We start from the raw sequence: 94,814 nt of genomic DNA, 5'->3' as shown, positions 1-94,814 counted from the left end.
ATGATCATGCCGGCGCCGGCGCCGATGGCGGCGGACGCGGCAGCGGCGGCGCCGGCCGGGGTGCCGCCGGTGTCGCGCACGTCGAGCGCGGGCGAGCCGGGCTCGGACAACGCGAGCTTGGCGGCGCGCACCAGCGCCTGGCCGCGCTCGGCATTCGGGCCGGACAACGGCGCCAGGATCGCCACACCGCGCCCGGCCGGGACAGCGGTGGAAGGCTGGCCGCCCAGCGACAACCGGGTGGGGCCGCCGCCGAAGGGGGCGCCGCCGCAGCCTGCCAATGCTAGTGTGGCAGCAAGGAGCACGAATGACCGACGAAGCATGCGACCTTCCTCCGGACGAGACGGCGCCGGGACTTTCCGCGCCGCCCGATGGTCTTGTGCTGGTTTCGACACCGATCGGCAACCTCGGCGATATGACAGCGCGCGCCGTCGCCGCGCTGAAAGCCGCCGACCTCGTGCTGTGCGAGGACACGCGGGTGACCGCGCGGCTGTTTTCCGCCTACGGCATCGCGACGCGGCTGACCGCATTGCACGAGCACAACGAGGATACAAGAATCGCCTCCGTTCTGGCGATGTTGCGCCAGGGAAAGCGCGTCGCCCTTGTCTCGGACGCCGGCACGCCGCTGGTCTCCGACCCCGGCTATCGCCTGGTGCGGGCCGCCCTGGCCGAGGGGCTGCCGGTCGGTGGCGTGCCCGGCGCCAACGCCGCGCTGCTGGCGCTGACCCTGTCCGGCCTGCCGCCGCAGCCGTTCCTGTTCCTGGGCTTCCCGCCCCCCCGCCAAGCCGCGCGCCTGGCCGCCTTCGCTAGGCTGCGCGCCGCCGAGCGCGCCGGCCTGTCTGCCACCATGCTGTGGTACGAGGCGCCGCACCGTCTGGCCGAAGCCCTCGCCGACATGGCGCAGATCTTCGGCGATCGTCCCGCGGCGGTCGCCCGCGAGCTGACCAAGCGGTTCGAGGAGATCCGCCGCGGCACGCTGGCCGAACTCGCCGGCCATTACGCGGCCCAGGCGGCGCGCGGGGAGATCACGATCGCCATGGGCCCGGCGCCCGAGGAAGCAACCGACGCCGACGACCTCGACACCAGGCTGCGCACGGCCCTGGACGGCCACAGCCTGAAAGAGGCCGTCGCGGTGGTGACCGCCGCCACCGGCCTGCCGCGCAAACAGGTCTACGCCCGCGCCCTGGCCCTCGCGGCGGGGTGAGGCGGCGAAAAAGGCATGATTTGACTGACAGAAGCGGTGAATCGACCAGGTTTTACTTGCCCGCAAGCCGGCCGGAGCGCCTCAGTTACGACGACATGAAGCGACGCACCCGCACCAAGCCGTTTGCACTTGCGAAAATGATGACCCAGCTCACGGCTGCGTCCTGGGAGACGATCGTTCATCGCAGTGCATTGATGGCCAGGGGCAAATGCACGCCGGCCGAATACCGGCGCATGGTGATCGAGAAGGCGGCGGCCGCGCAGGCGGCGAGTGTCGCATTGCTGACGGGGCGCCGGGAATCCGCGGTGCTGGCACCTTTCCTGAAACGCGCACGCGCGAACGCGAAGCGGCTTCGCCGGAAATCTTAGTGTCCACGCACTAAGGCGAAGGGGCCTCCTGGGCCACCAGGGCGTTCCATAGCGACACCAGCTCGGCCGACATCGGATCGCCGGCGGCTTTCGGGCGGACGGCGGTGTGGACCAGGACCAGCCTGGCCGCGGGATCGATGAGGATGGTCTGGCCGTGCACGCCGATCAGGGCGAATTGTCGGCGTGGCCCTGGCTGGATCCAGACCTGGTAGCCGTAGCCGCGGGTGCGGCCGGTCTTGCCGGGGGCCAGGAACGAGTCGGCCGGCACCGTGGTCGCGTCGAGGACCCATTGGCGCGGGATCACCTGCGCCCCGCCCCAGGCTCCGTCCTGCGCCAGCAGCATGCCGAAACGGGCCCAGTCGCGCAGCGTGGCGTTGAAGCAGCAATACGCGACTTCCTGCCCGGTCGCGTCCACCACCCAGGAGGCATCGGCCTCGGTGCCGATGCGTTGCCAGATGCGCGTGGCGAGGTAGTCGGCGATCTGCATCCGCGTGGCGTTGGTCAGGACCAGGCCCAGCAGCTCGCTGTTCAGCCCCGCGTAGTGCCAGACGGTGCCGGGCTCGGCCACGCGCGTGTCGAACTGGCTGAGCACGGTCGCGGCGCCGGCGTTGCCGGGGCGGAACAGGCCGTGCGCGAGCCGGGCCATGTCGTCGCGGCCGTTATAGACCTCGGTGAAGGCGATGCCGCTGGCCATGTGCAGCAGGGCGCGAATCGGCGTGCGGCCAAGCTGGGTGCCCGCCAGCTCCGGCACGTAGATCGAGGCGGAGTCGTCGATCGAGCGGATCTTGCCTTCGGCGACCGCGATGCCCACCAGCATGGCCAGCACGGTCTTGGCCATGGATTGTGAGGTGAACCGGTCGCGATCGGTGCGGGCGTAGCGGTAATGCTCGTACAGGATGGTACCGTCGCGCTCGATCAGCAGGCCGGTGGTGGGGTGCCGGTCGAGGTAGTCGGCCAGCGTATGGGGCTGGCCGAGATGGGTGTAGGTCAGCGCCAGCTCGCTCTCGGCGCGGCCGAACGGGCTGGCGGCGGCGGCGCGCGCCACCGGGCGGCTGGTCAGCACCTGGTCGTAATGGCTATAGGCGCCGACCATGTGGCGCTGCTGGCTCAGCGTGGCGCGGGTGCCGGCCGGATAGCCTTCGGCTGCCCCGAAAGCAGCGGCGTCCGGTCCGGTGTCGGAGAACACCGGCAACGCTTCGGCGAAAGCGGGGGAGGCAAGCAGAGCCAGGACAGCGGCGATGCGGGCGACCATTGCGATAGTCTATCCTATGCAACCAATTCCGCCAGCAGGGCGTCGAGCCGCTTTCGCCCCTCCGGCAGCGCCCGCAGGACCCCGCCGGCACGCGCTAGGTAGCCCTCCTCCAGCGCGCGGGCCAGTGTTTGGGCGTCGAGGGCGTCGTCCAGCGCCATGCCGGTGCGGGCGGCGAAGCGGTCCTCGGCGATGCCCTCGGTCAGCCGCAGGCCCATCAGCAGCATCTCCCGCGCACGGTCCGGCGGCGCCACCGGCTCCTCCGTGGTGCTGCCATGGCCGCTGCGTTCCACCCGTTCGGCCCAGGGCTCGGGCGCGCGGTGGCGGCGGGTGGCGAGCAGGGCGCCGTCGAGGCTGATCCTGCCATGCGCCCCCGGGCCGATGCCGGCGTAGTCGGCATAGCGCCAGTAGGCGAGGTTGTGGCGGCTTTCCGAGCCCGGGCGGGCGTAGTTGGAAACTTCGTAGGGCGCGAGACCGAATTTCGCCGCTTCTTCGCCGGTTGCGTCATACAGGGCGGCAGCGGTGTCGTCGTCGGGCAGCACCAGTTCGCCGCGCCGGTGCAGCGCCTCGAACCCGGTGCCGGGCTCGATGGTGAGCTGGTACAGCGACAGGTGGTCGGCGGCCAGTTCCAGCGCCTGCCGCAGCTCCGCCCGCCAGGCTGCCAGCGTCTGGCCCGGGCGGGCGTAGATCAGGTCGAACGAGATGCGCGGGAACAGGCCGCGCGCCAGCTCCAGCGCCGCCACCGCCTGCGCGGTGGAATGTTGGCGGCCCAGCAGCCGCAGGTCCTCGGGGTTCAGGCTCTGCACGCCCAGCGACACGCGGTTGACCCCGGCGGCGCGGAACGCGGCCAGCCTGCCCGCCTCCACGCTGGTCGGGTTGGCTTCCAGGGTGATTTCCAGGTCGGGCGCCGGGGCGAACAGGTGGGTGGCATCGGCGATCAGCTCGGCCACGGTTTCGGGCGCCATCAGGCTGGGCGTGCCGCCGCCGAAGAAGATCGAGGCGAGCGGGCGGCGGCCGAGGCGCACCGCCTCCCAGGCCAGCTCGGTGCGCAAAGCGCGGCCGAAGCGCGCCTGGTCGATGCGCTCGCGCACATGGCTGTTGAAGTCGCAATACGGGCACTTGGCCAGGCAGAACGGCCAGTGGATATACAGCGCCAGCGGATGGTCCATAATTCTATTTATATACGCGTTCCGCGCTGCCACCGCGCGCCGCGTTGACCAGGATTGCCGCAATGTGGCTGGTGGCGGCCGATACGTTCACGGAGCCCGCATGACCCCGAACTCCTCCACCGACCGCGTCCGCGCCGCCCTGCTGGCGGCCGGGCACGCGGACACCATCACCGAATTCCCCGACGGCACCCGCACCGCCGCCGACGCCGCGGCCGCGGTCGGCTGCTCCGTCGCGCAGATCGCCAAGTCGATCGTCTTCCGCTCCGGCAACCAAGCCGTGGTGGTGATCACCTCCGGCGCCAACCGGGTGGACGCGAAGAAGGTCGCGGCCGCGCTGGGCGTGCCCATCAAGCGCGCCGACGCCGACTTCGTGCGCGAGGCCACCGGCTTCGCCATCGGCGGCGTGGCGCCGGTCGGGCACCTGACGCCGCCGCTGCTGCTGTTCGACCGCGATCTGCTGGCGCTGCACCCGATCTGGGCGGCCGCCGGCTCACCGAGCCACGTGTTTCCCACCGAGGCGGAGACGCTGCTGCGGATCACCGGGGCGCCGGTGGCGGATGTGCGGCAAGAGGGGTGACGCCCCTCGCCGTCACGCCTGCCTGAGCGCCTGGTCAAGATCGGCGTACAGATCCTCGACGTCTTCGATGCCCGTCGACAGCCGCAGCAGGTCCATCGGGCATGGCGAGCCCGGGCCCTCGATCGAGCCGCGATGCTCGATCAGGCTCTCCACCCCGCCCAGCGAGGTCGCGCGCTTCCACAGCTGCACCTTCGCCGCGGTGGCGATGGCGGCCTGTTCGCCGCCGCGCACGCGGATCGACAGCATGCCGCCGAAGCCGCCGGTCATCTGCCGCCGCGCGATGTCGTGGCCGGGATGCGTGGGCAGGCCGGGATACAGCACCTCGGCCACCGCGGCGTGGTTCGACAGGCGCAGCGCCAGTTCCATGGCATTGGCGCAGGCGGCGCGCACGCGCAGGTCCACCGTGCGCATGCCGCGGATCAGCAGGTAGGCTTCCAGCGGGCCGAGGATCTGGCCAAGCATCGAGCGCACCCGCTTGATGCGCACCCAGAACGCGTCGTCCCGGGCGGCCGCGAGGGCGCCGGCGATGACGTCGGAATGGCCGTTCAGGTATTTGGTGGCGGCGTGCATGACGATGTCCGCGCCGTGCTCCAGCGGGCGCGTCAGCAGCGGCGTCGCGCAGGTGGAATCGACGGCGACGCGGGCGCCGGCGGCGTGGGCGATGTCGGCCACGGCGCGGATGTCGGTGATGGTCCAGAGCGGGTTGGCCGGCGTTTCCAGCCAGACCAGCTTCGTCTCGCCCGGCCGGATGGCGGCGCGCACCGCGTCGAGGTCGCTGGTGTCGACGACGTCGATCTTCAGGCCCCATTGGACGGCGTCGGTGACGATCCAGTTGCGCAGGGCCCAGTACATCACCTTGGGCACGATCGCGTGGTCGCCGGGCGCCAGCGCCAGGAACACCGCGGTGGCCGCCGACATGCCGGAGCCGAGCACCATGGCGACCGGAGCGCCTTCGAGCGCCGCGATCATCGCCTCGGCCTCGCGCACCGTCTCGTTGTCGGGGCGGCCGTAGATGTTGCCGGTGCGATACTGGTTGTCGGGATCGCGGATGAAGGTGGTGGTGACATGGATCGGCGGGACGACGGCCCTGGTCGCTTCGTCGATCCTGCCCAGCGCCTGTGCGGCCAGCGTGCGGGCCGACCAGTGCGGATTCGGGTTTTCGCTCATGCTCGATTTGTATCCGAATCCAGGCGCGGCCGGCCACCCCTGCCCCGCGGTTTGAACGGGGGCGCGGCTGGGGTAGCGTGCCTGCCCGGTCGAGCCAGGGTCAGAAATGCTGCGCCGCACTGTCGTTTCCGTGATTGCCTCGACCGCTGTGCTGGCCGCGGATCTGCCATGCGCGCGGGCGGCCGCCCAGCGTCCGATTCCCGTGCTGGCCTATCACCGCTTCGATCCGCAGGCCGCGCGGTCCGCCACCGTCGTGACCACGCCGGTGCTGGAGGCGCAGCTGGCCTGGCTGGCGGCGCGGCATTATCGGGTGGTGCCGTTGCCCGCCGTGGTCGCGGCCTTGCGCGGCGACGGGCCTGTGATCGACGGACCGGCGGTGGCGATCACCGTCGATGACGGCTTCCGCTCGGTCTACACGGAGATGTTTCCGTTGATCCGCCGCGACCGGATTGCGGTGACGCTGTTCATCAACCCGCCGGCCATCTCCAGCGGCCACGCCTACCTGACCTGGGCGCAGATCGACGAGATGAGGCAGTCCGGACTGGTGGCCGTGCAGCCGCACACGCTGTCGCATCCCGATTTCCGGGTCGAGCGCGCGCGCCGCGCGCCGGCGGATTTCCAGGCTTTCGTGGCCCGGGAGCTGGCCGGGTCGCGCGCGCAACTCGAAGCGCGGTTCGGCACCAGGGCCGACATCCTGGCCTGGCCGTACGGGATTCACGATGCCGAACTGGAAAGTGCCGCAGCGCATGCCGGATACGTCGCCGCGTTCGCGCTGGGATCGCGCGCGGCGGCGCCGGGGAGCGACCCGTTCGCCCTGCCCCGCTACCAGATCTACGACAGCGACCGGGGCGCCCGGTTCGCGGCGATCGCCGAGGGAATGCCCCGGCTGGCCGCCCGCCCTGCCCCGCCGCAGCCGCCAGGGCGCTGACGGCAGGGCGCGGCGCGGGCAAAGCCCCTGGCGTTCACCTGCTGCCGCTCTCGAAGAACTCCTTCACCTTCGCGAAGAAGCCCTCGGATTCCGGGCTGCCTTTGGCATTGCCCTTGGCCTCGGCCTCGAACTCCTCCAGCAGTTCGCGCTGGCGGCGCGTGAGGTGCTGCGGGGTTTCCACCGCCACCTGGATGTACATGTCGCCGCGCTGGGCGCTGCGCAGCACCGAGAAGCCCTTGCCGCGCAGGCGGAACTGGTCGCCCGTCTGGGTGCCCGGCGGGATCTTCACGCGCGCCTTGCTGCCGTCGATCGCCGGCACTTCCACGTCGCCGCCCAGGGCCGCCTGGGTCATGCGCAGCGGCACGCGGCAGAAGATGTTGGCGCCGTCGCGCTGGAAGATCGGGTGCGGCCGGATCGACACGTGCACATACAGGTCGCCCGGCTGCGCGCCCGGCCCGCCGGCCTCGCCTTCGCCACTGAGGCGGATGCGCGTGCCGTCCTCGACGCCGGCCGGGATCTGCACCTGCAGCGAGCGCTCGCGCTGCACCGTGCCGGCGCCGGCGCAGATGCGGCAGGGATTGCGGATCACGCGCCCGCTGCCGCCGCAGGTGGGGCAGGTGCGCTCGACCAGGAAGAAGCCCTGCTGCGCGCGCACCTTGCCGGCGCCGCCGCAGGTGCCGCAGGGCTCGCTGGCCTTGTCCTTCGTCTCCGATCCGGTTCCGGCGCAGGCCTCGCAGGCCACCCGCGTGGGCACGCGAAGCTGCACCTTGGTGCCGGTGAACGCCTCGGCCAGGTCGATCTCGACGCCGGTGCGGATGTCGGCGCCGGCGCGAGGGCCACGCCCGCGGCCGCGGCCGCCCATGAACTCGCCGAACATCTGATCGAAGATGTCGCCCAGGCCGGCGCCGTCGCCGAAGCCGTGCGGGGCGCCGGTGCCGCCATTCTCGAAGGCGGCATGGCCGAAGCGGTCATAGGCGGCGCGCTTCTGCTCGTCCTTGAGGATGTCGTAGGCTTCGTTGATGTCCTTGAACCGCGCCTCGGCCTTCGCATCGCCCGGATTGCGGTCCGGGTGGTACTGCATGGCCAGCTTGCGGTACGCCTTCTTCAGGTCGTCGGCGCCGGCGTCCTTTGCGACGCCCAGGGTGGCGTAATAGTCCTGTTTCGCCATCTCAGCCCTCTTGCGGTCCGCGGCGGGCGGTCAGGCCCGCTTCGTCGGCACGCCAACATGCGTGGCGCAGAAAAGGGTCGCGCCCGGCTTCCAGGAAGCGCGGGCGCGACGGGTCATGCGATCGGCCCGATGGTCAGGCCGACTTCTTCTTCTTGTCGTCGATTTCCTCGAACTCGGCATCGACGACGTTGTCGTCATGCGGCTTGGCGCCGCCCTGCCCGCCCGGCTGGTCGCCGGACGGAGGCGCGGACGCGTCCGCCTGCTGCGCCTTGTACAAGGTCTCGCCGATCTTCATGGCGGCCTGGCTCAGGCGCTCGCTGGCCTGCTTCAGCGCGTCGGCGTCGGTGCCTTCCAGAGCCGTGCGTGCGGCCGCCATGGCGGCCTCGGCCTCGGCCTTGTCGGCAGCCGGGAGCTTGTCGCCGTGCTCCTTCAGGTTCTTGTCGACCTGATGGACCATCGCCTCGGTCTGGTTGCGGGCCTCGACCAGCTCGCGCCGGCGCTTGTCGGCTTCGGCGTTGGCCTCGGCTTCCTTCACCATGCGCTGGATGTCGGCCTCGGACAGCCCGCCGCTGGCCTGGATGCGGATCTGCTGCTCCTTGCCGGTGGCCTTGTCCTTCGCCTGCACCGAGACGATGCCGTTGGCGTCGATATCGAACGTCACCTCGATCTGCGGAACGCCACGCGGGGCGGGCGGAATGCCCTGCAGGTCGAAATTGCCCAGCAGCTTGTTGTCCGACGCCATCTCGCGCTCGCCCTGGAACACCTTGATGGTCACCGCGGTCTGGCTGTCGTCGGCGGTCGAGAACACCTGGCTCTTCTTGGTCGGGATCGTGGTGTTGCGCTCGATCAGCCGGGTGAACACGCCGCCCAGCGTCTCGATGCCCAGGCTCAGCGGGGTCACGTCGAGCAGCAGCACGTCCTTGACGTCGCCCTTCAGCACCGCGCCCTGCACGGCGGCACCGATCGCCACCACCTCGTCGGGGTTCACGTTGCGGGCGGGGTCGCGGCCGAAGAACTGCTTCACCGCCTCGATGACCTTGGGCATGCGGGTCATGCCGCCCACCAGGATCACCTCATCGATCTCGTTGGCGCGCACGCCGGCGTCCTTCAACGCGGCGCGGCACGGCTCCATCGTGCGGGTGATCAGGTCCTCGACCAGGCTCTCCAGCTTGGCGCGGCTCAGCTTCATCACCAGGTGCTTGGGCCCGGAGGCGTCGGCGGTGATGAAGGGCAGGTTGATCTCGGTCTCCTTGGAGGAGGACAGCTCGATCTTCGCCTTCTCGGCGGCTTCCTTGAGGCGCTGCAAGGCCAGCTTGTCGCGGCGCAGGTCGATGCCCTGCTCGCGCTTGAACTCGTCGGCCAGATAGTCGATGACGCGCAGGTCGAAGTCCTCGCCACCCAGGAAGGTGTCGCCGTTGGTCGACTTCACCTCGAACACGCCGTCGCCGATTTCCAGCACGGAGATGTCGAAGGTGCCGCCGCCCAGGTCGTACACCGCGATGGTGCCGCCCTTCTTCTTGTCCATGCCATAGGCCAGCGCGGCCGCGGTCGGCTCGTTGATGATGCGCAGCACCTCGAGGCCGGCGATCTTGCCTGCGTCCTTGGTGGCCTGGCGCTGGCTGTCGTTAAAGTAGGCGGGAACCGTGATCACCGCCTGGGTCACCGGCTCGCCCAGATAGGCCTCGGCGGTCTCCTTCATCTTGCCCAGCACGAAGGCGCTGATCTGGCTCGGCGAATAGCGCTCGCTGCGGGCCTCCACCCAGGCGTCGCCGTTCTCGCCGCGCACGATCTGGTAGGGCACCATGTCCTTGTCCTTGGCGACCAGCGGATCGTCGTAGCGGCGGCCGATCAGGCGCTTCACCGCATACAGCGTGTTGGTCGGGTTGGTGACCGCCTGGCGCTTGGCGGACTGGCCCACCAGACGCTCGCCGCTGTCGCTGAGGGCGACGATGCTGGGCGTCGTGCGGGCGCCCTCGCTGTTCTCGATCACGCGGACATCCTTGCCCTCCATGATCGCGACGCACGAATTGGTGGTGCCGAGGTCGATGCCGATGACCTTGCTCATGTAGTCACTCTCCCTTGCAGCGGATCGGGGGCAGCCCGAGGCACTGCCCCCATCCCCGTGAATGTCACGCCCCCGATGTATTCAGCACGGCACCCGGGGGCAAGAGCGCCGTTGCGCATTTTTTGTGCAGCGCAGTGTTCAGGCGGTGGTGTTCAGGGTCGGGGTGGCGGAGCCGGGCAGCTCGGCGGCATGCGCCTTCGCCACCACCACCATGGCCGGACGCAGCAGCCGCCCGTTCAGGGTCCAGGCCTGGGTCCAGGCCTGGACCACCGTGCCGGGCGGATGCTCGGCGGTCTCCTGCTCGGCCATGGCTTGGTGCAGGTTCGGGTCGAACATGGCGCCGGTCGGGTCGTCGCGCTTGACGCCGTTGCGCTCCAGAATGGCGAGGAAGCTGCGCTCCACGCCGGCGAAGCCTTCGCGCAGGCGGGTGACGATCTCGCTCTCGCCGGGGCCGGCGGCGGGGATGCTCTCAAGCCCGCGCTTGAGGTTCTCGGCCGCCTCCACGATGTCGCGGGCGAAGTTCTGCACGGCGTATTGCCGGGTTTCCTCCACCTCGCGCTTGGCGCGGGCGCGCACGTTCTGCGTCTCCGCTTCGGCACGCAGCCAGCGGTCGCGCATTTCGGCGGCCTCGGCCTCCAGTTCGGCGATGCGGGCGCTGGCGGCCTGCATCAACTGCTCCGCGGACCCGGGCGTGGCCGGGGCTTCGGTCGGCGCCGGCGCGGCTTCGGCGCCCGCGTCGGTGGGCTGTTGGGTGCTGTGGTGTGTGTTCATGACGGCCTCAGTTAGGCGGACGACCCGGTCGCGACAAGCGGGCCGGACCACATAGCATCTTTTCGTCGGTGCTTGCGCCGGCACCTTAGAGCATGATCGGTGCAGACAGAAGCACCGATCATGCTCTAAGCTTTTGTTTTGTCGCGTGATTCACGCCTCCGTGTGATTCCACCCGTGGCGATCACGCTCTGGCCGGAATGCGGTTCGGGGCAATCTCGGCACCGGGAGGGGCGAAGGCGGATCAGTTCAGCCGAGCAGCCGTCCGATGACCCGCGCGGTGTAGTCCACCACCGGGATGATCCGCCCGTAATTGATGCGCGTGGGGCCGATCACGCCGATCGCGCCAACGATGCGGTTGGTGGCATTGCGCGCCGGCGCCACCACCATGGACACGCCGGAGGTGCCGAACAGCCCGCTCTCGGCGCCGATGAAGATGCGAACCCCTTCCGACTGCTCGGCCAGGTCCAGCAGGCGGATCATGGTTTCGTGCGTTTCCAGCCGCTCGAACAGCAGCTGGATGGCCGACAGCCGCTCGATCTGGGTCACGTCGCTCAGCAGCCGCGCCTGGCCGCGCACGATCAGCGAGCCGCCGCGCCCCTCGCTGCTCCAGGTGGCCAACCCCGCCTCCACCACGGCCGAAGCCAGCGCATCGAGCTGGGTGCGGTCGGCGGCCATCTCAGTGGCGACAATCTGACGCAGCTCGTCCAGCGGGCGGCCGGCGAGCCTGGCATTGAGGTAGTTGCCGGCCTGCTGCAACGCGGATGGCGGCAGCCCGGGCGGGGTTTCGATCACCCGGTTCTCCACATGGCCGTCGGCGTTCACCAGGATCACCAGCGCCCGGCCCGGCCCCAGCGGCACGAATTCGATGTGCCGCAGCGGGCCCTCGGACTTGGGCGCCAGCACCAGCCCGGCCGCGGCCGAAAGGCCCGAGAGCATGGTGGAGGCCTCGGCCAGCGTCTCCTCGATGCTGCGGCCGGAGGCGGCCAGCTTGGCGCTGATCGCCTCGCGCTCGTCCTCGGTCAGCTCGCCGAACTGCAGCAGCCCGTCCACGAACAGCCGCAGCCCCTGCTCGGTCGGCAGCCGGCCGGCCGAGGTGTGGGGTGCGAACAGCAGCCCGGCATCGGTCATGTCCGCCATCACGTTGCGGATGGTGGCGGGCGACAGGTTCATCGGCAGGCGGCGCGAGATCGTGCGGCTGCCGACCGGCTCGCCGGTCTCGACATACTGCTCGACGATTTCGCGCAGAACCGCCGCCGAGCGCGCATCGAGCCCCGACGGGAGGAGATGGGGCCGGCTGCCCAGGGTGGGGCGGCCGGCGGGGGGAGAAGCCGGCTGGTCCATTGACAATGATATGACAGTTTTCAAGGCAGTTAGGGCATTCCCGCGGCCGGTCAATCCGGCCGCACTATTTAATATTATACATCAGCTCATCGCGATAACTCAGCGTTCCTTGCGAGCATAGACGGTGTGCCAGCCGGGGGCGTGCGGCACCGGCGCCGGCGCGTCGAGGCGGATGCAGCGCTCCGCCACCACCATGAAGGGAAAGTCGGCCACCATCTCTTCGGCCACGACGCGGGCGGAATCGCGGGCTTCGTCGGGCACCTCCCCGTCGATGAAGAAATGCAGCTCGAGATGGCCCGCCGTCCACGCCACCTGCACCGCACGCATGACCGGCATCACCTCGCCCCACAACGCCCGGTTGACCGCCAGGATCACGTCGGCCCGGTCGATCGGCGGGGGCGAGGGCGCGGTCATGGCGCGAGGATGGCCTCCACCACGCTCTGCACCTCGAACGCCTCCTCCAGCGTGGCCAAATGGTGCGGCTCGCCGCGGGTCATCGCGGCCACGCCGGCAAGCTGGCGCTTCAGCACCAGCGGTCGCATCCGTTCGTTCGGCAGCGCCTCCGGGTCGGGCTGCCAGGCGCCGTCGACCAGTCGCTCGGCGATGGACCAGTCGCGCAACCGGATCGCGCCCTTGTCGCCGGTCAGCGTCCAGGTGTTGTGGTCGTCCTTCCCGGTGGTGCCGACGCCGCCTGTCAGCGTCGCCGGCAGGCCGCCGGCCGAGAGCGTGGCGGTGATCGCCCGCTCGCTGCGCCCGGCCTCGGGGAAGCTGGCGGTATGGGCGTGCAGGGCCAGCGCCCCCAACGCGCGGCGCGACAGGAACAGGAAATGGGAGACGACCTCGCGGGTGAACCCGCCCTGGGCCCGCCCGTCCAGCCAGCCGGCGGCGTCGCGCTGCCAGGAGCGCGGCCACGCGGCGAACGCCACCTCGATGACAAGGCTTCGCGGTGTGCCGATGACCCCCTGGTCGATCCATTCGCGCAGCCGCTGCACCGCGAAGGACGAGGCGAAGGGGAAGTTCACCGCGGCCCGCTTGCCCGCCGCACCGGCAACGAAGGCGCGCGCCGCGGCCACATCGACCGCCAGCGGCTTCTCGCAGAACAGCGCCTTGCCCGCCGCCACAGTCCGCCCGGCATGCTCCAGATGCGAGGCGGGCGGGGACGCCACGTAGACGCAATCGGCCGCCGCGGTCAGCGCCTCGGGCGAGGCCGCCCGGGCGATCGCGGGAAATTCCTGCGCCATCCGCGCCATGGCCGCCGGCGCGGGGTCCCAGATCCCCACGATCCGCACGCTGTCCGCCGCCTGCTCCAGCGCCGCGCGCACCAGCCGCTCGCCCATGATGCCCGCGCCGATAATCCCAAGACCGATCATGCCGTCACTCCAACGTCCCGCACACATGCCGCCCCACTCTTGCGCGAGACGGCGCGGACCGCCATAGCGGGCGCCCACGAACCAGACGGTATTGCCCCATGTCAGCCTCCCCGCGCCCATCCGGTCGCGCGCCAGACGCACTGCGCGACGTCGCCATCATCCCGGGCTTCGCCCGCCACGCGGAAGGCTCGTGCCTGATCAGGATGGGCGGCACCGAGGTGCTGTGCGCGGCCAGCGTGGAGGCACGCGTGCCGCCGTTCCTGCGCAATTCCGGCCAGGGCTGGGTCACCGCCGAATACGGCATGCTGCCGCGCGCCACCCACACCCGCGGCGACCGTGAGGCCGCCCGCGGCAAGCAGTCCGGCCGCACCCAGGAGATCCAGCGCCTGATCGGCCGCAGCCTGCGCGCCGTGGTTGATCGCGCCGCCCTGGGCGAGATGACCATCACGCTGGACTGCGACGTCATCAATGCCGATGGCGGCACCCGCTGCGCCGGCATCACCGGCGCCTGGGTGGCCCTGAACCTCGCCCTGCGCCACCTGATGCGCATGAACGTGCTGAAGACCCTGCCGCTGACCGGCCAGGTGGCCGCGGTGTCTTGCGGCCTGGTCGGCGGGCAGGCCGTGCTCGACCTCGATTACGCCGAAGACAGCAGTGCCGACGCCGACGCCAATTTCGTGCTGACTGACGGCGGCGGGATCGTGGAAATCCAGGGCACCGCCGAGAAGGCGCCGTTCACCGAGCCGCAGTTCCACGAGCTCATGGTCCTCGCCAAGCTCGGCACCCGGAAGCTGTTCGAGATCCAGCGCCAGGCGGTGGAAGCGGCCTGATGGCACGCCGCCTCGCCCCCGGCGCGCGGCTGGTGCTGGCCAGCCACAACAACGGCAAGCTGTGCGAGATCGCCGAGCTGTTGGCGCCGCACGGGGTGGATGTGGTTTCTGCCGGGGCGCTGGGCCTGCCCGAGCCGGAGGAGACGGCGCCCGATTTCGTCGGCAATGCGCGCCTCAAGGCCGTGGCGGCGGCAACCGCCACCGGCCTGCCCGCGCTGTCCGACGATTCCGGGTTCTGCGTGGCGTCCCTGGGCGGCGCGCCCGGCATCTACTCGGCGCGCTGGGCCGGGCCGGACAAGGATTTCGCCGCCGCCATGGCCCGGGTGAACCGGGAGGTCGGCGCCAATCCCGACCGCCGCGCCTGGTTCACCTGTGCGCTGTGCCTCGCCTGGCCGGACGGGCATACCGAAACCTTCCTCGGTCGCGCCGAAGGCAGCCTGGTCTGGCCGCCGCGCGGGACAAAGGGTTTCGGCTACGACCCGATGTTCGTGCCGGCCGGCGGCACGCTGACCTATGGCGAGACCGATCCGGCGGAGAAGCACGCGACCAGCCACCGCGCCCGCGCCTTCGCCCAGCTTCTGGCGGCATGCTTCGCCTGATCCTGCTGTTTCTGGCCTTAGCGGCCCCCGCCCTGGCGGCGTTGCCGGAGGCGCCGCCGTTGCATCCCTCCCCTTCCTATACGCAAACCGGGCCGCAGGCCGCGCGCGGCGCCGTGGTCTGGCTGCACGGCGGCTACGACACCGGCGCGCAGCCGACGCCGCCGTCCGAGCCGGCGTGGATCGGCCGTCTGGCCGCCCGCGGCTATGACATCTGGCGGTTCGACCGCACGCCCGGCCAGGACCCGCTGGTCCCCGGCGCCGCGGCGCTCACCCGCGGCCTGACCGCGTTGCGGGCCGCCGGCTATCACCGCCTCATTGTCGCCGGGCATTCCCGCGGCGCCTTCATCGGCCTGTCGGCGCTGGCCCACCCCGGACTGGTCGACGCCGTGGCCGCCATCTCGCCGGCTGCGCACGGCACCCGCCCGGAGCGCCGCGCCCAGGCCGTCGCCGATTTCCGCGACCGCCTCGATGCCGCGGCCGGCCCGATGCGCTTCGCGTTCGTGCAACTGGCGGACGACCCGTTCGATCCCGACGCCGCCCTGCGCGCCGACGCGGCCCGGGCGGCCGCCAGGCGCGCGCATCTCACGCTGCTGTTGATCGACCGGCCGCCGGCGCCGACGGGCCACATGGGCGGCTACGACCCAACGTTCGACCGCGTGTTCGGGGATCGGCTGGCGGCGTTCCTGGACGGCAGGGACTGACCTCCGCCCTCATACCAGCGGCCATGAAGAATGACCGCTGGTACGAGTCGTTATTTTGCGCGCCGCCGCCCACCAAGCCCGCGACAGGCACGCGCTTGCGTGCCGCAAGCGGATCGGCGCGCGATACCTACGGCCCTTGACGACGGAAGGCTCATCGTCAAGGGCCGTAGGTATCAGTACAGGTTGTTGCGATAGCCGTCGGCGATCCGGGTTTCGGCGTCCTCGCTGCTCATCAGCCGGGTCTGGTCGGCGATGATGCGGCCCAGCGTCGGGAAGCTCTTGCGCTCGATGCGGCTGGCGGGGTCCCAGAGCTTCGAGCGGATCAGCGCCTTGCCGCAGTGGAAGAACGCCTCCTGCACGGTGATCAGCAGGCCGGTGGCGGGGATCTTGCCCTGGGCCGGCACCTGCGCCAGCAGCTCGGCGCCGGTGACGACGCGGGCGGTGCCATTCACGCGCACGGTCTCGTCGACGCCCGGCACGAAGAAGATCAGGCCGACGCCGGGATGGGCGAGGATGTTGCGGTAGCTGTCCACCCGCTTGTTGCCGGGACGGTCGGGCAGCAGCAGCGTGGTGTCGTCCAGCACGGCGACGAACCCGGGCGCATCGCCACGCGGGCTGGCATCGGCGCCGCCCTGCCCGTCGGCGGTGGCCAGCACCAGGAAGGGCGACAGGCCGATGAAGGCGCGGCAATGCGCGTCGAGCCGGGTGAGGACCTTGTTCGCGGCGAGCGTGCTGACCGGGCCGTAATGGACGCGCAGGGCCTCCGCGTCGGTAATGGCGTCCATGACCTGTCCCCTCTGGTAGCCGGGGAGCATCGCGCGGGAAGGCTCTTGCGCGCAACCGGTGGGCAGCCGAGAAACGTGCCCATGGACAAAGGCATCGGGATTGCCGGCATTGCCGGCCGCATGGGGCGTCTGCTGACCGAGGAGGTGGCGGCTGCCGGGGCGCGCCTTGCCGGCGGCATCGACCGCTCCGGGAGTGGCGTGGCAGGCGCGGCATTGTTCCCCGACATCGCCGCCCTGGCGGCCGGGTCGGACGTGGTGGTGGACTTCACCCATGCCAGCACGGCGATCCCCCATGCCCGTGCCGTCGCTGCCGCGGGAACGGCCTGGGTGTTGGGCACGTCCGGTTTGTCGGCCGCCGACGAGACGGCGGTGGCCGAGGCGGCGAGGCATGTGCCGGTGGTCTACGCGCCCAATTTCGCGCCCGGCGTGAACCTCGTCCTGGCCCTGGCGGAAAAGCTGGCGGCCGCGCTGCCGGCCGAGCAGTACGATGCCGAGATCGTCGAGATGCACCACCGCCAGAAGGTGGACGCGCCGTCCGGCACCGCCATCGGCATGGGCCGGGCGGTGGCCAAGGGACGCGGCGTCCGGCTGGAGGATGTGGCGGAAAGCGGCCGCGACGGGCACACCGGCCCGCGCAAGACCGGCGCCATCGGCTTCGCGGCCTTGCGCGGCGGGCAGGTGGTCGGCGAGCACACGCTGCTGTTCGCCGCCGCCACCGAGCATATCGCGCTGAGCCATCGCGCCTTCGACCGGAGGGCCTTCGCGACCGGCGCGATCCGGGCGGCGCTGTGGACCCAGGGCCGGCCGCCGGGGCTCTACAGCATGATGGACGTGCTCGGCATGCGCTGAGGCGCGCTTTCGGCGGCAATCGCAAAACAAGTCGTGATTTTTCGGCATTGATTATTGCCGTTACTATTCGGCGCGAGCTGGCCGGCCTGGCGGCAGGAAATCAAGGACGGCGCCAAATAACAAATGCGACATGCTCTTCAGAAATATGCTGTTTCTCTGGTGAGGCAGCTGCCGTTCCCGCTGCTGTATGAAGTATTCTACCAGTCGGCGCGCGCCCTGGGCGTTCGCAGCTATGAGGTGCGGGGCGAGAACGGCTCGTTTTTCGGGCCGCTCTATGACCAGACGGTCATCAAGACCTATCTGCGCCGCGGATCATGGTCGCCGAACATCGCCGGCCTGCTGGATGCGTTCTTCGAGACGTGCGAGCGCGGCGCCTTCTACGACATCGGGGCCAATATCGGCCTCGTCACCGCATCCGTGTCGCGGCACCGCCAGGTGAGATGCGTTGCCTTCGAGCCAGATCCCGGCAATTTCCGCCTGCTGCGCGCGAACGTTGCGGCGAGCGCGACCGGTGACACTGTCGAGCTGATCAATGCGGCGGTTGCCGGAGAGGCGGGTCAGCTCCGCTTCACGCGCAGCGGCTACAACAGCGGCGACCACCGGCTGTCGCCGGAGGGCGAGATCGTCGTGCAGACGGTCCGGCTGGACGATTACCCGCCGCCGCCCGGCCGGTTTGCCGTGAAGATCGACACCCAGGGCGCCGAGCCGGCGATTTTCGCAGGCGGCGGCCGGACCCTGGGCGCCGCGGATCTGATCATCTGCGAATTCTGGCCCTGGGGGATGCGCCGGATGGGCCTCTCGCCCGATCCGATCCTGGCGTTCATACGCAGCACCGGCCGCCATGGCCACGTGCTCCGGCATGGCGAGCCCGCCGGCGCGCCGCTCGACATGGCGGCTCTCGAAGCCGCGCTGATGGCGGTCGTGCGCGACGGGGGCGAGCATGCGGCGGTCGATCTGGTGCTGCTCGGACCTCAGGACATGCCAGCCGGCTGAGTCGCGCCGGCGGGCATCCCATGGGTGCGCCCCCGGCCGGGACAAGGCTTGACCCCCGGAAACCTTTCCGCCACACACCCCCCGCCCCTTTTTCCGGGGGCGCCATCCTTACGGTCCCAGCCACTCTCCGCCAGTACGGGAAGAATCATGCGCGACAAGGGCGAATTCCTGTTCACCTCCGAGTCGGTCTCGGAGGGCCATCCCGACAAGGTGGCCGACCGCATCAGCGACACGGTGCTGGATGCGTTCCTGGCCGCCGACCCCTATGCGCGCGTCGCCTGCGAGACCCTGGTGACCACCAACCGCATCGTGCTGGCCGGCGAGACCCGCGGCCCCGACACGGTGACGCATGACCAGCTCGCGCATCTGGCGCGGATGGCCGTGCACGACATCGGCTATGACCAGGAAGGCTTCAGCTGGAAGCACGCCGACATTGCGGTGCACCTGCACGCCCAGTCCTCGGACATCGCCCAGGGCGTGGATTCCGCGGGGAACAAGGACGAGGGCGCCGGCGACCAGGGCATCATGTTCGGCTATGCCTGCACCGAGACCCCGTCGCTGATGCCGGCGCCGCTGTACTATGCCCACCTGATCCTGCGCCGCATCAGCGAATTGCGCCGCAATAACGACCTCAGCGTGGCCGGCCTGCTGCCGGACGCCAAGAGCCAGGTGACGCTGCGCTATATCGACGGCAAGCCGGTCGGCGCCACCTCGGTGGTGGTGTCCACCCAGCATGTCGAAGGCATGGAGCAGGCGCAGATCAAGCAGAAGCTGATGCCGCTGATCAGCAGCAGCCTGCCGAAGGGCTGGATGCCGCCGGACAGCGAGATCTATATCAACCCGACCGGCAAGTTCGTCATCGGCGGGCCGGACGGCGATTGCGGCCTCACCGGGCGGAAGATCATCGTCGACACCTATGGCGGCGCGGCCCCGCATGGCGGCGGCGCGTTCAGCGGCAAGGACCCCACCAAGGTGGACCGCTCCGCCGCCTATGCCTGCCGCTACCTCGCGAAGAACGTGGTCGCCGCCGGCCTGGCCGAGCGTTGCACGCTGCAGCTCAGCTATGCGATCGGCGTGTCCGACCCGCTGTCGGTCTATGTCGAGTTGCACGGCAACCCGTACGAGGTGGACGAGGGCAGGCTGGAGAAGACGTTGCGCGAGCTGATGAACCTGCGTCCGCGCGGCATTCGCGAGCATCTGCACCTGAACCGCCCGATCTATGCGGTGACCTCGGCCTACGGCCATTTCGGCCGCGAGCCGGACGAGGAGAAGGGCACCTTCACCTGGGAGAGAACCGACCTGGTGCCGGCGCTGAAGGCGGCGTTCAACCGCTGAGCGACGCCAGCCTGCGGCCGCTCAAGCCGCCGCCGGACCGGCTGTACGGCCGCCAGCGAAGCCATCCGCTGCGGCCGCGGCAGCACAAGCTGATCGCGGAAACCCTGCCGCGCCTGCGCCTCGACGCGACGCGGGCCGGCGATCCATTGTCGGCCTTCTCGCCCCGCCCCGCGCAGCTGTGGCTGGAAGTCGGCTTCGGCGGCGGCGAGCACGCGCTGGCGCAGGCTGCGGCAAATCCCGATGCCGGCCTGATCGCCTGCGAAGTGTTCGAAAACGGCATCTGCTCGCTGCTGTCGCGCCTGGTGCCCGAGGGCGGCGAGGCCGATGCCCCCCTGCCTGGCAACCTGCGCCTGTGGGACGACGACGCCCGCGCGCTGCTGCGCCTGCTGCCGGACGCCTGCCTCGACCGGCTGTTCCTGCTGTTCCCCGACCCCTGGCCGAAGGCGCGTCACGCCAAGCGCCGTTTCGTCCATCCCGGCCAGTTGCCGGAGGTGGCCCGGGTGCTGAAGCCGGGCGGCGAGTGGCGCATCGCCAGCGACGATCCGACCTATCAGGCCTGGGTAACGGAGGTGCTGGCCGGGCAGAGGCTGTTCATGATGCCGCCGCCGGCAACTTCCCGCCCCGCCGGATGGCCGCCGACGCGCTACGAGGCCAAGGCGCTGGCGGCCGGGCGGGCACCGCTGTACTGGGCACTCATCCGCTCCGGGACATGAGCTAACTTCAACTTTTTGTTATTGTCGCAGCGGTTTCGTGCCGCTACCGTAACCGTCGGTCCAACCGGGAGCGTTTTGCGGGGAAACGCGCGGGGTTGGTGTCGGCGATCACGGAAGCGCGCAGATCGATGTCGCCTGTCGCTCGTTTCGTATCTGACAGGAACGCGCTGGTTTCGTTGCTGCTGATCAACGGCCTGATCGCCGCCCTCGGTTTTCTGTACGGGTTCGAATACAAGTACCCGGCCGCCTGGCAGGGCGCGGTCTTCCGGGCCGGAACGACCGTCTGGCTGGTCGGCCTGGTCCTGCTGTCATGGCTCAGGTGGTCCGACGCCGTCGGGCCCAGGGCCACGCCAGCGCACTTGGACCGTGCCGGAGCCTGGCTGGCCACCTGCCAACTCGTCATCACGCTGTTCTTCTTCCTGCCGTCGCGTAGCGCCGTCATCGCCGGCGCCGCATTGGGTGCGGCGGGCTGGATGGCCCGCCGGCGCTGGGGGGCGGGCGGGCAATACGCCGTGGTGGTGGCAAGTGGATTCGCGCTGTTCGCCACCTCGATCCTGGTGACGCCGCTCGATCCGGCGCGCGCCGACATGCTTCCGGCCATCGCCTTTGCCATCGATGCGTTCGTTGCGGGCCGGAATCCATATGCGGTCAGCTACCAGAGCATCACCGCGAACCCGTTCTTCTATCCGCCCTATCAGTGGCTGGCGTTCGCGCCGCCGCGCCTGCTCGGCCTCGATGTGCGGATCGTCAACCTGCTTTGCGCCGCCGCCATGGTTGCTTTCGTCGAGCGCGCCTGTCGGCGGAACGGCGGCCATGACGGGCTTCGGGCGGGCATCTATCCGGTGATGTTCTCGGCCATGGCCCTGCCGATGATGCATTCCGGCCAGGTGTGGCCCTATTGGCTGGCGATCACCGTCGCGGGGATTCTGGCGTTGCGCGGAAGCTGGGTCGGCGCCGTTGCCGCGCTCGCCGCGGCCGCCGGGATGCGTCAGACCGCGCTCATTCCCATCATCATCATTCTGGTGGCGCTCATTGCCGGCACTGCGCCACGGGATTGGCTGCGCGCAGGCCTTGCCGCGGCGCTCATCCTCGGGATCGAGCTCGTGCCGGTTGCGCTGCTCTCGCCGGCATCGCTGCACCACATCTTCATCGATGGCCCGGCGCTGGCCTTGGCCCGGCGGCCTCCTGACGGCAATCCGCTCGATCAGGTGGCGGTCTCCAATTTCCTGTATCGGTTCGGCGCGGCGGGGTCGGCGGTCCTGCTCGAAGCCCTCGCCGCCGCCGCGTTCCTGCCGCTGGCCTGGATGGCCGGCCGCATCGGCACCGGCCGGATCGTCGCCACGGCCGGGTTGGCTTATCTCGTGGTGATCTCGTTCAACCCGTATCTGCACCGGTATTATTACGTCGCCGGCCTGCTGCTGGTGGGCATCGGGATCGCCCCCGGCATGGACCGCGTGCCGCTGACCGGGAGTGCCGAACGGGCCGCGCGCTATCCGCGCCGCCAGGTGATCACCGACGACACCGCGTAGTTCCAGACCAGGCTCATCACCGCCCCGGCGATGCCCGCCAGCCACCACGACGAATGGGCGGAGCCGAACAGGAACGACGACACGCCGATATTGCCGGCGGCGCCGACGCTGCAGATCGCCGAGAAGGTGATCAGCCCGCGCACGAGGCCCCAGCCGCGCAGCCGGCGCTCGCGGAAGGTGAAGATGTTGTTGAGGGTGAAATTGCCCACGATGGCGCAGGCCGTCGCCAGGGCCTGGGCATCCGGGAACGGCAGGCGGCCCAGCTCCAGACCCAGGCGCAGCACCACCAGATGCGCGGCGATGCCGAGCGCGCCGACGCCGGCGAACAGCACGAAGCGCACCGGCACGATATGGCCGATCAGCTTGTCCAGGATCAGCATCAGGTAGTCGCGCAGCACGCCGGCATCGAGCTTGCTCTCGCCGGAGACGCGGGAGCGGAACTCGTAGGGGAGCTCGCGGATGCGCGGCGGCTCGGGCAGCGAGGCCACGATGTCGAGCAGGATCTTGAAGCCCATGGCGGACAGGTGCCGCACCGCGCGGTCGAACGTGTCGCGGCGGATCATGAAGAAGCCGCTCATCGGGTCGGCCACCGGGGTGCGCAGCACCAGTTGCGACAGCCGCGTGGCCAGGCTGGACATGCCGGCGCGCCTGGCATCCCAGTCGCCGGTGCCGCCGCCTTCGACGTAACGGCTGCCGATGGCGAGCTCGATGCCGTCGTCGCGCAGGGCGCTGAACATGCGGGGCAGCACCCGCTCGTCGTGTTGCAGGTCGCCGTCCATGGCCGCGATATACGGGGCGAGGGTGGCCTGCGCGCCTTCGATGAATGCCGAGGACAGGCCGCGGCGACCGATGCGGTGCAGCAGGCGCACGCGCGGGTCGGCGCGGCCGATGGCGGCCACGGCATCGCGGGTGCCGTCGCGGGAATCGTCGTCGACGAAGATCACTTCCCAGGCGATGCCGTCGAGCACCGTGCGCAGCCGGTCGATCAGCGGGCCGATATTGCCGCGCTCGTTCAGGACCGGAATGACGACGCAGAGGTCGGGGGCCGTGGCGGGGCGTGGCTGCACGGGGTTGCTGTCGTTCATGCTGCCTCATTATCCTCGCAGGTCGCGCCGCGGCAACGATTGCCGCCGCGCCCCTTGCAACCGCGCACCCCCTGCGCTACTTATCACGCATACAACATCTTCCGCGCGTATGGGGGGTGGCCTTTGCGGGCCGCCTTTTTTGTTTTGGATCAGGACCTGCCGCATCATACCGGTCTGGAAGCCCGCGTCGCCGACGCGATCGCGCCGACATTGGCCGATCTCGGCTACGAGCTCGTCCGCGTCGCCGTGCTGGGCCGCGAGCGGCCGACCGTGCAGATCATGGCGGACCGGGCCGACGGCAACCTGATCGCCGTCGAGGACTGCGAGCGGATCAGCCACGCGGTGGGCGCGGTGCTGGACGTGGCCGACCCGATCCCCGGCCAGTGGGTCCTGGAGGTCAGCTCCGCCGGGATCGACCGGCCGCTGACCCGCCGCAAGGACTGGAACCGCTTCGCCGGGCATCTGGCCCGCGCCGAGCTGAACCTGCCCATCGACGGCCGCAAGCGCGTCTCCGGCGTGGTGCTGGGGGCGGACGAGACCCATGCCCGCATGCGCCTGGACGACGGCGCGGAAATCGCCCTGCCGTGGCAGGACATCCGCCGCGCCAAGCTGGTGCTGACCGATGCCCTGATCGCGGCAACCACGCACAGCGCCGACACGACGCCTCCTGAAAAGACCAATTGAGAGGTCCACCCATGGATACCGCCATCGCCCGTCCCGAGCTGCTCCTGGTGGCCGATGCCGTGGCCCGCGAGAAATCCATCGATCGCGAAGAAGTGCTCGAGGCGATGGAGCAGGCCATCCAGAAGGCCGGCCGCGCCAAATACGGCCACGAGAAGGACATCCGCGCCACCATCGACCGCAAGACCGGCGATGTGCGCCTGTCGCGCTGGACCGAGGCGGTCGAGACCGTCGAGAACGAGGAGACGCAGATCCCCGTCCACATCGCCCGGAAGTTCAAGCCGGAGATCAATGTGGGCGAGCACATCGTCGACCCGCTGCCGCCGATCGATTTCGGCCGCATCGCCGCCCAGACCGCCAAGCAGGTGATCGTGCAGCGCGTGCGCGAATACGAGCGCAGGAAGCAGTACGACGAGTTCAAGGACCGCGTCGGCGAGGTCGTCAACGGGGTGGTCAAGCGCACCGAGTACGGCAACCTGATGGTCGAGATCGGCCGGGCGGAGGCGCTGCTGCGCCGCGACGAGCTGATCCCGCGCGAGAGCTTCCGCAACGGCGACCGGGTGCGCGCCTATATCTACGACGTGCGCGAGGAGCCGCGCGGCCCGCAGATCTTCCTGTCGCGCACGCATCCGGGCTTCCTGGCCAAGCTGTTCGCCCAGGAAGTGCCGGAGATCTATGACGGCATCATCGAGATCAAGGCGGTGGCCCGCGACCCCGGCAGCCGCGCCAAGATGGCGGTGATCAGCCGCGACGCCTCGATCGACCCGGTCGGCGCCTGTGTGGGCATGCGCGGCTCGCGCGTGCAGGCAGTGGTGCAGGAACTGCAGGGCGAGAAGATCGACATCATCCCCTGGTCGCCCCAGGCCGCCACCTTCGTGGTGAACGCGCTGGCGCCGGCCGAGGTGACCAAGGTGGTGATGGACGAGGAGGCTGGGCGCGTCGAGGTGGTGGTGCCGGACGACCAGCTGTCGCTGGCCATCGGCCGCCGCGGCCAGAACGTGCGGCTGGCCAGCCAGCTGACCCGCTGGGACATCGACATCCTGACCGAGGCCGAGGAGAGCGAGCGCCGGCAGGAGGAATTCCGCCGCCGCACCGGCCTGTTCGTCGAGGCGTTGGACGTGGACGATGTGATCGCCGGCCTGCTGGTGACCGAGGGATTCAATACGATCGAGGAGCTGGCGTTCGTGCCGTTGGAAGAATTGGCTGAAATCGAGGGCTTTGACGAGACCGTTGCCGAAGAGCTGATTCGCCGCGCCGAGCAGCACTTGATCAAGCGCGACAACGAACTGAACGAGCGGCGCGTGGCGCTGGGCGTGACCGACGATGTCGCCGCCATCGAGACGCTGACGCCGGCCATGCTGGTGGCGCTGGGCGAAAAGGGCGTGAAGACGCTGGATGATCTGGCCGACCTGGCCAGCGATGAGCTTGTGGAGATCGTCGGCGAGGCCAACATGGACGAGGCGACCGCCAACGACGTGATCATGGGCGCGCGCGCACACTGGTTCTCGGAGGAGAACGCCCCCGCTTCGGACCAGCCCGCCCCCGGCCAGCCGGCGGCCGGCAAGGAGGAAGGCCACGCCTGACACCGGCCCCATCGCCGAACAGAACGACGCCGATGACGCGCCGGAGACGGGTCCGCTGCGTCGCTGCGTGGTGACGCGCGAGCGGCTTGCCAAAGACAAAATGATCCGGTTCGTGGTGGGACCGGATCGCCGGATCGTTCCCGACCTGGCCGCAAGGCTGCCCGGACGGGGAATATGGTTGAGCGCGCGGGGGGATGTGATAGAAACCGCCCGTACCAGGGGCGCCTTCGCCAAGGCGGCCCGTGGTCCGGTAACGGTGCCCCCCGATCTCACGTCTGGCCTGCAGGTAGCGCTGGCGCGTCGGATCGTCGATACCCTTGGGCTGGCCCGTCGCGCCGGGCAGGCTGTTTGCGGCTTTGCGAAAGCGCGGGAGTGGCTGGATACCGGCCGGGCGGCGCTGGTTGTTCAGGCCCGCGACGGCAGTGCCGACGAGCGGGCACGTTTTCTGGGTGGCTGGGGGCAGCGGCTTCCGGTCGTGGCGCCGTTGGATGCGGCGAGCCTGGGTGCGGTGTTCGGCCGCGACCACGTCGTGCATGTGGCGGTGGCGTCCGGCCGGTTGGCCGAGACGCTGCGGATCGAGGCGGAGCGGCTGGCGGGCGTGGAACAGGTCATCGCGACGGATGCCACGGAACCGGCCCACGCGAGCGGAAACGGCGCGGCACGTCGCCGCGAAAGGACTTCACCGCCCGGCCATGGCGGGCGGATTGGCGATCCTCCGGGGCATCCGGACGGGTCAGGTGCCAGAAATGCGGATGAAGGTGCAGGCGAGTAGATGAGCGAAGGCAACGATCAGGACGCGGGCAAGAGCCGGCTTTCACTGCGGCCAGCGGGCCGTCTGGAACTTGGCCGCACCGTGGATGCCGGATCCGTACGACAGAGTTTCAGCCACGGCCGGTCCAAGGTGGTGCAGGTGGAGGTGCGCAAGAAGCGTGCGCCCGGCCCGACCCCTGCCTCCGCGGCCCCTGCCCCCGTGGCGCCGCCGATCGGCGGTGGCGCCCCTGCGGCGCGCCCGCCCAGCACGGTGGGCCGCCCGCCCGCCGGCGCCGGCCGTGCGCTGACGCAGACCGAACTGGCCGCCCGTCAGCGTGCGTTGCTGGAGCAGCAGCGCGACGCCGCGCGGCGCGAGGCCGAACGACGCGAACAGGAAAAGATTTCGATCCTCTCCGCCGCCGAGGAAGCGCGGCGCCGTGAGGAGGAGGCCCGCAAGGCCGCCGAAGAGGAAGCCCGTCGCAAGATCGAGGAAGAAGCCAAGGCCCGCGCCGAGGAAGAGGCCCGCAAGGCCGCCGAGGCAGCCGAGGCGGTGGCGCGTGCCGCTCCCGCGGCTCCGCGCACCGGCGCCGAGGAACCGCGCCGCCCGGCCCGCCCCGCTCCCGGGACCCCGCCGGCGACGCCGCCGGGCGAGACACTGCGCCTGAAGCCGGCGCGCGCCGCCGAAGAGGACGAAGAGGCCCGCCCGGCCCGCCGCCCCGGCGGCGGTGGCGCCGCCCTGCCCGCGCGCAAGCCACAGGTCGCTACCCCCAAGAAGGGCGTGGACGACCGTCGCCGTGCCGGCAGGATCGACGTGCAGGCCGCGATCGAGGGCGAGGACGACCGCGTCCGCAGCCTCGCGTCGGTGCGCCGTCAGCGTGAACGTGAGCGCCGTCAGGCGGAACTGGAGCGGTTGCGCTCCGATCAGGTGAAAGTCGTGCGCGAAGTCGTTCTCCCGGACAACATCACGGTCCAGGAGCTGGCCAACCGTATGGCCGCCCGTGCGCCCGAGGTGATCAAGGCCCTGATGAAGCTCGGCGTGATGGCCACCATCACCCAGAGCCTCGATGCCGACACCGCCGAGCTGGTGGTGCAGGAATTCGGCCACCGCGTGAAGCGCGTGTCCGAGGACGACGTGGAGCTGGGCCTGGTCGGCGCGGTCGACGTCGAGACCGAGCTGCAGCCGCGCCCGCCGGTCGTGACGGTCATGGGCCATGTCGACCACGGCAAGACCTCGCTGCTCGATGCCCTGCGCGCCACCGATGTCGCGGCCGGCGAGGCCGGCGGCATCACCCAGCATATCGGCGCCTACCAGGTGAAGCTGGGCACCGGCGAGCGGATCACCTTCATCGACACGCCGGGCCACGAAGCGTTCACGGCGATGCGTTCGCGCGGCGCCAGCGTGACCGACATCGTGGTGCTGGTGGTGGCGGCCGATGACGGCGTGATGCCGCAGACCGTGGAAGCGATCCGCCACGCCAAGGCAGCGAATGCGCCGCTGATCATTGCCATCAACAAGATGGACAAGGCGGACGCCAACCCGAATCGGGTGCGCCAGGAGTTGCTGCAGTACGAGGTCGTCGTCGAGGAGATGGGCGGCGAGACGCAGGACGTGGAGGTTTCCGCGACCAAGCGCACCGGTCTCGACAAGCTGCAGGAAGCGATCCTGCTGCAGGCCGAGATCCTGGACCTGAAGGCGAACCCCGACCGCCCGGCCGAAGGCTCGGTGATCGAAAGCCGGCTGGACCGCGGCCGCGGCCCGGTGGCCACGGTGCTGGTGCAGAAGGGCACCCTCAAGCAGGGCGACATCGTTGTCGCCGGCGCCGAATGGGGCCGCGTGCGCGCCATGCTCGACGACAAGGGCCGCCAGCTGAAGGACGCGGGCCCGTCCGCGCCGGTCGAGATCCTCGGCCTGGCCGGCGTGCCCACCGCGGGCGAGCCGTTCGTGGTCGTGGACAGCGAAAGCCGCGCCCGCGAGATCAGCGAGTTCCGCCAGCGCAAGCTGCGCGACAAGGCGGCCGGCGTGATGACCGCCGCGCGCGGCACCCTCGACCAGATGCTGGCCCGCATCCAGGCCGGCGAGCAGAAAGAGGTGGCGGTCGTCATCAAGGCCGACGTGCAGGGCAGCAGCGAGGCCATCCAGGCCACCGTGCTGAAGCTGGCGCATGAGGAAGTGAAGGTGCGCGTGCTGCTGTCGGGCGTCGGCCAGATCACCGAGAGCGACGTGCAGCTTGCCAAGGCGTCCAACGCGGTGATCGTGGCGTTCAATGTGCGCGCCACCAGCCAGGCGCGTGACCTGGCGCAGCGCGAGAACGTCGATATCCGCTACTACAGCATCATCTACGACGTCGCCGACGACATCGAGAAGCTGATCAAGGGCAAGGTCGCGCCGAAGGCCCGCGAGAAGTTCCTGGGCTACGCCGAGATCCGCAAGGTGTTCGAGATCACCAAGGCCGGCAAGGTCGCCGGCTGCATGGTCACGGAAGGTGTGGTCCGGCGTGGCGCCGGCGTGCGCCTGCTGCGCGACGGCGTGGTGATCCATTCCGGCGACCTGACCCAGCTCAAGCGCTTCAAGGACGATGTCAAGGAAGTGGCCCGCGGCTACGAGTGCGGCCTGTCCTTCGCCAACTTCAGCGACATCAAGGAAGGCGACGTGGTCGAGTGCTTCGAGATCGAGATGGTGCCGGGTTGAAGCACGGCACCACGCATCACGCGGCCAAGGCACCCAGCCAGCGGCAGCTGCGCGTGGCGGAAGAGATCCGCCACGTGCTCGCCGGGGTGTTCCTGCGCGGCGAGATCCGCGATCCGGAGCTCGCCGACGTGCAGATCACCGTCACCGAAGTGCGTATCGGGCCGGACCTGAAGCGGGCGACCGCGTTCGTGACCCGGCTGGGCCGGTCCGACATTGCCGACAAGCTGCCGGCGCTGCGCCGGGCCGCGCCGTTCCTGCGCGGCATCATCGCCCGCTCGTTGCGCCTTCGCGCCGCCCCCGACCTGTCGTTCCAGGCCGATACCAGCATCGACTACGCCATGCATGTCGATGCCCTGCTGCGTGCCCCCGAAGTGGCGCGCGACCTCGACAAATCCAACTAAAAGAACCCGCCAGATGCGCCATCGCCGCCCGCGCGGCCGTCCCCTGGACGGCTGGCTGATCGTTGACAAGCCGCAGGGACTGACCAGCACGGATGTGGTGAACCGCGTGCGCCGCTGGTTCGACGCGCAGAAGGCAGGCCATGGCGGCACACTGGACCCGCTGGCCACCGGCCTGCTGCCGATCGCCTTCGGTGCCGCGACCAAGACCGTGCCCTACGTGATGGACGGCACCAAGGTCTACCGCTTCACCCTGCGCCTGGGCGATGCGCGCGACACCGACGACGCCGACGGCAAGACCACGGCGACCTCGGACGTGCGCCCCACCGACGAACAGATCCGCGCCGCCCTGCCCGCCTTCCTGGGCGACATCATGCAGGTGCCGCCGGCGTTCTCGGCCATCAAGGTGGCGGGCGAGCGGGCCTATGACCTGGCCCGCGCCGGCGCGCCGCCGGTGCTGGAGCCCCGCCCGGCCCGGGTAGACCGCTTCGAGCTGATCGAGCGCCCGGACGCCGATACGGCGGTGTTCGAGGTGCAGTCGGGCAAGGGCGTCTATATGCGCAGCCTGGCCCGCGACATCGCCATCGCCTGCGGCACGGTGGGCCACGTGGCGGCGCTGCGCCGCCTGCGCGTGGGCCCGTTCACCGAAGCGCAGGCGATTATGCTGGACAAACTGCACCGGGCGGAGGATACCCCGCCCGTTTCCCCGGACTTCCTGCTTCCGGTCGCGACCGCGCTGGCCGACATCCCGGCGCTGGCCTTGACCGAGGCGGAAGCCTTCGGCCTCTCGCATGGCCAGGCGATCAGCCTGGTCACGTTGATGGGCCGCATTCCACGGGCGGCCGATCCCGATGGCGGATTGGCCCGCGCCATGGCGGGGGACCGCGTGATCGGGCTGTGCCGTCTGCAGGACGGCATGCTGAAGCCCGAACGGCTGCTGTAGCCCGCGCGCCGCTTCAACCCGAACCAGGAGTACATCCGATGTCGATCACCGCGGAGCGCCGCACGGCGCTCATTGGCGAACACGCCACGCAGCCGGGCGACACCGGCAGCCCCGAGGTCCAGGTGGCCCTGCTCTCCGAGCGGATCAGCAACCTGACCGAACATCTCAAGACGCACGCCAAGGATTTCCACAGCCGCCGTGGCCTGCTGATGTTGGTGGGCCGTCGCCGCCGCCTGCTGGACTATCTGAAGAAGAAGGACCGGGGCCGTTACGAAGCCCTGATCGGGCGCCTGAACCTGCGCCGCTAGCAATGGTTTTGCCGGAGGCCGCCCCTATATGACGGTCTCCGGCGCGTCCCCGCGCCATGGTGGTGCGGGGTAACGCCGAAGCCGGGGCATCCGCCCCGGTCGCCGCGGCAGCGGCGGGATGACAGACGGCCGATCCGGCACCCCCGGCTGAAGAGGGGAGTTGCGACGGCGCCTCCGGCCACATGGTCGTGGCCCGTGCCAGGCACGGACCACACCGCGGCTGTATCCCGGCCTCGTCGGGTGCAGTCCGCCCCATGCCGCCCGAGACGCCGTCTCCCGCACCGGAAGTTACGGATCGCCCCTGATCGCCCGCCACGTCGCGCAGCCACAAGGGACTGACGTGATGTTCAACTACTTCCGCAAGGAACTCGACTGGGGCGGGCGCAAGCTCGTTCTCGAGACCGGCAAGATCGCCCGCCAGGCCGACGGCGCCGTGATGGTCAGCTATGGCGACACCATCGTGCTGTGCACGGCGGTCGGCGCCAAGACCGCCAAGCCGGGCCAGGATTTCTTCCCGCTGACCGTGAACTACCAGGAGAAGACCTTCGCCGCCGGCAAGATCCCGGGCGGGTTCTTCAAGCGCGAAGGGCGCCCGACCGAGAAGGAGACCCTGGTCTCGCGCCTGATCGACCGGCCGATCCGTCCGCTGTTCCCGCAGGGGTTCCGCAACGAGGTCCAGGTGATCGCCACGGTGCTGAGCCATGACCTGGAGAACGACCCCGACGTCGTCGCCATGATCGGCTGCTCGGCGGCGCTGACGCTGTCCGGCATTCCGTTCTTCGGCCCGGTGGGCGCGGCGCGCGTGGCCTATATCGATGGCCAGTACGTGCTGAACCCGACCGCCGACCAGCTTGAGAATACGAAGCTGGACCTGGTGGTCGCGGGCACCACCGAAGGCGTGCTGATGGTGGAGTCCGAGGCGCAGGAACTGGCCGAGGACGTGATGCTCGGCGCCGTGACCTTCGGCCACGCCCATTTCCAGCCGGTGATCCAGGCGATCATCGAGCTCGCCGAAGCGGCCGCGAAGGAGCCCTGGGCGCTGCCCGAGCCCTCCGAGGAGGAGAAGGCCCTGGCCGCGCGCGTGGACGCGCTGGCGCGCGCCCCGCTGACCGCGGCCTACCAGCAGCCGCAGAAGCAGGTCCGCCAGGAGATGGTCTCGGCCGCCAAGAAGGCCGCTGCCGCGGCACTCGCCGCCGAGGGTCTGGAGCCCGAGAAGGCGAAGGGACTGTTCAAGGAGCTGGAGGCGGACATCGTCCGCAACGCCATCCTGGACACCGGCCTGCGCATCGACGGCCGCGACACCAGGACCGTGCGCCCGATCGTGGCCGAGGTGGGCGTGCTGCCGCGCGCCCATGGCAGCGCCCTGTTCACCCGCGGCGAGACGCAGGCGCTGTGCGTGCTGACGCTGGGCACCGCGCAGGACGAGCAGGTGATCGACGCGCTCGAAGGCGAGTACCGCGAGCATTTCATGCTGCACTACAACTTCCCCCCCTACTCCGTGGGTGAAGCCGGCCGCATGGGCAGCCCTGGCCGCCGCGAGATCGGCCACGGCAAGCTGGCCTGGCGCGCCGTGCATCCGCTGCTGCCGGCCAAGGACAAGTTTCCGTACACCCTGCGCATCGTCAGCGAGATCACCGAGAGCAACGGCAGCTCGTCCATGGCGACGGTCTGCGGCAGCTCGCTTGCGCTGATGGACGCCGGGGTGCCGCTGCTGCGCCCGGTGGCCGGCATCGCCATGGGCCTGATCAAGGAAGACCGCGGCTACGCCGTGCTGTCCGACATCCTCGGCGACGAGGACCACCTGGGCGACATGGACTTCAAGGTGGCGGGCACCGAGGTCGGCGTGACCAGCCTGCAGATGGACATCAAGATCACGTCCATCACGCCGGAGATCATGCAGGTGGCCCTGGGCCAGGCACGCGACGGCCGTCTGCACATCCTGGGCGAGATGGCCAAGGCCATCACCGGGGCGCGCGACGACGTGGCCGCCACGGCGCCGCGGATCACCGTGATCAATATCCCCAAGGAGAAGATCCGCGACGTGATCGGCACCGGCGGCAAGGTGATCCGCGAGATCGTCGAGCAGACCGGGGCGAAGATCGACATCGAGGACGACGGCACCATCAAGATCGCGTCCAGCGAGGCGGAGAAGGCGCAGGCCGCGATCGACTGGATCCGCGGCATCGTGGCCGAGCCGGAGATTGGCGTGATCTATACCGGCAAGGTGGTGAAAACCGCCGATTTCGGCGCTTTCGTGAACTTCCTGGGCTCGCGCGACGGCCTGGTGCACATCAGCGAGCTGACCCAGGGCCGCGTCAACAAGACCACCGACGTGGTCAATGTGGGCGACGCCGTGAAGGTGAAGGTGCTGGGCTTCGACGACCGCGGCAAGGTGAAGCTGTCCATGCGGGTGGTCGACCAGGCCACCGGCGAGGACATCACCGACAAGGTCGGCCCGAAATCCGGCGGCGGCCGTGAAGGTGGGCGCGAGGGCGGTCGGGACCGGGGCGACCGCGAGCGCGGCGACCGCCACCCCCGCGAGCCGGAAGCGGCCGCGGAGTAAGGATGGGGGGCGCCCGCGGCATTGATGCACGCGGGCGCCGTTTCCATTACAATTTGTGTGGTATTGGGCCGAAAGCCCGCCTCGGCCGGACCGGGTGGGCTGGTTCGGCCGATAGTGACGACGAGGCGTGGGGGACCATGAAGGCGATCAATGCGATCCGCATGGGCGGCGTGGACATCCTGCCGCTTGTCGAAGGTGGCAAGGGAGTTGCCATCTCCAACGGCATCACCTCCGGCCACTGGGCCGCGGGCGGTGGCGCCGGCACGCTCAGTGCCGTCAATGCCGACAACTATGACGAAAACGGCAAATATATTCCGCAGCTCTACCATGGCCGCACGCGACGCGAGCGGCATGAGGAGCTGGTGGCCTACGGCATCAACGGCGGCATCATCCAGGCCCAGCGGGCGCACGACATCGCCGGCGGCAAGGGGCGCATCCACGCCAACATCCTGTGGGAAATGGGCGGTGCGGAGCGTGTCGCGGCCGGGATTCTGGAAGGTGCCAAGGGCCTGATCCACGGCATCACCTGCGGTGCCGGCATGCCCTATCGCCTGTCCGACATCGCCGCGAAATTCAACGTCCACTACTACCCCATCGTCTCCTCGGGCCGCGCCTTCGCCGCGTTGTGGAAACGCGCCTATCACAAGGCCGCCTCCCTGCTGGGCGGCGTGGTCTATGAGGACCCGTGGCTGGCCGGCGGCCATAACGGCCTGTCCAACAGCGAAGATCCGACCAAGCCGGAAGACCCGTTCCCGCGCGTGCTGACGCTGCGCAAGCTGATGCGCGAGTTCGGCCTGGGCGAGACTCCGATCATCATGGCCGGCGGCGTGTGGTGGCTGGAGGAATGGGAGGACTGGATCGACAACCCCGATCTGGGCCCGATCGCCTTCCAGTTCGGCACCCGCCCGTTGCTGACCCAGGAGAGCCCGATCGGCAATGCCTGGAAGCGCCGCCTGCTGACGCTGAAGGAAGGGGACGTGTTCCTCAACCGGTTCAGCCCGACCGGCTTCTATTCCTCGGCAGTGAACAACAGCTTCATCCACGAGCTGCGTGACCGCAACGACCGCCAGGTGGCGTTCACCACCGAGGCGATCGGCGAGCACCAGGCGACATTCGGCGTGGGCCCGCGCAAGCGCACCGTCTATCTCACCCCCACTGACCTGCAGCGCGTACTGTCATGGGAGGCGGAGGGCTACACCGAGGCGCTGCGCACCCCGGACAGTACGTTGATCTTCGTGACCCCCGAGAAGGCGCAGGAAATCACCGCCGACCAGGTGGCCTGCATGGGCTGCCTCAGCACCTGCCGCTTCTCCAACTGGGCGCAGCACGAGCCGGACTATTCCAACGGCAAGAAGGCCGATCCACGCAGCTTCTGCATCCAGAAGACTCTGCAGGACATCGCCCACCGCGCCGACGATGAGGAGGCGGTGGAGCACAACCTGATGTTCTCCGGCCATAATGCCTACCGGTTCGCCTCCGACCCGTTCTACAGCAACGGCTTCATCCCCACCGTGCGCCAGCTGGTCGAGCGGATCCTGACGGGCAGGTAGGCCCCCGGCCGCCCGCCCGGCGATGGACGCAAGGCGGGCGGGTTGGCATAACGACCCCGGTCTGAATGCGTCGGGGGGCGGCATCGGGTTGGCCAGCGTCACGGTAGAGCAGCGCGCCCAGGTGATCGTCCTGGGCAACGAGAAGGGCGGGTCCGGCAAGTCGACCTGCGCCATGCATCTGATCGTTGGCCTGCTGCGCGACGGCTATCGCGTCGGCGCCATCGACCTGGATGCGCGCCAGGCCACTCTGACCGCCTATCTGGCGGCCCGCGAGGCGTTCGCTGCGGGGCGCGGCATCGCCCTGCCGCTGCCGCGCCGGGCGGCCGTGCATCGCAGCAACAACGATAGCCGCGCCGCCGCCGAGGCCGAGGAAAGCGAGCGCTTCGCGGCGGCGATGGGTGAGCTTGGCCGAAGCTGCGACATCGTGGTGATCGACTGCCCTGGATCGGACACGTTCCTCAGCCGCCTCGGTCACGCCCAGGCGGACACGCTGGTGACGCCGATCAACGACAGCTTCGTGGACTTCGCCATGCTGGCGAAGGTCGACCCCGAGAACCACGAGGTGGTGCATCCCAGCATCTACAGCGAGATGGTATGGGAGGCGCGCAAGCGGCGGTTCTCGCGCGATCGCGGGCGGATCGACTGGATCGTGATGCGCAACCGCCTGGGTGCCAGCGAGGCGCGCAACAAGCGCGACGTCGGCGCCGCGCTGGAGGCACTGGCCAAGCGGATCGGCTTCCGCACCGTGAAGGGATTCGGCGAACGGGTGATCTTCCGCGAGCTGTACCTGCAAGGCCTGACCCTGATGGATGTGAAGGAGGCCGGCCTCGGCATCCAGATGGGCATGAGCCATGTGGCCGCGCGGGCCGAGCTGCGCAGCCTGATCGGCGCGATCCGCAGGCCGCCGCCGAAGCAGCAAGTGTCTCCGCCGGCGGCATAGGCCGATCGGCGCAGTTGCGGTGGCGCCGAGGGGACGGTATATGGCCGCGATCGGCTGCACGGATGATCGCAGCCGGCCTGTGGTTCAGGCTAGCCGACGTAGCTCAGCGGTAGAGCAACTGATTCGTAATCAGTAGGTCCCCGGTTCAAATCCGGGCGTCGGCACCATTAAAATCAATATGTTGGCGGTCGAATCGCCGTGGCCGTCACGAAGGCGATCGGCTCGGGGCTTCAATGGGGCTTCATCTTCCGCCTGACTGAAGGGGCCAAGCACGATAATGCCGCCTCAAGAACACCCCTATGAGCACAATCCTGCCCGCACTGGCTACCGCCTGAACGTCTCCAGCAGCGCGGGGCGCTCCACCGTCGCCGTAATGGGACAGTGAGTGTATTGATCGGTATTAACGGGTCCGTTCCGCAGATGAAATCGGATCGGAGGCCGTATCGGTGCCGCGAACCTCTCTGCGGCTGGGTGCGCAACCGCGCTCAGGCGTTTCGGCCTGGTTGAGGGCTTCGGGCTTCGCCATTTCCTGTAGAAAGTCCATCAATTCTGCGCGGAGAGTTTGACGCCGCTCGATAACTGCTGGGTCGATGTCATCGTCGGGTGCGACCTTCGACTTGCCCCACGCCCGTTCATACACCTTGTCCGCGGCCATCAAGGCGACTCGCTCATCTTTGCTGTTCATCAACTCCACCATCCTGCGCGCCGCGGCTGGCGTGGCTTCACGGCAAATACGCTGGGCCTCTTGGTAAAGACCGCCCTTGCCTGCAGGGTTGCCGGACTGGCCCGGTTGGAACGGCCTGAGGGCACCCCGTCCATGCGGCGGGATCACATACCCCGGCTTCGCTGCGCGATTCACTGAACGCAGTGATTTGTCGCTCATGTACGTGCCTCTTTCTCAGTCCGAACAGTGATCAGATCGAATCAAAGAACCTTGTTATAGCGGACCCAGCCACGACACGCCCACGATCCAAATTTACTTACATCATGAAGTGCCTCGGGACGTAGTGTGACAATCAATACGGGACGCCGGAGTGCCTCGTCTGAAATTCTGCTGAAGGTCGTCCTGCTGCCTCATCTGATTTGTTACCCATCGAAGCTAAGTGGCGGGGTCAAAGATGAGGCGGGCCAGCATCGCGACACGGAACGAACTGCTAGCGGCGATCGCGCCGAACGGGGACGTATTTTGGACGAGTTAGTCGCCGTGACCAGCTTCCACCGGAAGCATGCAGCGCACTGCTCGGCGGCGGCCCGCCTTACCGGCGGCCCGATCCGTGCCCAGGCCGCCGCGTCTATGATGACGTAATGCGCAAGGCGCTCATCGTGATCGGGGAGGGACCCAATCAGATTTACGGCAAGTGGCTCAAGCAGCTGGTTCCCATTCTGGTCGAAGCGATGGAACGACACGGCCATATGCAACTCGCCTCCAAGGTGCGAAGGGGCCAGCCGCCGATCAACCCGGCGATCATCGGCCGTGCCATGCGTGAGATGAGAGGGCGATCGGGCGGTTGAACCCGCCGCCGCTCGTTACCTTCGGCCTCGGTGCGCCACAACGTGCCGATTCGCTCCTTTTCCGACTGGCAGGATCCGCCCCGGGTTCTTCGAAACCGATCTGGTGGCGCACTGCGGCCCAAGCGTGAGCGGCAGCTTTATCCAGACACTGGTGGTGACCGATATCGCCACCGCCTGGACAGAATACGCGCTGCTGCCCGTACGCAAGCAGGGATTACTGACGGAATTGATCGTCAGCTGATCGCCTTGCCCCATGGACCGACGCCATTCTGGACTGCGCGATGCAGAAAGCTCCTTTCAAGCGTGTCTTCGTGCTTTTGCATCGACCGAATGAGGCCATCGTAATTGATTATCGCATGCCTCATCTTCAGGCCATGGAACGCGTCCTTATTGCTAACCGCATCAGCGTCTCGCTGAACCCAGACCCAGGCGCGCCGATCCGCGGCTCGAACGAAAAGGATCCATGTGGCATAAGCAGTCTCGGCGTCCGGCGCGGCCAAATAGCGTCCCCACCAATAGTGGGCGCAGGCCTCCAAATAGCGAAAGCGCGCTGAGCGGTGCCTCAGATCATCGTATGACGTAGAAAGGGGACCGTCCGGCCAAGCCAGAGGCTGTGGCAGGGTATTTTCCGCGGTGAGACCTTCCAGAAACAGTGCCCGTTTCCGCCGCCAGGCGAACGGTGACGCCAAGTCCGCGGCAATCACGGCCGCCAGCCACTCGCCCTCGCCGTTCAGGCTGGCTGCGATCGCCAGGTCGAACAGATCCTTGTCGGTGCAGCTGTGCTCCAGACTCAATAGTTCTTCGCGCAAGGCGGCGAGCGCCGGGGTGGTCGGCGCCCGAAAGACCATGTGGATCATATCGTCGATCTTGGCCTCGCCGATGAAGCGGGTGCTTAGGGTGCGCTTCAGCCCGCGCCAGAGAAGGACGCCCCGGTCGGGGTCATGGCGCAAGAGCGCTTCGCAGAGCGCCAGGAAGGCCGACTCGGCGAGGATGACACGCCGGCGGAAGTCGGCGGTTTGCGTGGCAGCGCCCTGCAGCCAAAGATCTACGATGTCGGACGCGCAACGCAGGACCGGCACCATGTCCCCGGTGTCCAGGTTAGCGAGATAGAGGCTCGCCCCCGAGGCTCGCGCTCGGCGGATTCGTTCAACCGCCGTATCGTAAGAGCGGCGCCGAGCTTCAAGCTGCGCCTCCGCATCCATGGCACGCCGCAGGTTGCCCGCGGGATCATCGGGGTCCTGCTGCGCATCTATCGGTGTGACCGAGAAAACACAGGGGCCTGCGACCTCAAGCGTCCGGTCAATGGTCAGGAGGGCGCCAGGATCGGGCGCAACGAGGCCGTCGGCAGCGAGCACACTGCTCAGGATATCAGCCGCCAACCGCACTTCGGTGGGGTCTTCGCCGCGGGCGCGCGCCGCTTCCAGCAGCCGCCAGGGCGCCACGCTCGGCGCCACCTGATCGAAAGGTGTCGCAGCGGTCGCCTTGATGAGGGCCCCAGATCCGTAGTGGTTCACCCAGTAGTCCCCGCCCGGCGACCAAGACCAGCTTTGGGCCAGTAGGGAGCGGCCAAAGCGAGCACCGTCTGCGCTCGCCAGCGCCCGGAATGCCACTCCGTGAAGTTCACCCTCAGGTCCGTCGGCGATCGCCTTCAACCAGTTCCACAGAAGTTCACTTGTCTCGATCGGGGCTCCCTGCAGTAGGCAGATAAGATTGCTCCGCTGCGCCAGCGAGCCGGTCCGCCAACGTGCAAGCAGCGCTTCAGCCTCTTCCCGTGTCAACGGGTGTTGGATCCGGGCAACATCGAGAAGAATATGCTGGAGCTGGGCCTCCATCAGAGCCTCGACCTGGCGCGCTGCGCCCTCGGATTGAAGTTCGAGCAGCAGGAGCTGAGTGGAGGCGAACAGCTCGTTGTCACTCTGGAGTTCGCGCGATGACAATCGCAACGTGCGGGCCGCCGCCGCCTCGGCAGGGCCCGCGAGGATCAAGTGTTCGGCGGCTCTGATGGCGCGCCGATAACGAGACTCGGCGGGAACATCGGCCTGGGTGAGTTTCGCGCGCGTCATCTTGCCCAACTGCTCAGCCGCGCAGCGGGCCAAGGCCAGTTCGAAGATCTCAAAATTATGATCCTCGATCGTGACGCCGCCACCGTGGTCGAGCTTCGTGACGTCGAAGGACGCGGCGAGGGTCCGTACCTCGCCCACGAACGCCGCCGGCGGTTCGAAGTGCGGATCCAGCCAAAGCTCGCACGTTCGCTTGACCCGCCATAGCAGCGGCAGGCTCGTATCGCATAGCACTCTCTCCGCATGGCGTCGCTCCAGAGTGAAGACGCTGCGGCCCGGGTTCGGGAGGTAGTCGGTCTCGTATGTGAGTATGCGGTCGAGGCCGGGATCGAGCGCCGAGGCCGCGACGTCGTCGTCCTCTACGCCGGTCAGCCACAGCAGCAATGCGGCGGCCCTGGCTGGCAGGGCGCCGTTAATGCCGGGCTCGGTTGTCCGCGCTGCGACCGAGGCCGAGAGCGACCGCAGGGCTTCCGTCGTCTTCACCGGATCAACCTCGTTCAGTAGGCACAGCCATTTGAGGCCATCCCAGGCAGGGCTCCGGCCACCCGCAGCCAGAGCGACAGCCGCGGCTTCGAAGACCGGTAAGGCTCCTGCCAGGGGAAAACCTTCCAGGATCGACGGGACCGTCTGGGCAACCGCGCCGTCGGTCCGGTCCACCAGCATGAGATCGACACCCAGCACTCGAATCGGTCCCGAGTTGTCGATACCGACCCGATCCATAAATCGCGCGGCCCGGTGGCGTTCGATGTCTTCCGAGGTCCGATGGGCTGGCTGGACGTCGCGCGACACTTCGCTCAGCCATGCCCTGGACCGGGCGACGAGTTGGTCGAACACCTCACCAGGCTGCCGACGGATGGTCCGCAGAGCGTTGACCGCCCACAGGCGCGTCGAGGCCTGGGAGTAGTCGGCCGAGTGTTCGATCGCATCCAGCAGGGCGCCGGGCAGACGGACCGCCAGGCCAGCCAATTCCTGTCGGTGGGCATCAGTGAGGTTCTGCGTTTGGAGCCATGCGGTGACCAGGACCCCGGCCAGCGGCGTGGCGGCGGGTTCGCCCAGCTCCACCAGGATGGAGACGGACGCGCGCAGGATCTCCGCCCGCTCGTCGTAGCCGGCGATCGGGTCGAGCCACTGAGCCAGTTCCGCGTCGAGCTCATCAAAGTGCACGTTTCCACGCTCACCGAGTTGGGCCAACAGCGCCGCGCCCAGCGCATGGGCGACCACATTCGGTCTGAAGCGATGAACACCCCCCGGTCCTGGTGTCGTCAGCTGGCCATCGATGATGTCGCTGAGCCGGGCGAACACCTCGCCCTCGGACAAATCGGGCCGGCTGGCGGTTTCGGCCAGGGTTCTCATCGAGAAGTTGCGGGCTCCGTCTCGATAGCGCGTGGCGATCTCGCTGAGCCAGGCGCGCCAGTCCGCCTCACTGAAGGATGATCCGGACCGTTCGCCCCAGGCGTCGCGGCCATATTCCCAAAGCAGCCGGTGGAGGGTGACCTCGCCCGTCTCCACCAGGCGATCCTTCAGGCGAACCACCAGATTGAACAGGCGCGGCGTACGGGCCAGTTCCAGTAGGTCAGAATGGAGTTGGCCGCGCGTCAGGCCCTCGAGGGCAAGCCGCTGATCGAGTTCGCCGCCCGGCGCATCGTCATATACGCGGACCGGTGTCTCGGCGGGCTGGACGATCAGGCCGCGCAGGCGGCCGAGCTTGTCCTCAAAATGCAAATTGCGCGTGCTGACGATCACGCGGATCCGGCCTGCAAAAGGAGCGGCCTGCAGGGTCTTGAGGAGGCCGATCCAGGGGACGGACGGCTCCTGGTTCATCCCATCGAAGAAGACCGTCATCACCGGACCTTCTTCGGCCGGCCGTTTCAGGAGATGCTCCAGGCGTTGCAGCCAGTGTTCAACGTCGCGGACGCCGCCGGAGAGTTCATAGAGGCGCGCTGCCAGGAAGCGCTTAACTGAGAGTTCGGAAGTAGAGACTAGTTCCTTGGCGGCGGAGGAGGCGATCACCAGCACGATAGGTTGTGCGTCAGCACTGTCCACCAACCAGGCCAGTGTGGCCCAGGTCTTGCCCACGCCGTGTGGACCCAGCACAGTGGCGGGTGCATCGCCAGTAGCTGACCCCGACCACCAAGCATTGAGCGCCGACGAGACCGACGGTCGGGCGATCAGCTTGGCGGACGCCCCTGCGGCGTTCTGATTTAGCGCGGCCGCCGAGGCCCGTGGAGACGTCCAAATATTCTGAAGCTGGCCGTGAGTCAGGGTGCGAAGGCTTTCAAAACCCAGGGTCCAAGCCTGGAAGTCGCGACGAAGGCGTTCGACAGCGTCGGCCGCGACGGCCTGCAGCGCGTGGGCGTGGCCGGCGGCCTTTGCGGAGAACAGCACTTCAACGAGGTCGGGAGCGAAGGCGCAGAGCGCCGCCAGAGCGGTGACGCCACTGCCCTTCCAATCGACTATGACGATCGGAACGCCAATCCTCAGCGCCTTCTGAGCCAGCATCTGCTCGAGTTGCTCGGGCGCTTCGCGGGTGGCTGCCAAGATCCAGGCCTCCAGGGCAGGATCACGGTCCAGCGCCTGGTCAACCTCGCCCAGTAGTTCGCGATCACTTAGGTCGGTCGTGTCCGCGTACTTCTTGCACTCGATGCGCAGGCGCCGGCCCTGACGCCCAGCAGTGCCCGCGTCGCCGCCGTGCTGGAAACTGGCCTTGGCCACGGCAACGCCGACCCCGAGCAGTCGACCGATGAGGGCGGCCACCAACTGTTCGAACTTTGCTGCCTGCTTTTCCTCCTGCAGCGCGGCCTTCAGGTTGGCCAGATGGATTAGGTCAGCGGGACTTAAGACCATGCAGCGCTCCAGATTGGAAATCTAACAGGTTGCGGAAAATCACTAACACCAAGCGGTAAATGTCGCCTCGCCACCATTGTTTAAGCGGATTTCGCCGCTCAATGTGCCATCCGGCTCGAGATCGGGCCGAACGCGATGTGGCCACCATCGCGGCCGAGCCGGAAGTGGGCCGGGCCGAGTATGTCGAGATAGCCGGCCTCCCACAGGTTCATGCCGGTGGTCCGCCACCGGCCCAGCACCTTGCGGACCTGCCGCTTGGTCACGCCGCGCTCGCCAGCAGCTTGGGCAGGCGCACCAGGTTGCAGGCCGCTGCCGTCAGCGTGACGACCCAGCCGACCCGCGCCAGGCGGCGATGCCGGGTGTGGCGCAGCCCGGCCGTCGCCCGGATCCAGCCGACCGACTTCTCGATCCGCTTGCGCAGGTGCTGGCTGATCCCATACCCGGCATGCCGTGTGGTGCGGCCATCGATCGCTGAGCGCCGCCCGGACCCGTGCTGGGTCACGAGCGGCATGACGCCGATGGCGCGCAAGCGGGCAATGTGCTCGGCCGCGTCATAGGCCTTGTCCGCGCCCAGCGTCGCCCGTCGCCCGCGCTTGGCAGCCTGGATAATCGCTTCAACCGTCTCGTGCTCCGCCCGCCCGGTCGCATGCGTGGTGCGGACATCGATGATTAGCCCGTGGCGGTTCTCGATCAGCAGGTTCCCCATGAAGCACAGCCGCGACGGCTGGCCATCCGACTTGCGATAGAGCCGGGCGTCCGGGTCGGTGGTCGGGGCGTGCGTCTCGTTGCTCCGCTTCTCGCCGCGGAAGTCACGCTCGGCGTTGCGGCCGGGTCCAGACGGATCATCGTCGCTGCCGTGCTTGCGCCGAAAGTTCTTCATCGAGGCCCACGCCTCGATCAGCGGACCGCCCACCGAGAAATGCTCGGTCAACAGCAGCTGCTTGACCGCCGGATCGCCCATCACCGCCAGCAGGAACGACACCGCGATATCGCAGGCCAGCAGGCGCTCGCAGTTATTGGTGAACACCGTCACGTCCCACACCGGCGCGTCCATTGACAGGCCGATGAACCAGCGGAACAGCATATTGTAGATGACCTGCTCCATCAGCTGGCGTCCCGACCGAACGCCGTAGAAGGCTTGCGGGAGCAGCGCCCGCAGCAGTTTCTCCGGGGCGATCGAGTTCCGGCCACTGCCAGCGTAGAGCGCGTCGAACTTGGGCGAGAACTGCGCCAGCGCCGCATTCACCAGCGGCCAGATCGACCGCAGTGGATGGTCCCGCGGCGCCAGCACGTCAGGGCTTAAGTAGCTGAACAGCGCCACGCTCTGCTCATCCGCTCCGCGCATGCCGACACCGTCCATCGCTCCCGACATGAGCGACTCAGATTATCGTTTGCGCCGGGAAGCCGAATTTCCGCATTCTGCTAGAATGCCGAGATGACCACAAAGGCCTGCGCCATTTGCTGATCACTCGCGCAAGTGACGTGAAGCGTCGCGCGACGCCCTGTTGGGGTCAGCTGCCGCAGCCGCTCGAACGCACCATTAGAGAGCCGCAGCGTAGCGCAGTTCTGGGTCTGCAAGACTTCGATGTCGCGCCAACCAACTCCGTTCGCGAGCCCGGTGCCCAGCGCCTTAGCGCACGCCTCCTTGCCACAGAAAGCGCGGGTATAGAAAGTGGCGAGATCGACGCCGGACCCGTGCGGTGCTCGCTCATCTTTCGTGAATAGCTGCTCGAGGTACGCGTCACCGAAGCGGCGCAACGAACGCCTGATCCGTTCGATATAGCAAAGGTCCGTACCAGCGCCAATGATCACTGAGCCCACTACCAAACCGCTCGAATCGACAGGCCAATCGCCACAAAGGCCGCGATCCAGAGAATGATTGCCGCCCCCGCACCTCTGGCCCGCAGACCAAGCACGTCGAACTCTATTGGCCCATCGATCGCGCGTACAATGCCAATCAGGAATAAGGCGAGCACTGCCGCCGCGGGAACTCCGATCAGGACGGCCCCATGTCGCGCGACGAGGCCCCCCAATTCCATGGCGGGCACCTCGGCGGCCAAGCGCCACAGCCGCCAGAGGACGACCAAGCCGATTGCCGCCAACCCGCTGAAGGCAATGCGAACTAACCAGCCCAGCTGTGGTTGAGCAGGTGGGATCGGCGGGGTCGAGTCGGTCTGGCTCATAACAAGAGACCCATTTTGCGGCGGGTCGCCGCGGACGCGCCCGCCGTTTCGTGATCGCCCACCTTCAAGCCCCAGCGCGGTGGATACATTGGGACAGGCAGAGGTTGCGGATCGCGCCGATAGCTCTGCTTGATGCGGGTGCGACCCGACAGCCCCGGATGGTCTGGGTGGGCGACACGCGCATATTTTGAGATTTCACAGAACAGATTCTGACAATCAATCGGCTTCAGGCGACGCCCGTACAGGGTCGAAAACGCCAGATTGGCCGCGGCGAAGGCACGTTCCTGCTGGTCGCACGCCCAAAAGATCACCGCTTCCGCGTCACGCCCCCCCGTGTTCGAGAAGCATTTGGCGATGCCGTCGAGCGCGCCCGGACCGGCGACCACAAAGTCGTCTTCCGAGCGCGTCAGCAGCGTCGAGTAATTGAGGTCGATCGTGTACTGGAACGCCAAAAACCGCCCGATGCCGGAATAGCGCGCCAGCTGCTCATAGACGACGCGCAGCGTGGGGGCCTGACGGACCCGCTCGGGCAGCCGGTCCTCCATCATCTGAGCCAACAGCGCCAGATGGTTGGCGTGCTTGCGCGGGTGGCCGAACGCCGGGGCAGGCATGATATAGGCTGCCGAGTAAATCCGCTTGCCCTGCGCCATCAACTCGTCGAGCGTTCGCGCCACGGCGTTAAGGTCGGTGGTCTCCCACACGATCGGGCCAAGCTGGCGCTCCAGCGCTTCCCAGGTCTCGACTCGATTGAACAACTTGAACAGGAGCGTGCGAAAGAAGAGCTCTGGCGGCGTCGCCGGCCGATCCGGGTGATACTGCACCTCGCGGATCAGATACTGGCTCACCCGATCGCTGGCGCGATAGGCGTTAGTGAAACGATACATCGCCAGAACCGGATCGTCCGTCCAGGGACCGACAGGGTCGCTCAGTCGCCGGAAGAACATGGCCTGGCGTTCGGCCGCAAACCGCCAATAGCTGTTGAAGACAGGTGTCGGATCCATAAGTCCCTAAACTGGTGCGCGCGAGGCGGCCCGGCGAGCGGCCTGATGGTGCATCGCCCATACGCCGAACTAAAAGTCGGCTCAACCTAGCGGGCTTTGGAGACGCCGTTAACTCTTCGATGACGGCCATCGCGTCAGGGTTTGCCCCCGGCATGAGGTGGGGGCGCAGAGGTATTCCCCTGCGGGGTCGTCGCGCCAAGTGGTCGCGCGGCGGGCGGCGTACCCGTCGGCGGGGCGGGGACCGCACTGGTCGCGCTGGTCTGCAAAGCAGTGCTGGCCCGGCTCAAGGAACAGTCTTTAAGCCCAAGCGTCAGCACCGCACCTACCACGAGCGCCGTCGCCCATTTCAGCACCGCCTGCTCGCGCTCGACCACGCTGACGCGGTCGCCCACCTTCTTGTCGTTCTCGTTAATCTTGGACAGCAGGCTCGCGAAGGACTGTAGGCCGCCAGCGATCGGGCCAGTCAGCTCTGAGGGGATGCTGTCGAACCCGTTCTTTATAGGGAGATCCGATGGCTGGTCCAGGTCCGCGTACCAAATCAGGAAGCACTCCTCACCTTGCGACAAATGCACTGGTCCAGGCCCGGCATTGAAGATGGAGAAGAGCAGCCGTCCCTCATAGGCGGGATCAACGTGGAACCCCGACACATTGACCAGCCCACGGAACTTATACTTGGCTCGGATCGAGATGAAGGCGATCGCCTCCTTGGGTACCTTGACCCGCTCTTCGGTCAGGACGAAGCCGAACTGACCGGCCGGAATGGTGAAGCCTTGGCTGAAAGTGAGTTGGGTCTTCGGCTTATTACGGGGATCATTAGGCTCGCCGGTCGGCGAGACATAGACCTCAGAACCGATTCGGAGGCGATAGGCGGCCCGATCCACACGCTGGGGATCATAGTCGCTGATCAGCGCGCCCAGCTGCGCCTTCAGGCGCTCGCCGCCCCAGAACATTAGGCCTCCCCTCCCGCACCTTCCCGATAGTGGCCATCGAAGATCGAGCGGGTCTCCACCTCGCGGATGCGCGCCCTGTAAGCTTCGGCGAGATCGAGTTCACGAGCGCTGGCTTCAACCAATACGGCCTTCAAAATGGCGACATTGCAACTCCGCATCAAGTCGCGAAACGGCACGCTCTCCAGATGGTCCCAGGACTCGCAGGCCTTGGCGAGTTGACCATTTTGCCGGGCAAACGCCCGCACCAGCCAGAGCGGGTCGGCGTCGCTCCGCGCGAGCTCTACGGTCAGATCGGCGCCCAGGGCCGGAAGGGACGTGGCAGCGACGGCAGCCTCACCGAGCTCGCCGCCGAGGTCCTGGTTCAGGGTGTTGGCGCTAGCGAGCGAAATGATGAAGGCGTCTGTGAGCGTCTTGATGAGCCGAGCCTCATCGCCCGTCTCCGCCACTTCGAAGAGATGGGCGGTGTATTTCGCGTTATGCAGTGCCATGTGCTTGATGCGCTGCGCGAGCGGCAGGATGACGACGTCCTTGTGATAGGCCTCGTCATGCTTGAGCTGTGTCCATTGAAGCGCGAGAAGTTGGTCCCTGACGGTCATGACAGTCGCCCCTTCAGGCCGCAGCCGCGCGTGTCGCGTCGTAGATTGCGCGGCACCGCGCGATCAGCCCATCGACGTCCCGCTTGCCCCAGTGGCCACCGATGCCGGTGCCAGATCCGGTATCGAGGCGAGCAAAGGTTGAATTGATGGTCAGCGGCCCGAGTTCGAGCCCGGTTTCCCGCGCGAGGAAGTATTGGAGCCGGCCAAGGCCGACCAGGTTGCCGAGGAGACGCCGAACATAGTAGTGCGAGCGGTAGGTCGCATTGAACCGGACCTTGCCGTCATGCACCTTGATGCTGAGGTGGCTGAGGCAGGGGCCGCCGTAAAGGCGCTTGCGATCCGTCGCCGGGTCGTAGATCGGGATGTCGTCCTCGAACAAGCGGCCCTGGCCAAGCTCGAATGACGCCCGGTACTTACCGTAGTTCTTGATCTTCTCAACCATCTGCTCAAGCGGGTTGAAGGTTGCGCCATTGAAATCTTTCTGGCGCAGGATTCGCAGCGCGTAACTGCCCCAGTTACCGTCGTCGCGCGCATTATGAATGGCACGGATCTTCGGCGGAAAGTCGTCAAAGACGCCTCGCGCGCCGCCATGCAGATACTCGTCGAGCGGGAAGATGGTTTCCGCGACGGTGTGGACGCCAAAAGCCCCCCGCGACTTCAAGAAGCCATCCACCTCGTTGTAGACGGCGGCGTCCTGTTCGGACAGCTTGGTAGGTTCGGCCACGTGCAGGAAGACGTCGAAGTCTTCCCCGTCTGGGCAGCCGGTCAGATGCTCAACCGCGGCGAGCCAAACTGCGGGAACCGTTTGGCCCTTGATCAATTCCATCGCAACCTCCTAGGTCAGTACAGCGGTTTCATGAAGCTGGCGGTCGACATAGGCACGAGAGAGCCAGGCGTAGCCGCCAAGCCCCCAGCTCTCACCCCAACTGTTTCGGATGAGCAGAGCGGGTGTGCCGCCGGCGCCGACGTTGTGGCCAATGGCGAGTACGGCGTGACCGCCCCGCTCGGTGTCAGGATTTTCATCCCGAACCCGGCCGAAGACGTCGGGGCGGTAGAAGGCGTCGGTAATGACGAGACCGAGGATGATCGGCCGCCCCTGATCGAGCGCGGCGATGATGTCGCCAAAGATGAACTTGCCGGGCACGATCGTTGCCTTGTGGAGCGTTGTGGTGACCGCCGGTGGCGCCCAGGGCGCGACCTGGATGGGGCTATAGGGCCAAGCGGTCTCGACCGGCTGCCCCGCATCGGCCAGGGCCGAGGCGGTCGCCGCCATCGTCGTCCCGGCCGACGGGTCCGAACCCGGGGTGCGCGCGACAGCGTGGTAAAAAAGAAACTCGACCGAAAAATGCTCGCCGGGCCTGGCCTGATGCTCGTGTGCGGTCGAACTGGCGAAAGCCAGACATGACTGGCGGCGCCTCTGGTGTCGGATCGGCAGCAAGTCGGGACGGAGATCGACGGTCGGAACGATCAAGGCTGCAGTCCCAAGCGACGGCGGTCGGCGCGCGACAGGCCGCCGAGTTCAGGGCCCTGCAGCGCCAGTGCGACCGAGAAGGCAGGATCGTCCGCTGCACCGTTCCCCCACAACTGGGTCTCGCGCAGGGTCACGGTGCCAACACCGGCCGCTGGCGGCCGGGCGATAAGGATGCGCACCGCCCGCGCGCCGTAAAGAAGCGGATCGCGGGAGAAGGCCGACTCGTCGGACAGGATTAGGTAGCCCGCCCCCCGGAGGGCCTCAACTTCCCATTGGTAGCCGCTGCCGGCGGCCTCCTCGAGCTCGATGCGAAGCAGGTCGTCCGGGTTGCCGACGACACGGGCCCCGTTATCCTTGTTAGTGAGCCGCCAGACATCCGCCCAGGAATTCCTTGGCTTGAACTCGCCGCCAAGCTTCGATTTCAGCCGCGCAACGGGCACCTTGCGCAGTGCGTCCACCTCGCCCTGTGGCAGAATCTGGTGGCTGACGAGTCCCCAGCAGGTCGCCTCATAGCTCGCCCCCATGCGAAGGGAGAGCTGATAGACGACATCGGGGTTGCGGAGGTGGCCGTTAACTGTCCAGCCCTGCGACCGGATATGGTGCCGATACAGCCAGCGGGGCAGTAGAAACTCGGCGGCGAAGGCGTCGGCCGCAACCTCCTGTAGATCTCGACTACCGGTCGGCGCGAACGGGCCTCGCTCCAGGATCTCGCAGTCGACGCTCCCATGGTGCTCCAGGATGACATGGCCCAGCTCATGCGCCGCGGTGAAGCGCTGGATGTGGAGGCCGCGACGGGTTGTCACCATGATGCCGCGAAGCGGTGCCGGCAGGCACAGCCCTAACGCCGAGGTGAGCGGCTTGAACACCAGCGGAATATCAAGTTCCCCGATCGTCTCGAATACGTCGATCTGCCCGGCGTCGCCGGTCACCCGCCGCTGTAGGTCCAGCTCGCGATGCACGCGCTTTGCTGCGGCGATGGCGTCCAAGCGTACGGCGGCGGCGGGCGACCTAGCCACGGCTGGCACCCCGTGGACTGCGCGCCTGGAGGAACTTGGCAAAACGTAAAAGCTCGTCGCGATCTTCGGCCGACAGTTCCGTGGCGGCGCGCGCGAGCGCTTTTACACTTTCAGGCAATGGCCGCGTCTCGGCAACGCCGGTGAGCGCCTCGATTGACTGACCATAAATCTGAGCGAAGCGAGCGAGTTCGACTGCATCCACCTTGCGGCGGCCGTTCTCCACCAGCGAAAGTGCTGAGCGCGAGAGGCTTACCGCCTTGGCGGCCTCCTCCTGCTTAAGTTCAAGATACTCACGGGCTTGCCGAAGCCGATCGCCGATCTGGCGCCACCTCTCGGTTTCGTCGCTCATGAGATCACTTTCATACCTTCTCCGGCTCTCTAATCGTCTTGCGCTTCTTCACTTTGATCTCGCCCGCGAATACCTTCTGAAGCTTGGGCACGATGTCCGCAATCATCTCGTCGCAACTAGCGTAGCCCCCCGCCTTGATGATCTCGGGCGGCAGTTCAATGCCAAGCACCTCCTTGGTGACAGACGTCGCATCGATTACGCGCTTGGAGTCGATCGCCGGACGCATGGCAATGATCGAACCGCCGCTGCCGGATGGCGCGCCAGCCGGGACAGTGCCGTCGATCGATGCGGTCTCTTCCTCGAACCAAGCCTCAAGCGCACTGATGAGAAGAGGAGTCTTTGCGTTGAAGATCTCCTCCAATTGATCCTTGGTCGCGTCCATATGTACGTTTCACGTTCGATTTTCAAACATGATATATCGCACGCGCACGAAACGTCAACGCGCGAGCGGATGTTAAAAGCCGGTGTAGACCGTCTGCGCCAGGCGCCTCTCTTCGCCCCGCCCGTAGGAGCCAGCCCGACCAGGCCCAGGATATCGAAAGCCGCATCATCGTGCGAATGGACCGCGAGGATACTCTTTGGCCAAAGCCCTGCGCCGCATAGAGATCAACTCCCCAGCTATCTGCGTAAGCGTCGCGGCCCCGACACGTCACGTTTTCATTGACGGGTGAGCACGTCAGTAGGTCAGCGCGGCTGACGCTGCAGGTTTTTGACCCGGCGCTTTTGGTATGCGGTGATTTCTCGCGCCGAAGGCAGGCGGGCGTCGAAGCGCAGATGGGTGATGGAGACGAAGGCTGTCTTTTCGACATCCGGCCCGAGATCCAGTTTGCAAAGGATGCCGCCCTCGTTGCCCATGTAGTGGAGCAGGATGACCTGGCGGCTTGTCGGAATGGAGCCGCTGTGATTTTGCTCGCGGAGTGATGCCTGGAGTTCCGGTGTCAGGCGGGCGGGGAACGGCAGCGCCTCGATCAGCTTGTCGAGCAGGTCCATCGCCGTGATGGGATTGTCGATCATCAGGCGGCCATGGCGGACGGCTCTGCGTTCACTGCCAGCACGTGCTCGGGTTGCCAGTTCCAGGGCAGCAATGCCGGCAATTCATGAGCTTTGGTCCGCCCGGACACGATGCGCCCCAACACGTCGGCCAGGTGGGACATCGGCTCAACACCGTTCAGCTTCGCCGTGTTGATCAGCGTCATTGCGATCGACCAGTGCCGGGCACCGCCATCCGGGCCCGCGAACAGTGCGTTCTTACGGCGGAGGGCCACGGGCCGGATCGCGCGTTCCACAGCGTTCGTATCCATCTCCACGCGGCCGTCATCAAGGAACACGATCAGGCCGGACCAGTGACGGATCGCGTAGCGCATCGCCTCCGCCAAGTCCGACGCGCCGGAGACACGTGGCAGATGATCCTGCAGCCAGTCATGCACGGCCTCCACGATCGGTCGGCTACGCCCCTGCCGCACGTCGCGGCGATGTTCGGCGGGTCGACCGCGTATGTCGGCCTCGATCTCGTAGAGCGTCCGGATGCGCCCCAGCACATCGGCGGCGAGCAACGAGCCTGTGGACTGGTAGATTTCGTAGAAATTCCGGCGTGCATGTCCCTCCGCTGCCATTCTACGCGCTGCGTACGCGGAACCTTGGGCAGCTCCGCCCAGCAAAAGGCCACGCACACCGCGCCGTCGGCCACGATCGCCAGTCAGCCGTTTGAACCCGGCATAGCCGTCCACCTGCAGCACCCCGTTGAACCCCGCCAGAGGGGCCGCCGGTCGGATGCTGCGGCGATCCTCTGCGTAGACATAGGCAGCGGCCGGTGGCTGGGGCCGCACCAGGGCCGATCGTCAACCGTGTAGCACCACAGGCGGCCCGTTTTGATCCGGCCACGGCCAGGGTCCAGCACCGGCAGGCTGGTGTCGTCGGCGAACAGCTTGGTGGAGGACAGCACCGTGCTGACCACCAGGTCATAGACCGGCGTCAGCCACCAGCAGGCGCGGCCGACCCAGTTGCTCAGCGTCGAGCGGTCGAGGCTGACACCCTGACGTGCAAGCATCTGCGCCTGGCGATACAGCGGCAGGGAGTCACAGAATTTGCTGACCAACACATGCGCGATCAGTGCTTCGGTTGCCATGCCGCCATCGATCGGCCGCTCCGGCGCCGGTGCCAATATCACGGCGCCTTCGCAGGCGCGGCAGGCATAGCGCGGACGACGCGTGACACGCACGCGCAACTAAGCAGGCACGATGTCGAGTTGCTCGGCGCGCAGCTCGCCGATGTTGTGCATGGCGTCGCCACAGCAGGGGCAGGCGGCGGGCTCGGCATCGAGCACCACCTCATACCGGGGGAGATGGGCAGGGAGCGCACCGTGATTGCAGCTCAGCCGCTCGGCGCGGGGCTTGGCAGCCGCGGGCGTTGCCGCCTCTTTCCCAGCCTGGTTCTCGGCGATCGTCTGCTCCAGATCCTCCAGCCCGAATTGCAACTAATCTGCCGTGAACGGCTGGGACCGGCGGCCGAACTGGCGGCGCGTCAGGCGCCGGATCAGCAGGCGAAATTTGTCGTTCTCGGCGTGCAACTCACCCTGTTGATGCAGCACCGCGCGCAGCATTTGCTGCAGCAAGGTGGGGTCGTCCGGCAGGGTGTCAGGTCAATCTGCACGCCCCAATGATGAACAATGCCGTCGCGCCGGAGCCAGCGTTTATCGCGACCTGGGAGTGGTTTTACCCGGCCAGCTCCGGCCTACGGGGCCGCGCCGGGGCCCGCCACTCGCATCCGTCGAGCAAGGCGGCCAGTTGCACCGACGTCAGCGCAATCCGGCCAGTCGTGGTGGCTGAAGGCCAAACGAACTGCCCCTGCTCCAGCCGTTTGATCAGCATGCACAGCCCCACGCCGTCATGCCACAGCAGCTTGATCAGCCCGGCGCGCCGACCGCGGAAGGCGAACACGGCGCCGCCGAACGGATCCTCCGCCAGGTACTGCTGCACCAGCATCGCCAGCCCGGTCATGCCTTTGCACATGTCGGTGACCCCGCACGCCAGATAAACGCGCAGGCCGGACGCAAGCGCGATCATCGCCATTCCAGCGCACCCAAAACCCGGCGAAGCGCGCGGCCATCAACATGCGCATCCACGCGCACCACCACCCCGCCCCGACGGTACAAGCTCGATCAGCCCATCAGGCCGAACGGGCAGCGAGGGCGCAGGCGGTGGCGATGCCTCCACGGGTGTTGGATCGGGGGCCGCCGGCTGCGATGAATCCGCCTCCAGCTCGACCTCGGCAAATCGCGGCATAGAGCGCGTGACCATCGCGCTCTGCACGTTCAGCAATTCCCGGCGCCACGTATAGAGCTGTCCAGAGCTGATGGCGTGCTTGCGGGCGACCTCCGTCGGCGTCAGCTCGGGACCCAGGCTCTCCGCAACGATCTCGCGCTTCTGCTCCGGCGTCCAACGTCGCCGCGGCTCGCCGCGCGTGATGATTTCCACCCGCGCGTTACGACCGCTCGTACGACTGCTCGTACGAGCGCTCTCATCCGTTCCGAGCGGCGGCAAAACTTCGTCCATCGCCGACTTGCATCACAGACGAACACCGCGCCGCAATGTGTCAGCCTCGCGACGCTTACGAGGGGGCCGACGGTGGCGATGCTGTGCTCCCATCGTGCCGGGAGACTGCACGCCATCGTGGCATGCTAAATGCTAAACCGCCGACAGTGCGAATGCGGCGGGCGTCCACTGCCGCGAACAGGGCTCGGACTCAAGATCGAATGATGGTGGGCTGATTCTCGCCCCCCGGTGACATCGGCACTTCCGATACCACCCTTTGCATCATGATCTAGTCGGCGCGCAGCGCCGAGTAGGTTGCTGATCTCGATGGGCCGACAGATATCGGTCAGGCAGAACGTGCGATGGCGATAGCCTGTTTACATCGCTCTCGCGACACTTCCCGAAGCTGCTGCAGGCCACAGGCGTCGCGCATGCGCATAAGGACCATTTCGTCGTCCTGCGCCTCGTGAAGGCAGTCACGAGCCAGCACGGCAAGCTCCTCAATCGGGATTTCGTTTGGATCTCGATTGGCCCCAGGAGACGGTCGGCGGAAGCGATTCCATGCGCCTGGATCCGAGTTAGTTGGCCACACGAAGGTCCCGGCGGCATCGCGGCTCCGCGCAGATCCCTCGGGTATCGACGCGATGATCCGCTCCTGGATCTCACGCCCGGCACGTTGGAACCCATGCGCGCGCGCGATCCGTTGGATTAGCCGATCCTGACGAAGCGGCCCGTCGGCTCTGAGCTCAAGCCTGACCAACTCAGTAAGACGCGACCTATATGCGTCGTCGTAAAACCGCTCCGGCTCGGGCAACGCGCCTGTCCGGCCCCCTTCGCTGTCGTCCACGGCGCTGGCATCTGCGTTCCCGGCTGCCCCGACACGTTCGTAAGACGGGACTCCCGGCGCGAGACCATCAGGCCCGGCGATGCGCTCACTATTCACGACGGGTGCAGGCACCTCCTCGTCGCGGCGAGCCCTGGCTTCTGCCAGGGCGAACCCCAACGCCGCGTGCAGGCGTTCTGTCTCCCGAGCGGCATTCGTCCACCAATCTGTGGACCATATCCGCAGGATCTTCCAGCCAAGGTCCTCCAAGACAGACTGCCGCAGCCGGTCGCGATCTCGTGCAGTAGCGCCTCGGTGATAGGTGGCGCCGTCACATTCCACGCCGGCGAGGAACGCGCCGGAGGCGTCGGGGTCTACCACGCCGAGGTCGATCCGGAAGCCCGACACTCCGATCTGCGAATGTACCGTCCAGCCACGTCCCCGAAGACGCTCGGCGACCGCCACCTCGAATGGGCTTTCATGATCGCCAAGCGGTCCTGTCGCAGTGGCAGCAAATGCGCGGGCACCCTGGTCAGCGAAGGCAAGAAACTGTTTGAGGTGGGCGACCCCGATCGCCGAGGTCCGCGACAGATCGATCTGGTCGGGGCGCAGGCTGCCGAATACGATCAACGACTGCCGGGCCCGTGTCACCGCGACATTCAGTCGCCGCTCGCCGCCAGCCTGGTTCAGCGGGCCAAAATTCATTGCCACCCGCCTCGTGGCGTCCGGTCCATAGGTAAGCGAGAACAACATAACGTCGCGTTCCTCGCCCTGCACGCCTTCGAGATTCTTCACAAGCACCGGGTCAGGTGCGTCGTCCGAGAAGAACGGCTCTAGCGCCGGATCATCGCGCCGCGCGGCATCCAGCAGATCCTCTATCAGACCCTGCTGCTCGGCATTGAATGTGACGATGCCGACCGAACGTGTCGGCCCGCCCGCCAGCGTTTCCCGCAGCACCGCGAGCGCTTCGGCAACCACGGCTCGCGCCTCTGCCTGGTTGGTACGTGCGCCGGCACGCGCATAGACACCATCCACGACATAGCGGAATGATACCGCCGTATCGTGCGTCGCCGGCGAGGGAAAGGTTACCAACCGCCCGCCATAATAGGCCTGGTTGGAGAATGCGATCAGGCTCTCGTGCCGGCTACGGTAGTGCCAGTTCAGCTCGACCGCGGGTACGCCTACACCGAGGCACTCATCGAGGATAGATTCGAGATCCTGCACCTCGACGTCGACCGTCTCGCCGCCCGCGTCGCCGTCAGGCAGCTGTCGCTCAAAGAATCGTGTCGGCGGTAGTTGCTTCGGATCTCCCACCACTACTACCTGTCGGCCGCGGCCGATCACCCCGATTGCATCCCAGGTGGCAATCTGCGACGCCTCATCGAAGATCACGAGATCAAACGGCTCGGCTTCCGTCGGCAGATACTGCGCCACCGAGAGCGGGCTCATCATCAGGCACGGGGTGAGACGCCGGAGGGCCTTCGGCATCCGCGCAGCAAGCTGACGAACCGGGAGATGGCGTTGGCGTTTTGCCAGCTCCCGCGCTAGCACGGTATATTCCGGATCGCGCTCGCGCTGCGTCGAATCTGGAATGCCGTCGGTGAGCCGCGCTCGCGTAAGCCGTGCCGCCAGTGCCACCAGCCGTGCGTCCAAAGCCCGGAAGCGTTCGATACGCGTCGCATGCTGAGCGGCAACGAAGCTGCGGAGCCTTGGAGCATTGGCGACCGCCAGACCGATCCACCAGCGGGCGTAATTCGCCTCGAATGTCCGTGCCGCATCCGCGGGAGCAACCAAACCGGCTTCCAGCGCCCGCAGCAGTGGCGTCAGGCCAACAATATCCATCCGCTGGGCGACACCGCGCCAGTTGCACCAATCGCGCAGCAGCCGGGCCGCTCCCGTCCAATCCTGCAGATGGGTCGCCAATGCCGTTGCCCAGTCTTCCCGCGCTGGGTCGAGAATGGTGGTTGGGTCCGAGCCACATAGCGACGCAAGTAGCTCCAGGGACGCATGTGCCTCGGCCGACGCGGCCCGCAACCTCTCGAGCACGGTCCCGACCGTTCCAGTCGGAGCCAGCAGGTCGGCGCCGTCGCTCACAAGCCGATGCAGGTGTTCACGCAGCTTCAGCAGCGACACCGGATCGATAGCGCAGGCCGCAGCAGCGGCACGCAGCCGCCGTGCCCAGGCAAAGCCAGCCTCGATGCGGGCAAAATCGGTCTCCATCCCCGACCAACGCTGCCCCAGCGATGCCGCAAGGCGAGGACCAGCAGCAGTTGCAGCCGCCTCGATCCGCTGCATCTCGATGAGCCGTCCAATCTCGGCCCCACACTCCTTTGGCACCGGCCCAAGGGCCTCAACGCCAAGGCGGCGGCGTAGGGCGCGCTGCGCTATTGCGCGGCCTATCGCCCAGCGATCGGTTGCAATCCGCCATGCTTCCTGCAGCTCAGCGAGCGGCAGTGCCGTTGCGCCAGGCCGCCAGGAGGTTTCGAGCGTGGTCCGAATGTCGCGATAACGAGTGATCCGGCTGGCCTCGGCCCGCACCGCGTCCATGGTGACTTCCGCATCGGCGGTCAGGGCCCATGCCCCATCGATCGCAGCCGGTTCGAGCAGTACACTCGCCAGGACGTCGAGGGCCAAGATCGAGGAACGCGACAATGAAGGTGTTGCCAGCCCGATCGCCCGCGCTGCCGCGCCAGCGGCGTCTGCCAGCACCAGCAGCCGCGCCGCGGTTCCGCCGGCGGCCTCAAACAGGCGCGCCTGCCAGGGCGGCGTCCACTCCGTGATCTCGATGCCGGACAGCGAGGCCGCCGAGACAACGTCGCCCAGCTGCGCAAGAGTCGCCGCGGCCTCTTCCACCTGCTCGACGAGGCGCTGGTAGCCGCCCGCATCGTGGGTGTCTGGGTCCGGCCAGGCAAAGGACACCTCCGGCACCCCGCCGGTCTCTGCGCGCAGCACGCAACCGATCGCCCGAAACGGCGTCCAGCCATTGTGGCCGCGCTGGTGCAACTCTCGTACGTAGCCGTTCAACTCTGCACGCAAGGCTGCGGCTTCCGCGTTGGCAGTATGCCACTCTTGGGCATCGAACGTTTCTCGCGCCTGCTGGGTGCGATTCAACTGCTCCAGTACCGCCACCTTGCTGGTCTTGGCGGAGAAAAGATCGAGGCAGAAATCGTCCAACTTCACCTTGCGTAGACGTCGCTGTACGACCTCAAGCGCCGAGCGCTTCTCGGCCACGAATAGAACGCTGCGGCCCTGCGCCAACGTGTTGGCGATGATGTTGGCAATCGTCTGGCTCTTACCAGTGCCGGGCGGCCCGATCAGGACGAAGCTCTTGCCGCCGGCCGCAGCTGCGACCGCACGGAGCTGAGAGCTGTCAGCCTCCAGCGGACAGACCAGATCGCCCATAGCCGCGTCGATGTCCGGCGCCGCCTGTTTCGTCGCCGTATGGTCTCCCCGAGCTTGTGTGCGGTCCTCCGATCCGTCCATCAATCGACGCGCTATCTCGCTCTGGCGCAGTGCGTCGGCACGGTCGCCAAGGTCCTTCCACATCAGGAATTTCGTGAACGAAAGGTTCGTCAGTGTGACGTCGTCGGTCACTTCCCATCCCGGCACGTCGCGCAGCTTACCGCGGAACGTATCGAGCACGCCCTGGACATCCACCCCGGCGTCATCCTCCGGCGGCCGTTCGGCTTCGAGTGTCGGGAAACGCAGGGCGAACTCCTGCTTCAGCATTTCTAGCAGGGTGGCATTGATTCGAGTCTCGTCGTCATGCACCCGAAGGGAGAAGCCTGAACGCACACTCGGGCGCTCCAACACCACCGGCACCAGGATGATAGGGGCGCGATAGGGCGCGTCCTTGCCCTTCTGGCGCCAAAGCAGCGTGCCAATGGTCAGGAACAGCGTGTTGGAGCCGCCTTCCTGCTGGGCCGCTCGTGCCGCACGATAGATCTCGGTCAGCACCGCCAGCAGCGACGCCTCGTCACGCCCGGCCACCAGCTCTCTGCGCGCCAAAGCGTCGCGCGCGAACGCACGATCCGCCGGCTCCTGTAGGCGCGAGCGGTGCAGGCCGGCGCTGCGCGGATCGGCGCCAGTCATGAGCTCTGGCCAGGAACGGAAGCGCAGCGGCGCCGGCCTGCTCCGGCCGCGCATCTGCGCCAGTAAGTCCTCCAGCTTTGCGGGCTCGGGACAGTCAATGGCGAGCGCTTGCTTGCCGCCGGTGCGCAGGTTCAGCAACCGGTTGCGCCCAGAGATGTCTAGCAGACGCTTGCGCCAGCGCGCCAATCGATCGGCCGGGGTGGTCGCTTCATCCTGCGCCTCCGCGAGCGGCTCGTCGCGCAACGGCGGCGGCTCCTCCACGGGCAGCTCCGGCAGCGCCGCCCCCTCCGCCATCGTATTTGGCTGGCGCGCGTAGCCGTCGGCGACCGTTGCGAGCGGCCGGATGCGACGCTGCCGGGCTCGGTGCACGTCGATCACTGCTTCGAATGCCGCATCCTTGTCTGCCACCACATGCTCGGCGCCGGCCTCACAGGCGCGGGTGAAGCCGGTGCGGCCGCGGCCACAAACCAGCGTAGTCTCGAACAGCAGCAGATCGTCCAGCGCCAGTCGCGTGCGCAGACCAGGGGCGTCGTCGGCGACCGAGGATCCGAAATCGTGCCTCGTTAGCCACAGCCCCGTGAAGGCATGTCCCTTCACAACCACGATCACCGGGCGCAGTCCCATCGCCTCAATACAGGCGGCGAACAGCACGGCCAGATCGAGGCACGTCGCCAGCCGGTCCTTCACGACTTGCCGGGGCGGTCGGATGCGTTGCCCCGTCTCCTCGAAGGAGGGCGGCGGATTCACATAGCGAATGTCGAGCGCACAGATCGCCCGCCAGAGCGCCTCCACCTGTTCCCAGATCCGCGTCTTGCTGGTGGCCTGGTAGCCCTCCAGCGCATCCGGTTTGCCGAGCGCACGCAAGTGATCCGAAGTTTGACGGAGGAGTGTCGCGACCTCCGGATCATTTGGTTCTACGAAGGCCGCCAACACGTCCGGGATGCCGCCCGTGCCGCCCCATTCATTATGCGCCAGCACGCGAAGATCGCGCTGCAACACGGCAACCGGCGGGCTGTCAGTCCCATCTCGTCGCGCAGTCAGCACCACCGTCGCACGGATGGCCTCAGTCAGCGCGGTCAGCTTGGCTCCGTCAACCATCACATCCAGGTCCGGGACCACCCGGATCTGGCCGGCAGAAACATCTTGGAGCCGCCACGTCCGCGGATGGATCAGCGGCGGCTCGCAAGCCAACTCCAGCGTCACATCGCCTAGATCCGCCCCGCCACCCGCGATGAACGTCAACTCCGAGATGACGGGCACATGGTTCTGCCAGAGCGCGGCATTCAGAGCCGGTTGGAGGCCGACCGCCAGTGAGGCCGGCTTGTCATGATCCAAGCAGCCTTCCGCGGCGCCGAAATCCTCGCAGGTATCAGTCACATCGTCTGCATTTCGTTTCTCGTCCATTCCGACAAAGTTCGCAGATTTCCGGCAGTTTGCAAGAGGCAAGAGCGCCGTATTCGCAGGAATGGTTCGGCCCGGTCACGTCACGCGCCGCCCGCTCAACTCACCCCGATGAAGGGTTAACGCCGCTACACCACATCGCCGGCGTGAAGCTCAGCGATGGGAGTCGGCGGAGGTGAATTGGACAGCTGCGAATGTTCCCTGCCTCACGGGTTAGCCCGAACTTCTCACGACCGGGGTATATCGAAAGAGCGGGCGACGATCTCGATGGAGTCGCTCGACTGCATTTCTATAGCGAAATCGAGCCGGCGCGCATCCCTTGGGAGATGCTGCCGCGAGAAATGGGCTGCGGCTCGGGCGTCGCTCGCTGGCGGCGCTTGCGGGACTGACAGGCGGCCGGTGTGTGGGAACGCCTGCACCACGAAGTTCTACGCCGCTTACGGGATGCGGACCGGATTGACTGGAGCCGGGCCTGCATGGACAGTTCGTCCATTGCAGCCAAAAAAGGAGGAGCGGCGACAGGACCGAACCCGACCGACCGAAGCAGGCCCGGCTCCAGTCGATCCGCTGGGCATCGCGCAGCCTGTGGAGTAACTCACGATGCAGCCGGCCCCGCACCCCGGCGGCCCGCCAATCGCGCAGCCGCCGTCAGCACGTCTCGCCGGATCCACACCCCATCTCCGCAGGCAGCATTTCCAAAGGGATGCCCGCGCGAAGAATGAACAGGATGCCGGTGGGCGCTGCACGCGCCGGCACCGCCGGGTGACCGCCCCTTAGCTATGCCGCAGGGGGCGGCAGTGGCGGTTCGATGATCGACCAAAGCGCGTCAGATACCACAGGAGTAGCCATTCCCCTTCATGAATCACCCCGCGCGTAAGTACAGGGCTTTTGAAGGGCATTCTAAAGTGTGGCAAGTCCAACGGCCGCCGCTCCCGGCGAGTGGACGACAGAGGCGCGGACGTTGACGTGATCGAACAGTTTGCCGTTGGGGCAGTGTAGGCTTGTGTAGGGTCTGCTATTTCAGACGCTCCGCGCAAGCGCACGCGCGTATAACGGTCCAAATAGTGAACCATACACAACCCTACACTCTGCCTCCCGCTATCATGCACCACTCTCCGAAGATCGTAGCTTGATGCCAGGAAACACGACCCCTTTGTTCGTCCGCTTCTTTGCGGCGTGACGTTGTAGCCGCTCCGAAAACCGCTTTTCTGTCCCTGCTTCCTCGCCTCGCGCCTTCGCGTAGTCGGACCAATCATTGAAAAGGGCGCGGGCGGATGCCGTAGCGTTGGCGTCGCGAACGCATTGTTCGTCAAACCACGACGCGATGCTGTCCTGTTCCGCGAAGTATTCTGCCCCTGCGTCACGCACTATGGCAGGCTCCCCAAGCCCCTCCCGTTGCCATGCAACGCAACCTTTAATTGCCCAGGCCAGGATGCCGGGTAACTCGGCCTTCAGGGCCTCTGGAAGCCCACGATCTGGCTTATCGGGCACAAAGGTCATCGGAATTAGATGCAACCGCCGTCGCATTGCCGGATCGGGATTGCGGAGCAATGGCCGATGATTGCCGGCGATCCACAGTTTGAATTGCGGTGAAAATTCAAACGGGTCGCCACGCATCACGCGCGCCGATATTCGGTCTCCCCCGGTCATCGACTTGATCCGGGACTCCGCCCAGGGACGGCCTTCCTCCGTCTCTGGCACGACCACCATCCGCGCGCCGCGCAGGCTAGCCACATGCGTCGGGTGTTGTTCGTTCCGCCCGACCGTGAACACGTCGGCCATGGCAGTTGTGGCGTAGTCCCCCAGGACAGCAGCGAGCGTATCCAGCAGGACGGATTTGCCGTTTCCGCCCGGTCCCCAGGCGAACAGAAAAGCATTTTCCCGGATGATCCCTGTCAGGCTGTATCCTGCCCAGCGCTGGAGGTAAGCGATAAGGTCGACATCGCCGTGGGTAATTTCGCGCAGAAACGTCAGCCATCGTGGACACCCGCCACCAGGTATCGCGCCCGCGACTTTGGTGTGCAGGTCGCTCAGCCGATGGGGACGCATCTCTTCAGTTTGCAGGTTGATAACGCCCCCAGGCGTATTTAGGACCCAAGGATCGGCGTCGAAGTCATCGGCACGTCGCACATGACGGCGATCAGACCGAGCAAGCCGCTCCACCGCCGCAATCGTGCCCGCGCTGGCCAGCCGGGATGCGTCGTTACCTCTCAACAGCGCAGACTTCTCTCGGCATAGTCGACGGACAAGATCGAAAACGACCAGTGTTTCGTCGCGGGCCCAGCGGCAACCGTCCCAGCGCACCCAGCTTGACCATGCGGGCACGTAAAGATACTGCCCGCTATATTTTTCCGTGAATGCCAACGCCAAGGCGTCGTCTGAAGACGTCGGCAAGTGATTGCTTTGCAGTGCACCATTGACGATCTCTGCGGCGCGATCCGTTAGATCATTGGACATGGCGCGCCTGAGGAGTTGTGCCTGACGGATGTGCTGCGGCCCACGAAATCATGTTGTCGATTTCGGCGGGCTCTTTTTTCCTGCGGCGCGGACGGCTGCGTGGAGCACCTGCCGCATGTTGGAATCGGCCAGCTTTGCGTTCGTTGGCTGGTCCGATCGTCGTGTCGGGGAGAATAGCAATCATCGCCTCGCCCGACCTCACCTCACTCGCCAGGACTTCGGTTACAGCGTTTGTTCGATTGTCTCTCCGCAGCAGATTGAGCGTAGGCGGAGAAATCGCAGCTTCGGAAGTTGGTTGGGCATCGGTTCCCATGTTCGGCATCACCATGTGAGATACCGGCCCGAGCCTTTGCGTGCTGACGTCCGATCAGGCATCATGCGACTGCTGCCAAGCATCTCGCATAATACGCCGGTCTGAGCGCACTCCGCCGGGCCGGCGGTTGCGTTCAGACGGAAGCTTTGGTCTTGATTGCGGGCTTTGGCGCTCGGATGATCGCAGGCGGGCAATTCGCCAGATAAACGCGTACGCTGGCCAGGTCGACCAGAGTCGCGCCGCCGACTTTGACAAAGCGGATCAGCCCCTCGCCAGCCAACAGATAGAGTCGGCTTCTCGACAGACCGTAGCGGCGGCACGTTTCGGGGATGCGCCCGTATTCGGGCGACAGTGCACCCGGCTCCGAGTCGCGCGGCGATCCAACCAGATTTGCGTAACGGGGGTTTGCAGCCATGCGCAATAACTCCGGCTGCCTCATGGGCAGCCACCTGGGGTTATAGCGCACCGACCATGGGCGCACTCTGGGTCCCGAATGGGACAAGCAAGAAACCTAAGTAAGCAGTAACTCAAGATAGGATGAGACGCAAGAAGCTGGGACATCGACCGGCAGCGGTGAAGCGCTCCGCGCATTCGCTTGTGGCGGCCAGTGTCAGGGAGGCGGACATCTTGAGGTCTGCATCATCCCGCCCGGTTGAGATCATGGTCCCTCCGGCCGGACCAACCGGCTGGCGGTCGCCGCAGCGGCACAACCGCACCAGCACCCATTTCGATCCCGTCCAACACATCAGCGAGCCGCTGTAATGCTACTGCTACCTGCGGTCGGTAGCGGCTTCGATTGTACGTCGCGGCCAACGGGGACCGGATGGAGACATGATTCAATGCGGCCTCGATGATGTCCGGCAGTTCGCCCATCTCGCCCAGCATCGTTGCCCCGGTGCGGCGCAGATCGTGGCGGGTCCAGCCGGCGGTCTTGCTGTCCTCCTGCAGCGCCTTCGTCTCCCGATCCCAGTTTCCGAGCGCTGCGCCAGTCCCGGTCGCGAACACCAGCGCCGCCGGCTTCGGCTTGTCGGGCATCCGGGTGCGGAGCAGTTCCAGTGCTTGCGGCGCAAGAGGGACCACGTGCGACTGGCCGTTCTTGCTCTGCTCGCCCGGGATCGTCCAGGTGCCCGCGTCCATGTCGATGTCGCGCCAGCGGGCACGCCCGACTTCCTCCCGGCGGGCAAGGGTCAGCAACATGAACCGCAACGCCGCCGCGTAGGGGCGGTCTGACTTCCTCAACACGGGCAACAGGGCCGCCAGTTCATCGCGCGCCAACACGCGGTCCCGGCGCCGGACTGTTACCGGAGGGTAGAGGCTGGCCAGATCTGGCGGCGCATAGGCACGGCCAGGCGCCGCCGCCCATTTGAGTATCGGGCGCAGGTAGCGCACCCCTGCTGCGGCCGCATGCTTAGCCGAGTATCCATCCGCGGTCATCTGGAGGTCCGCTGACCGCAGCATTGCCAGCGGGCGCGCAAGGAAGGGTTTGAACACCACTTCGATCCGGCGCTTCGCCTCATCCCAGGAACGCAGTTCCGCACCACGCTGCTTGCCGTAGAGGTCGAGCAAGGCCTGCAGGGTGCCGATACCCTCCTTCGCAGCCTTGCCGATGGAACGCTCGCGACGCCGCTGGGCCACGGGGTCCGCCCCTTCGTGCTTGACCTTTGTGCGTAGCGCCCGGGCTTCATCACGGGCCTCACTGATGCCCTTGTCGGGGAAGGAGCCCAAGGGGAACCGCCGCATCCTCCCCTCCCGGTCCCGGCACGCGAGCACCCATGTCTTGCTGCCTGCAGGGGTCAACCGCAACCGCAGCCCGGGGCAGCCGGTGTCCGCCAGGTCGCGGCGCTGGCCGTGTTCCGCTGCCTCACGTGCCGCCTTGTTGATCGCTGGCTCGGTCAACCGCACCGGCATTTCAATCTACCTTCCTGCTCACACGGGGCTTCAATGGGGCTTCAGCGAAGCCGAGACACCTCGGGAAAATCCGGGACGTTCGGAGACGGATTGATCGGCTCTAAGAAACCAAAATGCAAGCTTTAACAGGATGTTCGATGGACGTTGCCGTATATTGTGGGACAGGTCTGGACACTTGGTGACCCCCTCAACCACTGTATTCGTAATCAGTAGGTCCCGGTTCAATCCCGGGCGTCGGCACCAGTCTGCTCAATGGGCTGGAAGCGAAGCGGCGGAAATTCAGGCGAGCCTGTCAGACTCCTGTCGGGGTTTATTTTCTGTCTCTGATCTTCGGGTGTTCGCCAACCACCCGCGCGCAGGTCCGCAGACCGTCATGTACGGCCAGGGCGGCTTCGTCAGCCGCGAGGGCATGGCGTGCGATACCGGCCGCAGCCATCGGCCGGCCACGGGCAGCCGTGCCGCCCTCATCGGCCGCACCCGTCAAGGCCGGCGAGCAGCCTCGTCATCGCAAACTGAACGGACGGGACCTGGGGCACGCACCCTCATCAGCCTGCCGATCGCTGCGCGACAAGCGTCACGCAGCGGCTGTCCGACTGCCCCGGCGGTCACGGATGCGGCGCACCAACCCGTCCAGCGCCAATGCGAGCGTGGTCAGTGCAATCAGCAACGTGCTGACGGCGGCGATGGTTGGCTCGATCTCCAGCATCAGGCTGTTCCAGATCCGCACGGGCAGCGTCTCGGAGCGAATGCCCGCGAGGAACAACGAGATCACCACCTCGTCGAACGAGGTCAGGAAGGAGAACAGCGCCGCCGAGACCACGGCCGGCAGCGCAAGCGGGATCACCACGCGGCGGAAAACGCCGAAGCGCGTGCAGCCGCACAGCATGGCCGCGCGCTCAAGGTTCGGGTCCACCACCTGCAGCGCCGATTGCAGGATCACGAACACCACCGGCAATGCGACAACCGAATGCGCAACCGCGATCCAGGGCTGGAAGCCGATCAGCATGAACCGTGCCGAGAGGAAATACACCGCCACCGCCGTCACCACATGCGGCACGATCAATGGCAGCATGAGCAGCGCCGCCAAAGTGCGCTTCCCGGCCAGGGTGCCGCGCGCCATCACATAGGCGGCCAGGAACCCGAGCACTGTCGACAACACGCTGGTCATGCCCGCGATGATCGTCGAGTTCAGCAGCGCGGTCCGCCAGCGGGCATCGCCCAAAAAGCGCTGGTACCAGGCGACCGACAGGCTGCGCGGCGGGAACTGCAGGTAGGCATCGCCGCTGAAGGACAGGACCGCAACGATCACGATCGGCGCGATCATGCCCATGCAGATCAGCACAATCAGCACCCGCAGCAGCGTGGCGCGCAGAACATTGCCGTTCATGCGCCGAATCCCTTCCGCAGATCGGCGACGCGGCTGTAGAGCGCGTACAGCACCAGCGTTACGGCCAGCAGCACGAGTGTCATCATCGCCGCCCCCGGCCAGTTCTGCGTCAACTCGATCTCACGCTCGATCAGCGTGGCGATCATGATGTCGCCAGGACCACCCATCAGCGCGGGTGTCACGAAGAAGCCGATCCCGAGGATGAACACGATCAACACACCCGCGATCACGCCATGCAGCGTCAGCGGCAGGAATACTTTCAGGAACACGCGCAGCGGCCCGGCCCCCATTCCCTCCGCCGCCTGCAGCAGACGTGGATCGACAGCCTTCATGGCGGCGTACAGCGTCAACACCATGTAGGGCAGCAGGACATAGGTCATCCCGATGACCACGCCGGTGCGGTTATACAGCAGGTCCACCGGCGCGCCGGCCAGCCCCAGCCCTAGCAGGATCTGATTGATGAGCCCATTGCGGCCCAACAGCACCATCCACGCATAGGTGCGCACGATGACGCTGGTGAAATACGGCAGCACGATGCAGATCAGGATCAGCGTGAACGCAAGGCCGCGTGCGCGGCTGAGGACATAGGCGAGCGGATAGCCGATCAGAAGCACCAGCAGGGTCACTTCCAACGCGATCAGGTTGGTATTGACGATCGCCCCCGCCACGGCGCCGGAGCCGAGCGTGGCCCGCGTCTCGGCGACGATATCGGCGAACGAGCCGAGCTCGGCGAAGGATGCCCACAGGAACCAGCCGATCGGCACCAGGAACACCAGCACCAACAGCGCGATCGCCGGCAGAATCAGAAGCAGCGATGCAAGCGGGTCGAGCTTCATGCGCCGCTCATTGCGCCAGCAGCCGGCAGTCTTCGGGCCGCCATTGCAGGGCGACGCGCTCGCCGGCCGGCCGCAGTGCAGAGGAAGCGGCGTTGGCCGCGTCGCAAACCACCGGGCCGTCCGCTCCCGCGTCGACCACATAGCGGACGACGTTGCCGAGGAACGACGCATGCCGAATGGTGCCGGTCAACATGTTCACGCGCTGCCCCGGCGCGCCGCCGGCGTCCGTGAGCGAGATCTTCTCGGGCCGGACGAACATCCATCCGCTGCCGTTGAGCCCCAGAGCGCCTTGCGCGGCGCGCAGCGAAGAACCGGCCTTGCTGATCGTGTCGGCGCCCTGGCGGCGCGCGGCGATCAGGTTCGCCTCGCCCAGGAAGCGGCCGACAAACGTGCTGTCCGGCTGTTCGTACACCTGCCGCGGCGGGCCCATCTGCGCGATGCGGCCGCCTTGCATGATGGCGATGCGGTCCGACATCGTCAGCGCCTCTTCCTGGTCGTGCGTCACGTAGACGACGGTCAGGCCGAGGCGCTGCTGAATCTCCTTGATCTCGACCTGCATGTGGTAGCGCAGGTTCTTGTCGAGCGCGCCCAGCGGCTCGTCCATCAAAATGATCGGCGGATGCGCCACGATCGCGCGCGCCAGGGCGACGCGCTGCTGCTGACCACCCGAGAGCTCGCGCCCGAACCGCCGCTCGAACCCCTGCAGCTTCACCATCTCCATGACTTCGCCGACGCGCTGCGTGATTTCCGCCTTCGGCGAACGCCGCACACGCAACGGGAACGCCACGTTCTCGAACACGTTCAGATGCGGGAAGATGGCGTAGTTCTGGAACACCATCCCAAGCCCGCGCAAGCGGGAGGGCGTGCGCGTCACGTCCCGCCCGCCGAACAGGATGCGCCCGCCATCGGGCTCGACGAAGCCCGCGATCATCGACAGCGTGGTGGTCTTGCCGCTGCCGGAGGGGCCCAGCAGCGTGAAGAACTCGCCCGGGGCGATGGTGATGGACACGCCGTCCACCACCGTTTCCGCCCCGTAGCGCTTCGTCATCTGGTCGAGGCTGATACCTCCGTCGGCCGCCTGCTTCATCCGAGCAACCAACGAGACCACGCACGGTTCACCCGCTCGCGGTTGTCCTCCCACCAGATGACGTTCTGATAGAAGCCGGTCTCGCGCGATTGCGGACCGCCGGGCGCGCGGTCCAGCGCGTCCTTCGGCAGCAGGTTGAACGCCTTCTTCACAGTTGGGCCATACATCAGGTCGCGCGAATATCCGGCCTGCACCTGCGGCTGCATCTGGAAGTCGATGAGGCGCTGGGCGTTTTCCATGTTCGGCGAATCCTTGAAGATCGCCAACGCCTGCACCTGGATCATGTTCTCCTGCCACTCCATGCCAAGCGGCGCGCCCTTGTCGATCACCGTCTGCAGGCGGCCGTTCCAGATCGACCCGAGAACCACTTCCTTGTCGAACAGCATCTGCGCGGACAGGGCACCGGTGTCCCAGAACTTGCGGATTTGCGGGCGGATGCGCGTCATCATGGCAAGCGCGCGATCGAGGTCGATCGGATACAGCTTGTCGCGCGGAACACCGTCCGCCAGCAGCGCGAATTCGAGGCTTGGCGCGCCGGCGGCCATGTCGGTGAGCATGCGCGGGCCGGGGAAGCGTTGCACGTCCCAGAATTGCGCCCAGCCTTTCGGCTGCTTGCCGTCGGGGAAGCTTTCCTTGTTGTAGCCGAGCACGGTGGAATAGATGAAGTTGCCGACGCGGGTGGCCTGCTTGACCTCTGCCACCACGTCGTTCGGGTCGCTCCATTTCCAGCTGTCATAGGCAATGGGGGCCAGCGCCCCCATGCGCTCCAGCGTCAGCAACTGGCCATCGCCGGTGTCGATCACGTCCAGTTCCACGCTCTTGGCCTTGAACATGGCGAGCAGCTTGGCGGAGGTCGCGGCGACCGGTGTGACCTGGACGCCGGTGGCCTTGGTGAACGGGTCGTAGACATGCCTGCGCATGATATCGTCATAAGCGCCGCCCGGCGTGCGAATGATCACCTGGCCGGCAGCCGCGGCGGGCCGGCGCCAGATCCAGGGTGCGGCCAGCCCGCCAGCGGCGGTGGCGGCCAGCAGCCGGCGGCGCGACAGGGCGAAGGCGCCTTTTGTCTGGTCGTTCATCCCATTCTCCATTTGCATTCGGTGTGGAAGAAGCACGCGCTGTACCGGCATCGCCTCAGGCGGCGGGCCGCGTGTGGCGGGTGAAGCGCGTAACGGCGAAAGGCGAAGGGTCCAGCTCCGGCCGTTCGCCGGCCACCAGCCGCGCCACCAGCCGCCCGCTCGGCGGGCCGCCGGTCATGCCGAAATGGCCGTGGCCAAAACACAGGAACAGTCCGGGCCGGCCCGGTGCGGGGCCCAGGATCGGCAGGCTGTCCGGGGTGGAAGGACGGAAGCCCATCCACAGCCGCGGCTCGTCGCCCCGAAGATCGGGGAACAGACGCCTGGCATGGTCGGCAAGCATCTGGGCGCGCCGCTCGTCAGGCGGGGCATCCAGGCCGGCGATCTCCACCGTGCCCGCGACGCGCAGCCCGTCTTCCATCGGCGTCAGGCCGAAGCCGCGGCTCTTGTGCAGTAGCGGCAGACGCATTTGCAGCGAAGGGTTCGGGATGGTGGCGTGATAGCCGCGCTCGGTCTCCAGCGGCACGCGCACGCCGAGCGGATCGAGCAGCGCGCGCGACCATGCGCCGCCCGCCACGACAATATTGGCCGCGTGGCGATTGGCGATGTTGGTCATCACGGTCCACCCGCCGCCGTGGCGCGGGATCAGCTTCATCGCGCGCTCGGGGACGATGACGACCCCGGCGGCACGCGCGAGATCGGCCAGCGTGCGCACCAGCCGCGGCGAGCTGACGGTGTAGCCGTTGCCCGGGATCAGCAATCCACGCTTCACGTCACGCGCGATGCCCGGGAACATCTGGCGCAGATCGTCGGCGGTCAACGCGTCCGCGCGAATGCCGTGCCGTTCGCGCAATTTGCGTTCCACGATCGCGCTGGCGGTGTCGGCGTCGCTGTCCCACACCTGCACCTGCCCGACCGGGCGCATCAGGTCGCGGAACAGGTCGGGCCCAAGCAGGTCCTTCCAGCAATCGAAGGCCGGCGTGTGCAGGGCGCGCAACGCGTCGGAGATGGCCAGCACGCGGTCCATGCGCCCCGCGCGGATCCAGCGCATCAGCCAGGGCGCGGCCCGCGGCAGGTAGGACGGGCGCACCGTCAGCGGGCCGAGCGGATCGCGCAGCCACCCCGGCACCTTGCGCAGCATGCCGGGCAGCGCGATCGGCACCACCGTATCCACGCTGATCAGGCCGGCATTGCCGAACGAGGCGCCGCCAGGCGAGGGCAACGGATCGATCACGTCCACGGCGATGCCTGAGCGGCGCAGATACAACGCGGCGGAGAGGCCCGCGACCCCCGCGCCGACGACGATGGTGCGACGCTCCGGCATCGTCATGTCAGACGGGCCCGAGACAGGCGGTGGCCACCATCTCGACGCGCATGTTGGGCGCCAGCAATTCCTTCACGACGACCGTGGCGCGGTTGGGAAAGGGCGCCTTGAAGGTTTCGGCGTAGACCCGGTTCATCTCCGCCGCATCGGCGGCGTCGATCAGATAGATCAGCACCTGCATCACGTCCGCCAGCGACCCGCCCGCCGCCTCCATCGCCATTTTCAGGTTATCCAGCGTACGGCGCGTCTGCGTGGCGATGTCGCCCGGCACGATGGCGCCCGTGACGGGGTCCTTCGGGATCTGCGCCGTCATCACCAGGTTGCCCTTGCGGACGGTTCCGCTGATGGGGCCCTTCGATGGCGCGATGCCGGTATCGACGACTTCAAACATCAAGCCAGATCCTTCTCGTGATTGACGATCAGCGTGCGGGGCAGCCGGGTCAGGCGTTCCGGCCCGTCTGCGGTTGTCAACACCGTCTCGCTGAGCGACGCGCCGGCAGCGGAGGCATACATGTGGAACACCATTCCCGGCTCGATCCGCCAATCGGCGCGCGGGTGGAAGATGCGCGTGAAATCGCTGGTGCGCGGCCCGGCCGGGGCATACAGGCCCAGCGTGTAGCCGGTGATGTTGTCGTAGCTGTCGCGCAAGCCCGCGCTTAGCAGGCCCTCGCGCAGAATGGCATCGACGTCGGCCGCCGCGGCGCCGGGCAGCATGGCGGCGATCTGACGATCCTGCAGCTCGGCCAATGTGGTGGTGGCCTCGACCAGTGCGGCCGGCGCTTCGCCCACGACGGCGCAGCGCATGACCCGCGCGCTGTAGCCGTGCACGCGCGGGGTCAGTTCGATATGCACGACATCGCCGTTGGCGAGCGGCTCGTCATCGAGATGCCCGTGCAGGAAATCCCACCCGCGCCCCGCGGAGATCGGTCCCGGCGGGCCGGGATCGGCGCCCAACTCCACGAAGGCGGCGACCGCTTCCCGCGCGGCATCACGCTTCGTGGCGCCGGCGGTGCAGGCGGCGGCCGCGCGCAGGATCGCCGCGTCCGCGATGGCGGAGGCCCGCTTCAGCAGCGCGATCTCGGCCGGCGACTTGTGCAGCCGCAACTCCCACACCAGCGGGCCGATGTCGACGAAGCGTGCATGCGGCAAGGCAGTGCGCAGCGCGTCGAACCGCGCCAGCGGCATGCAGTAGGAGTTGAAATCGAGGCCGATCACCGCATGGTCTAGCCCACGTTCGGCCAGAACCCGCGCCAGCACCGGCATCGGATCCTGCCAATCCAGGAACGACACGATGTCGCTGATGCAGCTCCGCTGCCGGCACGGGGCCGCGTCCAACGCGCGGATCAGAAAGAACGGTGCGCCGTCCAGCGGGACGCCGACGCAGCGCCAGCGATTCTCCGAATTGCCGTAGCCAGAGATCCAGGTCATCGCCTCGATCTCGTCGAACAGCGCCAATTGCACGCCGGCTTCGCGCAAACGCCCACGCACGGCGGACAGGCGCGCGGCGAACTCCTCGGCGGAGAAGGCAGGATGCGCGGTCATGGCTGGCGCCAGCCATCGAGGCGGTCGCGCAACTTGTAGTACGTCCCGATCAGCGGCATGAACCAGGGTGTCCCGTTGTACAGCGGCATGGTGGGAAAAGGCAGGCGGGAGAAGGCCGAGGGCCGGTTGGCATCACCCAGGATCTGATGCGCGGCCTGGCGGCCGAGATGCGTCATCGTCACCACGCCGCTGCCATTGCAGCCGAGCGCGAAATGCACGCCGTCCTTCTGGCCGACATGCGGCAGCAGGTCCAGCGCGAACGCGACGTTGCCCTTCCAGGCATGGGTTATCCGCGTGCCGGCGAGATCCGGCAGAAGATGGGTCAGGAACTGATGCAGGCGCAGGCCGGCCCGCTTGACATCGGCGTCAACGAAACTGGCTCGGCCGCCGAACAGGATGCGTTCCCCATCCGGCGAGGGGCGGAAATAGTACAGGACCTTCTTCGTGTCCCCGTACACCCGCAGCTTCGGCAACAGCCTGCGCACGCGGTCCGCACCCAGCGCCTCGGTGGCGATCATGTAGCTGCTGACCGGCACCAGCCGGCGACGGTGCCAGGGCGTGGCGGCGCCGGTGTAGCCGTTGGTCGCGACCATCAGCGCGCGGGCGCGGATCGTGCCGCGACTGGTCTTGACGCGGAAGCCGCCATCGGCTTCGCGCACATAGCTCTCCACCGTCACGCCACCGCACAGAATTGCCCCGTGGCGCGCGGCGGCGGCAGCCAGGCCACGCACATATTCGCCGGGATGCACGGAGCCGGCGCGCTCGATGATCAGGCCGCCATGATACCGGTCGGTGGCCAGCTCATCGGCAAGGCGCGTGCGGGGGACGATTTCAGCCTGGTTGCCGCCATCGCGGTTCAGCATGTCGGCGCGGCGCTTCAGCGTCTCCATGGCCGCCGGGGCGTGTGCGCCCACGAACCGGCCGCAGCGGCGGTAATGGCAGTCGATGCCTTCTCGCCGCACCAGCTCCTCGTAATCCTCGAACGAGGCCTCGGCCTCGTCCAGCATGGCGCGGAGGATTTCGGGGTCCACCGCCTTCTGCAGATCGGCCTTCGCCCGCCCCAGGCTGCCGGAGCCGGAGAGGGCGCCGCCGTTGCGGGTGGACGCGCCCCAGCCGATCATCGCCCGGTCCAGCACCACCGCGCGCTGCCCGTTGCGCCCCAATTCGAGCGCCGTGGCCAGCCCTGCGATACCGCCGCCGATCACAAGCACCTCGGCATCGTCGGGAATCGTTGCGCCGGTGGGAGCAGGGGGTGCGGCATCCCACCAGTAAGGATGTTCCACGTAACCGGGTGCGAAAATGTTCTCTGGTCTGCTCATCGACCCGATCGTGACATGAAAGTATCACGATGGGAGCATAAGTCTCGGTTATGGCGACGGCAGCCAGGTTATGGCTGGGCGACAGCCATGGCGGCGCGCACACGGCCCAGGACGGTGCGCGCCTCGGCGCGCAGCAACGCGATCAGGGCAGGCCGGTCGAACGGTGCCTGCACACCCTCGGGCCAAAGGATACGGTACTCGACAGCCAGAGATGGTTCGAACGGACGCAGCGCAACACTTGAAAGAAAAGGCAGTGCCGTGAACGCATCGGCCAGCGTGAGGCCGACGCCCTGCGCGGCCATGGTGACCGCCGCCGTGGACATGGGACACTCCACCATCTCCCTTGGGCGTGCACCGGCGGCCTGCAGGGCGCGGTCGATCGCCACCTGGCGGCCTTCCTCACGGGACAGGGCGATGAAAGGCTGGTCGTGCAGGTCGCGGGCATAGATAACCGGCCGTTGCGCCAACTCATGGTCCTTGGGAAGGGCGCAGATCGTGCGGGCGCGGGCCAGCAGCACATTGTGCAGCCCGGGAAGGGAGCGCGGGATGCCGATGACCAGCCCGAGATCCGCGCGGCGGGAACTGATGAGGCCCAGCACGTTGCCGACAAGGCGAGAATGGATCGAGAACGGCTCGGGGTGCCCCGTTTCGTGCCACAACCGCGCCACCGCGGGCAGCAGCGCAAAGGTGAGCGTGGGCACGGTGGCCAGCGCGATCGGGCGCGGCTCTTCGTTGCGCAGCCGCCGGCACAGGGCGTTCACCTGCTCCGCGCCGGCGAACAGCCGTTCGGTTTCGGCGTAGAGCACATTCGCCTTGGGCGTGGGAAGAAGCCGGCCGCGGACGCGTTCGAACAGCGCGAATCCCGCCAGCACCTCCGTCTGGGCAAGGAACCGGCTTACCGCGGGCTGGGTCACGCCAAGCAACAGACCGGCCCCTGTCACCGTGCCGGCCCGCATCACTGCGCGGAAGACGGTCAGATGCTGGTGATCCAGCCCGCCCCGCAGCGCCGGCGGATCGGCGCCACCCCCTCCATCCCGACCGGCCGCGGCCATCGGATGTTCCGTCTTCGACCGCTGCGCTGGCATCGTGCTACTGCGTCATCCCGATATCGTGCGGCCCGCAATGGATCTCGTACGGAAAGGCGCTCTCGTTTTTCGAGACCGGTCTCAGGGCCGGCGGCTCGCGATTGAATAGCGGTTTGACGTGGCTGTCGAGATATATGCCGTATTCCTGGGCAACCAGCCCGGTTCCCCGCGCCCTGGACGAACCGATGAGTCCATGCAGGAAGCTTGACCCGCGAGCAGGTCGCTCCTGAAGGGGGATGTCGACGACGGTGCGGCAGGCAGCGACCCACCGCGCGCGTCGGACGATGGGCGGCGAAAAGATCGCGCCGGCGAATCACGCGCCCGGGCGGATGCGCGTGATCTTGGACCCTTCAAGGCCGAACCCGGCCATGAGGCCCTCCTGGCCGAAGGGGATCGCATAGACATCCTGCGTCAGCGTCGTGCTCGTCATGCTGGCGGCAGCCCCCTTGTCCAGGACCACCACGCTCGGGCCCGAGCCAATCGCCCAACCCTCGCTGTCAGTCAGATATTTGAGCGCGGCGTCGGTCATGAAGAACAGCGCGTAGCTGAACGTCTGCGCCCCGGCCTGCAGCCCGAACGATGCCGCAGAGATGTTGTAGTAGCCAACCGTCCGGCCGTGGACCATCAGCGCACCGTCGCCCCCCTGGCCGCCGATCAGCAGGCCCGCCTTTATGATCTTCGGAAACACCAGGATGGCCTTGGCGCGCGTGCCGAGGTCGCGCGCCTTGGGCTGCGCCGAATACAGGGTTTGCAGCGCCCGGTTCGCGGCCTGATCGATCTCGCGCGCCGACGCCGCCAACGCCTCGGTCGTCCGCATCGCGATCGCGCCGGCCAGGGTTGTCAGCCCGGCAAGCATGGAGCGTCTGGTTGTCTGCATATCTGGCCCCGGTAACAGAGTGCTCGTGGTGATGATCGTCCGCCCCGGATGCGCATGACGATGACGTCCTGCACATCTGATGTTGTCGACACAACGTGCCATGGAATGCCCCCAAATGTGCTCAGCCCGACGGCCACGTGAGCGCCGGCACGACCTTGTACGGATAGTCCGGCTCCTGGTATCCGTGAGGGTCCTGCCGCTTTGGCAGCTTCACCTTTTCCCGCGGCAATGCCTCATAGGGGATGTGGTGGAGCAGGTGCGATATCACGTTGAGCCGGGCGCGCCTCTTGTCGTCCGAACGGACGACGTACCATGGGGCCCATGCGGTATCGGTGGCCTGGAACATGTCGTCGCGCGCACGGGAGTAATCGTACCAACGACTGTATGACTTCAGATCCATCGGTGACAGCTTCCAGACCTTCCTGCCATCATCGATGCGGGATTCAAGGCGGCGGGCCTGCTCCGATTCGCTCACTTCAAGCCAGTATTTCAGCAGGATGACCCCGGATTCGATGATTGCCCGCTCGACCGCCGGGGTCATCATGAGGAACCGCTTCACCTGCTCTTCCGTGCAGAAACCCATCACCCGCTCGACGCCGGCGCGGTTGTACCAGCTTCGATCGAAGATCACGACTTCTCCGGCTGCAGGAAGGTGCGGAATATAGCGCTGGACGTACATCTGCGACTTCTCGCGCTCGGTCGGCGCGGGCAGGGCGACGACGCGGAACACGCGCGGACTCACCCGCTCGATCATCGCCTTGATGACACCGCCCTTCCCCGCGCCGTCGCGCCCCTCGAACAGGATGCAGACCTTCAGTCCCTTCTGCACCACCCATTGCTGCAGCCTGACCACCTCGACATGCAACCTGGCCAGCTCGCGCTCGTAAGCCTTCAATTTGAGCTTCCCGTTCCCCGTCGGCAGCTCCTCGCTGTCGTTCTGCTCGGCTTTCTTCGGCTTCTTCGTTGCTTTCATCGGGCGTTCTCGCGATTGTGCCGTTGCGTGACGCGCCCGGCTGCGCAGCCGGGCCGGCTAGGGTTGTGCTTCCATGGCGCTCTTCGGCCAGGAGAAGAACAGGCCGATATCGCCCGGCATGCCGCCTTTGTAATTGATGATGCGGGCAGAGAAACCGAAGCCACCAGGCTGAAGATGACTCTTCCAATACTCGTAGATCGGCCGAGCGCCTGCCGGCAATGTTGCCAGCCATTCCGGTTCCCTTGACCGATCCGTTTGTTCTGCCTTGTCCGGCTTGTTGATGGGCGGCGCATCCGCGTTGATAATTGCCCGGGCTTTGTCCGTACAGAACTCGCTGGGGAAGGACGTAAGCATCAGCTCCGTCTCGCCCCGCTCGAAGGCGCGCTTGATCCGGTCGAGGACGATCTGGATATGCGTGTCGGTCAGCTGGAAGCTGTCGAGCCGTTTCTTGAACTCGGCAAGTTCTTCCTGCTGCTTCCGCTTCAGTTGGTCTTCCGCCTCGCGTTCACGAAGGCGGCGCGCGTCACGCTCTGCGAGAAGTGCAGCCACCGACAGGGCGGGGCCCGGTGTTTCCGGCATGACACGTCCCTTCGTTCAATCCCACGACGAGGGTCAGGTCCGATATTAAATGTAAATTAGCGCGATCGGCAGCGGCCTGCGTTGATCTGGATCAACACCGGCCGCGCCATGTCGCCGTTGAGTCAGCCCGTCGGGCCGACAGCCTCATTGTCGGGCAGCGTGACCACGACATCCAGCAGCGGAGCATATTGCTGGGCGCCGAAGATGTCGGGATCGCCCGGGCTGCCGCTGGGGCGTTCGCGGGCGATGGTGAACTTGATGGCGCAGGCGGCATCGAACTCCACGAAATCGGTCAGCCGCGCCGCCGGCAGGCCGTACAGCTTCAGCACCGCGTCGCGACTCACCGCACCGCTGCGCCGCACCGCGTTGTAGGTGCGCGCGTCGCGGAAGATAATGTCGAAGGTGATCCGGTCCACGCCGGCGTTCTTGCTGCGGATGGTCTTGGCCAGTTCGCTGAGCTTCAAGGTTTGCATCGGGCGCTCCTTCAGAGTCCGGCTTCGGACATGTGTACGCTGAACAGCTCCATCGGGTCGTCCACGGCAACGGTGTGGTTCACGCTCCAGCGATAGGCCGCACTCGCCTGCATCACCTCGTCCAGCGCGAAGGCGACCGAGCCGGCGGTGCCCTTCACGTCCGGCAGGCGGGCGTAGAACAGTTGGCGGGTGCCGGTGATGCACAGCTCCTCGGCCATTTCCCGGGTCGGCGCCACGCCCTGCACCACGATGCACAGCTCGTGCGCGGACGCCTTCACCGGCTCCAGCTTGCCCATCACGCCGTCGCGGCCATAGACGGTGTAGTGCAGCTCATAGCCGGTCTCGCCGAACCGGTCGCGCACCTGCTGGCGGGCCCAGCCGATCGCCGCGTCGATATGGGCGATGGTGTAGGGATCGCGCACCGCGGCCATGCCGACATAGCGTTCGCCCAGCTTGGCCGCACCTTCGAGCTTCACGCGAATGCGCTCGGCGGGCACGAAGCGCGGGCCGGTGACGCGGGTGGTCTTGTCGGAGATCTGTTCGTAGCGGCATTGGCTCATGTCCAGCATGCCGCCGGCGACATATTCGTAATAGGGGTTGGCGCGCTCGTACATCGCGTGGCCCGCCACCGAGGCGACAGTGCAGCGCTGGCCGGGATGCATGGCGGTGACGTGAACGCCGCCATCGACGATTTCCCCCAGCACCGTCTCCTTGCCGCCATAGGGTTCGGCACAGAACGAGGCGCATTCAAGGACCTTGCCGAGATAGTAGGATAGCCCCTCGGCGTGGCCGCGATGCAGGGCCGCGGCGGCGAAGATGGCGCTGTCGCTGCTGCGGCCGCCGATGATGACGTCCGCCCCCTGATCCAGCAGCGCCATGAATGGATGCACGCCGGCCATGGCGACGACGCGGCTGGTGGCATCCAGCTCCGCCTCGCTCAGCGCCTCGCGGCCGTCCAGGCCCTCGATGGCGTCGCCGGCGCGGATTTTCGCGCGCAGCTTTTCGCGATCGACTTCCGAATAGAAATAGCCGAGGCGGAACTTCGCCAGGCCGTGCTTGCGGGCGAGTTCCCTGATCAGGCCGACATAAAGGTCCACGCGGCTGTTGCTGCCGGTGTCGCCGGCGGAGCCGATGATCATCGGCACGCCGCGCGCACGCGCGGCCAGCAGCATCACCTCCAGGTCGTGGGTCTGCCAGGCCAGCGGGCTGGTGGAGGTGTCCGAGCCCAGCGGGCCGGGGCCGACATCGTCACTGCCGGAATCGGCGGCGATGAAGTCGGGGCCGGCGGCCACACCGAGCGCGAAGCTTTCCGGCTTCAGCGGCGCAAAACCCAGATGGCCGTTTGGGCAGATGATGCGTGCGGTCTGCATCCGATCCTCTTTTCCATGAACGTGTCCGGGCTGCTGGGATGCATCCGCCGTGCCAGCCGGGGCCGGCGGGCTTCGGTGCCCCCAGGGGGCATGGCGGCGCACCGGACGCGTGGATTGCGCGCGTGGGGGCGCACCCCGCGCGCATCGTCGGGACATCGGCCGGGTCAGCGCATCCCAAGCTTGATCATCTGATGGCGAAGCGCGTGGCGCGACAGCCCCAGCAGCCCCGCCGCATGGCCCAGGCTGCCGCCGCTCTGGTCGAGCGCCCGGCGGATCAGGCGCGTCTGGAACGACTGGGTGGCGCGGTCGAAGTCCATCGCGTGGGGCGCCGGTTCGCCGGTCGCTTCCTCGGCGGCCTCGCGCAGGATGCGCGCCGGCAGATGGCGCACCATGATGCGCGGGTCGTCCTCAAGAATGAAGATGCGTTCGATGAGGTTCTCAAGTTCGCGGACGTTGCCGGGCCATGGATAGCGGCGGAAGATGCCGCGCACTTCGGGGTCGAACCCGGTGATCGCCCGTTCGTAGCGGGCACTGAATTTGCGCATGAAGTGCTCGGCCAGAATGAACACGTCGTCGCCGCGTTCGCGCAAGGCGGGGATGTTGATGGCGACAACCTGAAGCCGGTAGTACAGGTCCTCGCGGAACTTGCCGGCCTTCACCTCGGACAGCAGGATCTGGTTGGTGGAGGCGATGAAGCGCACATCGACGTGGATCGGCCGCACATCGCCCACGCGGCGGAACGTCAGCGTGTCCAGCAGGGTCAGCAGCTTGGCCTGCAGCACCGGTGACATCTCGCGGATCTCATCGAGGAAGACGGTACCTTTGTCGGCGACCTCGACCAGGCCGATCTTCTTGGTCAGTGCGCCGGTGAACGCCCCGCGTTCGTGGCCGAACAGTTCTGATTCCAGAAGGTTCTCGGGAATGGCCGCGCAGTTGACGTCCATGAAATTGCGCTGCGCCCGCGCCGATTGCTGGTGCAGCATGCGTGCCACCAGCCCCTTGCCGGTGCCGGTCTCGCCGTAAAGCAGCACCGTGCGCGCGGGGCTGCGCGCCACCCGCGCCACCAGCCGCCGCGTCTCGACGACCGAGGCATGCTCACCGACCAGATTCGTTTCGTACGCCATCCCGCACTCCCGCATCACGCGCGAGATCATAGCGCGACCAGGCGCCCTCGCAGGGGTTTCCGGTGGCGAAATGCAGCGTTTGCGCGGTGCAGGCGAAGATGGAGCAGGAGATTGTCGTGGAGCCCGCCTGGCCGCCGTGGCGGCACAATCCGGCGCCATCGGGCGTGTCATGGGAGGCCATTACGGCAGCAGCGGCGTCGAGGGAGGGGCACGCCTGCCGTGCGCCGAGCCAGCTGCTCAGTGTGGCCAACCTTGCCTGCGAGTCGTCGATGCCGGGGTCGCCGGGGTGCGCCGCCAGCCGGCCGATCAGTTCAGGGGACAGGAAATGGTTGGTGCGGGCGACCCAGCGCGTGGCCGGCCGCGCCACCGCGACTGCGGAATGCCCGATCTCGACGGCGGCGATGGCGCCGGTGGCGTCGGCCAGCACCAGGGTGCCGCCGCCGGCCTGGGGCATGCCGCGCAGCTCGTCGATCGCCGCCTCCACGCTGGCGCAGTGGGCGAGCAGGCGCGTCATCATGAAGTAGCGCAGCAGGCCGACGCCCTGGTCGGTGGTGACAACCTGGGTGTCCACCAGCGCGAAACCATCCGAGTTGATGCCGCTGGAATAGGCCCCCGGCGCACCGAGGCTGCCGACGCACAGCACGCTGCGGCCGCCCCAGGCGGGGTCGGTGTGGCGAAACACGCGCTGCAGCGGCAAAGCCGGGCCGCGCAGGTCGCGGTTCTTCACCAGCACGGCGCCCTGTGCCGGGTCGACATAGGCCCAGGCGCTGCAGCCGTCTACCGGAAGGCCGCCCAGCTGGCCGGCATGCAGGAAGGCGAACAGCGCGCGCGGATCGACGCCGTAGCCTTCGGCGACGCCTGCCATTTCGGCGATCCCCTCGGCGTCGTATCGGTTGGCGAACGCCCATTGCGCATCGAGGAACTTCGCGACGCGGGGGCGCGCCAGCAGGTCGCGCGCGCCGTCCAACCGCGCCGTCAGCTGGGCGCGCATGGCGGCCGCGCTGTCCGGGCACAGCGCCGCCTGGGCGCGGCCGCGTGCCTGCGGCGTGCCGCGCATGTCCAACGGCGCCGAAGCTGCGGGCGTCATGGCGCCGGCTCGGGGAAATGGTGGCAGGCGACCATCCGGTCCTCCTCGAGTTGCCGCCGCAGCGGCGCCACGCTACGGCACAGGTCGGTGGCGAAGCCGCAGCGCGTGTGGAAACGGCAGCCCGGCGGCGGGTCCATCGGCGAGGGCAGATCGCCGTGCAGGCGCACCCGTTCCTGCTGCTGGTCGGCACGGTCAACCCGCGGCACGGCGGACATCAGCGCGCGGGTGTAGGGATGGTACGGCCGGCGCAGCACCGCGCGGGCCGGCCCGTTTTCCACGATCTCGCCCAGATACATCACCGCCACGCGGTCGCTCACATAGCCGATCACCGCGATGTCGTGGCTGATGAACAGATAGGTCAGGCCAAGCTCGCGCTTCAGCCGCGCCAGCAGGTCGATGATCTGTGCCTGCACCGACACGTCCAGGGCCGAAACCGGCTCGTCGCACACGACGAACTCGGGATTCAGGATCAGCGCGCGGGCGATGCCGATGCGCTGGCGCTGGCCGCCGGAGAACTGGTGCGGATACCGGTCGGCATGGGCGGCGCGCAGCCCGACATGCTCCAGCATCTCCCGCACGCGCTCGCGCAACGCCGCCCCCTCGGCCAGCCGATGCAGGCGCAGCGGCTGCGCCAGAATCTCGCCCACGGGCTTGCGCGGGTTCAACGAGGCATAGGGATTCTGGAAAATGATCTGCATGCGCCGGCGCATCGCCTTCAGCCCGCCGGTGTCGAGCGCCGTGACGTCGACGCCACCGAAGGTCACGCTGCCGCTGTCCGGCTCGTGCAGACGCAGGATGGCGCGCCCCAGCGTGGACTTGCCGCAGCCGCTCTCGCCGATCAGGCCGAGCGTCTCGCCGGCGCCGACATGCAGGCTGACGCCGTTGAGCGCCTGCACCTTGCGCGGCGGTGCGCCGAACAGGCGCCCGAGCAGCCCCTGGCCCACCCCGTAATGTTTGACGAGGTCCTTCACGTCCAGCAGCGGGCTCATCGCGGCGCCTCCGCCAGTACGCAGCGCGCTGCCCGTCCTTCGGCGAAGGCGTGGAAGGGCACGGGATTGTGGCATGCCGTGCGTGCCATCGGGCAGCGCGGCAGGAACCGGCAGCCCGGCGGCAGGTCGATCAGGTCCGGCACCTGACCCTCGATCGGATGGATCGGCCGATCGAGATGCGACAATACCGGCACCGAGCGCAGCAATCCGGCCGTATAGGGATGGCGCGGGTCGCTGATCACCTGCGCGGTGGGACCGGATTCCACGATCTGTCCGGCATAGAGCACGGCCACCCGGTCGCAGTATTCCGCCACCACGCCGAGATCATGCGTGATCAGCACCACGCTCATGCCGAGGGTCGCGCGGATCGAGGCAATCAGTTCCAGCACCTGCGCCTGGATGGTGACGTCCAGCGCCGTGGTCGGCTCGTCGGCGATCAGCAGCTTCGGGCGGCAGGACAGGGCGATGGCGATCATCATGCGCTGGCGCATGCCGCCGCTGAACTGGTGCGGATAGTCGCCCAGGCGGCGCGCGGCGGCGGGAATGCCCACGAGCGTCATCATATCCACCGCGCGCTGGCGCGCCGCGCGGAGGCGGGCGCGGCCGGACGGCAGGTCGTCGCCATGCGCCAGCAGCACCTCCAGGATCTGCGTGCCGACGGTCAGCGCCGGATTGAGCGAGGTCTGCGCATCCTGCAACGTCATCGCGATGTCGCGTCCGCGCAGGCGGCGATAGGCCTGCGGGTCCAGCCCCACGAGCTCGCGCCCCTCGAAGCGGATGCTGCCGCCCTCGATGCGACCAGGCGGGCGGATGAGGCCCATCACGCCGGCGAAGGTGACGCTTTTTCCGGAGCCGGATTCGCCGACGATGCCGAGGCATTCACCCTCGCGCACGTCCAGGCTGACGCCGTCGACGGCGCGCACCAGGCCCTGGCGGGTCGCGAACGCGACACGCAGGTCGGCGATGGAGAGCAGCGGCTCAGTCATGGAAGCGCGGGTCCAGGGCGTCACGCACCGCCTGGCTTGCGACATTGATCGAGAGCACCAGGAGCAGGATCGCGAACCCCGGGAAGGTGCTGACCCACCAGGCGTCCAGGATGTAGCCACGCCCGTCCGCCACCATTGACCCCCAGGAGGCGGCCGGCGGCTGCACGCCCAGGCCCAGGAACGACAGGCTCGCTTCCAGGATGATCACCTGGGCAATGCGCACGGTCGCCACCACGATCACCGGCGAGAGGATGTTCGGCAGAACCTCGTGCGCCATGATGGTGGCGCTGGAGGCGCCGATGGCGCGCGCCGCCTCCACATATTCGGTCTCGCGCGCCGCCAGCGTCTCGCCGCGCACGACGCGGCAGGGCACGACCCATTCCTTGTAGGCGAGCGCCAGCACCATGTTCAGCACGCCCGGCCCCATCATCGCCATCAGCCCCACGGCGAAGATCAGGTAGGGAAAGCCCAGCAGGATATCGACCAGGCCGGAGATGACGCGGTCCACCCATCCGCGCAGATAGCCCGCGGCCAGCCCCGCCGCCACGCCGATCATGGTCGCGATCAGCACCACCACCACGCCGATGAAGATCGAGACGCGCGCGCCATAGATGATGCGGCTGAGGATGTCGCGGCCCAGCGCGTCGCAGCCCAGCGGGAAGGCCCAGTCCCCCTCCTCCATCCAGCCGGGCGGCTGCAGCCGGCGGAACAGGTCCGTCGCGCCCGGATCGTGCGGCGCGACCCAGGGCGCGAAGGCGGCCATCAGCACGAAGGCCAGCACCGTCAGCGCCGCCAGCCGCGCCAACCGTCCCGGCAACAATTCGGCCATGCGCGCGATCACATCCGCACGCGCGGATTGAGAACGGTGTAGAGCATGTCTGCCACGAAGTTCACCAGCACATAGGTGACCGCGTACAGAAGAACGGCCGCCTGCACGAGCGGATAGTTGCGCACGAAGATGCTCTCCACCACCAGCCGCCCCAGCCCGGGCCAGCCGAACACCGTCTCCACCACCATGTTGCCGCCCAGCAACGAGCCGGTCTCGATCGCCGCCACCGTCACCGTGGGTAGCAGCGCGTTCTTCAGCGCGTGCAAAGCGAGGATGCGCGTGCGCCCGAGGCCCTTGGCCTCCGCGAAGGTGATGTAGTCCTGGCGCAGCACCTCCAGCATCGAGGCGCGCGTCACCCGCATCAGGATCGCCGCCATCGGCAGCCCCAGCGTGATCGCCGGCAGCAGCAGATGCGCGAGCGCGTTGCCCAGGCTGTCCATCCGCCCGGCCAGCACGCTGTCGATGACGAGAAATCCGGTAAGCCCGGGCGGCTGGTGCGCGAAGTCGATGGCGCCGGACACCGGCAGCAGCCGCAGGTTCACCGCGAAGGCCAGCAGCAGCAGGATGCCGAACCAGAATCCCGGCAAGGACACACCGAACAGCGACCCCACGGTGGCCAGGCGATCCAGAATCCCCCCGCGATGCACCGCGGCGACCACCCCAAGCGGAATGGCCATAAACAGCGCGAACAGCAGCGCCGCGGCGCTCAACTCGATGGTGGCCGGCAGCCGTTCGGCGATCACGGCGGCGACCGGGCGGCGATGGAACAGCGACAGGCCGAACTCGCCTTGCACCGCGTGGCCTACGAAGGTCACGAAACGCGTCGGCAGCGAGCGGTCCAGCCCCATGTCGTGGCGCAGGCTGGCGACCTGCTCGGGGGTGGCGTTCTGGTTCGCCAGCATGATCTCGGCCGGATCGCCCGGGGTCAGCGACATCATCAGAAAGACGATGACGGTGACCCCGAACAGCACGGGAACCAGATGCAACAGGCGCTGCAGCAACGCAACGGATCGCATCAGCGGAACCCCTGACGGCGCGGCGCCCGCATCGCGCTACTGCACGCAGGCGTCGCGCAGGTTGAGCCAGCCGCTGGCGGCCGGGCTCCAGCCCGACAGCCGCGCCGACACGCCGTAGAGATCCTGCGGCAGCCACAGGAAGATCCACGGCGCCTCCTTGGTGACGATTGCCTGCGCCGTGCGGTAGATCGCCGCGCGCTTTGCCGTGTCGGTTTCGCGCCCACCTTCGGCCAGCAGCGCGTCCACCTGCTTGTTGGAATAGCCTGCGGAGTTGCCGCGCCCGCCGGTAGCCAGCGTCGGCTCGAAGATGTCGGTGGGGTCCAGCGAGCCGTTGCCCCAGGAGGTGATCCACATGTCGCCCTCCCGCTTGCCGTTCACCGCCCATTTGTCGCGGACCTGGGAGCCGTCGCCGACCGCCACCTTGGTACGGATGCCCGCCTGCGTCAGCAGCGCCGCGATCGCTTCCGCCATGTCCTTCTGCGGGCCGTCGGCGTCGAGCGTCACGTCGATGCCGTTGGGGTGACCGGCCTCCGCCAGCAATGCCTTGGCCCGGTTCACGTCATAGCCGTAGGTGGGCAGGTCGGGATTGAAGCCGAACGCCGCGGGGCTCATCACTCCGTTCAGCGGCTCGGCGCGCCCGTTCAGCAGCTTGGCGATGATCAGCTTGCGGTTCAGCGCGTGGTTGGCGGCCTGGCGCACCCGCACGTCGTTGAACGGCGCCCGGTTGTTGTTCAGCGCCACGAAGAAAGTGCGAGTGCCGTTCACCGCCATCACGCGGGTGTTCGGGTTCGCCTCCACGTTGCGGATGTCGTGTGCCGGCAGTTCGTTGATGATGTCCACATCGCCTGCCAGCAGGGCCGCCACGCGCGAGGCGTTCTCGGGAATGATCTTGATGATCACGCGGTCGGTGCAGGCCTTGCCGGCCACCGGGATCGCCGGGGCGCCGCCGAAATAGCCGGGGAAGCGTTCCAGCACCAGCGAGTCGCCGCGCCGCCACTGCACCAGCCTGAACGGGCCGGTGCCGTCTTCCTGCGTTGCCATGCCGGCGGCGCCGGCCTTCTCGGCGAAGCTCTTGCTGACCACCTCCTGGAAGGTGAGCATCGCCGGCAGGACCGGCCAGGGCTCGGACAGCTCGAAGCGCACGCTGCGGTCGTCCACCTTCACCACTGCCTTGGTGGGGCCCAGTAGACTTTTGCGCGGGCTGGTCTGGCCGCCCAAAGCGCCGTCGGTCAACAGCCGGGTGAAGGTGTAGACGATGTCGTCGGCGGTCATGGGCGCGCCGGAATGGAATTTCACGCCGCTGCGCAGCGTCACCTCCATGGTCCGCGGGTCGATCCATTGCCATGATTCCACCAGCTCCGGCACCAGCTTCATGGCGGGATCATGCGCGACCAGGCCATTGTACATGGTGCGCAGCACACTCTCGGTCTCGCGCGAACGGTGGTTGGCGGGGTCCAGCGTCAGCGGGTCCAGCGTGAAGCCGATCCGCAGCTCCGCGGCCTGCGCGCCGATCGGCGGCATTGCGCAGTGCAGTCCCGCAGCCGCGACGGCGGCAATGATCGCGTGTTTCAGTCGCATCGCGAAGCTTCCTTCCCTGAGGTCTACTGCCCTTATTGACGCGCCCGCATGCAACGCCACGCGCCCGCCCGGCACTGTTTAGCAAGCGATGTGCCATGCGCAGCCCAGGCCCGTCCAAGCAATACGGCGCACGGCCGCCGCGCCACGCAAACGGGCCGCGCCTGGAGCGCGCGTGCGCATGCGTGAAATGCACGCGCCTGTTGGCAGGGCGGGCCGATGCGTCGCGTTGACCGGATGAAGCAAACCGCGCCAGGGCAGGACGTCGTACGGCCCTTCCTCTGCGGCTGCTATCGTGAGCCGGTCAGCGAACGTCCCGCCGTCACGCCGCAGCAGACAAATGTTGAATACTGGGCGGGGCTGATACAGGTGGCATGGGTGCGCCGAGCACGCTCGACAAGCCGCGCGCGGCCTGGACCAATTCATCCGCCACGCTGACGATCACGTCCGCGGTGAACCGTTCCGCCGGGCCGCTCACCGTCAGCGCGCCGGCCAGCGCCTGTCCCGCACCGAACACCGCGGTCGACACCGATGCGGTCTGGGTGTCGTAGACCCTCGCGCTGGCGAAAACCAAAGTGCCGCGGCCGTCGTCCAGCCCCGGCCAGGCCGCGGTCTTCAGCACCTGCCCCGTCGACGTGCTGTCGAGCGCGACCAGGGCCGCCGGGCGCTGGAAATCCCGCACCGCCTGCGGCGATTCCACTCGGAACAGGCAAAGCCGGCTGTTCTTCTCGCGAATATGGAAGGCCGCACTCTCGCGCGTCGCCTCGGCCAGGCGCTGCAGAACCGGCAGCACGTGCTGGTCCAGGCGAAAATTGCTCCGATAGGTGGCGCCAAGCTGCATCACCTTCGCGCCGAGCTGATAGCGGCCGTCGCTGAGCCGGACGACGTAGCCAAGCCGCTCAAGCGACACCAGCAGCCGCAAGGCCGTGGGTTTCGCCAACGCCGTCGCCTTGGCGAGCTCGGCGAGGCCGCGCGAGCCGTCGCCGACGAACGCATCGAGCAACGTCAACGCGCGCTCGACGGCATTGACGCCCTGGGTCTTGCGAGTCGGAGCTGGCGGCATCTCTGGGCCTTGCGAGGGGCGCCCCCGCAGGGGCGAGGCTCCCATACACGCGCCGATTGCCGCCGGTCAACGCGCCGACATAGCGGCCTGCCGGTCCGGAAATGACCAGCACGACATGTTGACGGGGCGTGGAAGCCATTGCACGATAAGATATGCCGTTCCATCAGGCGGTATGACGGTCGTCCAAGCAAGGGCGATCCAAACGATCGCGGCATGCGGTCACGAGGGAGAACGCCATGGCTGCAGGTTTCAGGATCGCCCGTCGGACGCGCACGGTTGCACCCGGCCTGGTCACGAAATTCGCCACCGTTCCGGTCGCCAATGTCAGCGACGTCATGACCCGGATGACCGCCGGCGGCGCGCAGTTGCGCCCGCTGCATACCGGCGGCGGCCTGGCCGGGCCGGCGCTGACTGTGAAGACCCGGCCGGGAGACAACCTGATGGTCCACAAGGCCATCGACCTTGCAGCACCCGGCGATGTCATCGTGGTCGATGCCGGCGGCGATCTCACCAATGCGATCATCGGCGAACTGATGCTGGCACACGCCATCCGGCGTGGCGTCGGCGGCTTCGTGATCGACGGCGCCGTGCGCGACGCCGCGGCGATCCGCGCCGCACACCTGCCGGTGTTCGCCGCCGGAGTGACCCATCGCGGCCCGTACAAAGACGGCCCAGGCGAGATCAACCTGCCGATCGCCATCAACGGCATGGTCGTGGCACCCGGCGATCTCATTCTTGGCGACGAGGACGGCGTTCTCTGCGTGCCGTTCGACGACTGCGAGACCGTGCTCGCCGCCGCTTTGGCGAAGCAGGCGGCCGAGCTGCGGCAAATGGCGGCGACCCAGGATGGCAGCATCGACCGAAGCTGGGTCGACGCCTCTCTGGCGAGACTGGGCTGCGAACTGCCGTGACCGGCAAAACCATCAGCGAAAAGATCCTGTCACGAAAGTCCGGGCAGGATGCGCGTGCGGGCGACCTCGTCGTCTGCGCGGTCGACTGCGCGCTGGGTACCGACGGATCGGTCCCGATGGCGCTCGACTATTTCGCGCAGATGGGCGGCGAGCGCCTTCACGACCCGGCACGGATCGTGTTCGCTCTGGATCATTACGTTCCGCCCTCCAGCGCCAAGACGGCCGGGCTGCATCAGCGCATGCGCGCGTTTGCGGCGCTGCATGGTGTCGCGCTGCATGATGTTGGCGAAGGGATCGGGCACCAGCTGATCGTCGAAACCGGACGCGCCTTGCCCGGTGACCTGGTGGTCGGGGCCGACAGCCATGCGGTGACCTATGGCGCGCTGAACAGCTTCGCGACCGGCATCGGCTCCTCGGACCTCGCGGCCATCATGATCACCGGCCAGATCTGGCTGCGCGTGCCGCAGTCCATCCGTATCACGCTGACGGGACGGCTGACGGCCGGCGTCTATGCCAAGGATATCGCCCTGGCGCTCGCCGAGACGCTCGGCGCCGATGGCGCGGCCTATCAGGCGCTGGAATTCGCCGGCCCCGGCCTGCAACACCTTGAACTGGAGGACCGGCTGGTCCTGAGCAATCTTGCGGTGGAAATGGGGGCCAAGAACGGCATCTTTCCGGCCGACGCGCAAACCCGCGCTTATCTCGCCGGCCGGACCGCGCAGGCGTTCGAAGCAGTCGACCCCGACCCGGATGCGGCCTACAGCCGCGAGATCGTGCTCGACCTGGACGCGCTGACGCCCCGGATCGCGCTGCCGCATCTGGTCGACCGGGTCGTGCCGCTGCAGGAGGCCGCGCAGATTCCGGTGCAGATGGTCTATCTCGGCACCTGCACCGGCGGCCGGCTGCGCGACTTCCATCAGGCCCGCGACGTGCTGAAAGCGGGCGGCGGGGTGGCGCCGGGCGTGCAACTGGTGGTGACGCCGGCCTCGCGCGAGGTTCAGGACGCGATGGAGGCGGATGGCACGCTGGCCGATTTCGTCGCCCTCGGGGCGGAGATCGTGCCGCCCGGCTGCGGCTCGTGCTGCGGCACCTGCGGCGTGATTCCCGGCGACGGCGTCAACGTGGTCTCGACGGCCAACCGGAACTTCAAGGGCCGCATGGGCAACGCCTCGGCCTCGATCTTCCTGGCGTCGCCGGCCAGTTGCGCGGCGGCGGCCGTGCGCGGCGCGATCACCGACCCGCGCGAGATCACGCCATGACCGCGCTTGTGCTGCGCGGCCGGGCGCGGCTGTTCGGCGACGACGTCAACACCGACTACATCATCAGTTCCACGCGCAAGCGCGAGAGCCTCGATCCGCAGGTATTGCGCCAGTATCTGTTCGAGGGGATCGACCCTGCCTTCGCGGCATCGGTGGTACCCGGCGACCTGCTGGTGGCCGGCAAGAATTTCGGCTGCGGCTCGGCCATGGAAGTGGCGGTGACGACGGTCCTGGGCGCCGGGATCCCTGCGGTGCTCGCGCGCAGCTTCTCGCGCACCTACTACCGGAACGCGATCAACAACGGCCTGTTGCCGATCGTCTGCGACACCGCGCGGATCGGCGCCGGCGACTGGCTGGCGATCGATGGCGCGAACGGCATGGCCGTGCGCAACGAAACCACCGGCGAGACATTGCTGCCGGAACCGCTGCCGCCGATCATGCAGGCCATTCTCGCCGCCGGCGGGCTGGTTCCCTACATCCGAGAGCATGGAAGGTTTGTCGTCTGATGGACGATGGCATGACACGACACGACGCGCGAATTTCCGAGGTGCCATCCACCTACCGGCTGCGCCTGCCCGGGCCGACCGAGGTGCCGGAACGGGTCCGCCAGGCCATTGCACGCCCGGTCGTGAACCATCGCGGCCCCGAGTTCCGTGCCGAGCTGGCGCGGGCCGAGGAACTGCTGCAGCCGATACTGGGCACCGCCAACCGCATCCTGTTCTTCGCCTGCTCGGGCACGGGCATGATGGAGGCGGCGTTGGCCAATATCGTCAGCCCCGGCGCCGCTTTGCTGGTGGTGGCGCACGGCCAGTTCGGCGAACGCTTCGCGGCGATCGGCCGCAGCCTGCCGGCCAAGGTCGATGTGCTGGAAGTGCCATGGGGCGAAGCCGTCGACCCGGCCGTGATCGAAGCGCGCTTGCGCGAGACCGAGTACCGCGCCGTCGTTCTCATCCACAACGAGAGCTCGACCGGCGTGGTCAGCGACCTCGTCGCGATCGGCGCGGTGCTGCGCGACCACCCGGCGCTGCTGGTGGTGGATTCCGTGAGCGGCCTGGGCGGCGTGGAGATGCGCCAGGATGAATGGGGCGTGGACATCGTCGTCTCGGCCTCGCAGAAGGCGCTGATGTGCCCGCCGGGCCTCGGCCTTGCCAGCGTCAGCGCGAAGGCGTGGCGCGTGATCAACCGCGACGATCGCGTCGGCAGCTTCTATTGGGATTTCCGGCGCGCCCTGGCGGCGGCGGAAAAAGCGGAGACGGCGTTCACCGCACCGGTCGGGCTGGTCGGCGGGCTGTGCGAGGCGTTGGCGATGATCCATGAGGAAGGGTTGCCCAATGTCCTTGAGCGCCACCGCCGGCTTGCCGCCGCGCTGCGCGCCGGCGGTACTGCGCTCGGGTTCGGCGTATTCGGCTCTGCCCCGCTGCTGTCAAGCACCGTGGTGGTCTTCACGCTGCCGGCGCGCAGCGACGGCACGCAGATCGACGGTGGGCAGATCGTCCGCGATCTTTATGACCGGCACCGCACCGTGATCGCCGGCGCGCGCAACCGGCTGTCCGGCCGGGTGATCCGGATCGGCACGATGGGCGCGTTCGGGCAGGGCACGATCCTGACCGATCTGGCGCAGCTCGAAGGCAGCTTGATCCGGCTCGGCTGCCCGGTGACCCCGGGCGCCGGCCTGCTGGCCGCCAACGCGGCGCTCGCAACGGGCTGCTGAACGGCCGATGAGAGATCGCGTGTGCGGGGGGCACACGCGAGACGCTGCGCCACGGCGCAAAACAGGGGGACTTCGTAGAATGGTATCGCGTATCGGCTTGCTTCCCGTGGCAGTACTGGCCGCGGCTTGTCTCGGCCTCGCGGCCCCGGCACAGGCGCAGCAGCACGTCGTGCTGTATTCCGCGAACGACAACACCGTGAACAACATGATCTCCGAGGCCTTCACCAAGGAGACCGGCATCAAGGTCGATGTCGTCTCCACCGGTTCGGGCGTGCTGTTCCGCCGCATCGCCTCGGAGAGCGCCAATCCGCAGGCCGACCTGATCTGGGGCGTGAGCTCGGCGCTGCTGTCGCAGAACAAGGCGTATTTCCAGCCTTATGCCGCAAAGGAGAAGGCCGCGGTTCCGGCCGCTTATCGCGACCCGCAGGATCTGTGGATCGGCACCAACCTGCAGATCCTCACCATCAGCCAGAACACCAAGGCGATCCCCGCCGACCAGGGACCGCGGAGCTGGCAGGACCTGCTCGACACCAAGTGGAAGGGCAAGATCGCCTATACGGACCCGGCCAATTCCGGCTCGTCCTATGTCACCGCCACGACGCTGCTGTCGCTGTGGGGCGACAACGACGCCGCCTGGACCAAGGTCGGCACGCTGCTGGGCAACACCAAGGTGCTGAACCGCTCGACGCTGGTGTTCGACGGCAACGGCAGCGGCGAGTACCCGCTGGGGATCTCGCTTGAGTATGCCGGCAACCTTTGGGCCCATAACGGCGCGCCGGTGAAGGTGATCTATCCGTCCGACGGCACCGTGGCAGTGACCGAGGGTATCGCCATCATCAAGGGCGGCCCGAACCCCGAGCCGGCGCGCGCGTTCGTCGACTTCGTGAACCGCAAGGACATGCAGGAGATGATGCTGCGTGCCACCTTCCGCCGCCCGGCCCGCCAGGATATCGACCTGTCGACGGTGCCCGGCAACATGCCGGCCCTGTCCGCGCTGAAGCTCGTCAGCTACGACGACATGAAGTGGGACGCGGCGCGGCGCGACACGTTGGCGCGGCTGAAGACGCTGATTCAGAACACCCGCTAAGCAAGACGGATTGCACAAACAGTGACTACGATCCGGCTTGACGCCGTCAGGCGGACTTTCGGCGCGGTGCGGGCGGTCGACGACATTTCGTTGACCATCGGGCAGGGTGAGTTCTTCACCCTGCTTGGCCCGTCCGGGTGCGGCAAGACCACGCTGCTGCGCATGATCGCGGGCTTCTGCGACGTGGAGCAGGGCAGCGTATGGTTCGGCGACCAGCGGATCGACAAGCTGCCCGCACATCGGCGCAACACCGGCATGGTGTTCCAGAACTACGCGATCTTTCCCAACCTGACCGTCGCGCGCAACGTCGCCTACGGGCTGCGCGCGCGTGGGGTCGATCGCGCGCAGATCGCCACGCGGGTCGAGAAGGCCCTGCAGACGGTGCGGCTGGGCGGCTACGGCGAACGCTGGCCGCACCAGCTTTCGGGTGGGCAGCTGCAGCGCGTGGCCATCGCCCGCAGCCTGGTGATCGAACCCGCGGTGCTGCTGTTCGATGAGCCGCTGTCGAACCTGGACGCCCAGTTGCGCGTGCAAATGCGCGTGGAGATCCGGCAGCTGCAGCAATCGCTGGGGCTGACCGCGGTCTATGTCACCCATGACCAGGAAGAGGCACTCGCCATCTCGGACCGGATCGCCGTTCTGCGTGCCGGCCGGGTCGAGCAGGTGGGATCCCCCGAGGCGATCTATCGTGCGCCCGAGACGGCATTCGTGGCCGAATTCATGGGCGCCACGAACATGCTGCCCGGCGAGGCCGGGGCGTTCGACGGCACCACCACGCCGGTCGCGGCATGCGGCCACACCCTGCATGTGGCCGGGCAGGTGGCAGCGCCGGGAGCGAAGGTGATGCTGTCGCTCCGGCCGGAAACGCTGCGCCTGGTCGCTGCCGCCGCCGGCGGGCCGTGCCTCCCGGTGCGGTTGCAGCTACGGGAGTTTCTCGGCCCGATCGTGCGGCTGCACATGGTGCTGCCGGACGGCACGCCGATCCGCGTATCCGCATTGGCGGGACAGGATGCGGCAGCGATGCCGGAGGGTGATCTGGCGCTCGCATACGACCCGGCCCAGGTGGTGGCGTTCCCGGCGCCATGAAGAGTCTCGGCGGCATCGCCGCATTCCGCAACGCCACGACGCTGATCGCGCTGGCGTTCCTGGCGCTGTTCCTGCTCTACCCTTTGTGGCTGGTGCTGCAGAACAGCCTGCAGGATGAGGCCAGCGGCCAGTTCACGCTGCAGAACTTCACGCAGATCCTGTCCAGCCCCTACTACCTCGGCAGCTTCCGCAACAGCGTGGTCGCCGGCGCGTTGTCCACGGTGTTGGCATCGCTGATCGGCGTGCCACTGGCCTTCTGCCTTGCGCGGGTGGATCTGCCGGGCAAATCGGCCCTGATGACCCTGGCCTCGCTGCCGCTGGTGCTGCCCTCGTTCGTCAGCGCCTATGCGCTGGTGCTGCTGTTCGGCCATGCCGGAGTGGTGACGGTGGCGCTGCGGGCGATCGGCATCCCGATCGGCTCGATCTACGGGATGTCCGGGATCGTCATCGTTTTCACCCTGACGCTGTACCCGTACGTCCTGCTGCCGACCGTGGCCGGGTTCCGCGCGATCGACGTCTCGATCGAAGAGTCAGGCCGCAATCTCGGGGCATCGCGCTGGTACGTTTTCCGCACCGTGCTGTTGCCCGTGGTGATGCCCGCGATGCTGGCGGGCGCCTTGCTGGTGTTCATCGAGGCACTGGAGAATTTTGGCGTCCCGTCGGTGCTTGCGGAAGACAAGCCGTACCTGGCCGTCGATATCTTCAAGCTGTTCGCCGGCGAATCCGACAGTAACCCGGCAGCCGCCGGCGCGCTGAGCGTGCTGCTGGTGGCCACCACCGCACTCGTGCTGCTGCTGCAGCGGCATTATCTGGCACGGCGGCGCTTTGCCACCGGCGCCCGCCGGGCCCCACCCGCCATCCCGTTGAGCCGGCCCTGGCGGCTGGCGGCGAGCGTGTTCAGCTGGGGCATCGTGCTGCTGTCGGTGATGCCGTTCGTCGCGGTCGTCGTGATCTCGTTCCTGCGCTTTCACGGGCCGGTGTTGAGCTGGGAGTTCGGGCTGAACAACTACGCCTCGCTGCTGCGCGGCTCGTATCAACCGCTGTACAGCACGCTGCTGCTGGCGAGCATGGCGGCCCTGCTCGCGACATTGCTGGGCGCGCCGATCGGCTATGTGCTGACCCGCCATCGTACGCGCCTTTCCGGCCTGCTGGACGTGGTCGGCATGATCCCGTTTGCCGTCTCCGGCACCGTCCTCGCGATCGGGCTGCTGCTGGCGTTCAACAGCGGCTGGCTGGTACTGACCGGCGGCTGGCTGATCCTTGTGGTCGCCTATGTCGTGCGCAAGCTGCCGTTCAGCATCCGCTCCGCCAGCGCCATCGTCCACCAGATCGATCCCAGCCTGGAGGAAGCCTCGATCAATCTCGGGGTCTCGCCGCTCAAGACCTTCGTCACCCTCACCGTGCCGCTGATGCTGGGCGGGCTTGCCGGCGGAATGGTGCTGATCTGGGTGACGGCCGCCTCCGAACTCAGCTCCACGATCGTCCTCTACAGCAGCAAGTGGGCCACGATGACGGTGACGATGTTCCAGGCGTTGCAAGGAACCGGCGCCGGCGAGGCGGCCGCGGCGGCCTCGATCCTGATCGTCTTCACGCTCGTGCCGTTGCTGCTGGTTTATCGGCTGCTGCGCCGGCACGATGGATCGCTGTTGTAGGGCCACGCATTCGATGCCGACGCAAAGGCGGCAGGGAGCAACAAGATGAACGCATTATCCACCGCCGACACCCTCAACTTTCGCAGCGACAACGTCGCCACGGTCTGCCCGGAGATCCTGCGCGCGCTGGATGCAGCCAACCACGGGCCGGCCGCCTCCTACGGCGACGACGCGCACAGCCAGGCGCTCAACCGGATCTATTCCGAGCTGTTCGAAACCGCGGTGACGGTGTTCCCGGTCTCCACCGGCACTGCCGCCAACGCGCTCGGGCTGGCTGCCAGCGTTCGTTCCTACGGCGCCGTCTTCTGCCACGAAGAGGCGCATATCCACACCGCCGAAGGTGCCGCCACGGAGGCCTTCACCGGCGGCGCCAAGCTTCTGCCGCTACCGGGCGCGCAGTTCCGGCTGCACCCGGATGGGCTGCGCACGGCCCTGGCACGCGTGCAGCGCGGCGTACGCAACCGCGCGCAACCGGACGTGGTGTCCATCACCCAGGCCAGCGAATACGGCACGGTCTATCCCCTGGACGACATCGCCGAAATCGGCGCGCTGGCCCACGGGGCGGGGCTCAAGGTCCACATGGACGGCGCCCGCTTCGCCAACGCGCTGGCCACGCTCGGCTGCTCGGCGGCCGCCATGACCTGGCAGCGCGGCGTGGATATCCTGTCCTTCGGGGCCACCAAGAACGGCGCCATGAACACCGAGGCGATCGTGGTGTTCGACGAGACCCTGGTCGAACCGCTGTCCTACCGCCTCCGCCGGGCCGGCCAGACCTGGTCGAAGATGCGCTTCGCCGCGGTGCAGCTG

The 94,814-nt window shown here is 67.5% G+C and carries 84 protein-coding genes, 1 tRNA gene and 4 pseudogenes (1 of these 89 running past the window's edge); 33 read left to right on the top strand and 56 right to left on the bottom strand.

The genetic code is table 11. The annotated features are described in order from the left end of the window. Nucleotides 1-302 (bottom strand): annotated as a pseudogene (locus tag OL599_RS09090) (penicillin-binding protein activator); the annotation flags it as partial. Between the two features lie 2 nt (nucleotides 303-304). On the opposite strand from OL599_RS09090, the gene rsmI reads away from it, so the two are divergent. Then, nucleotides 305-1,201 (top strand): 16S rRNA (cytidine(1402)-2'-O)-methyltransferase, encoded by an 897-nt coding sequence (gene rsmI / locus OL599_RS09085; protein ID WP_264713379.1) that lies wholly within the window; start codon nucleotides 305-307, stop codon nucleotides 1,199-1,201. 140 nt (nucleotides 1,202-1,341) lie between these two features. Continuing rightward, a complete protein-coding gene (locus tag OL599_RS09080; RefSeq protein WP_264713378.1) occupies nucleotides 1,342-1,569 on the top strand; it encodes a hypothetical protein in 228 nt (75 codons plus the stop codon). A 10-nt stretch (nucleotides 1,570-1,579) separates the two neighbouring features. Here the strand turns inward: OL599_RS09080 and OL599_RS09075 are convergent, their stop codons facing one another. Beyond that, nucleotides 1,580-2,821: a serine hydrolase domain-containing protein gene (locus OL599_RS09075; protein ID WP_264713377.1), complete on the bottom strand. Its 1,242-nt coding sequence runs from the start codon at nucleotides 2,819-2,821 to the stop codon at nucleotides 1,580-1,582. A 14-nt stretch (nucleotides 2,822-2,835) separates the two neighbouring features. Continuing rightward, nucleotides 2,836-3,987, bottom strand: coding sequence for a radical SAM family heme chaperone HemW (gene hemW, locus OL599_RS09070; RefSeq protein WP_264713376.1), 1,152 nt, complete (start codon nucleotides 3,985-3,987; stop codon nucleotides 2,836-2,838). Between the two features lie 100 nt (nucleotides 3,988-4,087). On the opposite strand from hemW, the gene OL599_RS09065 reads away from it, so the two are divergent. Then, complete coding sequence (locus tag OL599_RS09065) at nucleotides 4,088-4,564, top strand: YbaK/EbsC family protein (RefSeq protein WP_264713375.1); 477 nt, start codon at nucleotides 4,088-4,090, stop codon at nucleotides 4,562-4,564. Nucleotides 4,565-4,576: 12 nt separating this feature from the next. Here OL599_RS09065 and OL599_RS09060 read toward each other — a convergent pair whose 3' ends face one another. Next, nucleotides 4,577-5,731 carry a trans-sulfuration enzyme family protein gene (locus OL599_RS09060; protein ID WP_264713374.1) on the bottom strand — a complete coding sequence of 385 codons (1,155 nt, stop codon included), beginning with the start codon at nucleotides 5,729-5,731 and terminating at the stop codon, nucleotides 4,577-4,579. Between the two features lie 130 nt (nucleotides 5,732-5,861). Between OL599_RS09060 and OL599_RS09055 the strand changes: the two genes are divergently transcribed. Beyond that, on the top strand, nucleotides 5,862-6,659 hold the full coding sequence (locus OL599_RS09055) for a polysaccharide deacetylase family protein (RefSeq protein WP_264713373.1): 798 nt from the start codon (nucleotides 5,862-5,864) through the stop codon (nucleotides 6,657-6,659). A 34-nt stretch (nucleotides 6,660-6,693) separates the two neighbouring features. Here OL599_RS09055 and dnaJ read toward each other — a convergent pair whose 3' ends face one another. The 6 genes from dnaJ to OL599_RS09025 form a co-directional block, all read right to left on the bottom strand. Then, nucleotides 6,694-7,827 (bottom strand): molecular chaperone DnaJ, encoded by a 1,134-nt coding sequence (gene dnaJ / locus OL599_RS09050; protein ID WP_264713372.1) that lies wholly within the window; start codon nucleotides 7,825-7,827, stop codon nucleotides 6,694-6,696. Between the two features lie 133 nt (nucleotides 7,828-7,960). Then, the gene (gene dnaK / locus OL599_RS09045; RefSeq protein WP_264713371.1) at nucleotides 7,961-9,892 is read right to left on the bottom strand and encodes a molecular chaperone DnaK; all 1,932 of its coding nucleotides are present in this window, start codon (nucleotides 9,890-9,892) and stop codon (nucleotides 7,961-7,963) included. Between the two features lie 138 nt (nucleotides 9,893-10,030). After that, complete coding sequence (locus OL599_RS09040) at nucleotides 10,031-10,663, bottom strand: nucleotide exchange factor GrpE (protein WP_408886923.1); 633 nt, start codon at nucleotides 10,661-10,663, stop codon at nucleotides 10,031-10,033. Nucleotides 10,664-10,909: 246 nt separating this feature from the next. Beyond that, nucleotides 10,910-12,004: a heat-inducible transcriptional repressor HrcA gene (hrcA, locus tag OL599_RS09035; RefSeq protein WP_264713370.1), complete on the bottom strand. Its 1,095-nt coding sequence runs from the start codon at nucleotides 12,002-12,004 to the stop codon at nucleotides 10,910-10,912. A gap of 99 nt (nucleotides 12,005-12,103) precedes the next feature. Then, nucleotides 12,104-12,418, bottom strand: a complete 315-nt coding sequence (locus OL599_RS09030; protein WP_264713369.1) for a hypothetical protein — start codon at nucleotides 12,416-12,418, stop codon at nucleotides 12,104-12,106. Then, nucleotides 12,415-13,374, bottom strand: coding sequence for a Gfo/Idh/MocA family protein (locus OL599_RS09025; protein WP_264713368.1), 960 nt, complete (start codon nucleotides 13,372-13,374; stop codon nucleotides 12,415-12,417). Before OL599_RS09025 ends, OL599_RS09030 begins: the two co-directional genes overlap by 4 nt. A 98-nt stretch (nucleotides 13,375-13,472) precedes the next feature. Between OL599_RS09025 and rph the strand changes: the two genes are divergently transcribed. Genes rph through OL599_RS09010 form a run of 3 tightly spaced genes read left to right on the top strand, consistent with a single transcriptional unit; the run spans nucleotide 13,473 to nucleotide 15,504 of the window. Next, nucleotides 13,473-14,204, top strand: coding sequence for a ribonuclease PH (rph, locus tag OL599_RS09020; protein WP_264713367.1), 732 nt, complete (start codon nucleotides 13,473-13,475; stop codon nucleotides 14,202-14,204). Then, a complete protein-coding gene (locus tag OL599_RS09015; protein ID WP_264713366.1) occupies nucleotides 14,204-14,803 on the top strand; it encodes a non-canonical purine NTP pyrophosphatase in 600 nt (199 codons plus the stop codon). The genes rph and OL599_RS09015 overlap by 1 nt, the downstream gene beginning before the upstream one ends. Next, nucleotides 14,791-15,504 (top strand): alpha/beta hydrolase, encoded by a 714-nt coding sequence (locus OL599_RS09010; protein WP_264713365.1) that lies wholly within the window; start codon nucleotides 14,791-14,793, stop codon nucleotides 15,502-15,504. The genes OL599_RS09015 and OL599_RS09010 overlap by 13 nt, the downstream gene beginning before the upstream one ends. A gap of 173 nt (nucleotides 15,505-15,677) precedes the next feature. On the opposite strand, the gene OL599_RS09005 is transcribed toward OL599_RS09010, so the two are convergent. Beyond that, a complete protein-coding gene (locus OL599_RS09005; RefSeq protein ID WP_264713363.1) occupies nucleotides 15,678-16,289 on the bottom strand; it encodes a pyridoxamine 5'-phosphate oxidase family protein in 612 nt (203 codons plus the stop codon). A gap of 81 nt (nucleotides 16,290-16,370) precedes the next feature. Between OL599_RS09005 and dapB the strand changes: the two genes are divergently transcribed. From dapB to OL599_RS08980, 5 genes are all read left to right on the top strand, one after another. Next, complete coding sequence (gene dapB, locus OL599_RS09000; RefSeq protein ID WP_264713362.1) at nucleotides 16,371-17,138, top strand: 4-hydroxy-tetrahydrodipicolinate reductase; 768 nt, start codon at nucleotides 16,371-16,373, stop codon at nucleotides 17,136-17,138. A 159-nt stretch (nucleotides 17,139-17,297) separates the two neighbouring features. Further along, on the top strand, nucleotides 17,298-18,131 hold the full coding sequence (locus OL599_RS08995; RefSeq protein WP_264713361.1) for an FkbM family methyltransferase: 834 nt from the start codon (nucleotides 17,298-17,300) through the stop codon (nucleotides 18,129-18,131). Between the two features lie 147 nt (nucleotides 18,132-18,278). Continuing rightward, nucleotides 18,279-19,466 carry a methionine adenosyltransferase gene (gene metK, locus OL599_RS08990; protein WP_264713359.1) on the top strand — a complete coding sequence of 396 codons (1,188 nt, stop codon included), beginning with the start codon at nucleotides 18,279-18,281 and terminating at the stop codon, nucleotides 19,464-19,466. Continuing rightward, complete coding sequence (gene trmB, locus OL599_RS08985) at nucleotides 19,463-20,179, top strand: tRNA (guanine(46)-N(7))-methyltransferase TrmB (RefSeq protein WP_264713387.1); 717 nt, start codon at nucleotides 19,463-19,465, stop codon at nucleotides 20,177-20,179. Before metK ends, trmB begins: the two co-directional genes overlap by 4 nt. Nucleotides 20,180-20,355: 176 nt before the next feature. Then, entirely contained in the window at nucleotides 20,356-21,708 is a 1,353-nt protein-coding gene (locus tag OL599_RS08980) for a hypothetical protein (RefSeq protein ID WP_264713358.1), read from the top strand. Here OL599_RS08980 and OL599_RS08975 read toward each other — a convergent pair. Beyond that, on the bottom strand, nucleotides 21,669-22,793 hold the full coding sequence (locus OL599_RS08975; protein WP_264713357.1) for a glycosyltransferase: 1,125 nt from the start codon (nucleotides 22,791-22,793) through the stop codon (nucleotides 21,669-21,671). The two genes, OL599_RS08980 and OL599_RS08975, sit on opposite strands and share 40 nt — an antisense overlap. A 144-nt stretch (nucleotides 22,794-22,937) precedes the next feature. On the opposite strand from OL599_RS08975, the gene rimP reads away from it, so the two are divergent. From rimP to OL599_RS08920, 11 genes and pseudogenes are all read left to right on the top strand, one after another. Continuing rightward, nucleotides 22,938-23,477 carry a ribosome maturation factor RimP gene (rimP, locus tag OL599_RS08970; protein ID WP_264713356.1) on the top strand — a complete coding sequence of 180 codons (540 nt, stop codon included), beginning with the start codon at nucleotides 22,938-22,940 and terminating at the stop codon, nucleotides 23,475-23,477. Between the two features lie 11 nt (nucleotides 23,478-23,488). Next, nucleotides 23,489-25,057 (top strand): transcription termination factor NusA, encoded by a 1,569-nt coding sequence (gene nusA / locus OL599_RS08965; RefSeq protein WP_264713355.1) that lies wholly within the window; start codon nucleotides 23,489-23,491, stop codon nucleotides 25,055-25,057. Nucleotides 25,058-25,067: 10 nt separating this feature from the next. After that, nucleotides 25,068-25,688, top strand: a pseudogene (locus tag OL599_RS08960) (RNA-binding protein); the annotation flags it as partial. A gap of 141 nt (nucleotides 25,689-25,829) precedes the next feature. Continuing rightward, entirely contained in the window at nucleotides 25,830-28,496 is a 2,667-nt protein-coding gene (infB, locus tag OL599_RS08955) for a translation initiation factor IF-2 (protein WP_264713354.1), read from the top strand. Next, the gene (rbfA, locus tag OL599_RS08950; protein ID WP_264713353.1) at nucleotides 28,493-28,897 is read left to right on the top strand and encodes a 30S ribosome-binding factor RbfA; all 405 of its coding nucleotides are present in this window, start codon (nucleotides 28,493-28,495) and stop codon (nucleotides 28,895-28,897) included. The genes infB and rbfA overlap by 4 nt, the downstream gene beginning before the upstream one ends. A gap of 13 nt (nucleotides 28,898-28,910) precedes the next feature. Beyond that, a complete protein-coding gene (gene truB / locus OL599_RS08945) occupies nucleotides 28,911-29,837 on the top strand; it encodes a tRNA pseudouridine(55) synthase TruB (protein ID WP_264713352.1) in 927 nt (308 codons plus the stop codon). 38 nt (nucleotides 29,838-29,875) lie between these two features. Next, nucleotides 29,876-30,145, top strand: a complete 270-nt coding sequence (gene rpsO, locus OL599_RS08940) for a 30S ribosomal protein S15 (RefSeq protein ID WP_264713351.1) — start codon at nucleotides 29,876-29,878, stop codon at nucleotides 30,143-30,145. A gap of 343 nt (nucleotides 30,146-30,488) precedes the next feature. Continuing rightward, a complete protein-coding gene (gene pnp / locus OL599_RS08935; protein ID WP_264713349.1) occupies nucleotides 30,489-32,708 on the top strand; it encodes a polyribonucleotide nucleotidyltransferase in 2,220 nt (739 codons plus the stop codon). Nucleotides 32,709-32,845: 137 nt separating this feature from the next. Next, nucleotides 32,846-34,258 carry an NAD(P)H-dependent flavin oxidoreductase gene (locus tag OL599_RS08930; RefSeq protein WP_264713348.1) on the top strand — a complete coding sequence of 471 codons (1,413 nt, stop codon included), beginning with the start codon at nucleotides 32,846-32,848 and terminating at the stop codon, nucleotides 34,256-34,258. 88 nt (nucleotides 34,259-34,346) lie between these two features. Further along, nucleotides 34,347-35,198, top strand: a complete 852-nt coding sequence (locus OL599_RS08925) for a division plane positioning ATPase MipZ (RefSeq protein WP_264713347.1) — start codon at nucleotides 34,347-34,349, stop codon at nucleotides 35,196-35,198. 92 nt (nucleotides 35,199-35,290) lie between these two features. Continuing rightward, nucleotides 35,291-35,365: transfer RNA gene (locus tag OL599_RS08920), tRNA-Thr, on the top strand. A gap of 233 nt (nucleotides 35,366-35,598) precedes the next feature. Here the strand turns inward: OL599_RS08920 and OL599_RS08915 are convergent. Beyond that, complete coding sequence (locus tag OL599_RS08915) at nucleotides 35,599-36,081, bottom strand: hypothetical protein (RefSeq protein ID WP_264713346.1); 483 nt, start codon at nucleotides 36,079-36,081, stop codon at nucleotides 35,599-35,601. Nucleotides 36,082-36,503: 422 nt separating this feature from the next. Here OL599_RS08915 and OL599_RS08910 point away from each other — a divergent pair, with 422 nt between their 5' ends. Then, complete coding sequence (locus OL599_RS08910) at nucleotides 36,504-36,710, top strand: hypothetical protein (protein WP_264713345.1); 207 nt, start codon at nucleotides 36,504-36,506, stop codon at nucleotides 36,708-36,710. A 233-nt stretch (nucleotides 36,711-36,943) separates the two neighbouring features. On the opposite strand, the gene OL599_RS08905 is transcribed toward OL599_RS08910, so the two are convergent. The 18 genes and pseudogenes from OL599_RS08905 to OL599_RS08820 form a co-directional block, all read right to left on the bottom strand. Then, nucleotides 36,944-41,614 (bottom strand): hypothetical protein, encoded by a 4,671-nt coding sequence (locus OL599_RS08905; RefSeq protein ID WP_264713344.1) that lies wholly within the window; start codon nucleotides 41,612-41,614, stop codon nucleotides 36,944-36,946. 98 nt (nucleotides 41,615-41,712) lie between these two features. Beyond that, the gene (locus tag OL599_RS08900) at nucleotides 41,713-41,877 is read right to left on the bottom strand and encodes a hypothetical protein (RefSeq protein ID WP_264713343.1); all 165 of its coding nucleotides are present in this window, start codon (nucleotides 41,875-41,877) and stop codon (nucleotides 41,713-41,715) included. Then, nucleotides 41,874-42,959 carry an IS5 family transposase gene (locus OL599_RS08895; RefSeq protein ID WP_264713342.1) on the bottom strand — a complete coding sequence of 362 codons (1,086 nt, stop codon included), beginning with the start codon at nucleotides 42,957-42,959 and terminating at the stop codon, nucleotides 41,874-41,876. The genes OL599_RS08900 and OL599_RS08895 overlap by 4 nt, the downstream gene beginning before the upstream one ends. A gap of 77 nt (nucleotides 42,960-43,036) precedes the next feature. Beyond that, on the bottom strand, nucleotides 43,037-43,435 hold the full coding sequence (gene acpS / locus OL599_RS08890) for a holo-ACP synthase (RefSeq protein WP_264713341.1): 399 nt from the start codon (nucleotides 43,433-43,435) through the stop codon (nucleotides 43,037-43,039). Then, on the bottom strand, nucleotides 43,435-43,797 hold the full coding sequence (locus OL599_RS08885; RefSeq protein WP_264713340.1) for a hypothetical protein: 363 nt from the start codon (nucleotides 43,795-43,797) through the stop codon (nucleotides 43,435-43,437). The genes acpS and OL599_RS08885 overlap by 1 nt, the downstream gene beginning before the upstream one ends. Then, on the bottom strand, nucleotides 43,794-44,798 hold the full coding sequence (locus OL599_RS08880) for a nucleotide kinase domain-containing protein (protein WP_264713339.1): 1,005 nt from the start codon (nucleotides 44,796-44,798) through the stop codon (nucleotides 43,794-43,796). Before OL599_RS08880 ends, OL599_RS08885 begins: the two co-directional genes overlap by 4 nt. 134 nt (nucleotides 44,799-44,932) lie before the next feature. Next, nucleotides 44,933-45,748, bottom strand: a complete 816-nt coding sequence (locus OL599_RS08875) for a dCTP deaminase domain-containing protein (RefSeq protein ID WP_264713338.1) — start codon at nucleotides 45,746-45,748, stop codon at nucleotides 44,933-44,935. Beyond that, entirely contained in the window at nucleotides 45,748-46,344 is a 597-nt protein-coding gene (locus OL599_RS08870; protein WP_264713337.1) for a hypothetical protein, read from the bottom strand. Before OL599_RS08870 ends, OL599_RS08875 begins: the two co-directional genes overlap by 1 nt. A gap of 13 nt (nucleotides 46,345-46,357) precedes the next feature. Next, on the bottom strand, nucleotides 46,358-47,170 hold the full coding sequence (locus tag OL599_RS08865; protein WP_264713336.1) for a thymidylate synthase family protein: 813 nt from the start codon (nucleotides 47,168-47,170) through the stop codon (nucleotides 46,358-46,360). A gap of 9 nt (nucleotides 47,171-47,179) precedes the next feature. After that, nucleotides 47,180-47,815: a C1 family peptidase gene (locus OL599_RS08860; RefSeq protein WP_264713335.1), complete on the bottom strand. Its 636-nt coding sequence runs from the start codon at nucleotides 47,813-47,815 to the stop codon at nucleotides 47,180-47,182. Continuing rightward, on the bottom strand, nucleotides 47,812-48,801 hold the full coding sequence (locus OL599_RS08855) for an ImmA/IrrE family metallo-endopeptidase (protein WP_264713334.1): 990 nt from the start codon (nucleotides 48,799-48,801) through the stop codon (nucleotides 47,812-47,814). Before OL599_RS08855 ends, OL599_RS08860 begins: the two co-directional genes overlap by 4 nt. Nucleotides 48,802-48,823: 22 nt before the next feature. Further along, the gene (locus OL599_RS08850; protein ID WP_264713333.1) at nucleotides 48,824-49,180 is read right to left on the bottom strand and encodes a helix-turn-helix domain-containing protein; all 357 of its coding nucleotides are present in this window, start codon (nucleotides 49,178-49,180) and stop codon (nucleotides 48,824-48,826) included. 10 nt (nucleotides 49,181-49,190) lie between these two features. Further along, nucleotides 49,191-49,562 (bottom strand): hypothetical protein, encoded by a 372-nt coding sequence (locus OL599_RS08845; RefSeq protein ID WP_264713331.1) that lies wholly within the window; start codon nucleotides 49,560-49,562, stop codon nucleotides 49,191-49,193. A gap of 302 nt (nucleotides 49,563-49,864) precedes the next feature. Continuing rightward, nucleotides 49,865-50,194, bottom strand: a complete 330-nt coding sequence (locus OL599_RS08840) for a hypothetical protein (protein ID WP_264713330.1) — start codon at nucleotides 50,192-50,194, stop codon at nucleotides 49,865-49,867. Next, nucleotides 50,194-51,779: pseudogene (gene tnpC, locus OL599_RS08835) on the bottom strand (IS66 family transposase). Before tnpC ends, OL599_RS08840 begins: the two are co-directional and overlap by 1 nt. 112 nt (nucleotides 51,780-51,891) lie before the next feature. After that, complete coding sequence (tnpB, locus tag OL599_RS08830) at nucleotides 51,892-52,248, bottom strand: IS66 family insertion sequence element accessory protein TnpB (protein ID WP_408886922.1); 357 nt, start codon at nucleotides 52,246-52,248, stop codon at nucleotides 51,892-51,894. A gap of 36 nt (nucleotides 52,249-52,284) precedes the next feature. Next, nucleotides 52,285-52,731, bottom strand: coding sequence for an IS66-like element accessory protein TnpA (tnpA, locus tag OL599_RS08825; RefSeq protein WP_264713329.1), 447 nt, complete (start codon nucleotides 52,729-52,731; stop codon nucleotides 52,285-52,287). Nucleotides 52,732-53,056: 325 nt separating this feature from the next. After that, a complete protein-coding gene (locus OL599_RS08820) occupies nucleotides 53,057-59,029 on the bottom strand; it encodes a DUF3320 domain-containing protein (RefSeq protein WP_264713328.1) in 5,973 nt (1,990 codons plus the stop codon). A gap of 311 nt (nucleotides 59,030-59,340) precedes the next feature. On the opposite strand from OL599_RS08820, the pseudogene OL599_RS08815 reads away from it, so the two are divergent. Continuing rightward, a pseudogene (locus OL599_RS08815) lies at nucleotides 59,341-59,589 on the top strand (IS5/IS1182 family transposase); the annotation flags it as partial. Between the two features lie 538 nt (nucleotides 59,590-60,127). Here the strand turns inward: OL599_RS08815 and OL599_RS08805 are convergent. The 25 genes from OL599_RS08805 to OL599_RS08685 all read right to left on the bottom strand — a co-directional run bounded on the left by OL599_RS08805 (nucleotide 60,128) and on the right by OL599_RS08685 (nucleotide 86,301). Beyond that, nucleotides 60,128-61,483, bottom strand: a complete 1,356-nt coding sequence (locus tag OL599_RS08805; protein WP_264713327.1) for a phage/plasmid primase, P4 family — start codon at nucleotides 61,481-61,483, stop codon at nucleotides 60,128-60,130. A 446-nt stretch (nucleotides 61,484-61,929) separates the two neighbouring features. Further along, on the bottom strand, nucleotides 61,930-62,235 hold the full coding sequence (locus tag OL599_RS08800; RefSeq protein WP_264713326.1) for a helix-turn-helix domain-containing protein: 306 nt from the start codon (nucleotides 62,233-62,235) through the stop codon (nucleotides 61,930-61,932). 200 nt (nucleotides 62,236-62,435) lie between these two features. After that, entirely contained in the window at nucleotides 62,436-63,692 is a 1,257-nt protein-coding gene (locus OL599_RS08795; protein WP_264713325.1) for a tyrosine-type recombinase/integrase, read from the bottom strand. A gap of 586 nt (nucleotides 63,693-64,278) precedes the next feature. Further along, nucleotides 64,279-65,091 (bottom strand): ABC transporter permease, encoded by an 813-nt coding sequence (locus tag OL599_RS08790; RefSeq protein WP_264713324.1) that lies wholly within the window; start codon nucleotides 65,089-65,091, stop codon nucleotides 64,279-64,281. Next, the gene (locus OL599_RS08785; protein WP_264713323.1) at nucleotides 65,088-65,927 is read right to left on the bottom strand and encodes an ABC transporter permease; all 840 of its coding nucleotides are present in this window, start codon (nucleotides 65,925-65,927) and stop codon (nucleotides 65,088-65,090) included. The genes OL599_RS08790 and OL599_RS08785 overlap by 4 nt, the downstream gene beginning before the upstream one ends. A gap of 7 nt (nucleotides 65,928-65,934) precedes the next feature. After that, on the bottom strand, nucleotides 65,935-67,014 hold the full coding sequence (locus OL599_RS08780) for an ABC transporter ATP-binding protein (RefSeq protein WP_264713322.1): 1,080 nt from the start codon (nucleotides 67,012-67,014) through the stop codon (nucleotides 65,935-65,937). Continuing rightward, nucleotides 67,011-68,093 carry an ABC transporter substrate-binding protein gene (locus OL599_RS08775; protein ID WP_264713321.1) on the bottom strand — a complete coding sequence of 361 codons (1,083 nt, stop codon included), beginning with the start codon at nucleotides 68,091-68,093 and terminating at the stop codon, nucleotides 67,011-67,013. The genes OL599_RS08780 and OL599_RS08775 overlap by 4 nt, the downstream gene beginning before the upstream one ends. Before the next feature lie 55 nt (nucleotides 68,094-68,148). Continuing rightward, complete coding sequence (locus tag OL599_RS08770; RefSeq protein ID WP_264713320.1) at nucleotides 68,149-69,414, bottom strand: NAD(P)/FAD-dependent oxidoreductase; 1,266 nt, start codon at nucleotides 69,412-69,414, stop codon at nucleotides 68,149-68,151. A 7-nt stretch (nucleotides 69,415-69,421) separates the two neighbouring features. Further along, complete coding sequence (locus OL599_RS08765; RefSeq protein WP_264713319.1) at nucleotides 69,422-69,805, bottom strand: RidA family protein; 384 nt, start codon at nucleotides 69,803-69,805, stop codon at nucleotides 69,422-69,424. Beyond that, nucleotides 69,805-70,956, bottom strand: a complete 1,152-nt coding sequence (locus OL599_RS08760) for a M24 family metallopeptidase (protein WP_264713318.1) — start codon at nucleotides 70,954-70,956, stop codon at nucleotides 69,805-69,807. The genes OL599_RS08765 and OL599_RS08760 overlap by 1 nt, the downstream gene beginning before the upstream one ends. Then, nucleotides 70,953-72,239, bottom strand: a complete 1,287-nt coding sequence (locus OL599_RS08755) for an NAD(P)/FAD-dependent oxidoreductase (RefSeq protein ID WP_264713316.1) — start codon at nucleotides 72,237-72,239, stop codon at nucleotides 70,953-70,955. Before OL599_RS08755 ends, OL599_RS08760 begins: the two co-directional genes overlap by 4 nt. A 104-nt stretch (nucleotides 72,240-72,343) precedes the next feature. Further along, entirely contained in the window at nucleotides 72,344-73,327 is a 984-nt protein-coding gene (locus tag OL599_RS08750; RefSeq protein ID WP_264713315.1) for a LysR substrate-binding domain-containing protein, read from the bottom strand. Nucleotides 73,328-73,673: 346 nt separating this feature from the next. Further along, entirely contained in the window at nucleotides 73,674-74,216 is a 543-nt protein-coding gene (locus OL599_RS08745; RefSeq protein WP_264713313.1) for a lipid-binding SYLF domain-containing protein, read from the bottom strand. A gap of 142 nt (nucleotides 74,217-74,358) precedes the next feature. Continuing rightward, nucleotides 74,359-75,210: a polyphosphate kinase 2 gene (gene ppk2 / locus OL599_RS08740; protein WP_264713312.1), complete on the bottom strand. Its 852-nt coding sequence runs from the start codon at nucleotides 75,208-75,210 to the stop codon at nucleotides 74,359-74,361. A gap of 57 nt (nucleotides 75,211-75,267) precedes the next feature. After that, a complete protein-coding gene (locus OL599_RS08735; protein ID WP_264713311.1) occupies nucleotides 75,268-75,789 on the bottom strand; it encodes a hypothetical protein in 522 nt (173 codons plus the stop codon). Between the two features lie 122 nt (nucleotides 75,790-75,911). Beyond that, nucleotides 75,912-76,262 (bottom strand): DUF4387 domain-containing protein, encoded by a 351-nt coding sequence (locus OL599_RS08730; protein ID WP_264713310.1) that lies wholly within the window; start codon nucleotides 76,260-76,262, stop codon nucleotides 75,912-75,914. A gap of 11 nt (nucleotides 76,263-76,273) precedes the next feature. Then, a complete protein-coding gene (locus tag OL599_RS08725) occupies nucleotides 76,274-77,632 on the bottom strand; it encodes a DUF1446 domain-containing protein (protein WP_264713309.1) in 1,359 nt (452 codons plus the stop codon). 164 nt (nucleotides 77,633-77,796) lie between these two features. Then, the gene (locus OL599_RS08720) at nucleotides 77,797-78,756 is read right to left on the bottom strand and encodes a sigma-54 interaction domain-containing protein (protein WP_264713307.1); all 960 of its coding nucleotides are present in this window, start codon (nucleotides 78,754-78,756) and stop codon (nucleotides 77,797-77,799) included. After that, nucleotides 78,728-79,843: a C45 family autoproteolytic acyltransferase/hydolase gene (locus tag OL599_RS08715; RefSeq protein ID WP_264713306.1), complete on the bottom strand. Its 1,116-nt coding sequence runs from the start codon at nucleotides 79,841-79,843 to the stop codon at nucleotides 78,728-78,730. The genes OL599_RS08720 and OL599_RS08715 overlap by 29 nt, the downstream gene beginning before the upstream one ends. After that, the gene (locus tag OL599_RS08710) at nucleotides 79,840-80,832 is read right to left on the bottom strand and encodes an ABC transporter ATP-binding protein (RefSeq protein WP_264713305.1); all 993 of its coding nucleotides are present in this window, start codon (nucleotides 80,830-80,832) and stop codon (nucleotides 79,840-79,842) included. Before OL599_RS08710 ends, OL599_RS08715 begins: the two co-directional genes overlap by 4 nt. Beyond that, complete coding sequence (locus OL599_RS08705; RefSeq protein ID WP_264713304.1) at nucleotides 80,829-81,818, bottom strand: ABC transporter ATP-binding protein; 990 nt, start codon at nucleotides 81,816-81,818, stop codon at nucleotides 80,829-80,831. The genes OL599_RS08710 and OL599_RS08705 overlap by 4 nt, the downstream gene beginning before the upstream one ends. Beyond that, nucleotides 81,811-82,659: an ABC transporter permease gene (locus OL599_RS08700; RefSeq protein ID WP_264713303.1), complete on the bottom strand. Its 849-nt coding sequence runs from the start codon at nucleotides 82,657-82,659 to the stop codon at nucleotides 81,811-81,813. The genes OL599_RS08705 and OL599_RS08700 overlap by 8 nt, the downstream gene beginning before the upstream one ends. Further along, nucleotides 82,656-83,663, bottom strand: coding sequence for an ABC transporter permease (locus OL599_RS08695; protein WP_264713302.1), 1,008 nt, complete (start codon nucleotides 83,661-83,663; stop codon nucleotides 82,656-82,658). Before OL599_RS08695 ends, OL599_RS08700 begins: the two co-directional genes overlap by 4 nt. A gap of 36 nt (nucleotides 83,664-83,699) precedes the next feature. Further along, nucleotides 83,700-85,241 (bottom strand): ABC transporter substrate-binding protein, encoded by a 1,542-nt coding sequence (locus OL599_RS08690; RefSeq protein WP_264713301.1) that lies wholly within the window; start codon nucleotides 85,239-85,241, stop codon nucleotides 83,700-83,702. 319 nt (nucleotides 85,242-85,560) lie between these two features. Beyond that, a complete protein-coding gene (locus OL599_RS08685; protein ID WP_264713300.1) occupies nucleotides 85,561-86,301 on the bottom strand; it encodes an IclR family transcriptional regulator in 741 nt (246 codons plus the stop codon). A 236-nt stretch (nucleotides 86,302-86,537) separates the two neighbouring features. On the opposite strand from OL599_RS08685, the gene OL599_RS08680 reads away from it, so the two are divergent. The 8 genes from OL599_RS08680 to OL599_RS08645 all read left to right on the top strand — a co-directional run. Next, nucleotides 86,538-87,212 carry an RraA family protein gene (locus OL599_RS08680; protein WP_264713299.1) on the top strand — a complete coding sequence of 225 codons (675 nt, stop codon included), beginning with the start codon at nucleotides 86,538-86,540 and terminating at the stop codon, nucleotides 87,210-87,212. Then, nucleotides 87,209-88,471 (top strand): aconitase/3-isopropylmalate dehydratase large subunit family protein, encoded by a 1,263-nt coding sequence (locus OL599_RS08675; RefSeq protein WP_264713298.1) that lies wholly within the window; start codon nucleotides 87,209-87,211, stop codon nucleotides 88,469-88,471. The genes OL599_RS08680 and OL599_RS08675 overlap by 4 nt, the downstream gene beginning before the upstream one ends. Next, nucleotides 88,468-88,977: a LeuD/DmdB family oxidoreductase small subunit gene (locus OL599_RS08670; RefSeq protein WP_264713297.1), complete on the top strand. Its 510-nt coding sequence runs from the start codon at nucleotides 88,468-88,470 to the stop codon at nucleotides 88,975-88,977. The genes OL599_RS08675 and OL599_RS08670 overlap by 4 nt, the downstream gene beginning before the upstream one ends. An 11-nt stretch (nucleotides 88,978-88,988) precedes the next feature. After that, on the top strand, nucleotides 88,989-90,182 hold the full coding sequence (locus tag OL599_RS08665) for a pyridoxal-phosphate-dependent aminotransferase family protein (protein ID WP_264713296.1): 1,194 nt from the start codon (nucleotides 88,989-88,991) through the stop codon (nucleotides 90,180-90,182). Between the two features lie 106 nt (nucleotides 90,183-90,288). Next, the gene (locus OL599_RS08660) at nucleotides 90,289-91,269 is read left to right on the top strand and encodes an extracellular solute-binding protein (protein ID WP_264713295.1); all 981 of its coding nucleotides are present in this window, start codon (nucleotides 90,289-90,291) and stop codon (nucleotides 91,267-91,269) included. Nucleotides 91,270-91,290: 21 nt separating this feature from the next. Further along, nucleotides 91,291-92,355, top strand: coding sequence for an ABC transporter ATP-binding protein (locus tag OL599_RS08655; RefSeq protein WP_264713294.1), 1,065 nt, complete (start codon nucleotides 91,291-91,293; stop codon nucleotides 92,353-92,355). After that, a complete protein-coding gene (locus OL599_RS08650) occupies nucleotides 92,352-94,007 on the top strand; it encodes an ABC transporter permease (RefSeq protein ID WP_264713292.1) in 1,656 nt (551 codons plus the stop codon). Before OL599_RS08655 ends, OL599_RS08650 begins: the two co-directional genes overlap by 4 nt. Nucleotides 94,008-94,052: 45 nt before the next feature. Beyond that, a protein-coding gene (locus OL599_RS08645; protein WP_264713291.1) for a threonine aldolase family protein crosses the window boundary here: on the top strand, nucleotides 94,053-94,814 show its 5' portion. It continues 309 nt past the right edge of the window; the window shows 762 of its 1,071 coding nt (coding positions 1-762); the start codon lies at nucleotides 94,053-94,055; its stop codon lies off the right edge, out of view.

Source organism: Limobrevibacterium gyesilva, from assembly GCF_025989185.1.
Lineage (GTDB): Bacteria > Pseudomonadota > Alphaproteobacteria > Acetobacterales > Acetobacteraceae > Limobrevibacterium > Limobrevibacterium gyesilva.
The sequence above is the reverse complement of the archived record's forward strand: the minus strand, read 5'-3'. Positions and strand labels throughout refer to the sequence as shown.

Bases quoted from the DNA above. Each gene is read 5' to 3' on its own strand.
- rsmI (WP_264713379.1), top strand. From the start codon at position 305: ATGACCGACGAAGCATGCGACCTTCCTCCGGACGAGACGGCGCCGGGA.
- OL599_RS09080 (WP_264713378.1), top strand. From the start codon at position 1,342: ATGACCCAGCTCACGGCTGCGTCCTGGGAGACGATCGTTCATCGCAGT.
- OL599_RS09075 (WP_264713377.1), bottom strand. From the start codon at position 2,821: ATGGTCGCCCGCATCGCCGCTGTCCTGGCTCTGCTTGCCTCCCCCGCT.
- hemW (WP_264713376.1), bottom strand. From the start codon at position 3,987: ATGGACCATCCGCTGGCGCTGTATATCCACTGGCCGTTCTGCCTGGCC.
- OL599_RS09065 (WP_264713375.1), top strand. From the start codon at position 4,088: ATGACCCCGAACTCCTCCACCGACCGCGTCCGCGCCGCCCTGCTGGCG.
- OL599_RS09060 (WP_264713374.1), bottom strand. From the start codon at position 5,731: ATGAGCGAAAACCCGAATCCGCACTGGTCGGCCCGCACGCTGGCCGCA.
- dnaJ (WP_264713372.1), bottom strand. From the start codon at position 7,827: ATGGCGAAACAGGACTATTACGCCACCCTGGGCGTCGCAAAGGACGCC.
- dnaK (WP_264713371.1), bottom strand. From the start codon at position 9,892: ATGAGCAAGGTCATCGGCATCGACCTCGGCACCACCAATTCGTGCGTC.
- OL599_RS09040 (WP_408886923.1), bottom strand. From the start codon at position 10,663: ATGAACACACACCACAGCACCCAACAGCCCACCGACGCGGGCGCCGAA.
- hrcA (WP_264713370.1), bottom strand. From the start codon at position 12,004: ATGGACCAGCCGGCTTCTCCCCCCGCCGGCCGCCCCACCCTGGGCAGC.
- OL599_RS09030 (WP_264713369.1), bottom strand. From the start codon at position 12,418: ATGACCGCGCCCTCGCCCCCGCCGATCGACCGGGCCGACGTGATCCTG.
- OL599_RS09025 (WP_264713368.1), bottom strand. From the start codon at position 13,374: ATGATCGGTCTTGGGATTATCGGCGCGGGCATCATGGGCGAGCGGCTG.
- rph (WP_264713367.1), top strand. From the start codon at position 13,473: ATGTCAGCCTCCCCGCGCCCATCCGGTCGCGCGCCAGACGCACTGCGC.
- OL599_RS09015 (WP_264713366.1), top strand. From the start codon at position 14,204: ATGGCACGCCGCCTCGCCCCCGGCGCGCGGCTGGTGCTGGCCAGCCAC.
- OL599_RS09010 (WP_264713365.1), top strand. From the start codon at position 14,791: ATGCTTCGCCTGATCCTGCTGTTTCTGGCCTTAGCGGCCCCCGCCCTG.
- OL599_RS09005 (WP_264713363.1), bottom strand. From the start codon at position 16,289: ATGGACGCCATTACCGACGCGGAGGCCCTGCGCGTCCATTACGGCCCG.
- dapB (WP_264713362.1), top strand. From the start codon at position 16,371: ATGGACAAAGGCATCGGGATTGCCGGCATTGCCGGCCGCATGGGGCGT.
- metK (WP_264713359.1), top strand. From the start codon at position 18,279: ATGCGCGACAAGGGCGAATTCCTGTTCACCTCCGAGTCGGTCTCGGAG.
- OL599_RS08975 (WP_264713357.1), bottom strand. From the start codon at position 22,793: ATGAACGACAGCAACCCCGTGCAGCCACGCCCCGCCACGGCCCCCGAC.
- nusA (WP_264713355.1), top strand. From the start codon at position 23,489: ATGGATACCGCCATCGCCCGTCCCGAGCTGCTCCTGGTGGCCGATGCC.
- infB (WP_264713354.1), top strand. From the start codon at position 25,830: ATGAGCGAAGGCAACGATCAGGACGCGGGCAAGAGCCGGCTTTCACTG.
- truB (WP_264713352.1), top strand. From the start codon at position 28,911: ATGCGCCATCGCCGCCCGCGCGGCCGTCCCCTGGACGGCTGGCTGATC.
- rpsO (WP_264713351.1), top strand. From the start codon at position 29,876: ATGTCGATCACCGCGGAGCGCCGCACGGCGCTCATTGGCGAACACGCC.
- pnp (WP_264713349.1), top strand. From the start codon at position 30,489: ATGTTCAACTACTTCCGCAAGGAACTCGACTGGGGCGGGCGCAAGCTC.
- OL599_RS08930 (WP_264713348.1), top strand. From the start codon at position 32,846: ATGAAGGCGATCAATGCGATCCGCATGGGCGGCGTGGACATCCTGCCG.
- OL599_RS08915 (WP_264713346.1), bottom strand. From the start codon at position 36,081: ATGAGCGACAAATCACTGCGTTCAGTGAATCGCGCAGCGAAGCCGGGG.
- OL599_RS08910 (WP_264713345.1), top strand. From the start codon at position 36,504: ATGCGCAAGGCGCTCATCGTGATCGGGGAGGGACCCAATCAGATTTAC.
- OL599_RS08905 (WP_264713344.1), bottom strand. From the start codon at position 41,614: ATGGTCTTAAGTCCCGCTGACCTAATCCATCTGGCCAACCTGAAGGCC.
- OL599_RS08895 (WP_264713342.1), bottom strand. From the start codon at position 42,959: ATGCGCGGAGCGGATGAGCAGAGCGTGGCGCTGTTCAGCTACTTAAGC.
- OL599_RS08885 (WP_264713340.1), bottom strand. From the start codon at position 43,797: ATGAGCCAGACCGACTCGACCCCGCCGATCCCACCTGCTCAACCACAG.
- OL599_RS08880 (WP_264713339.1), bottom strand. From the start codon at position 44,798: ATGGATCCGACACCTGTCTTCAACAGCTATTGGCGGTTTGCGGCCGAA.
- OL599_RS08875 (WP_264713338.1), bottom strand. From the start codon at position 45,748: ATGTTCTGGGGCGGCGAGCGCCTGAAGGCGCAGCTGGGCGCGCTGATC.
- OL599_RS08870 (WP_264713337.1), bottom strand. From the start codon at position 46,344: ATGACCGTCAGGGACCAACTTCTCGCGCTTCAATGGACACAGCTCAAG.
- OL599_RS08865 (WP_264713336.1), bottom strand. From the start codon at position 47,170: ATGGAATTGATCAAGGGCCAAACGGTTCCCGCAGTTTGGCTCGCCGCG.
- OL599_RS08850 (WP_264713333.1), bottom strand. From the start codon at position 49,180: ATGAGCGACGAAACCGAGAGGTGGCGCCAGATCGGCGATCGGCTTCGG.
- OL599_RS08845 (WP_264713331.1), bottom strand. From the start codon at position 49,562: ATGGACGCGACCAAGGATCAATTGGAGGAGATCTTCAACGCAAAGACT.
- OL599_RS08840 (WP_264713330.1), bottom strand. From the start codon at position 50,194: ATGATCGACAATCCCATCACGGCGATGGACCTGCTCGACAAGCTGATC.
- tnpB (WP_408886922.1), bottom strand. From the start codon at position 52,248: ATGGCGATGATCGCGCTTGCGTCCGGCCTGCGCGTTTATCTGGCGTGC.
- tnpA (WP_264713329.1), bottom strand. From the start codon at position 52,731: ATGGACGAAGTTTTGCCGCCGCTCGGAACGGATGAGAGCGCTCGTACG.
- OL599_RS08820 (WP_264713328.1), bottom strand. From the start codon at position 59,029: ATGGACGAGAAACGAAATGCAGACGATGTGACTGATACCTGCGAGGAT.
- OL599_RS08805 (WP_264713327.1), bottom strand. From the start codon at position 61,483: ATGTCCAATGATCTAACGGATCGCGCCGCAGAGATCGTCAATGGTGCA.
- OL599_RS08800 (WP_264713326.1), bottom strand. From the start codon at position 62,235: ATGAGGCAGCCGGAGTTATTGCGCATGGCTGCAAACCCCCGTTACGCA.
- OL599_RS08790 (WP_264713324.1), bottom strand. From the start codon at position 65,091: ATGAACGGCAATGTTCTGCGCGCCACGCTGCTGCGGGTGCTGATTGTG.
- OL599_RS08785 (WP_264713323.1), bottom strand. From the start codon at position 65,927: ATGAAGCTCGACCCGCTTGCATCGCTGCTTCTGATTCTGCCGGCGATC.
- OL599_RS08780 (WP_264713322.1), bottom strand. From the start codon at position 67,014: ATGAAGCAGGCGGCCGACGGAGGTATCAGCCTCGACCAGATGACGAAG.
- OL599_RS08775 (WP_264713321.1), bottom strand. From the start codon at position 68,093: ATGAACGACCAGACAAAAGGCGCCTTCGCCCTGTCGCGCCGCCGGCTG.
- OL599_RS08770 (WP_264713320.1), bottom strand. From the start codon at position 69,414: ATGCCGGAGCGTCGCACCATCGTCGTCGGCGCGGGGGTCGCGGGCCTC.
- OL599_RS08765 (WP_264713319.1), bottom strand. From the start codon at position 69,805: ATGTTTGAAGTCGTCGATACCGGCATCGCGCCATCGAAGGGCCCCATC.
- OL599_RS08760 (WP_264713318.1), bottom strand. From the start codon at position 70,956: ATGACCGCGCATCCTGCCTTCTCCGCCGAGGAGTTCGCCGCGCGCCTG.
- OL599_RS08750 (WP_264713315.1), bottom strand. From the start codon at position 73,327: ATGGCCGCGGCCGGTCGGGATGGAGGGGGTGGCGCCGATCCGCCGGCG.
- OL599_RS08745 (WP_264713313.1), bottom strand. From the start codon at position 74,216: ATGCTTGCCGGGCTGACAACCCTGGCCGGCGCGATCGCGATGCGGACG.
- ppk2 (WP_264713312.1), bottom strand. From the start codon at position 75,210: ATGAAAGCAACGAAGAAGCCGAAGAAAGCCGAGCAGAACGACAGCGAG.
- OL599_RS08735 (WP_264713311.1), bottom strand. From the start codon at position 75,789: ATGCCGGAAACACCGGGCCCCGCCCTGTCGGTGGCTGCACTTCTCGCA.
- OL599_RS08730 (WP_264713310.1), bottom strand. From the start codon at position 76,262: ATGCAAACCTTGAAGCTCAGCGAACTGGCCAAGACCATCCGCAGCAAG.
- OL599_RS08725 (WP_264713309.1), bottom strand. From the start codon at position 77,632: ATGCAGACCGCACGCATCATCTGCCCAAACGGCCATCTGGGTTTTGCG.
- OL599_RS08720 (WP_264713307.1), bottom strand. From the start codon at position 78,756: ATGGCGTACGAAACGAATCTGGTCGGTGAGCATGCCTCGGTCGTCGAG.
- OL599_RS08715 (WP_264713306.1), bottom strand. From the start codon at position 79,843: ATGACGCCCGCAGCTTCGGCGCCGTTGGACATGCGCGGCACGCCGCAG.
- OL599_RS08710 (WP_264713305.1), bottom strand. From the start codon at position 80,832: ATGAGCCCGCTGCTGGACGTGAAGGACCTCGTCAAACATTACGGGGTG.
- OL599_RS08705 (WP_264713304.1), bottom strand. From the start codon at position 81,818: ATGACTGAGCCGCTGCTCTCCATCGCCGACCTGCGTGTCGCGTTCGCG.
- OL599_RS08695 (WP_264713302.1), bottom strand. From the start codon at position 83,663: ATGCGATCCGTTGCGTTGCTGCAGCGCCTGTTGCATCTGGTTCCCGTG.
- OL599_RS08690 (WP_264713301.1), bottom strand. From the start codon at position 85,241: ATGCGACTGAAACACGCGATCATTGCCGCCGTCGCGGCTGCGGGACTG.
- OL599_RS08685 (WP_264713300.1), bottom strand. From the start codon at position 86,301: ATGCCGCCAGCTCCGACTCGCAAGACCCAGGGCGTCAATGCCGTCGAG.
- OL599_RS08680 (WP_264713299.1), top strand. From the start codon at position 86,538: ATGGCTGCAGGTTTCAGGATCGCCCGTCGGACGCGCACGGTTGCACCC.
- OL599_RS08670 (WP_264713297.1), top strand. From the start codon at position 88,468: ATGACCGCGCTTGTGCTGCGCGGCCGGGCGCGGCTGTTCGGCGACGAC.
- OL599_RS08665 (WP_264713296.1), top strand. From the start codon at position 88,989: ATGACACGACACGACGCGCGAATTTCCGAGGTGCCATCCACCTACCGG.
- OL599_RS08650 (WP_264713292.1), top strand. From the start codon at position 92,352: ATGAAGAGTCTCGGCGGCATCGCCGCATTCCGCAACGCCACGACGCTG.